The 115,343-nt window shown below is 62.4% G+C and carries 90 protein-coding genes, 6 tRNA genes, 4 rRNA genes and 2 pseudogenes; 62 read left to right on the forward strand and 40 right to left on the reverse strand.

Annotation, left to right across the window (positions count from 1 at the left end):
* The 11 genes from NJ69_RS00005 to NJ69_RS00055 all read left to right on the forward strand — a co-directional run bounded on the left by NJ69_RS00005 (nucleotide 1) and on the right by NJ69_RS00055 (nucleotide 16,539).
* Nucleotides 1–1,065 (forward strand): 16S ribosomal RNA (locus NJ69_RS00005).
* Between the two features lie 86 nt (nucleotides 1,066–1,151).
* A tRNA-Ile gene (locus NJ69_RS00010) sits at nucleotides 1,152–1,228 on the forward strand.
* Between the two features lie 37 nt (nucleotides 1,229–1,265).
* A tRNA-Ala gene (locus tag NJ69_RS00015) sits at nucleotides 1,266–1,341 on the forward strand.
* Nucleotides 1,342–1,595: 254 nt separating this feature from the next.
* A 23S ribosomal RNA gene (locus NJ69_RS00020) occupies nucleotides 1,596–4,486 on the forward strand.
* A gap of 137 nt (nucleotides 4,487–4,623) precedes the next feature.
* Nucleotides 4,624–4,739: ribosomal RNA gene (rrf, locus tag NJ69_RS00025) — 5S ribosomal RNA — on the forward strand.
* Together the 16S, 23S and 5S rRNA genes with 2 tRNA genes alongside form the textbook arrangement of a ribosomal RNA operon.
* Before the next feature lie 150 nt (nucleotides 4,740–4,889).
* On the forward strand, nucleotides 4,890–8,372 hold the full coding sequence (gene recC, locus NJ69_RS00030) for an exodeoxyribonuclease V subunit gamma (protein WP_039575033.1): 3,483 nt from the start codon (nucleotides 4,890–4,892) through the stop codon (nucleotides 8,370–8,372).
* Nucleotides 8,369–12,046: an exodeoxyribonuclease V subunit beta gene (gene recB / locus NJ69_RS00035; RefSeq protein ID WP_039575035.1), complete on the forward strand. Its 3,678-nt coding sequence runs from the start codon at nucleotides 8,369–8,371 to the stop codon at nucleotides 12,044–12,046. The genes recC and recB overlap by 4 nt, the downstream gene beginning before the upstream one ends.
* The gene (gene recD, locus NJ69_RS00040) at nucleotides 12,043–14,118 is read left to right on the forward strand and encodes an exodeoxyribonuclease V subunit alpha (protein ID WP_039575037.1); all 2,076 of its coding nucleotides are present in this window, start codon (nucleotides 12,043–12,045) and stop codon (nucleotides 14,116–14,118) included. The genes recB and recD overlap by 4 nt, the downstream gene beginning before the upstream one ends.
* 76 nt (nucleotides 14,119–14,194) lie before the next feature.
* Nucleotides 14,195–14,770 (forward strand): YfiR family protein, encoded by a 576-nt coding sequence (locus NJ69_RS00045; protein ID WP_369811554.1) that lies wholly within the window; start codon nucleotides 14,195–14,197, stop codon nucleotides 14,768–14,770.
* Nucleotides 14,767–16,035, forward strand: a complete 1,269-nt coding sequence (locus NJ69_RS00050) for a diguanylate cyclase domain-containing protein (protein ID WP_039575039.1) — start codon at nucleotides 14,767–14,769, stop codon at nucleotides 16,033–16,035. The genes NJ69_RS00045 and NJ69_RS00050 overlap by 4 nt, the downstream gene beginning before the upstream one ends.
* 3 nt (nucleotides 16,036–16,038) lie before the next feature.
* The gene (locus NJ69_RS00055) at nucleotides 16,039–16,539 is read left to right on the forward strand and encodes an OmpA family protein (RefSeq protein WP_052191951.1); all 501 of its coding nucleotides are present in this window, start codon (nucleotides 16,039–16,041) and stop codon (nucleotides 16,537–16,539) included.
* A 31-nt stretch (nucleotides 16,540–16,570) separates the two neighbouring features.
* Here the strand turns inward: NJ69_RS00055 and NJ69_RS00060 are convergent, their stop codons facing one another.
* A complete protein-coding gene (locus tag NJ69_RS00060; protein WP_039575041.1) occupies nucleotides 16,571–17,521 on the reverse strand; it encodes a LysR family transcriptional regulator in 951 nt (316 codons plus the stop codon).
* Nucleotides 17,522–17,652: 131 nt separating this feature from the next.
* On the opposite strand from NJ69_RS00060, the gene NJ69_RS00065 reads away from it, so the two are divergent.
* Nucleotides 17,653–19,176, forward strand: a complete 1,524-nt coding sequence (locus NJ69_RS00065; RefSeq protein ID WP_039575043.1) for a CoA-acylating methylmalonate-semialdehyde dehydrogenase — start codon at nucleotides 17,653–17,655, stop codon at nucleotides 19,174–19,176.
* 10 nt (nucleotides 19,177–19,186) lie between these two features.
* Complete coding sequence (mmsB, locus tag NJ69_RS00070) at nucleotides 19,187–20,080, forward strand: 3-hydroxyisobutyrate dehydrogenase (RefSeq protein ID WP_039575045.1); 894 nt, start codon at nucleotides 19,187–19,189, stop codon at nucleotides 20,078–20,080.
* Between the two features lie 103 nt (nucleotides 20,081–20,183).
* On the opposite strand, the gene NJ69_RS00075 is transcribed toward mmsB, so the two are convergent.
* The 8 genes from NJ69_RS00075 to NJ69_RS00110 form a co-directional block, all read right to left on the reverse strand.
* On the reverse strand, nucleotides 20,184–20,528 hold the full coding sequence (locus NJ69_RS00075) for a cupin domain-containing protein (RefSeq protein WP_029613387.1): 345 nt from the start codon (nucleotides 20,526–20,528) through the stop codon (nucleotides 20,184–20,186).
* Between the two features lie 114 nt (nucleotides 20,529–20,642).
* Nucleotides 20,643–21,575: a phosphatidate cytidylyltransferase gene (locus tag NJ69_RS00080; protein ID WP_039575048.1), complete on the reverse strand. Its 933-nt coding sequence runs from the start codon at nucleotides 21,573–21,575 to the stop codon at nucleotides 20,643–20,645.
* 1 nt (nucleotide 21,576) lies between these two features.
* A complete protein-coding gene (locus tag NJ69_RS00085; protein ID WP_039575050.1) occupies nucleotides 21,577–22,200 on the reverse strand; it encodes a lysophospholipid acyltransferase family protein in 624 nt (207 codons plus the stop codon).
* Between the two features lie 8 nt (nucleotides 22,201–22,208).
* The gene (locus NJ69_RS00090; protein WP_039575053.1) at nucleotides 22,209–22,640 is read right to left on the reverse strand and encodes a hypothetical protein; all 432 of its coding nucleotides are present in this window, start codon (nucleotides 22,638–22,640) and stop codon (nucleotides 22,209–22,211) included.
* Entirely contained in the window at nucleotides 22,640–23,962 is a 1,323-nt protein-coding gene (locus NJ69_RS00095; RefSeq protein WP_080754695.1) for a phosphatase PAP2/dual specificity phosphatase family protein, read from the reverse strand. The genes NJ69_RS00090 and NJ69_RS00095 overlap by 1 nt, the downstream gene beginning before the upstream one ends.
* The gene (locus tag NJ69_RS00100) at nucleotides 23,962–25,710 is read right to left on the reverse strand and encodes a bifunctional alpha/beta hydrolase/class I SAM-dependent methyltransferase (protein ID WP_039575056.1); all 1,749 of its coding nucleotides are present in this window, start codon (nucleotides 25,708–25,710) and stop codon (nucleotides 23,962–23,964) included. Before NJ69_RS00100 ends, NJ69_RS00095 begins: the two co-directional genes overlap by 1 nt.
* Before the next feature lie 30 nt (nucleotides 25,711–25,740).
* Nucleotides 25,741–26,346: a CDP-alcohol phosphatidyltransferase family protein gene (locus NJ69_RS00105; RefSeq protein ID WP_039575060.1), complete on the reverse strand. Its 606-nt coding sequence runs from the start codon at nucleotides 26,344–26,346 to the stop codon at nucleotides 25,741–25,743.
* Between the two features lie 129 nt (nucleotides 26,347–26,475).
* Nucleotides 26,476–26,790 carry a putative quinol monooxygenase gene (locus NJ69_RS00110; RefSeq protein WP_029613384.1) on the reverse strand — a complete coding sequence of 105 codons (315 nt, stop codon included), beginning with the start codon at nucleotides 26,788–26,790 and terminating at the stop codon, nucleotides 26,476–26,478.
* Nucleotides 26,791–26,949: 159 nt separating this feature from the next.
* Between NJ69_RS00110 and NJ69_RS00115 the strand changes: the two genes are divergently transcribed.
* From NJ69_RS00115 to ggt, 3 genes are all read left to right on the forward strand, one after another.
* Nucleotides 26,950–27,540 (forward strand): NAD(P)H-dependent oxidoreductase, encoded by a 591-nt coding sequence (locus NJ69_RS00115; RefSeq protein WP_039575063.1) that lies wholly within the window; start codon nucleotides 26,950–26,952, stop codon nucleotides 27,538–27,540.
* A gap of 109 nt (nucleotides 27,541–27,649) precedes the next feature.
* Entirely contained in the window at nucleotides 27,650–28,546 is an 897-nt protein-coding gene (locus tag NJ69_RS00120) for a LysR family transcriptional regulator (RefSeq protein ID WP_039575065.1), read from the forward strand.
* Between the two features lie 115 nt (nucleotides 28,547–28,661).
* Nucleotides 28,662–30,329 carry a gamma-glutamyltransferase gene (ggt, locus tag NJ69_RS00125; protein ID WP_039575068.1) on the forward strand — a complete coding sequence of 556 codons (1,668 nt, stop codon included), beginning with the start codon at nucleotides 28,662–28,664 and terminating at the stop codon, nucleotides 30,327–30,329.
* 169 nt (nucleotides 30,330–30,498) lie between these two features.
* Here the strand turns inward: ggt and NJ69_RS23080 are convergent.
* The 3 genes and pseudogenes from NJ69_RS23080 to ypfJ all read right to left on the reverse strand — a co-directional run.
* Nucleotides 30,499–31,240 (reverse strand): annotated as a pseudogene (locus NJ69_RS23080) (methyl-accepting chemotaxis protein); the annotation flags it as partial.
* Nucleotides 31,241–31,279: 39 nt separating this feature from the next.
* Nucleotides 31,280–32,296, reverse strand: a pseudogene (locus NJ69_RS23085) (methyl-accepting chemotaxis protein); the annotation flags it as partial.
* A 183-nt stretch (nucleotides 32,297–32,479) separates the two neighbouring features.
* Nucleotides 32,480–33,367: a KPN_02809 family neutral zinc metallopeptidase gene (gene ypfJ, locus NJ69_RS00135; RefSeq protein ID WP_029613107.1), complete on the reverse strand. Its 888-nt coding sequence runs from the start codon at nucleotides 33,365–33,367 to the stop codon at nucleotides 32,480–32,482.
* A 199-nt stretch (nucleotides 33,368–33,566) separates the two neighbouring features.
* Here ypfJ and pcaH point away from each other — a divergent pair, with 199 nt between their 5' ends.
* Both pcaH and pcaG read left to right on the forward strand, forming a co-directional pair.
* Nucleotides 33,567–34,286 carry a protocatechuate 3,4-dioxygenase subunit beta gene (gene pcaH, locus NJ69_RS00140; RefSeq protein ID WP_029613106.1) on the forward strand — a complete coding sequence of 240 codons (720 nt, stop codon included), beginning with the start codon at nucleotides 33,567–33,569 and terminating at the stop codon, nucleotides 34,284–34,286.
* Between the two features lie 11 nt (nucleotides 34,287–34,297).
* A complete protein-coding gene (pcaG, locus tag NJ69_RS00145) occupies nucleotides 34,298–34,903 on the forward strand; it encodes a protocatechuate 3,4-dioxygenase subunit alpha (RefSeq protein WP_029613105.1) in 606 nt (201 codons plus the stop codon).
* 40 nt (nucleotides 34,904–34,943) lie between these two features.
* Here the strand turns inward: pcaG and NJ69_RS00150 are convergent, their stop codons facing one another.
* The 9 genes from NJ69_RS00150 to NJ69_RS00190 form a co-directional block, all read right to left on the reverse strand.
* Complete coding sequence (locus NJ69_RS00150) at nucleotides 34,944–35,336, reverse strand: cupin domain-containing protein (protein WP_369811559.1); 393 nt, start codon at nucleotides 35,334–35,336, stop codon at nucleotides 34,944–34,946.
* 145 nt (nucleotides 35,337–35,481) lie between these two features.
* A complete protein-coding gene (locus tag NJ69_RS00155; protein ID WP_039575079.1) occupies nucleotides 35,482–36,390 on the reverse strand; it encodes a LysR family transcriptional regulator in 909 nt (302 codons plus the stop codon).
* A 172-nt stretch (nucleotides 36,391–36,562) separates the two neighbouring features.
* Nucleotides 36,563–37,000, reverse strand: coding sequence for a cupin domain-containing protein (locus tag NJ69_RS00160; protein ID WP_039575082.1), 438 nt, complete (start codon nucleotides 36,998–37,000; stop codon nucleotides 36,563–36,565).
* Between the two features lie 264 nt (nucleotides 37,001–37,264).
* On the reverse strand, nucleotides 37,265–38,350 hold the full coding sequence (gene trmA, locus NJ69_RS00165; RefSeq protein WP_039575086.1) for a tRNA (uridine(54)-C5)-methyltransferase TrmA: 1,086 nt from the start codon (nucleotides 38,348–38,350) through the stop codon (nucleotides 37,265–37,267).
* Nucleotides 38,347–39,642, reverse strand: a complete 1,296-nt coding sequence (locus tag NJ69_RS00170) for an NCS2 family permease (RefSeq protein WP_039575089.1) — start codon at nucleotides 39,640–39,642, stop codon at nucleotides 38,347–38,349. Before NJ69_RS00170 ends, trmA begins: the two co-directional genes overlap by 4 nt.
* A gap of 183 nt (nucleotides 39,643–39,825) precedes the next feature.
* The gene (locus NJ69_RS00175; RefSeq protein ID WP_039575093.1) at nucleotides 39,826–41,049 is read right to left on the reverse strand and encodes an MFS transporter; all 1,224 of its coding nucleotides are present in this window, start codon (nucleotides 41,047–41,049) and stop codon (nucleotides 39,826–39,828) included.
* Nucleotides 41,050–41,168: 119 nt separating this feature from the next.
* Nucleotides 41,169–43,979, reverse strand: a complete 2,811-nt coding sequence (locus tag NJ69_RS00180) for an FAD-binding and (Fe-S)-binding domain-containing protein (protein WP_039575097.1) — start codon at nucleotides 43,977–43,979, stop codon at nucleotides 41,169–41,171.
* Between the two features lie 72 nt (nucleotides 43,980–44,051).
* Nucleotides 44,052–45,197: an FMN-dependent L-lactate dehydrogenase LldD gene (gene lldD, locus NJ69_RS00185; RefSeq protein WP_039575100.1), complete on the reverse strand. Its 1,146-nt coding sequence runs from the start codon at nucleotides 45,195–45,197 to the stop codon at nucleotides 44,052–44,054.
* Between the two features lie 61 nt (nucleotides 45,198–45,258).
* The gene (locus NJ69_RS00190; protein WP_039575103.1) at nucleotides 45,259–46,929 is read right to left on the reverse strand and encodes a lactate permease LctP family transporter; all 1,671 of its coding nucleotides are present in this window, start codon (nucleotides 46,927–46,929) and stop codon (nucleotides 45,259–45,261) included.
* A gap of 247 nt (nucleotides 46,930–47,176) precedes the next feature.
* Between NJ69_RS00190 and NJ69_RS00195 the strand changes: the two genes are divergently transcribed.
* Nucleotides 47,177–47,944, forward strand: coding sequence for an FCD domain-containing protein (locus NJ69_RS00195; RefSeq protein ID WP_029613100.1), 768 nt, complete (start codon nucleotides 47,177–47,179; stop codon nucleotides 47,942–47,944).
* Between the two features lie 61 nt (nucleotides 47,945–48,005).
* Here the strand turns inward: NJ69_RS00195 and smpB are convergent, their stop codons facing one another.
* On the reverse strand, nucleotides 48,006–48,488 hold the full coding sequence (smpB, locus tag NJ69_RS00200; RefSeq protein ID WP_029613099.1) for an SsrA-binding protein SmpB: 483 nt from the start codon (nucleotides 48,486–48,488) through the stop codon (nucleotides 48,006–48,008).
* Between the two features lie 160 nt (nucleotides 48,489–48,648).
* Here smpB and NJ69_RS00205 point away from each other — a divergent pair, with 160 nt between their 5' ends.
* Nucleotides 48,649–49,083, forward strand: a complete 435-nt coding sequence (locus NJ69_RS00205; protein WP_029613098.1) for a type II toxin-antitoxin system RatA family toxin — start codon at nucleotides 48,649–48,651, stop codon at nucleotides 49,081–49,083.
* Nucleotides 49,084–49,159: 76 nt separating this feature from the next.
* Here the strand turns inward: NJ69_RS00205 and NJ69_RS00210 are convergent, their stop codons facing one another.
* Complete coding sequence (locus tag NJ69_RS00210; protein ID WP_029613097.1) at nucleotides 49,160–49,684, reverse strand: outer membrane protein assembly factor BamE; 525 nt, start codon at nucleotides 49,682–49,684, stop codon at nucleotides 49,160–49,162.
* Nucleotides 49,685–49,781: 97 nt separating this feature from the next.
* Between NJ69_RS00210 and fur the strand changes: the two genes are divergently transcribed.
* Nucleotides 49,782–50,186, forward strand: a complete 405-nt coding sequence (gene fur / locus NJ69_RS00215) for a ferric iron uptake transcriptional regulator (RefSeq protein WP_028695114.1) — start codon at nucleotides 49,782–49,784, stop codon at nucleotides 50,184–50,186.
* Between the two features lie 89 nt (nucleotides 50,187–50,275).
* Here the strand turns inward: fur and recN are convergent, their stop codons facing one another.
* The gene (gene recN / locus NJ69_RS00220; protein ID WP_039575111.1) at nucleotides 50,276–51,949 is read right to left on the reverse strand and encodes a DNA repair protein RecN; all 1,674 of its coding nucleotides are present in this window, start codon (nucleotides 51,947–51,949) and stop codon (nucleotides 50,276–50,278) included.
* 161 nt (nucleotides 51,950–52,110) lie between these two features.
* Between recN and grpE the strand changes: the two genes are divergently transcribed.
* The 8 genes from grpE (at nucleotide 52,111) to NJ69_RS00260 (ending at nucleotide 62,436) form a co-directional block, all read left to right on the forward strand.
* Nucleotides 52,111–52,683, forward strand: coding sequence for a nucleotide exchange factor GrpE (grpE, locus tag NJ69_RS00225; protein ID WP_280790895.1), 573 nt, complete (start codon nucleotides 52,111–52,113; stop codon nucleotides 52,681–52,683).
* A 102-nt stretch (nucleotides 52,684–52,785) separates the two neighbouring features.
* Nucleotides 52,786–54,711 (forward strand): molecular chaperone DnaK, encoded by a 1,926-nt coding sequence (gene dnaK, locus NJ69_RS00230; protein ID WP_039575114.1) that lies wholly within the window; start codon nucleotides 52,786–52,788, stop codon nucleotides 54,709–54,711.
* A 201-nt stretch (nucleotides 54,712–54,912) separates the two neighbouring features.
* Nucleotides 54,913–56,037, forward strand: coding sequence for a molecular chaperone DnaJ (gene dnaJ / locus NJ69_RS00235; RefSeq protein WP_039575115.1), 1,125 nt, complete (start codon nucleotides 54,913–54,915; stop codon nucleotides 56,035–56,037).
* A 13-nt stretch (nucleotides 56,038–56,050) separates the two neighbouring features.
* Complete coding sequence (gene dapB, locus NJ69_RS00240) at nucleotides 56,051–56,854, forward strand: 4-hydroxy-tetrahydrodipicolinate reductase (RefSeq protein ID WP_029613917.1); 804 nt, start codon at nucleotides 56,051–56,053, stop codon at nucleotides 56,852–56,854.
* 211 nt (nucleotides 56,855–57,065) lie between these two features.
* Nucleotides 57,066–58,202 (forward strand): glutamine-hydrolyzing carbamoyl-phosphate synthase small subunit, encoded by a 1,137-nt coding sequence (gene carA / locus NJ69_RS00245; protein WP_039575122.1) that lies wholly within the window; start codon nucleotides 57,066–57,068, stop codon nucleotides 58,200–58,202.
* Nucleotides 58,203–58,308: 106 nt separating this feature from the next.
* Nucleotides 58,309–61,530 carry a carbamoyl-phosphate synthase large subunit gene (carB, locus tag NJ69_RS00250; RefSeq protein WP_039575125.1) on the forward strand — a complete coding sequence of 1,074 codons (3,222 nt, stop codon included), beginning with the start codon at nucleotides 58,309–58,311 and terminating at the stop codon, nucleotides 61,528–61,530.
* Nucleotides 61,527–62,009, forward strand: coding sequence for a transcription elongation factor GreA (gene greA, locus NJ69_RS00255; RefSeq protein WP_080754696.1), 483 nt, complete (start codon nucleotides 61,527–61,529; stop codon nucleotides 62,007–62,009). Before carB ends, greA begins: the two co-directional genes overlap by 4 nt.
* A complete protein-coding gene (locus NJ69_RS00260) occupies nucleotides 61,987–62,436 on the forward strand; it encodes an MFS transporter (protein ID WP_080754697.1) in 450 nt (149 codons plus the stop codon). Before greA ends, NJ69_RS00260 begins: the two co-directional genes overlap by 23 nt.
* Nucleotides 62,437–62,448: 12 nt before the next feature.
* Here the strand turns inward: NJ69_RS00260 and NJ69_RS00265 are convergent, their stop codons facing one another.
* Entirely contained in the window at nucleotides 62,449–62,757 is a 309-nt protein-coding gene (locus NJ69_RS00265; RefSeq protein WP_029613920.1) for a YhbY family RNA-binding protein, read from the reverse strand.
* 102 nt (nucleotides 62,758–62,859) lie between these two features.
* Here NJ69_RS00265 and rlmE point away from each other — a divergent pair, with 102 nt between their 5' ends.
* The 16 genes from rlmE (at nucleotide 62,860) to NJ69_RS00345 (ending at nucleotide 78,859) form a co-directional block, all read left to right on the forward strand.
* Nucleotides 62,860–63,486, forward strand: a complete 627-nt coding sequence (gene rlmE, locus NJ69_RS00270) for a 23S rRNA (uridine(2552)-2'-O)-methyltransferase RlmE (protein WP_029613921.1) — start codon at nucleotides 62,860–62,862, stop codon at nucleotides 63,484–63,486.
* 203 nt (nucleotides 63,487–63,689) lie between these two features.
* Nucleotides 63,690–65,597 (forward strand): ATP-dependent zinc metalloprotease FtsH, encoded by a 1,908-nt coding sequence (gene ftsH, locus NJ69_RS00275; protein WP_029613922.1) that lies wholly within the window; start codon nucleotides 63,690–63,692, stop codon nucleotides 65,595–65,597.
* An 8-nt stretch (nucleotides 65,598–65,605) separates the two neighbouring features.
* The gene (folP, locus tag NJ69_RS00280) at nucleotides 65,606–66,457 is read left to right on the forward strand and encodes a dihydropteroate synthase (RefSeq protein ID WP_029613923.1); all 852 of its coding nucleotides are present in this window, start codon (nucleotides 65,606–65,608) and stop codon (nucleotides 66,455–66,457) included.
* A 17-nt stretch (nucleotides 66,458–66,474) separates the two neighbouring features.
* On the forward strand, nucleotides 66,475–67,815 hold the full coding sequence (gene glmM, locus NJ69_RS00285) for a phosphoglucosamine mutase (RefSeq protein ID WP_029613924.1): 1,341 nt from the start codon (nucleotides 66,475–66,477) through the stop codon (nucleotides 67,813–67,815).
* A gap of 66 nt (nucleotides 67,816–67,881) precedes the next feature.
* Nucleotides 67,882–68,637: a triose-phosphate isomerase gene (gene tpiA / locus NJ69_RS00290; protein WP_039575128.1), complete on the forward strand. Its 756-nt coding sequence runs from the start codon at nucleotides 67,882–67,884 to the stop codon at nucleotides 68,635–68,637.
* Between the two features lie 4 nt (nucleotides 68,638–68,641).
* Nucleotides 68,642–69,034 carry a preprotein translocase subunit SecG gene (secG, locus tag NJ69_RS00295; protein WP_029613926.1) on the forward strand — a complete coding sequence of 131 codons (393 nt, stop codon included), beginning with the start codon at nucleotides 68,642–68,644 and terminating at the stop codon, nucleotides 69,032–69,034.
* A 21-nt stretch (nucleotides 69,035–69,055) separates the two neighbouring features.
* Nucleotides 69,056–69,141, forward strand: a tRNA-Leu gene (locus NJ69_RS00300).
* Nucleotides 69,142–69,240: 99 nt separating this feature from the next.
* Nucleotides 69,241–69,317: transfer RNA gene (locus NJ69_RS00305), tRNA-Met, on the forward strand.
* A 130-nt stretch (nucleotides 69,318–69,447) separates the two neighbouring features.
* Nucleotides 69,448–69,906: a ribosome maturation factor RimP gene (gene rimP, locus NJ69_RS00310; RefSeq protein WP_029613927.1), complete on the forward strand. Its 459-nt coding sequence runs from the start codon at nucleotides 69,448–69,450 to the stop codon at nucleotides 69,904–69,906.
* A gap of 59 nt (nucleotides 69,907–69,965) precedes the next feature.
* Nucleotides 69,966–71,447, forward strand: a complete 1,482-nt coding sequence (gene nusA / locus NJ69_RS00315; protein ID WP_029613928.1) for a transcription termination factor NusA — start codon at nucleotides 69,966–69,968, stop codon at nucleotides 71,445–71,447.
* Nucleotides 71,448–71,474: 27 nt separating this feature from the next.
* Complete coding sequence (infB, locus tag NJ69_RS00320) at nucleotides 71,475–74,012, forward strand: translation initiation factor IF-2 (RefSeq protein WP_039575131.1); 2,538 nt, start codon at nucleotides 71,475–71,477, stop codon at nucleotides 74,010–74,012.
* Between the two features lie 117 nt (nucleotides 74,013–74,129).
* Nucleotides 74,130–74,528 (forward strand): 30S ribosome-binding factor RbfA, encoded by a 399-nt coding sequence (gene rbfA, locus NJ69_RS00325; protein WP_029613929.1) that lies wholly within the window; start codon nucleotides 74,130–74,132, stop codon nucleotides 74,526–74,528.
* A 3-nt stretch (nucleotides 74,529–74,531) separates the two neighbouring features.
* The gene (gene truB / locus NJ69_RS00330) at nucleotides 74,532–75,449 is read left to right on the forward strand and encodes a tRNA pseudouridine(55) synthase TruB (RefSeq protein ID WP_039575134.1); all 918 of its coding nucleotides are present in this window, start codon (nucleotides 74,532–74,534) and stop codon (nucleotides 75,447–75,449) included.
* 151 nt (nucleotides 75,450–75,600) lie between these two features.
* Nucleotides 75,601–75,870 (forward strand): 30S ribosomal protein S15, encoded by a 270-nt coding sequence (gene rpsO, locus NJ69_RS00335; RefSeq protein WP_029613930.1) that lies wholly within the window; start codon nucleotides 75,601–75,603, stop codon nucleotides 75,868–75,870.
* A 259-nt stretch (nucleotides 75,871–76,129) separates the two neighbouring features.
* Nucleotides 76,130–78,235 carry a polyribonucleotide nucleotidyltransferase gene (gene pnp / locus NJ69_RS00340; RefSeq protein WP_029613931.1) on the forward strand — a complete coding sequence of 702 codons (2,106 nt, stop codon included), beginning with the start codon at nucleotides 76,130–76,132 and terminating at the stop codon, nucleotides 78,233–78,235.
* 264 nt (nucleotides 78,236–78,499) lie between these two features.
* The gene (locus NJ69_RS00345; protein ID WP_029613932.1) at nucleotides 78,500–78,859 is read left to right on the forward strand and encodes a BON domain-containing protein; all 360 of its coding nucleotides are present in this window, start codon (nucleotides 78,500–78,502) and stop codon (nucleotides 78,857–78,859) included.
* 105 nt (nucleotides 78,860–78,964) lie between these two features.
* Here NJ69_RS00345 and NJ69_RS00350 read toward each other — a convergent pair whose 3' ends face one another.
* From NJ69_RS00350 to dksA, 12 genes are all read right to left on the reverse strand, one after another.
* Nucleotides 78,965–81,901, reverse strand: a complete 2,937-nt coding sequence (locus NJ69_RS00350) for a DUF748 domain-containing protein (protein WP_039575138.1) — start codon at nucleotides 81,899–81,901, stop codon at nucleotides 78,965–78,967.
* Between the two features lie 77 nt (nucleotides 81,902–81,978).
* Nucleotides 81,979–82,848, reverse strand: a complete 870-nt coding sequence (locus tag NJ69_RS00355) for an oxygenase MpaB family protein (protein ID WP_039575140.1) — start codon at nucleotides 82,846–82,848, stop codon at nucleotides 81,979–81,981.
* 11 nt (nucleotides 82,849–82,859) lie between these two features.
* Nucleotides 82,860–84,524, reverse strand: coding sequence for a glucose-6-phosphate isomerase (gene pgi, locus NJ69_RS00360; RefSeq protein WP_039575142.1), 1,665 nt, complete (start codon nucleotides 84,522–84,524; stop codon nucleotides 82,860–82,862).
* A gap of 195 nt (nucleotides 84,525–84,719) precedes the next feature.
* Entirely contained in the window at nucleotides 84,720–85,583 is an 864-nt protein-coding gene (gene panC / locus NJ69_RS00365; protein WP_039575144.1) for a pantoate--beta-alanine ligase, read from the reverse strand.
* Nucleotides 85,580–86,380 carry a 3-methyl-2-oxobutanoate hydroxymethyltransferase gene (panB, locus tag NJ69_RS00370; RefSeq protein ID WP_029613936.1) on the reverse strand — a complete coding sequence of 267 codons (801 nt, stop codon included), beginning with the start codon at nucleotides 86,378–86,380 and terminating at the stop codon, nucleotides 85,580–85,582. The genes panC and panB overlap by 4 nt, the downstream gene beginning before the upstream one ends.
* Before the next feature lie 251 nt (nucleotides 86,381–86,631).
* The gene (folK, locus tag NJ69_RS00375; protein WP_029613937.1) at nucleotides 86,632–87,111 is read right to left on the reverse strand and encodes a 2-amino-4-hydroxy-6-hydroxymethyldihydropteridine diphosphokinase; all 480 of its coding nucleotides are present in this window, start codon (nucleotides 87,109–87,111) and stop codon (nucleotides 86,632–86,634) included.
* A 2-nt stretch (nucleotides 87,112–87,113) separates the two neighbouring features.
* A complete protein-coding gene (locus tag NJ69_RS00380) occupies nucleotides 87,114–88,496 on the reverse strand; it encodes a polynucleotide adenylyltransferase PcnB (protein WP_039575148.1) in 1,383 nt (460 codons plus the stop codon).
* Nucleotides 88,497–89,238: 742 nt separating this feature from the next.
* On the reverse strand, nucleotides 89,239–90,687 hold the full coding sequence (locus NJ69_RS00385) for a sigma-54-dependent transcriptional regulator (protein ID WP_039575151.1): 1,449 nt from the start codon (nucleotides 90,685–90,687) through the stop codon (nucleotides 89,239–89,241).
* Nucleotides 90,688–90,691: 4 nt separating this feature from the next.
* Nucleotides 90,692–93,667, reverse strand: coding sequence for a sensor histidine kinase (locus tag NJ69_RS00390; protein ID WP_162889489.1), 2,976 nt, complete (start codon nucleotides 93,665–93,667; stop codon nucleotides 90,692–90,694).
* Complete coding sequence (locus tag NJ69_RS22565) at nucleotides 93,651–93,827, reverse strand: hypothetical protein (protein ID WP_003250005.1); 177 nt, start codon at nucleotides 93,825–93,827, stop codon at nucleotides 93,651–93,653. Before NJ69_RS22565 ends, NJ69_RS00390 begins: the two co-directional genes overlap by 17 nt.
* Nucleotides 93,828–93,988: 161 nt before the next feature.
* Nucleotides 93,989–94,876, reverse strand: a complete 888-nt coding sequence (gluQRS, locus tag NJ69_RS00400; protein ID WP_039575215.1) for a tRNA glutamyl-Q(34) synthetase GluQRS — start codon at nucleotides 94,874–94,876, stop codon at nucleotides 93,989–93,991.
* Between the two features lie 63 nt (nucleotides 94,877–94,939).
* Entirely contained in the window at nucleotides 94,940–95,386 is a 447-nt protein-coding gene (dksA, locus tag NJ69_RS00405; RefSeq protein WP_029612663.1) for an RNA polymerase-binding protein DksA, read from the reverse strand.
* Nucleotides 95,387–95,597: 211 nt separating this feature from the next.
* Between dksA and NJ69_RS00410 the strand changes: the two genes are divergently transcribed.
* Together NJ69_RS00410 and sfsA are read left to right on the forward strand one after the other, a co-directional pair.
* On the forward strand, nucleotides 95,598–96,770 hold the full coding sequence (locus NJ69_RS00410) for a pyridoxal phosphate-dependent aminotransferase (protein WP_039575218.1): 1,173 nt from the start codon (nucleotides 95,598–95,600) through the stop codon (nucleotides 96,768–96,770).
* Nucleotides 96,770–97,483, forward strand: a complete 714-nt coding sequence (gene sfsA, locus NJ69_RS00415) for a DNA/RNA nuclease SfsA (protein ID WP_039575220.1) — start codon at nucleotides 96,770–96,772, stop codon at nucleotides 97,481–97,483. The genes NJ69_RS00410 and sfsA overlap by 1 nt, the downstream gene beginning before the upstream one ends.
* On the opposite strand, the gene NJ69_RS00420 is transcribed toward sfsA, so the two are convergent.
* Nucleotides 97,473–97,790 carry a Rieske (2Fe-2S) protein gene (locus NJ69_RS00420; RefSeq protein ID WP_039575222.1) on the reverse strand — a complete coding sequence of 106 codons (318 nt, stop codon included), beginning with the start codon at nucleotides 97,788–97,790 and terminating at the stop codon, nucleotides 97,473–97,475. The genes sfsA and NJ69_RS00420 overlap by 11 nt on opposite strands.
* Nucleotides 97,791–97,939: 149 nt before the next feature.
* Between NJ69_RS00420 and NJ69_RS00425 the strand changes: the two genes are divergently transcribed.
* The 3 genes from NJ69_RS00425 to NJ69_RS00435 are packed head-to-tail and all read left to right on the forward strand — an operon-like array spanning nucleotide 97,940 to nucleotide 100,625.
* On the forward strand, nucleotides 97,940–98,824 hold the full coding sequence (locus NJ69_RS00425) for a heme/hemin ABC transporter substrate-binding protein (protein WP_039575224.1): 885 nt from the start codon (nucleotides 97,940–97,942) through the stop codon (nucleotides 98,822–98,824).
* A gap of 50 nt (nucleotides 98,825–98,874) precedes the next feature.
* On the forward strand, nucleotides 98,875–99,858 hold the full coding sequence (locus tag NJ69_RS00430) for a FecCD family ABC transporter permease (protein WP_209435529.1): 984 nt from the start codon (nucleotides 98,875–98,877) through the stop codon (nucleotides 99,856–99,858).
* 17 nt (nucleotides 99,859–99,875) lie between these two features.
* Entirely contained in the window at nucleotides 99,876–100,625 is a 750-nt protein-coding gene (locus NJ69_RS00435) for a heme ABC transporter ATP-binding protein (protein WP_430736668.1), read from the forward strand.
* Nucleotides 100,626–100,833: 208 nt separating this feature from the next.
* Here the strand turns inward: NJ69_RS00435 and NJ69_RS00440 are convergent, their stop codons facing one another.
* Nucleotides 100,834–101,109 carry a TfoX/Sxy family protein gene (locus NJ69_RS00440; protein WP_029612657.1) on the reverse strand — a complete coding sequence of 92 codons (276 nt, stop codon included), beginning with the start codon at nucleotides 101,107–101,109 and terminating at the stop codon, nucleotides 100,834–100,836.
* Nucleotides 101,110–101,254: 145 nt separating this feature from the next.
* Nucleotides 101,255–102,817 carry an AAA family ATPase gene (locus NJ69_RS00445; RefSeq protein ID WP_029612656.1) on the reverse strand — a complete coding sequence of 521 codons (1,563 nt, stop codon included), beginning with the start codon at nucleotides 102,815–102,817 and terminating at the stop codon, nucleotides 101,255–101,257.
* Between the two features lie 115 nt (nucleotides 102,818–102,932).
* Between NJ69_RS00445 and mrcB the strand changes: the two genes are divergently transcribed.
* The 12 genes from mrcB to NJ69_RS00505 all read left to right on the forward strand — a co-directional run bounded on the left by mrcB (nucleotide 102,933) and on the right by NJ69_RS00505 (nucleotide 115,142).
* Complete coding sequence (gene mrcB, locus NJ69_RS00450) at nucleotides 102,933–105,254, forward strand: penicillin-binding protein 1B (RefSeq protein WP_039575233.1); 2,322 nt, start codon at nucleotides 102,933–102,935, stop codon at nucleotides 105,252–105,254.
* Between the two features lie 25 nt (nucleotides 105,255–105,279).
* Nucleotides 105,280–106,026 (forward strand): tetratricopeptide repeat protein, encoded by a 747-nt coding sequence (locus NJ69_RS00455; protein WP_039575236.1) that lies wholly within the window; start codon nucleotides 105,280–105,282, stop codon nucleotides 106,024–106,026.
* Complete coding sequence (locus tag NJ69_RS00460; protein WP_029612654.1) at nucleotides 106,023–106,355, forward strand: YqcC family protein; 333 nt, start codon at nucleotides 106,023–106,025, stop codon at nucleotides 106,353–106,355. Before NJ69_RS00455 ends, NJ69_RS00460 begins: the two co-directional genes overlap by 4 nt.
* Nucleotides 106,356–106,763: 408 nt before the next feature.
* A complete protein-coding gene (locus NJ69_RS00465) occupies nucleotides 106,764–108,488 on the forward strand; it encodes an acetolactate synthase 3 large subunit (RefSeq protein WP_029612653.1) in 1,725 nt (574 codons plus the stop codon).
* A 1-nt stretch (nucleotide 108,489) separates the two neighbouring features.
* The gene (gene ilvN, locus NJ69_RS00470; protein ID WP_003250040.1) at nucleotides 108,490–108,981 is read left to right on the forward strand and encodes an acetolactate synthase small subunit; all 492 of its coding nucleotides are present in this window, start codon (nucleotides 108,490–108,492) and stop codon (nucleotides 108,979–108,981) included.
* Nucleotides 108,982–109,036: 55 nt separating this feature from the next.
* On the forward strand, nucleotides 109,037–110,053 hold the full coding sequence (ilvC, locus tag NJ69_RS00475) for a ketol-acid reductoisomerase (RefSeq protein ID WP_039575260.1): 1,017 nt from the start codon (nucleotides 109,037–109,039) through the stop codon (nucleotides 110,051–110,053).
* A gap of 151 nt (nucleotides 110,054–110,204) precedes the next feature.
* Nucleotides 110,205–111,056 (forward strand): CDP-diacylglycerol--serine O-phosphatidyltransferase, encoded by an 852-nt coding sequence (gene pssA / locus NJ69_RS00480; RefSeq protein ID WP_029612651.1) that lies wholly within the window; start codon nucleotides 110,205–110,207, stop codon nucleotides 111,054–111,056.
* A gap of 77 nt (nucleotides 111,057–111,133) precedes the next feature.
* Nucleotides 111,134–112,147, forward strand: coding sequence for a protein-methionine-sulfoxide reductase catalytic subunit MsrP (msrP, locus tag NJ69_RS00485; protein WP_039575263.1), 1,014 nt, complete (start codon nucleotides 111,134–111,136; stop codon nucleotides 112,145–112,147).
* On the forward strand, nucleotides 112,147–112,758 hold the full coding sequence (gene msrQ / locus NJ69_RS00490) for a protein-methionine-sulfoxide reductase heme-binding subunit MsrQ (protein ID WP_039575266.1): 612 nt from the start codon (nucleotides 112,147–112,149) through the stop codon (nucleotides 112,756–112,758). Before msrP ends, msrQ begins: the two co-directional genes overlap by 1 nt.
* A gap of 571 nt (nucleotides 112,759–113,329) precedes the next feature.
* A 16S ribosomal RNA gene (locus tag NJ69_RS00495) occupies nucleotides 113,330–114,866 on the forward strand.
* Between the two features lie 86 nt (nucleotides 114,867–114,952).
* Nucleotides 114,953–115,029 (forward strand) — tRNA-Ile (locus NJ69_RS00500).
* 37 nt (nucleotides 115,030–115,066) lie between these two features.
* Nucleotides 115,067–115,142: transfer RNA gene (locus NJ69_RS00505), tRNA-Ala, on the forward strand.
* The last annotated feature ends 201 nt before the right edge of the window (nucleotides 115,143–115,343 follow it).

Consider the following 115,343-nt stretch of genomic DNA (forward strand, 5'->3'; position numbering starts at 1 on the left):
TTTGACGTTACCGACAGAATAAGCACCGGCTAACTCTGTGCCAGCAGCCGCGGTAATACAGAGGGTGCAAGCGTTAATCGGAATTACTGGGCGTAAAGCGCGCGTAGGTGGTTTGTTAAGTTGGATGTGAAAGCCCGGGCTCAACCTGGGAACTGCATCCAAAACTGGCAAGCTAGAGTACGGTAGAGGGTGGTGGAATTTCCTGTGTAGCGGTGAAATGCGTAGATATAGGAAGGAACACCAGTGGCGAAGGCGACCACCTGGACTGATACTGACACTGAGGTGCGAAAGCGTGGGGAGCAAACAGGATTAGATACCCTGGTAGTCCACGCCGTAAACGATGTCAACTAGCCGTTGGAATCCTTGAGATTTTAGTGGCGCAGCTAACGCATTAAGTTGACCGCCTGGGGAGTACGGCCGCAAGGTTAAAACTCAAATGAATTGACGGGGGGCCCGCACAAGCGGTGGAGCATGTGGTTTAATTCGAAGCAACGCGAAGAACCTTACCAGGCCTTGACATGCAGAGAACTTTCCAGAGATGGATTGGTGCCTTCGGGAACTCTGACACAGGTGCTGCATGGCTGTCGTCAGCTCGTGTCGTGAGATGTTGGGTTAAGTCCCGTAACGAGCGCAACCCTTGTCCTTAGTTACCAGCACGTTATGGTGGGCACTCTAAGGAGACTGCCGGTGACAAACCGGAGGAAGGTGGGGATGACGTCAAGTCATCATGGCCCTTACGGCCTGGGCTACACACGTGCTACAATGGTCGGTACAGAGGGTTGCCAAGCCGCGAGGTGGAGCTAATCTCACAAAACCGATCGTAGTCCGGATCGCAGTCTGCAACTCGACTGCGTGAAGTCGGAATCGCTAGTAATCGCGAATCAGAATGTCGCGGTGAATACGTTCCCGGGCCTTGTACACACCGCCCGTCACACCATGGGAGTGGGTTGCACCAGAAGTAGCTAGTCTAACCTTCGGGGGACGGTTACCACGGTGTGATTCATGACTGGGGTGAAGTCGTAACAAGGTAGCCGTAGGGGAACCTGCGGCTGGATCACCTCCTTAATCGAAGACATCAGCCTGCTGATGAGCTCCCACACGAATTGCTTGATTCATTGTGAAAAGACGATGCTGTAACGCGACCCTGTTATAGGTCTGTAGCTCAGTTGGTTAGAGCGCACCCCTGATAAGGGTGAGGTCGGCAGTTCAAATCTGCCCAGACCTACCAATTACTTGGTGCGGCCTACGAGATGTAGCAGATACACGGGGCCATAGCTCAGCTGGGAGAGCGCCTGCCTTGCACGCAGGAGGTCAGCGGTTCGATCCCGCTTGGCTCCACCACCTTTGTACAGCACTGTTAGAACTCAGAAATGAGCATTCGCGCGTCGTGTTGACGCCGCGTTGGAATGTTGATTTCTGGCTTTTGCCAGATCGTTCTTTAAAAATTCGGATATGTGATAGATACAGACTGATGACCAGTTTCACTGCTGGAAATCAGGCTGAGGTAAAATTTGTGAGTTCTGCTCGAAAGAGCGACGTGCGAATTTTCGGCGAATGTCGTCTTCACAGTATAACCAGATTGCTTGGGGTTATATGGTCAAGTGAAGAAGCGCATACGGTGGATGCCTTGGCAGTCAGAGGCGATGAAAGACGTGGTAGCCTGCGATAAGCTTTGGGGAGTCGGCAAACAGACTGTGATCCAGAGATCTCTGAATGGGGGAACCCACCTAGGATAACCTAGGTATCTTGTACTGAATCCATAGGTGCAAGAGGCGAACCAGGGGAACTGAAACATCTAAGTACCCTGAGGAATAGAAATCAACCGAGATTCCCTTAGTAGTGGCGAGCGAACGGGGACCAGCCCTTAAGTTGATTTGAGATTAGTGGAACGCTCTGGAAAGTGCGGCCATAGTGGGTGATAGCCCCGTACACGAAAGTCTCTTTTCAATGAAATCGAGTAGGACGGAGCACGAGAAACTTTGTCTGAACATGGGGGGACCATCCTCCAAGGCTAAATACTACTGACTGACCGATAGTGAACCAGTACCGTGAGGGAAAGGCGAAAAGAACCCGGAGAGGGGAGTGAAATAGAACCTGAAACCGTATGCGTACAAGCAGTGGGAGCCTACTTTGTTAGGTGACTGCGTACCTTTTGTATAATGGGTCAGCGACTTATATTCAGTGGCGAGCTTAACCGAATAGGGGAGGCGTAGCGAAAGCGAGTCTTAATAGGGCGCTTAGTCGCTGGGTATAGACCCGAAACCGGGCGATCTATCCATGGGCAGGTTGAAGGTTAGGTAACACTGACTGGAGGACCGAACCGACTACCGTTGAAAAGTTAGCGGATGACCTGTGGATCGGAGTGAAAGGCTAATCAAGCTCGGAGATAGCTGGTTCTCCTCGAAAGCTATTTAGGTAGCGCCTCATGTATCACTGCTGGGGGTAGAGCACTGTTTCGGCTAGGGGGTCATCCCGACTTACCAAACCGATGCAAACTCCGAATACCAGCAAGTGCCGAGCATGGGAGACACACGGCGGGTGCTAACGTCCGTCGTGAAAAGGGAAACAACCCAGACCGTCAGCTAAGGTCCCAAAGTCATGGTTAAGTGGGAAACGATGTGGGAAGGCTTAGACAGCTAGGAGGTTGGCTTAGAAGCAGCCATCCTTTAAAGAAAGCGTAATAGCTCACTAGTCGAGTCGGCCTGCGCGGAAGATGTAACGGGGCTCAAACCATGCACCGAAGCTACGGGTATCACCTTTGGTGATGCGGTAGAGGAGCGTTCTGTAAGCCTGTGAAGGTGAGTTGAGAAGCTTGCTGGAGGTATCAGAAGTGCGAATGCTGACATGAGTAACGACAATGCGAGTGAAAAACTCGCACGCCGAAAGACCAAGGTTTCCTGCGCAACGTTAATCGACGCAGGGTTAGTCGGTCCCTAAGGCGAGGCTGAAAAGCGTAGTCGATGGAAAACAGGTTAATATTCCTGTACTTGCAGTTATTGCGATGGAGGGACGGAGAAGGCTAGGCCAGCCTGGCGTTGGTTGTCCAGGTTTAAGGTGGTAGGCTGAAATCTTAGGCAAATCCGGGATTTCAAGGCCGAGAGCTGATGACGAGTTGCCTTTAGGCGACGAAGTGGTTGATGCCATGCTTCCAAGAAAAGCTCCTAAGCTTCAGATAACTGGGAACCGTACCCCAAACCGACACAGGTGGTTAGGTAGAGAATACCAAGGCGCTTGAGAGAACTCGGGTGAAGGAACTAGGCAAAATGGCACCGTAACTTCGGGAGAAGGTGCGCCGGCGAGGGTGAAGGACTTGCTCCATAAGCCCATGCCGGTCGAAGATACCAGGCCGCTGCGACTGTTTATTAAAAACACAGCACTCTGCAAACACGAAAGTGGACGTATAGGGTGTGACGCCTGCCCGGTGCCGGAAGGTTAATTGATGGGGTTAGCGCAAGCGAAGCTCTTGATCGAAGCCCCGGTAAACGGCGGCCGTAACTATAACGGTCCTAAGGTAGCGAAATTCCTTGTCGGGTAAGTTCCGACCTGCACGAATGGCGTAACGATGGCGGCGCTGTCTCCACCCGAGACTCAGTGAAATTGAAATCGCTGTGAAGATGCAGTGTATCCGCGGCTAGACGGAAAGACCCCGTGAACCTTTACTATAGCTTTGCACTGGACTTTGAGCTTGCTTGTGTAGGATAGGTGGGAGGCTTTGAAGTGGGGACGCCAGTTCTCATGGAGCCATCCTTGAAATACCACCCTGGCAACCTTGAGGTTCTAACTCAGGTCCGTGATCCGGATCGAGGACAGTGTATGGTGGGTAGTTTGACTGGGGCGGTCTCCTCCCAAAGAGTAACGGAGGAGTACGAAGGTGCGCTCAGACCGGTCGGAAATCGGTCGTAGAGTATAAAGGCAAAAGCGCGCTTGACTGCGAGACAGACACGTCGAGCAGGTACGAAAGTAGGTCTTAGTGATCCGGTGGTTCTGTATGGAAGGGCCATCGCTCAACGGATAAAAGGTACTCCGGGGATAACAGGCTGATACCGCCCAAGAGTTCATATCGACGGCGGTGTTTGGCACCTCGATGTCGGCTCATCACATCCTGGGGCTGAAGCCGGTCCCAAGGGTATGGCTGTTCGCCATTTAAAGTGGTACGCGAGCTGGGTTTAGAACGTCGTGAGACAGTTCGGTCCCTATCTGCCGTGGACGTTTGAGATTTGAGAGGGGCTGCTCCTAGTACGAGAGGACCGGAGTGGACGAACCTCTGGTGTTCCGGTTGTCACGCCAGTGGCATTGCCGGGTAGCTATGTTCGGAAGAGATAACCGCTGAAAGCATCTAAGCGGGAAACTTGCCTCAAGATGAGATCTCACTGGGATCTAGAATCCCCTGAAGGGCCGTCGAAGACTACGACGTTGATAGGTGGGGTGTGTAAGCGCTGTGAGGCGTTGAGCTAACCCATACTAATTGCCCGTGAGGCTTGACCATATAACACCCAAGCAATTTGAGCGTGAGCGCCGAATTGTGGTGGTGAAGACGAGAGAACCGAAAGTTCGCGACGAACCACAGAATCACATATCCGAATAGGCTGGGGTGTCCGTAAGGACGCACTGGCAACCGAATTTCTTGACGACCATAGAGCATTGGAACCACCTGATCCCATCCCGAACTCAGCAGTGAAACGATGCATCGCCGATGGTAGTGTGGGGTTTCCCCATGTGAGAGTAGGTCATCGTCAAGATTCATTTCGCAAAACCCCTATCTGCGTGAGCAGGTAGGGGTTTTGTCTTTTCACGACCCTCAAAACAAGGCCATTCCAAGAGGCGCATTGCTGCCACTCTCGCCACCCAGTATGGTTCCGTCAGCGAATCCGTTTTCCAGAGAACCCGCAATGGCCACCACCACCTCACTGCAACCCGGTTTCATGATCGTTCAGGGCAACCGCCTCGACGAGCTGCGCAGCCTGGTGGTGAGCGTCATGCGTAATTACCCGTTGGCTCCGCTGGAAAACGAAATCGCCCTGGTGCAGAGCAACGGCATCGCCCAATGGCTCAAGCTCGCATTGGCCGAAGACCCTGAAGACGATGACCAGGGCGGCTGCGGTATCGCGGCCGCGATCGATGTGCAGTTGCCCGGCAGTTTCATGTGGCAACTCTACCGTCGCGTGCTGGGCCGTGATCAGATTCCAGAAGTTTCGCTGCTCGACAAAGCCCCATTGACCTGGCGCCTGATGCGCCTGCTGCCGGCCCTGATCGAGCGCCCCCATTTCGAGCCGCTCAAACGCTTCCTCACTGACGACACGGACCTGCGCAAACGCTACCAGTTGGCTGAACGTCTGGCCGACCTGTTCGACCAATACCAGGTCTATCGCGCCGATTGGCTCAAAGACTGGGCCTCAGGCCACCACGTACTCAACACCGCCCGTGGCGAGCGCAAGCCTTTGGCGGACGGCAATCGCTGGCAGGCCGAATTGTGGCGGGCGCTGCTGGACGATGTCGGAGCAGAGGGCATGGCGCAAAGCCGCGCCGGTGTGCATCAGCGCTTCATCGAGCGAGTCGATGCCTTGGAGCACGCGCCCCCGGGATTGCCTGCGCGGGTGATGGTGTTCGGTATCTCATCGCTGCCCGCCCAAACCCTCGAAGCACTGGCCGGTCTGGCCCGCTTCAGCCAAGTGCTGCTGTGCGTACACAACCCCTGCCGCCACCACTGGGGCGACATCGTCGCCGACAAGGACCTGCTCCGGCATCAGTACAAGCGTCTGCAGCGTAAACACAGCATGCCGCTGCAACTGGACGATGAGGCGCTTCATCAGCACGCCCATCCCCTGTTGGCCGCCTGGGGCAAGCAAGGCCGTGACTACATCAACCTGCTCGACAGCTACGATGACCCTGGCAGCTACCGTGGTGTCTTCAGCGACGGCCGTATCGACTTGTTCAGCGAGGCGCAACCGCTGACGTTGCTCAATCAGTTGCAGGACGACATCCTCGAGTTGCGCCCGCTTTCGGAAACCCGCGAAACCTGGCCGGCCGTCAATGCCGCGAGCGACCGCTCGATTCGTTTTCACGTGGCGCACAGTCCGCAGCGCGAGGTCGAGATCCTGCACGATCAACTGCTCGCTCGGTTCAGCAACGACCCGACGCTGCGCCCACGCGATGTCATCGTCATGCTACCGGCCATCGACGACTATGCCCCGCATATCCGCGCCGTGTTCGGTCAACTCGACCGCCATGACCCGCGCTACATCCCCTTCACCCTCACCGACCAGGGCCAGCGTGGCCGCGATCCGCTGCTCATCGCCCTGGAGCACCTGCTCAAGCTGCCCGACAGCCGCTTTGCCGTCAGCGAGATCCTCGACCTGCTTGACGTGCCCGCGCTGCGCGCACGCTTCGGCATCAAGCAAAGCGACCTGCCGACCTTGCACCGCTGGATCGAAGGCGCAGGCATCCGTTGGGGCCTGAGCGGCGAGCAGCGAGCCAGCCTCGGCCTGCCGGAGGGGCTGGAACAGAACAGTTGGCGATTCGGCTTGCGGCGTATGCTGCTGGGCTATGCGGTAGGTGTCGGTGAAGGCTGTGACGGCATCGAGCCGTTCGATGAGATCGGCGGCCTCGATGCCGCCCTGATCGGTCCGCTGGTCGCCTTGCTGGATGCGTTGGAAGTGGCCTGCCAGCACCTCGCCGAACCTGCCAGCGTTCAGCAGTGGGGCGCGCGCCTGCATGCCCTGCTGCAGGTGTTCTTCCTGGCCGAGGAAGAACATGACGAACTGCTGCTGGTCGAGTTGCAGGACCTGCGCGACACCTGGCTGGAAACCTGCGAAACGGTCGGCTTGGACGAACAACTGCCCCTGACGGTCGTGCGCGAGGCCTGGTTGTCGGGTCTCGATCAAGGCAAGTTGTCGCAACGCTTCCTGGCTGGCTCGGTGAATTTCTGCACACTGATGCCCATGCGCGCCATTCCCTTCCGCATCGTCTGCCTGCTGGGCATGAACGACGGCGATTACCCGCGCGCCCAGCCGCCGTTGGATTTCGATCTGATGGCCAGCGACTACCGACCCGGCGATCGCTCACGACGCGAGGACGACCGCTACTTGCTGCTCGAAGCGCTGCTCTCGGCCCGCGATCAGCTGTATGTCAGTTGGGTCGGGCGCAGTATCCGCGACAACAGCGAGCGCCCGGCGTCGGTATTGATCGGTCAATTGCGCGATCACCTCGCCGCCGGCTGGCAGTTGGCCGGTGCCGAGCAGGGCGAACGCGACGATTCTGGTCAACAATTGCTGCACGCGCTCACCCAGGAACATCCGTTGCAGCCGTTCAGTCAGCGCTACTTCCAGAAGGACAGCCCGCTGTTCAGCTATGCCCACGAGTGGCAGGTGTTGCACCAGCCTGATCAAACAGCGATCCCGGACACCCTGGTACTGCCAGCGTACGAGAGCGAAGAGCCGCTGACCCTGACCCAGTTGCAGGACTTTCTCCGTCATCCGGTGAGGCATTTCTTCAGTCAGCGGCTCAAAGTGTTTTTCGAAGCCCTGCAAGCGCCCACTCCCGACGAAGAGCCCTTCGTGCTGGATGCCCTGCAGCGCTACAGCCTGAGCGAGCGCCTGCTCGATGCCGCACTGACCGCGACTGACGACCCGGAGCAGGCCTTGCATAGCCAAGCGCGGCGCTTGCAAGCCTGTGGGCTGCTGCCGTTGGCGGGCTTTGGCGAGTCGCTGCAGGTTGAACTGATCCAGCCACTGCCTGATTTGCTGACACGGCACCGCCAACTATTGCAGCGCTGGCCCCGCGTGGTCGAAGGTGCGCTGCCGATTCGTTTCGAGCGTGGCGCCCTGCGCCTGGAAGGTTGGTTGGGCCGTGTCTATCAAGGCGATGGCGAGGACTTGCTGAGCATTACCACCGTCCCGAACAGCCTCGGCGCCGGGCGCAACAGCCTTAAGTGGCATCGCTTGATCCCGGCGTGGGTCATGCACCTTGCCGCCTGCGCCGTGGGTTATCCACTGCACACCGCGCTGGTGGCCAGCGACCAGACCCTGCTGCTCGCGCCTCTGCCCACCGCCCAGGCCAGCGATCTGCTCGCCGACCTGCTGGTCGCGCGTCAAGCGGGCATGAATGCGCCCCTGCCGGTGGCGCCGAAAACCGCTTTCGCCTGGCTCGCTCAGTCAGACCCGGACAAAGCCCAGGCCGCTGCGGCGAAGGCCTACGAAGGCGATGGCCAGAACAGTTTCGGCGAGCGCAGCGAAAGCCTTGCGCTGATCCGTCAGTTCCGCGACTTCGCCGCACTCACGGCCGACGAAACCTTCGAAGGCTGGTGCGAAGCCCTGTATCGACCTCTGTTCACTGCCGCCTGGAAAACCCAGGACTCGCCGGAGACCGCCGCATGACCCAGGCCCGGCCTCTGGCCCTGAGCTTTCCCCTGCACGGCAGCCAACTGATCGAAGCCAGTGCCGGCACCGGCAAGACCTTCACCATCTCCGCACTCTACCTGCGCCTGATTCTGGGCCACGGCGGCGAACACGGCTTTGGCCGCGAATTGCTGCCTCCGCAGATCCTTGTGGTGACCTTCACCGATGCCGCCACCAAGGAGCTGCGCGAGCGCATTCGCACACGCCTGGCCGAGGCGGCGCGCTTTTTCCGTGGAGAGTTGGACGGCGCCGACCCCTTGCTGTATCAACTGCGCGACGACTATCCACACGACCACTGGCCGCGGTGCGCCAGTCGCCTGGAAGTGGCGGTGCAGTGGATGGACGAAGCGGCGGTCTCGACCATCCATGGCTGGTGTCAGCGCATGCTGCGCGAGCATGCCTTCGACAGCGGCAGCCTGTTCACCCAGAGCCTGGAGATCGATCACAGTGAACTGCTCGGCCAAGTCATGCGCGATTACTGGCGGCGCTTCTGCTATGGCATGCACGGCGAGGCGCTGGCCTGGGTGCGCAGCCATTGGCTCAGCCCGGATGCATTGCTGCCGCGTATCCGCCCGCTGTTCGGGCGCTTTCCCGCTGACGTCGAAGGCCCTGAGCCGCAAGCGCTGATCGACGCCGCCCTGGCGCAACGCCAGCAGCAACTGCAGGCGCTCAAGGCGCCCTGGGCGCGATGGGCCGATGAGTTGCAGGAGATCTGTCGCGCAGCGGTGGCCGCCAAGCAGGCTGACGGGCGCAAGCTACAGGCGCGCTTCTTCGAGCCCTGGTTCGACAAGCTGCGCACCTGGGCCGGCGATGATCAGCTCATGGAGCTCGACCTGGGTACGGGCTTCACCCGCTTGACCCCGGACGGGATGGCCGAAGCCTGGAAGTCCGGCCAACCGCCCGAGCACCCGGCACTGCAAGCCATGACCGAGCTGCGCGCTCAATTGCAGGCGTTACCCGGCCCCGATGCGGCAGTGCTTGGGCATGCCGCCGGCTGGGTCGCGGCGCGCTTCGAGGTGGAAAAACGCCGACGCGCGGAAATGGGCTTCGACGACATGCTCCTGCGCCTGGAACAGGCCTTGCGTGGCGAGGCCGGCGAACGTTTGGCCGGGCTGATTCGCGAGCAGTTCCCGGTGGCGCTGATCGATGAGTTCCAGGACACCGACCCGGTGCAGTACGGCATCTTCGAGCGCATCTATCGCATTGCCGAGAATCGTCGCGAAACCGGCCTGTTCATGATCGGCGACCCCAAGCAGGCGATCTACGCTTTCCGCGGCGCCGATATCTTCACCTACCTGGACGCCCGGCGAGCCACTGCCGGACGCCTGCACAGCCTGGACACCAACTACCGCTCCAGCCAGGCCATGGTCCAGGCGGTCAACAGCACCTTCCTGTTGGCCGAGCGGCGTGCGCAGGGGCGCGGTGCCTTCCTGTTCCGCGAGGCCGATGACAACCCGCTGCCCTTCGTCGAAGTGCGCGCCAAGGGCCGCAGCGAACGCCTGCTGATCGACGGTCAAGCGTGCGCCGCGTTGCAGTGCTGGCACCTGCCCAGCGACGAACCGCTGTCCAGCAGCCAGTACCGTCAGCAATTGGCGGCGCGCTGCGCCAGCCATATCGTGGCGTTGCTCATGGGCGGCCAGCTCGGGGTGAGTGGCTTCGCTGATGAACAGGGTGCGTTACGTGGCTGCCGTCCGTCGGACATCGCCATTCTGGTGCGCGATGGCCGCGAAGCGCAGATGATCCGCAGCGCGCTGACTGCGCGCGGCGTGCGCAGCGTCTATCTGTCCGACAAGGATTCGGTGTTCGCCGCGCAAGAGGCTCACGACCTGCTGGCCTGGCTCAAGGCGTGCGCCGAGCCCGACGCCGAACGTCTGCTCAAGGCTGCCTTGGCCAGCCTGACGCTGGACCTGCCGTTAATGGAGCTCGAGCGTCTGAATCAAGACGAGCGGGTTTGGGAGGCCTGGGTCATGCGCTTTCGCCTGTATCGCGAAACCTGGCAGCGCCAGGGTGTGCTGCCCATGCTGCGTCGCCTGCTGCACGACTTCCAGTTGCCGCGCAGCCTGATCGGCCGCAGCGATGGCGAGCGTGTGCTGACCAACCTGCTGCACCTGGCCGAACTGCTGCAGCAGGCGGCCGGCGAGCTGGACGGCGAGCAGGCGCTGATTCGTCATTTGAGCGAGCAACTGGCCAATGCCGCGCAGGCGGGCGAGGAGCAGATCCTGCGCCTGGAAAGCGACGAGCAACTGGTCAAGGTGGTGACCATCCACAAGTCCAAAGGCCTGGAGTACCCGCTGGTCTACCTGCCGTTCATCTGCACCAGCAAGGCCGTGGACGGTCAGCGCCTGCCCTTGGCCTGGCACGACCGTGACGGTCAGCCATTGCTGACCCTCAGCCCCACAGCCGAACAGATCGCCCTGGCCGATGACGAACGCCTGGCCGAAGACCTGCGCCTGCTCTATGTCGCCCTGACCCGCGCCCAGCATGCCTGCTGGCTTGGGGTGGCCGACCTCAAGCGCGGCAACCAGAAAAGCTCGCAGTTGCACCGCTCGGCCCTGGGCTACCTGCTCGGTGGCGGACAGCCGCTGTCCGACTCCGCTCAGTTGGCCGACTGGTTGCAGACGCTGTGCGCGCAAAGCGCTGCGATTGCCTGCCCAGCGCTGCCCGAGGTCGATGACCAGGTCTACCAGGCCCCGCGTCACGGTACGCAATGGCGAGCTGCACTCAAGCCACGACGGGCGGCGACGGAGCAGTGGTGGATTGCGTCCTACAGTGCGTTGCGCGTGGGTGACCAGAACGTGTTGGCCGACAGTTCCCAGGCCCAGCAACTGCTCGACGACGAAAGCATCGATCCGCAACTGCTGCGCGAGGTGCCGCCGGAAAACGGTGATATCCACCGTTTCCCACGCGGACCGAACCCCGGCACCTTCCTCCACGGCTTGTTGGAATGGGCCGGCCGCGAGGGGTTCGCCGAGATCGCCAGCCAGCCCGCGTTGATCGAGCGTACCGTGGGCCAGCGCTGCAATCGTCGCGACTGGAGTGGCTGGATTCCCACGCTCAGCCAATGGTTGCAGCACCTGCTCATTCAGGACTTACCGCTAGCTTCCGAGGGTACGCTGCTGCGCTTGGCGCACCTGCAGCAGTACCAGATCGAGATGGAGTTCTGGTTTGCCAGCCACCGGGTCGACGTGCGCCGTCTCGACCAACTCGTCGTGCGCCACACCCACAGCGGCGCCGCGCGCCCGGCGGCACTGGCCAGTCAGCTCAATGGCATGTTCAAAGGCTTCATCGACCTGGCCTTCGAACTGGACGGTCGCTACTACGTGGCCGACTACAAATCCAATTGGCTCGGCCCGGACGGCAATGCCTACAACGCCCTGGCCATGGAGCAGGCGATTCTCGATCATCGCTACGACCTGCAGTACGTGCTGTACCTGCTGGCCCTGCACCGCCAACTGCGCGCGCGCCTGCCCGACTATGACTACGACCGCCATGTCGGCGGCGCGCTGTTCATTTTCCTGCGCGGCACCGGCAGTGCCGGTCGCGGCCTGTACGCGGTGCGGCCACCCCGTGAGCTGATCGAACAGCTCGATGCGCTGTTTCGCGGCGATCTCCAGCCCGAACAGCAGGACCTGTTTGCCGGAGCCACACCATGAGCCGCACCCTCGACGACCTGTTGCCCACCCCGTTGCAGGCCGAGCACCTGGCGGCCTTGGCGCCGCTTGCCGACAGCCACGATCTGCTGGCGCTGTTGGACCGGTGGGTCGAACGCGGCTGGTTGCGTGCGCTGGATCGCGCGTTCGTCAGCTTTCTCGCGGAGCGTGAGCCGGGCGGCGATCCGTTGGTGCTGCTGGCGGCGGCGTTGGCCAGTCATCAGTTGGGGCATGGGCATGTGTGCCTGGACCTGGAGCAGACGCTGGCCGAGCCTGACTTCGCGCTGTCGCTGCCGCCGGAGGGCGACGCCCTGGCCGGACCGTTGCTGCTGCCCTCACAACTGCTCGCCGCCCTCGAACCCGCCCTCTGGCGGCAGCGTATCGCAGCGAGTGGACTGGTGGCCGATGGCGATAGCGCCGGGCATGAGGCGCGGCCGCTGGTGCTCAGTGCTCAGCGCCTGTATCTACGCCGCTACTGGCGCTATGAGCGGCGTGTCGACCACTCGCTGCAGCAGCGCATCGCGACCCACGAAGCGATTCCCCACGACCTGCCGGCGCGTCTGGCGCAGTTGTTCGAAGGCGGTGCTCCGGCTGGCCAGGTGGACTGGCAGAAGCTCGCCTGCGCCCTGGCCACCCGCGCCGCCTTCAGCATCGTTACCGGCGGCCCTGGGACCGGCAAGACCACCACCGTGGTGCGCTTGCTGGCCCTGCTCCAAGGCCCGGCAGTGGAGCAGGGCAGGCCTTTGCGCATCCGCCTGGCGGCGCCCACCGGCAAGGCGGCAGCGCGCCTGACCGAGTCCATCGGTCAGCAAGTCGAGCGCTTGCAGGTGGACGCTACGCTGCGTGCGCAGATTCCCACCGAGGTGAGCACGGTGCACCGCCTGCTCGGCAGTCGCCCCGGCTCGCGGCATTTCCGCCACCACGCCGGTAACCCGCTGCCGCTGGATGTCCTGGTGGTGGATGAAGCGTCGATGATCGACCTGGAAATGATGGCCAACCTGCTCGACGCCTTGCCAAGCCGCGCGCGCCTGGTGCTGCTCGGCGACAAGGACCAGTTGGCGTCGGTGGAAGCCGGCGCGGTGCTGGGCGATCTGTGTCGCTATGCCGAGGAGGGGCGCTACACGGCGGCGACCCAGGCCTGGCTGGAGCAGGTCGGTGGCCAGTCGTTGCATGACAGCGGGCTGCTGCCTGGCGATGCGCAGCAGCATGCCCTGGCGCAGCAGGTGGTGATGCTGCGTCACTCCCGGCGCTTCGGTGAAGGCAGCGGTATTGGTCGGCTGGCACGGTGGGTCAACCTGCAGCAGGCCGAGCAGGCGCGCGCGCTGCTCAGCCTGCCGCCGGACGATGTGTTCGGCCTGGCGCTGCGCGGCGAGCACGACCGGGCCTTCGACCGTCTGTTGCTGGAGGGGCTGGGGCGTGGCGAAGAGGGGCCCCAGGGTTACCGCAGTTACCTGCGTACCCTCGGCCGCCATCGGCCGGCACCGGGTACACCGGCTGACGCGAGCGATTGGGAGCACTGGGCGGCGCGGGTGCTGGGCAGCTTCGAGGGTTTCCAGTTGCTGTGTGCCGTGCGCCGCGGTGCCTGGGGTGTGGAGGGTCTGAACGAACGGGTGGCGCGGGTGCTGCACGGCGCCGGCCTGATCGATACACGCCTGCCGTGGTACGAGGGGCGACCCGTGCTGGTCACCCGCAACGATTACGGCCTGGGCTTGATGAATGGCGATATCGGCATTGCCCTGCGGCTGCCGGACGAGACGGGTGAAACCTCGCTGCGCGTAGCATTCGCGCGCAACGACGGTTCAGGCGGCGTACGCTTCGTGCTGCCCAGCCGGCTCAACGAGGTGGAAACCGTCTTCGCCATGACGGTGCACAAGTCCCAGGGTTCGGAATTCAGTCACACCGCCCTGGTGCTGCCCGATGCGCTGAACCCAGTACTCACCAAAGAGCTGATCTATACCGGTATCACCCGTGCCAAAGCCTGCTTCAGCTTGATCGAGCCGCGAGCCGGCGTGTTCGAGGAGGCCGTCAAGCGCAAGGTGCGACGGATTTCTGGCCTTGCGCTGGAAAATATCTGACATTCGTCAATACCTTGGCATCGCGGCCTTGTGCTATCGTGCGACACATCTGAATTTAACTTGAGAAGTTTCCTAGATGTCAGTGGTTGTCTCGCCTCGGTGGCGGGTGGCGAACTGTGCGTTGTCGCTGTTGATCGTCGCCCTGTCGTCGTTCGCCGAGCCTGCGCGGGCGTATGCGCCGGCCACTGCGGTGCAGGTGCAACAGCGCGCCAAGGCAGTGACCCAAGTGGTCCTGGGAATCTTCAGCTACGCCCGGTGGCCGGTGGAGCCCGCGCCCTTGCGCCTGTGCCTGATCGGTCCCACCGAGTACGCCGATGACCTGATCAAGGGCGAGCTGCAGACTGCATCGCAACCCTTGCAGGTGCGTCGTCTGCTGGCCGACGACCCCCGCACCGCCGAGACCTGCGATGCGGTGTATATCGGTCGACTCGACACGGGTGAGCGTGATCGGCTGTTCAACGCGCTGGTCGGCCATCCGGTGCTGAGCATCAGCGAGGCGGACGACCCGTGTACGGTCGGCAGTCTGTTCTGCCTGCGCGTCGAGGACGAGCAGGTGAGTTTCGCGGTCAACCTCGACTCGGTGGCGCGCAGCGGCTTGCGTATTCATCCCAGCGTGCTGCAATTGTCGCGGCGTCGGGCTGCGCAGCCATGACCTCTCGCCTCACGCGCAGACGCCGGCCGACCTTGCGCGCCGCACTCGGCCGCGGCCATCTGGCCATCGCCCTGCTGGCGGTCGGCCTGGCCGGTATCTCGGGAACCTTGCTCGGCGTTGCCGCCCTGCGTGTGCATGCCAATCACAACCTGGAACTGATCGCCCGCTCGATCAGCTACACCGTGGAAGCCGCGGTGGTGTTCGACGACAGCCCCGCCGCCAGTGAGGCCCTGGCAGTGATCGCAGGCAGCGAGGAGGTCGCCGACGCCAAGGTCTTCGCCCTCGACGGCGATCTGCTCGCGCACTGGCAGCGCGACGACACCGGGCTGCTTGCACCGCTGGAGCGCCAGGTGGCGAAGGCCTTGCTGGACGAGCCCATCTATCGGCCCATCGTCCACCAGCAGCGCACGGTCGGGCATATCGAGCTGACCGGGCAGGGCGGCAGCCTGCTGCGCTTCCTGCTCAGCGGGGTGTTCGGCATTCTCTGCTGCATCCTGCTCAGCACGCTGGTCGCCCTGCACCTGTCGCGCCGTCTGTTCGGCGATATCGTCCGACCGCTGCGCAGCCTGGCCAGCGTCGCCCACGCCGCCCGCCGCGAGCGCAGTTTCGACCGACGCGTCCCCGAGGCACGTATCGCCGAGCTCAACGAACTGGGTACCGACTTCAATGCCCTGCTCGACGAACTGGAAGTCTGGCAAAGCCACCTGCAAAGCGAAAACGCGACCCTGGCTCACCAGGCCAGCCACGATAGCCTGACCGGCCTGCCCAACCGCGCGTTCTTCGAAGGACGTCTCAACCGCAGCCTGCGCAACGCCGCCCGCCTTCAAGACCACATGGCGGTGCTGTTTCTCGACAGCGATCACTTCAAGCAGATCAACGACAGCCTCGGCCATGCGGTGGGCGACGAGGTGCTGATCAACGTCGCCAGTCGCGTACGCGCACAATTGCGCGAGCACGACCTGGTGGCGCGCCTGGGCGGCGATGAATTCGCCGTGCTGCTGACCCCGCTGCACTCGCGTGAAGACGCCGAGCGCATCGCCGACAAGATCGTCGCCAGCATGCGCTTGCCGATCCAGCTCGACGATGGCCGCCGCGTGCCCAGTGCGTTGAGTGTCGGTATCGCCTTCTACCCGGACGATGGCCAGGACCCGGCCAGTCTGCTCAATGCCGCCGATGCGGCGATGTACCAGGCCAAGCGCAGCCGTCGCGGCCACCGGCAAGCGGCGCGTGGTGACTGGGCCACGGACCCCGATGACAGGAGCTGAACCGTGACACACCCTTTTTACCGCCAGCCGCTCGCCTGGCTGGCTTTGTTGCTGGCACTGACCGCGTTGAGTGCGTGCAAGACGGCGCCGCCCGTCGGCCTGAGTCCCGAGCAAATCGCTGTGCTGCAGCGCGAGGGCTTTACCCCCAGCGAAGAGGGCTGGGCGTTCGATCTGTCTGGCAAGGTGCTGTTCGGCAGCGATCTGGACCGGCTCAACGGGCAAAGCCAGGCAATCGTCGAACGCGTTGGCCGCGCGTTGCTGTCGGTGGGCATCCAGCGGGTGCGCGTCGATGGTCATGCCGATGCCTCGGGCAAGGCGGCGTACAACCAGCAGTTGTCCGAGCGCCGTGCGCAGAGCGTGGCGCAGGCGCTGGTGGGGATCGGTATGCCGCCAGGCGATATCCAGACGCGCGGGTTGGGCAGCCGCCAGCCGGTGGCCGACAACCGCACCAGCGCCGGCCGTACCGAGAACCGGCGGGTGTCGATCGTGGTGGGCGCCAATTGAAAGACGAGTGTGCGGCTAACGCCCGTCGCCCTCAGTCCTGCGCGAACACCATCTCGCGCGTCTGGCCCATCAGCAACGGCGCATTTGCCTCAGTCACCTCGCGGATGTAGTCCCACAGCAGGGTGATGCGCTTCAACTTGCGCAGATCCTCCCGGCAGTACATCCAGAACTGCCGTGTCACCTCGACCTCATCTTCCAGCACCGTCACCAGCCGCGCGTCCTGCGCTGCCAGGAAGCACGGCAGGATTGCCAGGCCACGCCCTTGCAGTGCGGCGGTGTACTGGGCGATCACGCTGGTGCTGCGCAGGTGGGCATGGGCGTTGGGGATCAGGTTCGCCAGGTACAGCAACTCGGAACTGAAGGCCAGGTCGTCGACGTAGCTGATGAAAGGGTGCTGCGCCAGGTCGGCCACCTCGCCAATCGGCGCGTGGTTGTCCAGGTATTCCCGGGTGGCATACAGCCGCAGGCGGTAGTCGCACAGCTTGCAGCAGACATACGGCCCGTGCTCCGGGCGCTCCAGGGCGATGACGATGTCCGCCTCGCGCTTGGACAGGCTGATGAAGTGGGGCAGCGGCAGGATATCCACCGAGATCGCTGGCCAGGTGTCGACGAAGCGGCTCAGTTGCGGGGTGACGAAGAAGCTGCCGAAGCCCTCGGTGCAGCCCATGCGCACATGCCCCGACAACGCCACGCCGGAGCCGGACACCTGTTCGCAGGCCATGTGCAAGGTGCTTTCGATCGACTCGGCGTAGCCCAGCAGGCGCTGACCTTCGGCGGTGAGTACGAAGCCGTTGGTGCGCGACTTCTCGAACAACAGCGTGCCCATGGCACCTTCCAGCGAGCTGACGCGTCGCGACACCGTGGTGTAGTCCACCGACAGGCGTTTGGCGGCGCTGCTGGCCTTGCGCGTGCGCGCCACTTCGAGGAAGAACTTGAGGTCGTCCCAGTTCAGCGCGCTGAGGGAGGTCAGGTCTTTTTGCATGTTGATCCGGTTTTTTTGTGCATTCTTGTTGGATGTTTGCACATCTATACTCGAACTCACTCCCTGCACGCCACCCCGTTCGCTGCGGCGTAGGCGTCTTCGTTCCGACAATAATTCCAAGGAGAGCGCAGATGAACGCACCCCACACCCCCACGACCCAGGTGCAGCAGGCCAAGTTGTTGATCGACGGGCAATGGGTGGAGTCGACCACTCAGCAATGGCGCGACGTGGTCAATCCGGCCACCCAGCAGGTACTGGCGCGCGTGCCGTTCGCCACCGCCGCCGAAGTCGACGCCGCCATCGCTGCCGCCCAGCGTGCCTTCAAGACCTGGCGTGACACGCCGATCGGTGCGCGCATGCGCATCATGCTCAAGCTGCAGGCGCTGATCCGCGAGCACAGCAAGCGCATCGCCGCGACCCTGAGCGCCGAGCAAGGCAAGACCCTGGCCGATGCCGAGGGCGACATCTTCCGCGGTCTGGAAGTGGTGGAGCACGCCGCGTCCATCGGCACCCTGCAGATGGGCGAGTTCGCCGAGAACGTGGCCGGTGGCGTCGACACCTACACCTTGCGCCAGCCGATCGGCGTGTGCGCCGGTATCACCCCGTTCAACTTCCCGGCGATGATTCCGCTGTGGATGTTCCCCATGGCCATCGTCTGTGGCAACACCTTCGTGCTCAAGCCGTCCGAGCAAGATCCGCTGTCGACGCTGATGCTGGTCGAGCTGGCGCTGGAAGCCGGGGTGCCGGCGGGCGTGCTGAACGTGGTGCACGGTGGCAAGCAGGTGGTCGATGCGCTGTGCACCCACCAGGACATCAAGGCGGTTTCCTTCGTCGGCTCGACCGAGGTCGGCACCCACGTGTACAACCTTGCCAGTCAGCACGGCAAGCGCGTGCAGTCGATGATGGGCGCCAAGAACCACGCCGTGGTGCTGCCCGACGCCAACCGCACCCAAACCATCAACGCGCTGGTCGGCGCGGCCTTCGGTGCAGCCGGCCAGCGCTGCATGGCCACCTCGGTGGCGGTGCTGGTGGGCAAGGCCCGCGAGTGGCTGCCGGACATCAAGGCGGCGGCGAGCAGGCTCAAGGTCAACGCTGGCAGCGAGCCCGGGACCGACGTCGGTCCGGTGGTGTCCAAGCGCGCCAAGGAGCGCGTGCTGGGGCTGATCGACAGCGGCGTGAAGGAAGGCGCCACGCTCGAGCTGGACGGCCGTGACGTGCAGGTGCCGGGCTTCGAGCACGGCAACTTCGTCGGCCCGACCCTGTTCTCCGGTGTGACCACCGACATGCAGATCTACACCCAGGAAATTTTCGGCCCGGTGTTGGTCACGCTTGAAGTCGACACCCTCGATGAGGCCATCGCCCTGGTCAACGCCAACCCGTTCGGCAACGGCACCGGCTTGTTCACCCAGAGCGGTGCGGCGGCACGCAAGTTCCAGAGCGAGATCGACGTCGGCCAGGTCGGCATCAACATCCCGATCCCGGTGCCGGTGCCGTTCTTCAGCTTCACCGGTTCGCGCGGCTCCAAGCTGGGCGATCTGGGCCCCTATGGCAAACAGGTGGTGCAGTTCTATACCCAGACCAAGACGGTCACGGCCCGCTGGTTCGACGACGACAGCGTCAACGACGGCGTTAACACCACCATCAGCCTGCGCTAAGGAGTTGGTCATGCGTATCGCATTCATCGGTCTGGGCAACATGGGCGCCCCCATGGCCCGCAACCTGATCAAGGCCGGGCACACACTGAACCTGTTCGACCTCAACAAAACCGTGCTGGCCGAGCTTGCCGAACTGGGCGGGCAAGTCAGCACCTCGCCGAAGGACGCCGCTGCCAGCAGCGAGTTGGTGATCACCATGCTGCCGGCCGCTGCCCACGTGCGCTCGGTGTACCTGAGCGAGGACGACGGTGTGCTCGCCGGCATCAAGCCCGGCACACCGACGTTGGACTGCAGCACCATCGATCCGCAGACCGCCCGCGACGTGTCCAAGGCCGCGGCGGCCAAGGGCATCGACATGGGCGACGCGCCGGTGTCGGGCGGCACCGGTGGTGCCGCGGCGGGGACCTTGACCTTCATGGTCGGCGCCAGCCCCGAGCTGTTCGCCACGCTCAAGCCGGTGCTCGAACAGATGGGCCGCAACATCGTGCACTGCGGTGCAGTGGGCACTGGGCAGATCGCCAAGATCTGCAACAACCTGCTGCTGGGCATCTCCATGATCGGCGTGTCCGAAGCCATGGCCCTGGGCAATGCGCTGGGCATCGACACCCAGGTGCTGGCCGGGATCATCAACAGCTCCACCGGCCGTTGCTGGAGCTCCGATACCTACAACCCTTGGCCCGGTGTGATCGACACCGCGCCGGCTGCACGCGGCTACACCGGTGGCTTTGGTGCCGAACTGATGCTCAAGGACCTGGGCCTGGCCACCGAGGCCGCGCGCCAGGCGCACCAGCCGGTGATTCTCGGTGCAGTCGCGCAGCAGTTGTACCAAGCCATGAGCTTGCGCGGCGAGGGCGGCAAGGACTTCTCGGCGATCGTCGAGGGCTATCGGAAGAAGGACGGCTGAGCTGAACGCAAAAAGGCTACGTGATGCTCCGCTCAGCGGGCTCACACAGCCTTTGTGCACGCGGCCTTGCGTCGCGATGGGCCGCTAGGCGGCCCTTCAGGCGTCAGGCGAACACGAAGTACTTGCGCACGGTCTCCACCACTTCCCAGGTGCCCTTCATGCCGGGCTCGATGACGAACACGTCACCGCCCTTCAGGTGCTTGGGCTCTTCGCCCTCCGGGGTGATGATGCAATAGCCTTCGAGGAAGTGGCAGAACTCCCACTTGTCGTAGTTCACCTCGAACTTGCCGGGCGTGCAGATCCAGGTGCCCATGATCTTGCTGCCGTCGGCCGACAGGTAGGCGTTGAGGTTGACGGTGTGCGGATCGCCGCCGATGCGTTTCCACTTGGTCGCGTTGACGACAGGCGTCGGGCAGGTTTCGCGCAGGACAGTGATGAAGTCGGACATGGCAGAGCTCCTGATGACGGGCTGAATGACCCGTCACCATAGGGGCTGAACGGTGGCTGCGGTTGCCTGGGCTCGACCTTCATGTGTCTGGATGCGCTGTTCGACTCGCTCCAGTCAGGCCCACCAGTAGCGAACGAAGTGGAAGAACACCGGGGCGGCGAAGCACACCGAGTCCATGCGGTCGAGCATGCCGCCGTGGCCTTCGATCATGTGGCCCCAGTCCTTCACCCCACGGTCGCGCTTGATCGCCGACATCACCAGGCCGCCGAAGAAACCCATGGCGTTGACCGTCAACGCCATCAGCGCCGCCTGCCAGAAGTTGAACGGCGTGATCCAGCACAGCAGCGCCCCCACCAAGGTGGCCAGGGCCACGCCGCCGGCCAGGCCTTCGACGGTCTTGGAGGGCGACAGGTTGGGCGCCACCTTGCGCTTGCCGAACAGCTTGCCGCACACGTACTGCAGTACGTCGCTGATCTGCACCACCAGGATCAGCCAGGCGATCAGCAACAGGTTGCGGCCCTCGTAGCCCGGAATGTCCAGCGTCATCAGCGCGGGTACCGACGACACGCAGTACACCGCGATCATCAGCCCCCACTGTACTTTCGAGGCGCGTTCCAGGAAGCGCGTGGTGTCGCCGCCGAAGCTGGCCAGGATCGGCAGCAGCAGGAACAGGTAGACCGGAATGAAGATGCTGAACAGCCCGTACCAGTCCATCCCGATCAGCAGGTATTGCACCGGCAAGGCCACATAGAAGGCTGCCGCCAGCGCCGGGTAATCGCTGCGCCGGGTCGGAGTGAGGGTCATGAATTCGCGCAGGGCGTAGAACGACACGCAGTAGAACAGCACGATCACGCCGTACTTGCCGAACACGAAGGCCAGGCCGATCACCAGCACCATCACCCACCAGGCGTTGATGCGGGCGTTGAGGTTGTCGATCACCGCATGCGGGCCGGGGCCGGCGCGCCATTTCAGCAGGCGACCGATCAGGCTGGCGAGCAGCAGCAGGGCGCCGATGCCGATGAACAGGGACAGGGTGTTGTCTTCCATTTCAGGCTTCCTTCGGGGCCAGGTTCAGCAGGGCCTGCCGGGCCCGCTCGAGAAAGGCCTGCTTGTCTTCATCAGGCTGTACATGCAACGGCTCGCCGAAGCTCAGGGTGCACAGCAACGGCAGCGGCAGGGCGCGGCCTTTGGGCATCACGCGGTTGAGGTTGGCGATCCACACCGGCACCACTTCGATCTGCGGCTGGGCCGAGGCCAGGTGGAACAACCCGCTCTTGAACGGCAGCAGCGGCTCGTCACCCAGATTGCGCGTGCCTTCCGGGAAGAAGATCAGCGAGTCGCCCTGGGCCAGGGCGTCGAGCACCGGTTGCAGGGGATTAGTCTGGGCATCGCTGCGCTGGCGGTCGATGAGCACACCGTTGAACACCTTGCGGATGATGAAGTCGCGCAGGCCCGGCTGGCACCAGTAATCGGCGCCGGCCACCGGCCGCGTGCGCCGCCGTAGCGGCTCGGGCAACGAGGCCCAGAGCAGGACGAAGTCGCCGTGGCTGCTGTGGTTGGCGAAATACAGGCGTTGTATCGGCTGCGGTGTGCAGCCGAGCCAGAGGGCGCGCGCCCCGGTGATCAGGCGCGCGGCGCAGGTGATGGCGAAAGCGGTGATGGCTGGAAGCATGGTGCGGTTCATCCTGTGAAAGGCAGCGTCAGCAGGGTCGTCAAGGCCAGCAGCAGTTGCAGTGCCAGGCACAGCGCCTGGCGCCGCAGCAGCGCCAGGGCGCCTTGGCTGCGGGCTGGCCAGTGGCGCCGGTCGTCGGCACTGGCCTTGAGTTTGAGGTCGAACAGCGCCCGGTCCAGCGCGCCGGTGTCTTCGTCGAGCTGGGGGCTGCTGGCCAGGCGAGTGAACAGCTCGGCGTCCAGGGCCACGCGCAGCGCCCAGTATTTGTGGGCAAGGCCGAGGATCAGCAGCAGTGCGCACAGGGCACTGGCCAGCGCAGGCAGGTGCAGGCCGAGCAGGGGCGTGAGGCCGTAGCCGATGGCCAACAACGTGAGGCCATCGGACAGGCGCTCCAGTTGTCGGCCGCGGCCAAGCAGGGCGGCAACCAGGTGCAGGTCCATCAACGCACCTCCTTGTGCCGCAGGGATTGACGATGGCCTGGGTGCAGCACCACGCCGGGGCGCGCCTTACGGATCAGGGCTTGGGCCGCCTCGATATCGGCGCAGCGGCCGGTGTGGATCAGCCAGGCAGCCACGGCACTGGCGCTGCGTGAGTAGCCCAAGGCGCAGCAGACCAGGACGCTGCCGTGCTGGCGCAGGTGTTCGATGGCCTCGGCGGCTTGATCCAGCAGCGCGGGGCTGGGGGCAATGAGGTCAAGGATGGGCAGGTTGAGGTAGGCCGGCTGTTCCTGCTGCATTGCGGGTAAATCGCAGCGGTAGGGCAACTCGGCGCTCAGGTCCAGCACGCCGGCAAATGAAGTCGCCTGGCCCCGACCAGGTATCCGCCCCAGGTAGACTCCGTCACACACTTCATCGGCGAGAGGATGTCGCCAGGTCCACAGGCGCGAGTTGATCCAGGCGCCGATCAGGTACGGTGCCAGCAGCCAGGTTGCCGCTGTCGACAGGCGTCCGTTGGCACCCTTCTGGAAGCCACCAGCACCGAACAGCACGTAGTTCAGCGCCACCATCAGCAACGCCAGCGCCGGCCACAGCAGGCCTAGCCACAGCCCGCCCAGCGACACGCCCAGCCAGGCACACAGCCCGGCGCCGAGGCCGTAGCGCAGGCCCAGTCGCCAGCGTTTCGGCTCGCGCGCAAGCCTCGCCGCGTGCAGGGGCAGCGGCCCTCGATGGGGCCACCACCAGACGCACAACAGGCCGACCAGCGCGCCGCTGGGCAGGTCGATGAAATGATGCTGCCAGGTGGTCAGCACCGACACTCCGATCAGCGCCATCCAGCCGTGCACCAGCCCACGCAGTAGTGGGCGCCGGGTGTGGCGGGCGAACATCGTCCAGATGATCACCAGCAGCGCGATATGCAGCGACGGCGCCTGGTTGAACGGTTTGTCGAAGCCCATCAGCACGTCGAACAGCCAGCCGAACAGGCCGGCCAGCTCCGGTCGCTCGAAGGTGAAGCGCAGCGGCCACAGCAGGAAACAACTGACGCTGAGCAGTTGCGCCGTCAGCAGCGCCAGGGCATGCCGATCCATTTCCCGGCGATTGCGCGGCAGCAGGAAGGACAGCCCGTACAGCAGGTCGATCGACCAATAGGGAATGATGGTCCAGGGCCACAGCGGCATATGCCGTTCCCAGTCGAACACCAGGCTGCCGACGTCGTCGCGCGTGGCCGTGTAGCTGTTGGCCAGGCCATAGCTGAGGAAGAACAGCGGCCCCAGCAGCAACAGCCACAGCACCCCGCGCCGGATCAAACCGGCCTCGCGGGCCATCAACGTACCCGCTGGGCCAGGCTGACGCTGAAGATGCCCCAGGGGTCGATGCGCTGGGTGATCTTGCGAAAGCCTGCCGCCTCCACCAGTTGGTCCATCTCCGCCTGGCTACGCCGGCGCATCACCCAGGCGTCGCCACCCCGGTGGCTGGTCAGGGCGCGGGCGATCATCTCCAGTTGCGGGTGCCAGGGTTGGCCGGTGTAGACCAGGTAACCGCCGTCTTCCACGGCGTCGGCCAGACCGGCCAGGGAGTTGCCCACCCACTGATTGCTGGCGAACAGTTCGTAGAGGCCCGAGACCACGGCCAGCGTTGGGCGCGGGTCGAGGCTGGCCAGGCTCTGGCGGTCGAAGGCGTCGCCTTGGACGAAGCGCGCAATCTCGCCGAGGCCTTTTTCCTGGATCAGGGCAGTGCCCTGTTGCACGTTCAGCTCGCTGTAGTCGCGCAGCAGGATCGAGTCCGGCCGGTGTGTCTGCAAGGCGTCGAGGATGTAGCGGCCGTGACCGGCGGCGATATCGACGATGTGCACCGCGCGGCCTTGTTCGCTCAGCCGCTCGATGGCCAGGCGCAGCAGTTCCTCGACGTGCAGCTTGCGCTGGCGGATGCCGCGCCAGCCGATGGCGTCGAGGTAGTTGCGGTCGATCAGGCGACCCAGCCGACCCTTGCCGCTGGCCTGGTCGCGGTACACGTAGTCCAGCGTGCTGCCCGAGTCGAAGCCGGTGTCGAAACCCAACTTGACGCCATCGGACAAGCCTTTGACCAGGCGCAGCCCAGCGCGGTAGCTGCGCCAGTACAGCGCGCGCGGCGAGTGGCGTGGCAGTGGGGCAGCCAGTGCCTCGGCTTCGGCGCAACTGGCGCCGGTCTTGTCGGCGTCGAGCAGCGAGGGCGGCGCCAGCGGCGCGTCGAAGCAATGGGCGATGAAGCGCTCGATGCGCGCCAGGGCGTGGGCGCGATCACGCTCGCCGAGGGTGTCATGGAAGAAACCGGGCAACACGTGCAGCTCCTTGCGCGCGCTGCCGAGGCGCTCGAAGAAGCGCTCCTGCGGCGCGCGCTCGACCACGAAGTCCGCACCGGACACCAACAGTTGAGTCGGCACCTGGATCGCCTGGGCATCGGCCACCACACGTTCGGCGGCTTCGTAGAGGCCCAGCAGCACGGTCACCGAAATCGGTCGGCTGATCAGTGGGTCGGCGGCATAGGAGGCGACCCGGTCGGGATCGTGGGTCAGCAGTTGCGGTTTGACGTAGCTGTTGACGAAGAAATTGCCACGCACGGCCTTGAGCAGCTTCAGGCCGGGGCGAGCGAAGGGCACGTAGAGTTTGACCTTGAACGCCGGCGAGGCGAGCACCAGGCAGCGCACCTTGGGGGCGTAGTCGTGGGCCCAGGTGGCGACCAGCACCGCGCCGACGCTTTGCGCCAGTACCACCATGTCGGCCTCGGCGATGCCATGCCGGGACTGGATATGCTCGATGAAAGTCTGCACGTCGCGCACGCTGGTGGCGAAGCTCGGGCTGTCGCCTCGCGCGCCGGGTGACAGACCATGGCCGCGGGCGTCCCAGGCGAAGAGGTCGTAGCCCGGCAGGTTCAGTTCGTCGGCCAGGTGCGCCAGGCGCGCACCGTGCTCGTGGCCGCGGTGGAACATCACCAGCGCCCGGCGTGGCTGGTACGCGTTGCGGGTGGCCGGCCAGTGCCGGTAGTGCAGTTCGACGCCATCGTGGGTCGGGAAGTGCAGCGATTGCGCTTGGCGCATGGCGAAAGTCCTTGTCCTGCGGCAGTGGAATCAGCGGGTTTCGGCCAGCCCGTGGCGCACCCGGTTGTAGAGGGTATAGAGCGACAGCGCGAGGATGACCAGCAGCAGGCCGTTGATCCAGCTCGCCGGCAGCAGGCCGAAGGCGACGCCGGTGCCCAGCACGCCGAACGCGAAGGCGCGGTCGCTCTTGCCCATCGGCCCGTCGTAGCGCCGCGAAGCCCCGACCAGAGGACCCATCACGCCGGCGTATTCACTGACGATGGCCAGGATCACCACCAGCACCACGAGCACCGGCCAGACGCCGGTCAGCAGCGCGAAGGGCAGGTACAGCGCGGCGTCGGCGATCACGTCGCAGAGTTCGTTGAGGTAGCCGCCGAGGGTCGACTGCTGGCCGAATTCCCGGGCCAGCATGCCGTCTACGGCATTGAGCGCCATGCGCAGCAGCATCCACACCGGCAGCAGAATGAACAACCCGGTGACGTCGGGCTGGGCGGCCAGCAACAGCCCGAGCAGCACCGACACCAGTGCCGCGAAGACGGTCACTTGGTTGGCGGTCACCCCGCGATCATGCAGACGCTGCACCGTAGGGCGCAGCAGGGCCTGGAAGCGAGGTTTGAGCTGGTAGATGGATGGCACGGGGGACTCCCTATCCGGGTGCAGGTAGGAGCCGATTGTGGGGAAAGAGTTCGCGGGGCGGCAAGCGCTATGTGCCGGTCCTGTGAACCAGGCAGTGTCTGGAATCTGTATTCCCGAGCCTGGCGCTGATCAGCGCCGCGCTAAGTCAGGGCTGAGCACGTCGACGTGCTGGATATCGAAGTCGCGCTCCAGGAAATCCATGCGTCGTTCGAAGAAGCTCGTCATGTGCGCCAACGCGCAGTGGGCGTCGAACGCGGCCTGGTCGGCCCACACTTCGTAGAACACGAAGAGGCTGGGATCTTCCTTGTCTCGCAGCATGTGGTATTCGATGCAGCCCGGTTCCTGGCGACTGGGCTCGACATAGGCGCGGAACAACGCCTCGAAGGCCGCTGCCTGTTCCGGGCGGGTCTTGGCTTTGAGAATGAAGGCGACCGGTTCGTTCATGGGTGGGATCCTCAGGAAAGATGAAGTGCGATTTTAGGGCAGTAATCGATGCGGGATTCGTGACTTTCAGGCAAAAGCCTTTTGCCGCTGACCGACTTTTTACGGCTTGCGTGACGGCCTAACCTGCCGCCTTCCCAAACGTTGCGACGAGATCCTCCCATGAAAAATATCCTCTTGCTCAATGGCGGCAAGCACTTCGCCCATTCCGACGGTCGCCTGAACACCACCTTGCACGAAGCCGCCATGGCCTACCTGGACCACGCGGGCTTCGACGTGCAGCAGACCTTCATCGACGGCGGCTACGATATCGAGGCAGAGGTGCGCAAATTCCTCTGGGCCGACGTGGTGATCTACCAGATGCCGGGTTGGTGGATGGGCGCGCCCTGGACGGTGAAGCAATACATCGATGAGGTGTTCACCGCAGGCCATGGTCGTCTGTACGCCAACGATGGCCGTACCCGCTCCGACGCTTCGCAGAAGTACGGCAGCGGCGGATTGCTCATGGGCAAGCGCTACATGATCTCGGCCACCTGGAACGCGCCGCAGCAGGCCTTCGACGACCCGACCGATTTCTTCGAAGGCAAAGGTGTGGACGCGGTGTATTTCGCGTTCCATAAGGCCAACCAGTTCCTCGGCATGACGGGCCTGCCCAGCTTCGTGGCCACCGACGTGATGAAACGTCCGGATGTGCCAGCGGCGGTGGCGGCATACGAGGCGCACTTGGGCGCGCTGTTCGACAAGGCCGAGTGATGGCTGCGCTGTTTTCGTCCGCTGCCGGGCAGCGATGGCCTGGGCGCGTGCTTGCACGGTGAGCGATCAACCGCTATCAATCACTCCTTCCTCCCGCCAAGGCGCACGCGTGAAAACTCGATCCGAAGAACTTCAGGCATTCGTGGCCGTCATCGATTGCGGATCGATCTCCGCTGCTGCCGAGCAGATGGGCCAGACGCCCTCGGCCATGAGTCGGACCTTGTCGCGTCTGGAGGCCAAGCTGGGCACCACCTTGGTCAACCGCACCACCCGGCGCATGGACCTCACCGAGGAAGGCCGCTTCTTCCTCGAACGCGCGCGGCAGATTCTCGCGCAGATGGACGATCTGGAGGAGCGCCTGTCGATCAACCGTCAGACACCGACCGGCCGCCTGCGCATCAATGCCGCTGCACCGTTCATGCTCCACGCGATCTTGCCGTGGATCGGCGAGTTCCGCCGCCAGTACCCCGGCATCGAGCTCGAACTCAACAGCGACGACCTGATCATCGACCTGCTCGAGCACAGCACCGATGTCGCCATCCGCATCGGCGAGCTGGCCGACTCCAGCCTGCACGCCCGTTCGCTGGGGTGCAGCCCGCTGCTGATCCTGGCCAGCCCGCAGTACCTGGAGCGCCATGGCACGCCACGCGCGGTCGAGGACCTGAGCCAGCATGGGCTGCTCGGATTCAGCGCGCCGGAAAGTCTCAACCACTGGCCCCTGCGTCACGCCCAGGGCGACCGCTGGGCGATCCGTCCGGCGCTGCTGGCCTCCAGCGGCGAAACCCTGCGTCAGTTGGCGTTGGCGGGTGAGGGGATCGTCTGCCTGTCGCACTTCATGACCCATGACGACATCCGCACGGGCCGTCTGCAGGTGCTGCTGGCCGAGGCCAACAGTGGCTATCGCCAGCCGATTCATGCGGTCTACTACCGCAACACGCAACTGGCGCTGCGTATCCAATGCTTCCTGGATTTCATCCAGGCCAAGCTGTCGACGTACGCCTGCTGAGTTGTCTGATCGCGACACGGTTGCCCAAAGACGTCCACCTCAGTGCCTGCCGTTTGCTTGAACGCGATGCCTGCGCCTTAAATGGAGGTTCGACAAGAACGACTAAGGAAGCGTCATGCGTATCGTCATGTTCCAGTCCCTGGCCCTCGGGGCCGCGATCCTGAGCTGTTCCTCGGCCTATGCCGTGACCCTCGAAGGCGGCGCGGTCGCCGCACCCGATCAGTACGGCGCCCAGGTCGCGGCCGATATTCTCAAGAAGGGCGGCAATGCGGTGGACGCTGCCGTCGCCACCGCGTTCACCCTGGCGGTCACCTACCCGGAAGCCGGGAACATCGGTGGCGGCGGTTTCATGACCCTGTTCGTCGACGGCAAGCCGTATTTCCTCGACTACCGCGAAGTGGCGCCGAAGGCCGCGACCAAGACCATGTACCTGAACGACAAAGGCGAGGTGATCGAAAACCTTAGTCTGGTCGGTGCTCGCGCCGCTGGTGTGCCAGGCACGGTCATGGGCCTGTGGGAGGCGCACCAGAAGTTTGGCAAGCTGCCGTGGAGCGAGCTGCTCACGCCGGCCATCGGCTATGCGCAGAATGGATTCAAGATCGCCCAGAAGCAGTACCAGTACCGCGATGACGCCCAAGGCCTGTTCAAGACCGCGACCAACTTCAACGACTACTTCGGCAGCATGAAAGTGGGCGAGCTGTTCAAGCAGCCGGAACTGGCCCAGACCCTCGAGCGCATCGCCGACAAGGGCGTGAGCGAGTTCTATCAGGGCAAGACCGCCGACCTGCTGGTGGCGCAGATGCAGGCCGACAAGGGCCTGATCACCAAGGACGATCTGAAGGACTACAAGGCGCTGTGGCGCGATCCGATCGCCATCGAGTGGCGCGGCAACGTGGTCTACACGGCGCCGCCACCGAGCTCCGGTGGTGTCGCGCTAGGCCAACTGCTGGGCATCAAGGAGGACCGTACGGCGGACTTCAAAGGTGTGGCGCACAACTCGGCGAAGTACATTCACCTGCTGTCCGAGATCGAGAAGCGGGTATTCGCCGACCGCGCCGATTACCTGGGCGATCCGGCCTTCACCCAGGTGCCGGTCAAGCAACTGATGGCCAAGGACTACCTGGCCAAGCGCGCCGCGCAGGTCAATCCGACGGCCATCTCCGCCACCGACCAGGTCAAGCCGGGCCTCGAGCCGCACCAGACCACGCACTTCTCCATCGTCGACCGCCAGGGCAATGCGGTGAGCAACACCTATACCCTCAACCTCGACTATGGCAGTGGCGTGGTGGTCAAGGGCGCGGGCTTCCTGCTCAACGACGAAATGGACGACTTCAGCGCCAAGCCTGGGGCGGCCAATGTGTTCGGCGTGGTCGGCGGTGACGCCAACGCCATCGCACCGGGCAAGCGCATGCTTTCATCGATGAGCCCGAGCCTGATCACGCGTGACGGCAAGGTCACCGTGGTGCTGGGGACGCCGGGTGGTTCACGGATCTTCACCTCGATCTTCCAGGTGATGAACAACCTGTACGACTACGGCATGCCATTGGAAAAAGCCGTCGCCGCGCAGCGTGTGCACCACCAGTTGCTGCCCAAGGACACGATCTACTTCGACAGCTATGCACCGCTCACCGGCCCGGTGGCCGACGAACTGAAGAAGATGGGCTATGTCCTGGAGGACCAGGGCTGGGAGATGGGCGACGTGCAGGCGATCCGCGTGACCGGGCAGACGTTGGAGACTGCGTCCGACCCGCGTGGGCGTGGGGTGGGCATGGTCGTCAAGTGATCGGCTGAGCGCCGCCCCTCAAGGGGCGGCGTCAGTCCTGTACAGCCTCAGACGCGGAAATGGCTGACCAGCGTCTGCAACTGCCCGCCCAAGCGCGCCAGTTCCACGGTGGACGCCGCGGTCTCGTCGCTGGCGGCGGCGGTTTGTTCCGACACGTCGCGCACGTTGAGGATGCTCCGGCTGATCTCCTCAGCCACTGCACTTTGCTGTTCGGCCGCTGCGGCGATCTGCTGGTTCATCGACTGGATGCCCGACACCGTGCTGGTGATGCTCGCCAGTGAATCGCCGGCTTTGCGCGCCAGGTCCACGCTGCTGTCGGTCAAGGTCTGGCTGCCGAGCATGGCGTTGGCCACCTGCTGGGTGCCGTTCTGCAAGCTGGCGATCAGTTCTTCGATTTCCTCGGTGGACTTCTGCGTGCGCTGGGCCAGGCCGCGTACCTCATCGGCGACTACCGCGAAACCGCGTCCGGCTTCGCCGGCTCGGGCCGCTTCGATGGCGGCATTGAGGGCCAGCAGGTTGGTCTGCTCGGCCACCGACTTGATCACGTCCATGACGCTGCCGATCTTCTGGCTTTCCTGTTGCAGCAGGTTCATCGCGTCAGTGGAGCGGTGCACTTCGCTGGCCAGGCGTTCGATCTGGCTGATCGCTTCGCCCACCACCTTGTCGCCAGCACGGGCCTGGTCATCGGCCTGGGTCGCGGCATGCGAGGCCTGCTCGGCGTTGCGCGCCACCTCCTGCACCGTGGCCGCCATTTCGTGCATGGCAGTGGCCACCTGGTCGGTTTCGACCTTCTGGCTGTTGGCGCCGGCGCTGGTCTGTTCGGTCACGGCCGACAGTTCTTCGGCCGCGCTGGCGATCTGGGTCACGCCATCGCGAATGCCGCCGATCAGCTCGCGCAAGGTCGTGCCCATGCGCGCGATGCCTTGTTGCAGTACGCCGAGCTCGTCGCGGCGGGTGACCTGCAGGTTCTGCGTCAAGTCGCCGCCGGCAATACGCTCCACCACCTCGAGGGTTTCGCGCAGAGGACGGGTGATCTGACGGGTGATGATCACGGCAGCCAGCACGCCGAACAGCAGGGCCAGCAAGGTGGCGCCGATCTGCAGGGTACGGGCATCGCCGCTTTCGATGTCGCGGCGCTCGAGCTGGATCTTGTACAGCTCATCGCTGACCTTGACGATGTCGGCGCCCTGCACGGTCATTTCCTGGCGGGCCACGGCGATCTGCGCGGTGGCATCGCGCAGTTGGCGAACGGCTTCGCCATAACCGCGCACGGCGGTCTCGAACGGCTGGATGCCAGCGGTATCGCCTGTCAGTTGGCGCTTGAGGCCGTCGATTTCGCCGAGGGTCTGCTCGAGTTGAGTCAGCATCGCTTGCTCGGTCGCTGCGCTGGAGGCCGCGATGTAATCGCGCATGGTCAGTCGCAACTGCGTGAGTTGCTGACGCGCCTTGCTGATCGCCAGGTACTGCTGCAAACGGCTGGCGTCGCTTTCGTCGCGATTGAGCACGGTCTGGCTCAGGGCCTCGATCGCCTGCACGGCACTGGCCGCGTTCTGGTCGAGAGTCTGCCGGGCCGCGACGGTGACCTTGTAGCCAGCGCGCATCTTGTCGAGCGAGACGCGATAGTCGGCGATGGTCTTGCCCAGCTCGCGCAGCAGCTTGACGTTTTCAGGGCTCTTGAAGGTATTTTCCAGGCGCTGCTGCTGGGCGGTGAAGGTGTCGAGCTTGGCCAGGGTGGTGGCGGCAGCGGCGTCGTCGCCATTGGCGATCATGTACTGCAGGCGCGCCACGCGCAGGTTGGTGAGGTCGATGTTGAGCCGGGTGATGTCGCTCATCCAGTTGCTGCGGTTGATCATGCTGCCCAGGCTGCTCCAACTGGCCAGGGCCAGCAGGCCGGTCAACAACAGGACCAGGCCGAAGCCCAGTCCGAGTTTGAGATTCACGCTCTTATCGGCAAACCATCTGTTCATGCACGCTCTCCAGAAAATGTGTGTTGCAAGAATTCACGTCGCTGGGCGTTGTTGTTTTAGAGGGCCAGCTTTGGATCCAGGGGTTATCGGCAGCAAGCGCTGTCGCTGAAACGTTTTTCAGCGGAAAAATGCCCCATTGGTCGTATTGCGATCTGGAGAAGCGAAGAAACGCCCCGAAGGGCGTTACAGATTACGGGTATTGAAGGTGTCGCAGCGGTTCAGGTCGCCGCTGCCGAAGCCGGTCTTGAACCAGCGCACGCGTTGCGCCGAGGTGCCGTGGGTGAAGGAGTCCGGGACCACGCGGCCTTGGCCCTGCTGCTGCAGGCGGTCGTCGCCGATGGCATTGGCGGCGTTCAGGGCTTCTTCCACGTCACCGGGTTCCAGCCAGTTCAGGCGCTTCTGAGCCTGATAGGCCCAGACACCGGCCAGGCAGTCGGCCTGCAGCTCCTGGCGTACCAGCAGACCGTTGTCGCCCTCCATGCGTTGGCCGCTGCGACGGGCGGCATCGACCTTGGCCGAGACGCCGAGCAAGGTCTGCACATGGTGGCCGATCTCGTGGGCGATCACGTAGGCCTGGGCGAAGTCGCCAGCGGCGGCGAAGCGGGTCTCCATTTCGCGGAAGAACGACATGTCCAGGTACACGCGCTGGTCGGCTGGGCAGTAGAACGGTCCGACCGCCGAAGACGCGAAGCCGCACGCCGAATTGACCTGACCGCTGAACAGCACCAGTTTGGGATCGCGGTACTGCTTGCCGGCCTGGGCGAACAGGGCCTTCCAGGTGTCTTCGGTGTCACCGAGGATCGAGGCGACGAACTGCGCCTGTTCGTCATTGGCCGGCGGCGCTTTGCTGGCCGTGGTGCCTGGTGCAGCCTGCTGTTGCTGCTGCATCTGGCCGGAGAGCTGGCCGAGCAACTGCAACGGGTCCTGGCCGGTCAGCCAGCCTATGCCGACGATCAACAGCACCGCGCCAAGGCCCAGGCCTTTACCGCCCCCGAAGCGCATACCGCCGCCCCCGCCTGAGCCGCGTGCGTCGACCACGTTGTCGCTGCGTCGGCCTTTTCGCCAGTCCATAGAGTGTCTCCGCTGTAAGGGGCAGTGCATGCAGGATAGTCCTGCGCTTGAGAGCCGGTCAGCTACCGGAAAGTTGCATAACCGTATGGTTATGTCTGCCCAGCAAGTTTTCAATAGGCCGGGCGCGCCGCCTACCGGACACTGTGCGTCCGCCTGCCACGCACAGGCGGCCCGCACAATTCCAAGAGAGGACACCGGCATGCCTGCCCAGGATAACCGCCGCTTCGCGATCCGTGATCGCAACTGGCACCCCAAGGCCTTGACCCCAGACTACAAGACCTCCATTGCCCGCTCGCCACGCCAGGCGCTGGTGAGCATTCCCCAGTCGATCAGCGAAACCACAGGCCCGGACTTTTCCCACCTGCGGTTCGGCGAGCATGACCATGACCTGCTGTTGAACTTCAACAACGGCGGCTTGCCCATCGGCGAGCGGATCATCGTTGCCGGCCGTGTAGTCGACCAGTACGGCAAGCCGGTGGCCAACACCCTGGTGGAAATGTGGCAGGCCAACGCCGGTGGCCGCTACCGACACAAGAATGACCGCTACCTGGCGCCGCTGGATCCGAACTTCGGCGGCGTCGGTCGGTGCCTGACCGACCGCGATGGCTACTACAGCTTCCGCACCATCAAGCCGGGTCCGTACCCTTGGCGTAACGGGCCGAACGACTGGCGTCCGGCGCACATTCACTTTTCCATCAGTGGCCCGGCGATCGCCACCAAGCTGATCACCCAGTTGTACTTCGAAGGCGACCCGTTGATCCCGATGTGCCCGATCGTCAAGTCGATCGCCAATCCACAAGCGGTGCAGAGCCTGATCGCGCGCCTGGACATGAGCCAGGCCAATCCGATGGATTGCCTGGCCTACCGCTTCGACATCGTGCTGCGTGGCCAGCGCCAGACCCACTTCGAGAACCGCTGAGGAGCGCCGTCATGCCTATCGAACTGCTGCCGGAAACCCCTTCGCAGACCGCCGGCCCCTATGTGCACATCGGCCTGGCCCTGGAAGCGGCGGGCAACCCCACCCGTGATCAGGAAATCTGGAGCCGACTCGCCCGCCCCGAGGCGCCTGGCGAGCATATTCTGCTGCTCGGCCACGTCTACGACGGCAATGGTCACCTGGTGCGCGACTCCTTCCTCGAGGTGTGGCAGGCCGATGCCAACGGCCAATATCAGGATCAGTTCAACCTGGAAAATGCCTTCAACAGTTTCGGTCGTACCGCCACCACCTTCGATGCGGGCGAGTGGACGCTGCACACGGTGAAGCCGGGGGTTGTGAACAACGCTGCCGGGGTGCCCATGGCGCCGCACATCAACATCAGCCTGTTCGCCCGGGGCATCAACATCCACTTGCACACGCGGCTGTACTTCGATGACGAAGCCGAGGCCAACGCGCAGTGCCCGGTGCTCAACCTGATCGAGCAGCCGCAGCGCCGGGAAACCCTGATCGCCAAGCGCTGCGAAGTGGACGGCAAGACAGCCTACCGGTTCGACATGCGTATTCAGGGGGAAGGGGAGACGGTGTTCTTCGACTTCTGACGGGATGGGGCAGCAGCCTAATGCCGCCCCGACGGCTCGATCAGCCTTTGACCGGCTTCAGGTCGAAGGCATCGGCCTGGTACTGGAACAGCAGGCAGTCAGCCTCGGCGGTGCAGCCACTTTCGTGAACCAGGTCGGCCGGCAGTTTGTAGTAAGCACCTGCCGGGTACTCGACGCGCTTGCCGTCGATCACCGCGTAGAAAGTGCCGGCCAGTACCACTGTCGGCAGCACCTGAGTGTGCTGGTGCAGGCCGTTGTCCACACCTTTCTTGAACTTCACGTAGGCCGAATAAGGCCCTTTGCCGAAGAGGTCGCCCTCGACGTTGGCGTAGCTGACGGCGCCTTGGGTGTTCGGTACGTCCTGCCATTTCAGCGCAGCGCTGTTCGGCACCGAAATCAAGGTGTCATCGCCGGCGTGGGCGGTGAGTGCCATAGCGCCCACGGTCAGACCTGCCAAGAGTTTAGTCAGGGTATTCATACAGAGGCTCCTTCGCCCGTTCAGTGAGGAGGCGAAGGTTAGTCAGGGTGTCGATGTCCAGATACGGGCAAAACGTGTCAGCGCCTGTGCAGTTTCTGCACTAATCGCAACCCCAGCGCGTTGTCGCGTAGTACTGCTGCGCGTAATCGATCAGGGCGCGGACCTTCGGCGCCAGATAACGACTGTGCGGATACACCGCATACAGGTTTCGCCCCGGCAGATGCCAGTCGCGCAGTACTGGCACCAGTCGCCCGTCGCGCAACGCGTCGTCGACGATGAAACGGTCGAAGCTGGCGATACCCAGTCCGCCGATGGCTGCCGCACGTAGGGCCATCGGTGAATTGGCGCTCAGGCGCCTGGGCATCAGCACGTCGCGGTGGCTGCCATCGGCAGCGCTGAGCGTCAGGCGCTGGGGTTGCTGCAGGCGGCTGTAACCGAGCAGCGGATGGGTGCTCAAGGCTTCTGGCGTGCTGGGAGAGCCCTGCCGTTCGAGGTAGCCCGGTGCAGCCACCAGCAGTACTGGGCTGGGGGTCAGCAGCCGGGCGACCAGGCTAGAGTCGGGCAGGTGATCGGTGACGCGCAGGCAGACATCGACTTCCTCTTCCAGCAGATCGACGAAGCGATCGGTGCAGTTCAGCTCCACGTGCAGGTGCGGGTACTGCTCGACGAAGTCAGGCAACCAGCGGCCCAGCTCCAGATCGCCGAACGCCGAGCCCACGCTCAGGCGCAAGGTGCCGGTGGGTTGCAGTTGGTGCTCGGACAGCTCCAGCGTCATGGCCTGCACCTGGTCGAGGATCAGTACGCAGTGACGGTAGAACAGCAGGCCTGCTTCGGTCGGATGCAGCCGGCGCGTGGTGCGCGTGAGCAGTTGCGTGCCGAGGGCGCGTTCCAGGTTCTTTACCTGGCGCGACAGCACGGTGTGGGAGACGCCGGCCTGGCTGGCGGCGGCGCTGAAACTGCCGAGGTCGACGACCCGGCGGAAGGTGTGCATGGCGCTCAACTGGTCCATGGGCCAGCGTTTTCCTCGCGGTAGTGACCGGGTAACGGTGAGAACCAGGCCGGCGCGGTTGTCGCGCCGGCTGGGGTGAGCGCTCATCCTGCATCCGAGCGACGCTTCGTGCCATAGGCAGACGGCTACGCGCGCGCCCGGTATTGGCGCCGGTCTTGCTTCGCGCCTCGCTTCAGGGCTTGGCGCCAATCAGGTCGAACGCGTCGCTCTGGTACTGGAACAGCAGGCAGTCGGCGGCCGCTGTGCAGCCGCTTTCGTGGACCAGGCGCGCGGGCAGCCGATAGAACGCCCCGGCCGGATACTCGGTTCGCTTACCGTCGATCACGGCGTAGAACGTCCCGCTGAGGACCACCGTGGGCAGGGTCTGACTGTGCAGGTGAAGACCGTTGTCGGTGCCTTTGCGAAAGCGGACATAGGCCAGGTAATCGCCGCGGCCGAAAATGTCGCCTTCGACATTGGCATAGGTGACCGCCCCCTGGGTGCCTGGCACCTCTTGCCAGGTGAGCTTGGCGCTGTCGGGGACCGATATCAGTGGCGGGCCGGGCTCGCGGGCGCAGCCGGCCAGTGTGGCGACGATGGCGATTGCCAGGGGGAAGGTGAACGTGCGCATGATGTGCTTCCTCGACCGATGGAATGGACATGCAGCCAGCAACCGCAGACATCGGACGAACCACAGGTGCACCTCACGTCAGCGCGTTGAAGCGCGCGGCATGAGGTGCTGACAGCCCCTCGCCCCAAGGGTAGGCGTGCAGGCAATACGGTAGAGGAGACGGCGCACGCGCGCTGCTGGCAAAAATGTCAGGTGCCAGGTGTCCAGCCCAGCGCCAGCACCGCCAGGAAGGGACGAGCCCCTCGTAGCCGTGCTGGCGGAGTGTCAGCGCCGGACCAGCAGCACCCCGCTTTCCATGTGATGGGTGTAGGGGAACTGGTCGAACAGCGCGCAACGTTCGATACGGTGAGTGTCCTGCAACTGGGCGATGTTCTGCGCCAGGGTCTCGGGGTTGCAGGAAATGTACAGGATACGCTCGAAGCGTCGGGTCAGCTCGCAGGTGTCCGGGTCCATACCGGCGCGCGGCGGATCGACGAAGACGGTGCCGAAGGCATAGCTTTTCAGGTCGATGCCTTCCAGACGCCGGAACGGGCGGACTTCGTTCAGGGCCTGGGTCAGTTCCTCGGCCGACAGGCGCACCAGGCGCACGTTGTCTATGCCGTTCTCGTCGAGGTTGTGCAGGGCGGCATTGACCGAGGTCTTGCTGATTTCGGTGGCCAGCACCTGGCGTGCGCGGGTGGCCAGCGGCAGGGTGAAGTTGCCGTTGCCGCAGTACAGTTCCAGCAGGTCGTCGTCGCGTCGGCCCATGGCTTCGCAGGCCCAGGCCAGCATCTTCTGGTTCACCGCGCCGTTGGGCTGGGTGAAGGCGCCTTCGGGTTGGCGATAACTGAAGGTTCGCCCGCCGATGTCGAGTTGCTCCAGCGCATAGTCGCGGCCGATCACCACGCGCTTGCCCTTGGAGCGGCCGATCACGCTGACTTCAAGGTCGGCGGCCAACTGTTGCGCGGCGGCTTCCCAGGCGGCGTCCAGCGGGCGGTGATAGCACAGCGTGACCATCGCGTCGCCCGCCAGGGTGGTGAGGAACTCCACTTGGAACAGGCGGTTGCTCAGGTCTTCGTTGCCCTGCCAGGCAGCTTTTAACTGCGGCATCAGCACATTGATGCGCTGGCTGGCGATGGGGAAGTCGTCGATGAGGATCGCCTTGTGCTTCTCGCCCGGCGCGAACATGGCGTAGTGGCGCTGGCCATCCTCGCGCCACAGGCGGAACTCGGCGCGCAGGCGATAGTGCTCGCGCGGCGACTCGAACACCGACGGCGCCGGCGCATCGAACGGTGCCAGCAACTCGTTCAGGCGCTCGACCTTGGCTTGCAGTTGCGTGGCGTATTGCGAAGGGTCGAAGGCAGCACTCATGCGTTGAACCAGCCCAGCTTGATGACGAACAGGATGGACAGGATCACCAACGCCGGGTTCAGGTCGTGGCGACGACCGGAAATCAGCTTGATGGCGGTCCAGGCGATGAAGCCGAAGGCGATGCCGTTGGCGATCGAGTAGGTCAGTGGCATGGCCAGGGCCGTGACCACCACCGGTGCCGCTTCAGTGACGTCGTCCCAGTTGATTTCGGCCAGGCCCGAAGCCATCAGCACGGCAACGAACAGCAATGCCGGTGCGGTGGCGAAGGCCGGCACGCTGCCGGCCAGCGGTGCGAAGAACAGCGCCAGCAGGAACAGCACGGCGACCACGATGGCGGTCAGGCCGGTCCGCCCACCGGCACTGACGCCGGCCGCCGACTCGATGTAGCTGGTGGTGGTCGAGGTGCCCAGCAGGGAACCGGCCATGGCGGCGGTGCTGTCGGCGATCAGTGCCCGGCCCATCTTCGGCATGTGGCCGTCCTTGCCCATCAACCCGGCGCGCTTGGCCACGCCGATGAGGGTGCCGGAGTTGTCGAACAGGTCGACGAACAGGAACGCGAAGATCACGCTGATCAGGCCAACGTCCAGCGCGCCCTTGATGTCCAGTTGCAGGAAGGTCGGTGCGAGTGAGGGCGGCAGCGAGACGATGCCGGCGAACGGGCTGGCGCCGATCAGGATCGACACTACGGTCACGGCGAGAATGCCGATCAGCACCGCCCCGCGGACCTTCAATGCCTCCAGGGCGACGATCAGGAAGAAACCGAGGGTGGCAAGGATGGGGGCGGGATTGCGCAAGTCGCCCAGGCCCACCAAGGTCGCCGGGTTATCGACGACGATGCCAGCGTTGTGCAAGGCGATCAGCGCCAGAAACAGACCGATGCCCGCCGCGATGGCCGACCGCAGTGGCAGCGGGATGCTGTTCACGATCCATTCGCGAATGCGGAAGATCGACAGCAGGAAGAACAGCACCGCCGAGAGGAACACCGCGCCCAGTGCCACCTGCCAGGTGTGGCCCATGTGCAGGACCACCGTGTAGGTGAAGAAAGCGTTCAGGCCCATGCCTGGCGCCAGGGCGATCGGGTAGTTGGCGATCAGGCCCATGGTCACCGAGCCGATGGCGGCGGCCAGGCAGGTGGCGACGAAGATCGCGCCCTTGTCCATGCCGGTCTCGCCCAGGATGCTCGGGTTGACGAACAGGATGTAGGCCATGGCCAGGAAGGTGGTGACGCCCGCAAGGATCTCGGTGCGCACGTTGGTATTGTGTGCCTTGAGTTGAAACAGCCTTTCCAGCATGCCTGCTCCCATGACGCCGCAGCGCCGTGAATGTGTTGGACCTCAACAGCAAAGCACAGACCGTACCGGGTGCCGTGGATTTGTGCGGGGTGCAAAAAAGCCGCGCATCATACCAGCATGGTGGGCGGGGGCCTATGGCTGTCGCGGGTGGCCGCTGCGTGGTGCGAAGCGGCTTGGCCAGGGCTACTCGGGATTGTGCATCCGGTCGCGGTGCGCCAGGGTCGGGAACAGCTTTATCCACACCCCGGTGACCAGCAGCGTGCCCACGCCACCGAGCACCACGGCCGGCACTGTGCCAAACCAGTGCGCAGTGACGCCCGATTCGAATTCTCCGAGCTGATTCGAGGCACCGATGAACAGCCCGTTCACTGCACTGACCCGGCCGCGCATGTCGTCCGGCGTTTCCAACTGCACGAAGGCACTGCGGATGACCATGCTGATCATGTCCGCCGCGCCGAGCACCACCAGCACCGCCAGGGAGAACCAGAACGAGGTCGACAGGCCGAAGGCGATGGTCGCCACGCCGAACACGCCCACGGCGGTGAACATGGTTCGACCGACTTTGCGCTCGACCGGGAAGCGCGCCAGCCACAACGACATCAACAACGCCCCCACCGCCGGCGCCGAGCGCAGCAGGCCCAGGCCCCACGGGCCGGTGAGCAGAATGTCGCGGGCGAACACCGGCAGCAATGCCGTGGCGCCGCCCAGCAACACGGCGAACAGGTCCAGCGAGATGGCGCCGAGGATGTCGGGGCGGCTGCGGATGAAGTGGATGCCGGCCAGCAGGGACTGCACGCTGGCTCGGCCGCGCTGCGGCGTCTGCTGGCGGGCCTGGAGGCTGAGCGTGAGTGCGCAGGCGATGGCGTACAGCGCAACGGTCGGGCCATACACCCAGACGCTGCCCAAGGCGTAGAGCAGCCCGCCGAGCGCCGGGGCGACGATGGTCGCTGCCTGGGTGGCGGAGGCCGAAGCGGCGACGGCACGCGGGAACAGCCCTGCGGGCACCACGTTCGGCAGCAGGGCCTGGGTAGCGGGCATCTCGAAGGCGCGGGTGGCGCCGAGCAGGAACGCCAGCAGGAAGATCAGTTCGCGGCTGACGTTGTCGGTGGCACTGCCCAGCGCCAGGGCGAGGGCGATCAACCCCTGCAGGCTTTGGCACAGCGCCGCCACCTTGCGCCGGTCGTAGCGATCGGCAACATGCCCGGTGTGCAGCATGAACAGCACGCGCGGGGCGAACTCCACCAGGCCGACCAGGCCCAGGTCCAGCACATTGCCGGTGAGCTGATAGAGGTGCCAGCCGATGGCCACGGTGAGCATCTGGAAGCCGCTGGCGGTGAACACCCGGGCGAGCCAGAAGGCGATGAAAGGACGGTGGTGACGCAGCAGCAGCGGTGCGGACTCTGACATCGGAGGTCAACGGCGGCCAAGGGGGAGGGCTGCAGAGTAGCATCTAGTTGTAACAAATGGTTGCGAGCAGGCCGCTCTGTGGCGACCGCCCCCATAAGAAAGCGGCGCCGCGTTCAGGCTCAGAGGCTGCGCGCCCGCGTCACCCGGTCCACCAGATACACCAGCCCGTGATAGTCGATACCACTGTGGGTCGATAACCCGATCTCACAGGTCCGACTGGTGGAGATCCCTTCGCTGCACTGCTGCACCGCACCCTTGAGCGTGCGCAGTGCATGGGCATTGAGCTGCGGTGTGGTGAAGCCTTTGTCGCCGGCGAAACCACAGCAGTGAATGCCCTCGGGTATCACGACCTGTTTGCTGCAGCGACGCGCCAGGTCGATGAGCGCCTGGCTCTCGCCCAGGTGCTGGGTGCTGCAGGTGACATGCACGGCTACCGGTTCATCCTGTGGGGTGAACTCCAGCTTGTCGAGCAGGTGGGTACGGATGAAGCGCACGGGGTCGTACAGGTCGAGGCGGCAGTTGCCCAGATCCTGCACCAGGCGAAGGGTACAGGGGCTGGTGTCGCAGTAGATCGGGTCGAGCCCGCCGCGACTGGCCTGCAGCAGCGCAGCGATCAGTTCCTGGCGCTTGTGCTCGGCCTGTTCGGCATAGCCCTTGGAGGCGAACGGCTGCCCGCAGCACAGGCTGTCGGCGTGCTCGGGGAAGATCACCTGATAACCGGCTTTTTCCAGCAGTGCACGGGTCTTGTCCAGCAACGAGCGCTGCTCGCCGTCGGTGTATGCCGGGCCCATCACCCGCGACACGCAAGCGGCCAGGTAGACGACCCGGGGGCGTGCGTCCTGGCTGACCGGGATCACGTTGATCGGCGCGAGCGGTTGCGGCATGGCCGCTGTCCACTGCGGCAGGCGACCCCGGCTGGCCCTGCGCAAGCCGCTGCTCAAACTCTCCAGGCGCGGCGCGCCCAGCAGCTTGCGTGCACCGTTGGCCACGGCCAGGGTCAGGCGCGCACCGCGCAGCACGGTGTGGAAATGTTCGGCGAGCCAATCGGCCCGTTGCAGGTGGCTCGCCGCCTGGCCGCGCAGCTTCTTCACCAGCTCGCCGGTATTGATGCCCACCGGGCAACGCTGGGCGCACAGCCCGGTGGCGGCGCAGGTGTCGAGGCCCTGGTACTGGTAGGTCTGCAGCAGCTCGCGGGTGTCGATGCCGGCGCGGCGCTTGGCCTGGATGTCGCGCCACATGACGATGCGCTGGCGCGGGCTCAGGGTTAGTCCGCGTGACGGACACACCGGCTCGCAGAAACCGCACTCGATGCACTTGTCGACGATCTCGTCGGCCGCCGGTAGCGGCTTGAGGTGTTTCAGGTGAATGTCCGGGTCGTCGCTGAGCACCACGTCCGGGTTGAGGATGCCATTGGGATCGAGCAGCCGTTTGAGCTGCCACATCAATTGGTAGGCGTCCTGGCCCCACTCCAGTTCGACGAAGGGTGCCATGTTGCGTCCGGTGCCATGTTCGGCCTTGAGCGAACCACCGAATTCCACGGCCACCAACTGCGCCACATCGTCCATGAACGCCTGATAGCGCGCCACCTCCTCGGCGCTGTTGAAGCCCTGGGTGAAGACGAAATGCAGGTTGCCTTCCAGGGCGTGGCCGAAAATGATCGCCTCGTCGTAGTGGTGCTTGTCGAACAACTGCAGCAGTCGGTTGACGCCTTCGGCGAGCAGTTCCACCGGGAAGGTCACGTCCTCGATGATCACCGTGGTGCCGGTCTGGCGCACGGCACCGACCGCCGGGAAGGTGTCCTTGCGGATCTTCCACAACAGGTTGTAGACGGCAGGGTCTTCGCTGAAATCGACCTGCTGTTCCAAGGCGAAATCGGCGATGGAGGCCATCACTTGGTTCAGTTGTTCGTGCAACAGGCTTTGGCTGGCCGCGCGCGACTCGATCAGCAGGGCACAGGCGTGGTCCGACAATCCCCGGACCCAGTCCGGCATGCCTGGCATTTGCTGAACCGAGCGCAGGCTGCGGCGGTCGAGCAGTTCCACGGCGGACACCGGCTGCTGCTTGAGCACGGTGACCGCCCGACAGCAGCTCTCGACGCTGGGAAACACCAGCAGCGCACTGGCCTTGTGCGGGTGGTCGGGCACGGTGTGGTAGGTGACGGCGCTGATGAAACCCAACGTGCCTTCGGAGCCGACCAGCAGGTGCTGCAGGATGTCCAGCGGCGCGTCGTAGTCCACCAGTGCATTGAGCGACAGGCCGGTGGTGTTCTTCAGTCGGTACTTGTGCCGGATGCGCTCGGCCAGGGGCAGGTTGGCGCGGGTCTCGCGGCCCAGGCGCGCCAACGCGTCCAGCAGGTCGGTGTGGCTGCGTTCGAAGGCGGCCACACTGGCCGGGTCCTCGCTGTCCAGGCAGGTGCCGTCGGCCAGCACCAGGCGCAGGCCGGCCAGGGTGTGATAGGTGTTCTGCGCGGTGCCGCAGCACATGCCGCTGGCGTTGTTGGCGACGATACCGCCGATCTTGCAGGCGTTGATCGACGCCGGGTCCGGGCCGATCTTGCGCCCATAGGGTGCCAACCAGGTATTGGCCTGGGCGCCGATCACGCCCGGTTGCAGACGAATCTGTTCGCCCTGATTGCGGATCTCGCGGCCATTCCAGCGCTCGCCCAGCACGATCAGCACCGAATCGCTCAGGGCCTGGCCGGACAAACTGGTGCCGGCGGCGCGGAAGGTGACCGGCACGCGCTCGCGCTGGGCCAGGCGCAGCAGGCCGATCACCTCGTCCTCGGATTCCACGCGCACCACCAGCTTGGGAATCAAGCGGTAGAAGCTGGCGTCGGTACCGAAGGCCAGGGTCGAGGTCGGGTCGTCGAACCGGCGTTCGGCGGGGATCAGGCGCTCGGCATCGCGCAGGAACGCAGCGGGCAGACTCATGCAATCTCCTCACGGGGCCGGCGCGTCTGGTGCGCGGCGTGCCCCGGGCTATCAGGCTTGGTTACGCAGGGCTCAGGCGCCCAGTTCGCGGACCAGCGAGTCGCGGGTGATCTCGCCGATCGTCTTGGTGCCGGTCAACACCATGGCCACGCGCATTTCCTTCTCGAACAATTCCAGCAGGTTCTTCACTCCGGCCTGGCCATGCACGGCCAAGGCCCAGAGGAACGCGCGACCGATCAGCACGGTGTCGGCGCCCAGGGCGATCATGCGCACCACGTCCAGGCCGCTGCGAATGCCAGAGTCGGCGAGGATCGTCAGATCGCCTTTTACCGCGTCGGCAATCGCCGGCAGGGCGCGGGCGCTGGAGAGCACGCCGTCGAGTTGGCGACCGCCGTGGTTGGAAACGACGATGCCGTCGGCACCGAAACGCACGGCATCGCGGGCATCGTCGGCGTCGAGGATGCCTTTGATGATCATCGGGCCGTCCCAGAATTCGCGGATCCACTCCAGGTCCTTCCAGGAGATCGACGGGTCGAAGTTGGCGGCCAGCCAGCCGATGTAGTCGGCCAGGCCCGTCGGGTTGCCGCGGTAGGCGGAGATGTTGCCCAAGTCGTGCGGACGGCCCATGACGCCCACATCCCAGGCCCATTGCGGATGGGTCATGGCCTGCAACATGCGGCGGAGCGGGCCGTTCCTGCCGCTCATGCCGGAGTGGGCATCGCGGTAGCGGGCGCCCGGGGTGGGCATGTCGACGGTGAACACCAGGGTGCGCACGCCAGCGGCCTTGGCCCGCTCCAGCGCATTGCGCATGAAGCCACGGTCCTTGAGCACGTAGAGCTGGAACCACATCGGTCGGTCGATGGCCGGCGCCACTTCCTCGATCGGGCAGACCGACACGGTGGACATCGTGAACGGGATGCCGTGCTCGGCCGCCGCGCGCGCCGCCTGTACCTCGCCCCGGCGGGCGTACATGCCGGTGAGACCGACCGGCGCCAGGGCCACCGGCATGCTCAAGGTCTCGCCGAACAGCTCGGTCCTGAGGCTCAGCTCGGACATGTTCTTCAGTACGCGTTGGCGCAGGGCGATGCTGGCCAGGTCCGAGACGTTGTGGCGCAGGGTGTGCTCGGCGTAGGCGCCACCGTCGGCGTAGTGGAACAGGAAGGGGGGCAGCTTGCGCTGGGCTGCGGCGCGGTAGTCGGTGGAGGCGGAAATGATCATGGAATCTCGCAGCGTGGGTTGAAGGAGATGCCGGACGCCTGGGCGCCCGGCCCCTTTCACTTTAGTGAGTAACCAGCATGCCGGTCAGCCAATAGGCCTGAATCAAGGTGATCAGGCCGACGATCGTGGCGAAGAACAGGCTGTGCTTTAAGGTGAAGCGGAACAGATCCGACTCTTTGCCCACCAGCCCGGTGGCGGCGCAAGCCACGGCGATCGACTGCGGCGAGATCATCTTGCCGGTCACGCCGCCGCTGGTATTGGCGGCGACCAGCAGGGTGTCGCTGACGCCGATCTGGTGCGCCGTAGTGGCTTGCAAGGAGCTGAACAGGGCGTTGGAGGAGGTGTCGGAGCCGGTCAGGAACACGCCCAGCCAGCCGAGGAACGGCGAGAAGAACGGGAATGCCGCCCCGGTGCCGGCCAGTACCAGGGCCATGGTCGAGGACATGCCCGAATAGTTGGTGACAAAGGCAAAGGCCAGCACCATACCGATCGACAGAATCGGCCAGCGCAGTTCCCAGACGGTTTCCTTGAAAGTGGTCAGACCAGTTTTGACGTTGATCTTCAGCACGGCCATGGCGATCAGTGCCGAGAGAAAGATCGCCGTGCCGGTGGCCGAGATCGGGTCGAACTTGAACACCGCCGGCATGGCCAGGGGAGCGGTGACGATCGGCGCGGTCTTGATCACCAGTTGATCCAGGTGCGGGATGGCAAAATTGAACACGAAGTTGTACATCGCTCCGCCCGGCGCGAAAGCGGCCTTGAAGGGCTTGAGGGTCCAGATGGTCACCAGCACGGTCAGGATCAGGAAAGGCGACCAGGCTTTGAAGATCTCGCCGAAGCTATAGGGCGATGGCTGGCCGCCGACGCCTGCGACCACCGCCGCGCCTGTGCTGCCCTGGGTCTGGGTGAGCGCGCGCTTGGGCTGCCAGACCTTCAGGAACAGGGTCAGGGCGATCAGGCTGGCCAGGGCCGAGGTGATGTCAGGCAGTTCCGGGCCGATGAAGTTGGAGGTGAAGTATTGGGTGACGGCAAAGCTCAGGCCGGCGACCAATGCCGCTGGCCAGGTTTCTTTCACGCCGCGCAGGCCGTCCATCATGAACACCAGCCAGAACGGCACGAACAGCGACAGCAGCGGCAGTTGGCGGCCGGTCATGGCGCCAATGTGGAAGGCGTCGATGCCAGTCACCTGGCCGGCGACGATGATCGGGATGCCCAGCGCACCGAAGGCCACTGGCGCGGTATTGGCGATCAGGCACAGGCCAGCGGCGTACAGCGGATTGAAGCCCAGGCCCACCAGCAGTGCGGCAGTGATGGCCACCGGGGCACCGAAGCCTGCGGCACCTTCGAGGAATGCGCCGAAGCAGAAGCCGATCAGCAGCACTTGCAGGCGCTGGTCGTCGGTGATCGACAGCACCGAGCTGCGGATCACTTCGAACTGGCCGCTCTTGACCGTCAGTTTGTACAAGAACACGGCTGCGACGATGATCCAGGCGATGGGCCACAGGCCGTAGAGGAAGCCGTAGCCGGCCGCGGCGAGGGCCATGTCGGCGGGCATGTGGAAGGCGAAGATCGCCACCAGGATCGATAAGCCAAGGGTGATGCTGCCCGCCACATGCCCCTTGAGTCGGAACACGGCCAAGGCCAGGAAGAAGAATACGATGGGGATGACTGCCGCCAGTGCGGACAGGCCGAGACTCCCGAGTGGGGCGTAGAGTTGTTGCCAGGTTTGCATATGGGGTAACCCCTAATTGTTGTTGGTCAGCGCTGGCATTGGATAATTGGTAAGACCAATTTTCAATGGCTGGTGGCTAGGTTAAAAGCCCGATCAGGGGTGTGTCAATTTGTCCCAAGCAGAACTTTGGTCGCAGGCCGATGAGCGGAGCATCCATTGGGCACGGCCGGTGGTGTGGCTGAACGCTCGGCAGAGGCGCACAATGGGCGCCCCGCGATCGATAGCGGGGTCAGTGGAGAGGCAGGTGATGGTGTTTGATCAGGTGCGCCAGCGGCGCTTGTCCGACGATATCGTCGACCGGTTGGAAGCGATGATTCTCGAGGGCACCCTGAGCGCTGGGCAGCGCCTGCCCGCTGAGCGCGCGTTGGCCGAGCAGTTCGGCGTCTCGCGACCGTCGCTTCGCGAGGCGATCCAGAAGCTGGTGGCCAAGGGATTGCTGATAAGCCGTCAGGGCGGCGGCAACTATGTCGCCGAGTCGCTGGGCTCGACCTTCAGCGATCCGCTGCTGCTGTTGCTCGAAGACAATCCCGAGGCCCAGCGCGACCTGCTGGAGTTTCGTCACACCTTGGAAGCGTCATGCGCCTACTACGCTGCCCAGCGTGCCACCGAACCTGATCGGGCGCGGCTCAAGGCTGCGTTCGATACGCTTCAGGACTGCTACGCCCGCGCCGATGAGGTCAGTCGCGCAGAAGAGGGGGCGGCCGATGCGCGCTTTCACCTGGCGATCGCCGAGGCCAGCCATAACGCGGTGCTGCTGCACACCATCCGTGGGCTGTTCGATTTGCTCAAGCGCAATGTGGTGACCAATATCGGCGGCATGTACCAGCAGCGGCCGGAAACGCGCGACATGCTGATCGCGCAGCATCGCGAGCTGTACCAGGCGATCGTCGAGGGGCGCGCGCAAGAGGCGCGGGAGGTGTCGAGTCGACACATCATCTATGTGCAGGAAGTGCTTGAGGAGGCACGTCAGGAAGCCCAGCGTGTGGCACGGGCGCAGCGACGCAGCGGGCGGTGAGTTGTGCTGGCGAGCCCACTGCCACGGATGACGTGGTAGCGGGGTCGCCCGATACGGGGCGTTATTCTTCCTTGCCCTTGTTGCGCACCGCGCGCTGCAGCTCGCGATTGGAGTCACGTTCGCGCAGGGTGTCGCGCTTGTCGAACTCCTTCTTGCCCTTGCCGAGTGCGATCTCGCACTTGATCAGGTGCTTGCTCCAGTACAGCGCCAAGGCCACGCAGGTGTAACCCTTTTGCGCCACGGCCGCTTCCACGCGCTCAAGCTCGCGCTTGTTCAGCAGCAGCTTGCGCGTACGGATGGGGTCGGCAACGACGTGGGTGCTGGCGGCGGTCAGCGGGGCAATGTGGCTGCCGAACAGCCAGGCTTCGCCATCCTTGAGCAGCACGTAGCTGTCGGTCAGGTGCGCTTTGCCGGCCCGCAGGCTTTTTACTTCCCAACCGGACAGGACCAGTCCGGCCTCGAACTTGTGTTCGATGAAGTAATCGTGTCGCGCTTTCTTGTTCTGCGCGATGGTCCCGGTCGGATGTTTCTTTTGCTTAGCCATAGGGGCGGCATTATAGGCAGTCGCCATGGCCTCTGGCTATGGGGTTCGGTGTGCTTGAGCCGACAGGATGAATCCCGGACAATGCCGGAATAGTTCCCTTGAACGGAAACGTCCCGAAGCGCCGCGAGGTGCTGCCGCCCAGCTTGGAAGTGATGCCTGGATGACTACCCATATTCAACGCTCCGCCCTGCTGCCATACCCTGCCCAGGCGCTCTATGACCTGGTCAACGACGTGGCCAGTTACCCTGAGTTTCTCCCCTGGTGCTCGGATTCGACGGTGATCGAGTCGAGCGACACGCACATGCGTGCCAGGCTCGAGGTGGCCAAAGGCGGCATGAGTCAGCAATTCGTCACGCGCAATGTGCTGGTGCCTGGGCAGTCCATCGAGATGACGCTGGAGGAAGGGCCGTTCACGCAGTTGCACGGGGTATGGGTCTTCAAGGCGCTGGGTGAGAAGGCGTGCAAGATCAGTCTGGACTTGTCGTTCGATTATGCCGGGCCGTTGGTTCGCGCCACACTTGGGCCATTGTTCAATCAGGCGGCCAATACCCTGGTCGATGCCTTCTGCCAGCGCGCCAAGGAGTTGCATGGCTGAGCGGTCATGGATGCTCATCGCTGCAACGGCCAACAAAAAGCCCGGACATGTCCGGGCTTTTTCATGAGCGCTGCCTTTACTGGGGCGAGGTCTCGAGCGGCGCGGGTGTCGGCACCGGCGTGGTTTCGATGGTATCGATTTCGCGCTGGATCGACTCTTCGGCCGAACCGGGCTTGGCAGGCGTCTCAGGCTGGCCGGACGGCTGCTTGGCCGGGCTGACCGTGGTATCGCCGCTTCCACCCAGGATTTCCTGGTCGCGGCTGACGCCTGGCATGAAGTCGCCGGACAGGCTCACGAGTTGGTCGCCTTCATTGAAGAACACGCTCATGCGTTCCTGCTGACGCTTACCGCCGCCTGGCTGAATGCTATAGAGGTAATCCCAGCGATTGGTATTGAAGGGGTCCTGCAGGAGCGGGTTGCCCATGATAAACCTTACCTGCCGTCGGGTCATTCCCGGACGCAATTGGTCTATCATGTCCTGCGTGACGACATTGCCCTGCTGGATGTCGATTTTGTAAACCCCGGGAAACGAGCAACCGGCGAGTGCGAGCAGTCCCACGAGGGTGAGGCTGGTTAGCAAGAGCTTGGTGTTGTTTTGCATCGGTGGGCGACTTCCACTATCTTGGCTGGACAACGTAAACCCCGATCATACCCGTATTAAGAGAAGCTGCGAAGCAGCATCGGCGAGAAAGCTGACCATGGTTGAAAATAGCGAATTGCGCAAAGCCGGTCTCAAGGTGACACTGCCTCGAGTAAAGATCCTTCAAATGCTCGATTCTGCCGAGCAGCGTCACATGAGTGCCGAAGACGTCTACAAGGCGCTGATGGAAGCAGGTGAGGACGTCGGTCTGGCGACCGTCTACCGTGTACTGACCCAATTCGAAGCAGCGGGTCTGGTGGTTCGCCATAACTTCGATGGCGGCCACGCGGTGTTCGAGCTGGCCGACGGAGGTCACCACGACCATATGGTCAATGTGGAAACCAGTGAAGTGATCGAATTCATGGATGCTGAAATCGAGCGTCGCCAAAGGGAGATCGTGGCCGAGCACGGTTACGAGTTGGTGGACCACAACCTGGTCCTTTATGTGCGCAAGAAGAAGTAACGATTTCTGATCGTGACTGACGACAAAGGCGACCCTTGGGTCGCCTTTGTGTTTTCTGAGTGTCTTGTGGAGGCGTGAGGCGTGAGGCGTCAGGCTTTGCCGCTGACCACCATCTTGCGGGCGTGGGCCAGCGACTCCTTGGTCAGGTCGATGCCGCCGAGCATGCGCGCCACTTCCTCGACGCGCTCGCGTTTGCCCAGGTTGGCCACTGCCGTGTGAGTGGTCTCGCTGTTGCGCACCTTGTGCACGAACAGATGGTGATGACCTTGAGCAGCCACCTGGGGCAGGTGGGTCACGGTCAGTACCTGGCCACGCTCGCCCAGCCGGCGCAACAACTGGCCGACGATCTCGGCGGTCGGTCCGCCAATACCCACGTCCACCTCGTCGAACACCAGCGTCGGAATGCGCGAGGTCTGCGCGGTGATGACTTGGATCGCCAGGCTGATGCGCGACAGTTCGCCCCCCGACGCCACCTTGGCCAAGGCCTTGAGTGGTTGGCCAGGGTTGGCGCTGACCAGCAGTTCGACCTGCTCCAGTCCATGCGGTGACAGCTCGTTGCCTTCCAGTGGCGTCAATTCGATGCAGAAGCGTCCGCCAGGCATGCCCAGGCGCTGGATTTCCTGTTCCACCGCCAAGGCCAACTGCGCCGCAGCCTGTCGGCGCAATCCGCTGAGCTCGCTGGCCTTCTCTTTATAGTGCTGGGCATAGGCCGCCAGCTCGTCGCCCAGGCGTTCGACGGATTCGTCGCTGGCGTTGAGACCTTCGAGTTCGTCCATCAAGCGCTGCTGCAACTGTGGCAGCTCGGACGGATGAACACGGTGCTTGCGTGCCAGGGTGTAGAGCGTGTCGAGGCGTTCCTCCAGGGCTTGCAGGCGCATCGGGTCGGCGTCGAAGTGGTCGAGGAAGCGATTGAGTTCGCCGACCGCTTCCTCGACCTGGATCTGTGCGCTGGCGATCAGGTTCACCGCTTCGCCCAGCGCCTTGGGCGCATCGCTGACGGCGGAAAGGCGATTGAGGCTGCTGGTCAGGGCGCTGAGCACATTGCCGGAGTCGCTTTCGCTGCACTGGTCGATCACCTGGCGGCAGATGCCGAACAGCGCTTCGGCATTGGTCAGGTTCTTGTGCTCCTGCTCCAGTTGTTCGAGTTCGTTTTCGCCCAAGCCCAGGTTTTCCAGCTCTTCGAGCTGGTAACTCAGCAATTGGTGTCGCGCACGTTGCTCATCGCTGGAGTTGGACAGGCGCTCCAGTTCCAGTCGGGTCTGGCGCCAGCGCTGGGCGGCCAATTGCACTTGGCGCGCCAGGTCGACGGCGCCAGCGTACTCGTCGACCAGCCGCCGATGGGTGTCGGTCTTGAGCAGCGACTGGTGCTCGTGCTGGCTGTGGATATCGATGAGCAGCTCGCCGAGCGCCTTGAGGTCGCCGAGCGGGCAGGGTGTGCCATTGATATAGCCGCGGCTGCGGCCCTCGGCAGTGATGACTCGGCGCAGGATGCACGGCCCGTCGTGGTCGAGGTCGCGCTCGGTGAGCCAGGTCCGCGCTTCGGGAATGTCCGCCAGATCGAAGGTGGCGAGGAGGTCGGCCTTGTCGGCGCCCGGGCGGACCACGCCGCTGTCGGCGCGGTCGCCCAGGGCCAGGCCCAGCGCATCGAGCATGATCGACTTGCCGGCGCCGGTCTCGCCGGTGATGACCGACATGCCGCGGGCAAGCTCGAGATCCAGGTGTTCGACGATGGCGTAGTTGTGTATGGACAGATGCACCAGCATGAGGGCCGCTCCCGAGGGTCATGTCTGGTTATTTATACAGTAGTTTTTTCCAGCCTGCCAAGCGCCGTTCGGCGACAGGGATTATCACCCAGCCCTTGAAGCTGATTTTTCCGACCCCATATACACGCCACACACGGCAGGCATGGCCTGTACACCGGAAAATGCGGAGGAGAGCCCCGATGGCTGACGAACAGCTGGATGAACAAAACCTTAATGCCGAAGAAGTCGGTTCCGAGGACCTCGGTGCCCGCGTTCAGGTGCTCGAGGAGCAGCTGGCCGCCGCCAAGGATCAATCGCTGCGCGTTGCCGCAGACCTGCAGAACATTCGTCGGCGTGCCGAGCAGGATGTCGAGAAGGCCCACAAGTTCGCCCTGGAGAAATTCGCCGGCGACCTGCTGCCGGTGATCGACAGCCTGGAGCGCGGCCTCGAGCTGTCCAGCGCCGAGGACGAAGCCATCAAGCCGATGCGCGAAGGGATCGAGCTGACCCTGAAGATGTTCCAGGACACCCTCAAGCGCTACAACCTCGAGCCAGTCGATCCGCACGGCGAACCGTTCAATGCCGAGCACCACCAGGCCATGGCCATGCAGGAAAGCGCCGAGGTCGAGCCGAACAGCGTGCTCAAGGTGTTCCAGAAAGGCTATCTGCTCAACGGTCGCCTGCTGCGCCCCGCCATGGTGGTGGTCAGCAAGGCGCCAGCAGCGCCTCAACCGTCGATCGATGAAAAGGCTTGAAATCCGTCGGGGCATCCCCATCTAGGTGTCAAGCCTTCAAGTATTTCCGCAGTTGGCCAATAGCAGTCGCTGCTACCTCATTCAAGTTTCGGGAGAGTTAACATGGGCAAGATCATCGGTATCGACCTGGGGACCACCAACTCGTGCGTCTCCATTCTGGAAAACGGTAACGTCAAGGTCATCGAGAACGTCGAAGGTGCGCGTACTACCCCTTCGATCGTGGCCTACGCCAACGATGGCGAAATCCTGGTCGGTCAGTCGGCCAAGCGTCAGGCCGTCACCAACCCGCACAATACCCTGTTCGCCGTGAAGCGTCTGATCGGTCGTCGTTTCGAAGAAGACGTCGTGCAGAAAGACATCAAGCTGGTGCCTTACAAGATCGTCAAGGCCGGCAACGGTGACGCGTGGGTCGAGGCTGCTGGCAAGGAAATGGCTCCGCCGCAGATCAGCGCCGAAGTCCTGAAAAAGATGAAGAAGACCGCCGAAGACTACCTCGGCGAGCCGGTCACCGAAGCGGTCATCACCGTTCCGGCCTACTTCAACGACAGCCAGCGTCAGGCCACCAAGGACGCCGGTCGCATCGCCGGCCTGGACGTCAAGCGCATCATCAACGAGCCGACCGCCGCTGCACTGGCCTACGGCATGGACAAGGCCAAGGGCGACCACACCGTGATCGTCTATGACCTGGGTGGTGGTACGTTCGACGTGTCGGTCATCGAAATCGCCGAAGTCGATGGCGAGCACCAGTTCGAAGTACTGGCCACCAACGGTGACACCTTCCTCGGTGGCGAAGACTTCGACATGCGCTTGATCGACTACCTCGTCGATGAGTTCAAGAAAGAGTCCGGCATGGACTTGAAGAACGATCCGCTGGCGCTGCAGCGTCTGAAGGAAGCCGCTGAGAAAGCCAAGATCGAGCTGTCCTCGGCCCAGTCCACCGACGTCAACCTGCCGTACATCACTGCCGATGCAACCGGTCCGAAGCACTTGAACGTGAAGATCTCCCGCGCCAAGCTGGAATCGCTGGTCGAAGACCTGGTCAAGCGCACCATCGAGCCTTGCCGCATCGCGCTGAAAGATGCCGGTATCGACGCCAGCAAGATCGACGACGTGATCCTGGTCGGTGGCCAGACCCGTATGCCGATGGTGCAGAAAGCCGTTGCCGACTTCTTCGGCAAGGAAGCGCGCAAGGACGTCAACCCGGACGAAGCTGTCGCCATGGGCGCCGCCATTCAGGGCGCGGTTCTGGCCGGTGACGTCAAGGACGTGCTGCTGCTGGACGTCAGCCCGCTGACCCTGGGTATCGAAACCATGGGCGGCGTGATGACGCCGCTGATCGAGAAGAACACCACCATCCCGACCAAGAAGTCGCAGGTGTTCTCGACCGCCGACGACAACCAGGCTGCGGTGACCATCCATGTGCTGCAGGGCGAGCGCAAGCAAGCCACGCAGAACAAGTCGCTGGGCAAGTTCGACCTGGCCGACATTCCGCCAGCGCCGCGTGGCATGCCACAGATCGAAGTGACCTTCGACATCGACGCCAACGGCATCCTGCACGTCAGCGCGAAGGACAAGGCTACTGGTAAGTCGCAGTCGATCGTGATCAAGGCCAACTCCGGTCTGTCGGACGAGGAAATCGAGCGCATGGTGCGTGATGCCGAGGCCAACGCCGAGGAAGACCGCAAGTTCGAAGAGCTGGCCGCTGCCCGTAACCAGGGCGACGCACTGGTTCACTCGACCCGCAAGATGGTGGCCGACGCAGGCGACAAGGTCACTGCCGACGAGAAGGCGGCGATCGAAGCGGCCGTGGTCGCGCTCGAAGCTGCGGTGAAGGGTGACGACAAGGCGGCCATCGACGCCAAGGTCGAGGAGCTGTCCAAGGTGTCCGCGCCAGTCGCTCAGAAGATGTATGCCGAGCAGCAAGGCGAACAGCCTCAGGGCGGCGCCCAGCAGGCGGAACCTGAAGCCAAGCACGACGACGTGGTCGACGCCGAGTTCGAAGAAGTGAAAGATCACAACAAGCAGTAATTTCTGCATGTTGTCGGCCGGTTCAGCGGCATTGGTCGCTGAGCTGGTAGGATGTCGCCGCGCGGGGGCTTGCTCCCGCGTTGGCGTGTCTGGAACACGGGAAATATTTCCAGCATCTGTCAGGGCGCATCAGGCGTGTTGCGGCAGGTGCTGACGGCACGGTGCACAGATGCCGAAAGCCCTCAAGAGTGCGAATGACCTATGGCAAAGCGTGATTTTTATGAGGTCCTGGGTGTCGAGCGTGGCGCCAGCGAAAGCGATCTCAAGAAGGCCTATCGCCGCCTGGCGATGAAATACCATCCGGACCGCAACCCGGGCGATAAAGAGTCGGAAGACAAGTTCAAGGAGGCCAACGAGGCCTACGAAGTATTGTCCGACGCCAGCAAGCGCGCAGCCTACGATCAGTACGGCCATGCCGGCGTCGATCCAACCATGGGCGGCGGCGGTGCCGGTTTTGGCGGCGCCAACTTCTCCGATATCTTCGGCGACGTCTTCAGTGACTTCTTCGGCGGTGGCCGTGGCGGTGGTCGCGGTGGTGCCCAGCGCGGCAGCGATCTGCGCTACACCCTGGAGTTGAACCTGGAAGAGGCGGTGCGTGGCACGACGGTCAGCATTCGTGTGCCGACCCTGGTCAACTGTCAGCCTTGCGACGGCACGGGTGCGAAGAAGGGCTCGACCCCGTCTACCTGCCCAACTTGCGGCGGTATCGGTCAAGTCCGTATGCAGCAGGGCTTCTTCTCTGTTCAGCAGACCTGCCCGCGCTGTCACGGTCAGGGCAAGATCATCACCGACCCGTGCTCGGCGTGCCATGGCGAAGGCCGTGTCGAAGAGTACAAGACCCTGTCGGTGAAAGTGCCGGCCGGCGTCGACACCGGCGATCGCATTCGCCTGTCCGGCGAAGGCGAGGCGGGCGCCCATGGCGGTCCGACCGGCGATCTCTACGTCGTCATCAGCGTGCGCGAGCATGCGATCTTCCAGCGTGATGGCAAGCACCTGTACTGCGAAGTGCCGATCAGCTACACCGATGCCGCACTGGGTGGCGAGCTCGAAGTGCCGACTCTCGATGGGCGTGTGAAGTTGCGAATCCCGGAGGGTACTCAGACGGGCAAGCAATTCCGTCTGCGCGGCAAGGGTGTGGCACCCGTGCGCGGTGGTGGTGCGGGCGATCTGCTGTGCCGGGTCGCGGTGGAAACGCCAGTCAATCTCAGTCGTCGCCAGCGTGAGCTGCTTGAAGAGCTGCGCGATTCGCTCGAGGGTGACAGCTCCCACTCGCCCAAGGCCAGTGGCTGGTTCGAGGGTGTGAAGCGCTTCTTCGGCGATCTCTGACAAGGAACAGGCTATGCGACGTATTGCGGTAATGGGCGCAGCAGGGCGAATGGGCAAGACCCTCGTCGAAGCGGTGCAGCAAACCTCCGGAGCCGGGCTGACGGCGGCGATCGATCGCCCCGACAGCTCTCTGGTCGGGGCGGACGCGGGTGAGCTGGCGGCCCTCGGTCGGATCGGTGTGCTGCTGTCCGATGACCTGGCCAAGGTCGCCGACGACTTCGATGTATTGATCGACTTCACGCATCCCTCGGTGACGCTGAAGAACCTGGCGTTCTGCCGAAAGCATGGCAAGGCGATGGTGATCGGTACCACCGGCTTCAGTGTCGACGAGAAGCGTCTGCTGGCCGAAGCCGGGAAAGACATTCCGATCGTCTTCGCCGCCAACTTCAGCGTCGGCGTCAACTTGAGCCTGAAGTTGCTCGACATGGCGGCGCGTGTGTTGGGCGATGATGTCGATATCGAGATCATCGAGGCGCACCATCGGCACAAGGTCGATGCGCCCTCGGGTACCGCGCTGCGCATGGGCGAGGTGGTCGCTCAGGCGTTGGGTCGCGATCTGCAGGAGGTGGCGGTGTATGGTCGCGAGGGGCAGACTGGTGCCCGTGACCGCAAGACCATTGGCTTTGCGACCGTGCGGGCGGGCGATGTCGTCGGTGACCACACGGTGCTGTTCGCGGCTGACGGTGAACGCCTGGAGATCACCCACAAAGCGTCTAGCCGCATGACCTTTGCCAAAGGCGCTGTACGTGCGGCGCTGTGGCTGCAAGGGCGCGAGCCAGGGCTGTACGACATGCAGGATGTGCTGGAACTGCATTGAACGCGTAGGCCTGTCGCATACGTGTGTCTAAACGGCACATCTGCGGTAGACCGAGAGCTCACTTTTCTGTAAACTACAGCTTTAGTGTATCCACTAAAAGCGCGCAGAGAATTGAATTCAGCACATAAAAGCGGGGTGACGTATCCATACGGCACTCCGCTTTTTTGCAACCTGCGATCGCCCCTTCATGCGTCATTTACGGGAGGTCTTCTTGACAAAGCCAGCCATACTCGCCCTTGCTGATGGCAGCATTTTTCGCGGTGAGGCCATTGGGGCCGACGGTCAAACCGTTGGTGAGGTGGTGTTCAACACCGCTATGACCGGCTACCAGGAAATCCTTACAGACCCTTCCTACGCCCAGCAGATCGTCACTCTGACCTACCCGCACATCGGCAACACCGGCACCACCGCCGAAGACGCCGAGTCCGACCGCGTCTGGTCGGCAGGTCTGGTGATCCGCGACCTGCCGCTGCTGGCCAGCAACTGGCGCAACACCCAGTCGCTGCCCGAGTACCTCAAGGCCAACAACGTGGTGGCCATCGCCGGTATCGATACCCGTCGCCTGACCCGCATCCTGCGTGAGAAGGGCGCTCAGAACGGTTGCATCCTGGCCGGCGACGACATCAGCGAAGAAGCCGCCATCGCCGCCGCTCGTGGTTTCCCGGGCCTCAAGGGCATGGACCTGGCCAAGGAAGTCAGCACCAAGGAGCGTTATGAGTGGCGCTCCAGCGTTTGGGAGCTGAAAACTGACAGCCACCCGACCCGCGAAGCGTCCGAGCTGCCTTACCACGTGGTCGCCTACGACTATGGCGTCAAGTTGAACATCCTGCGCATGCTGGTCGCCCGTGGTTGCCGCCTGACCGTCGTGCCAGCGCAAACCCCGGCCAGCGAAGTGCTCGCGCTCAACCCCGACGGCGTATTCCTGTCCAACGGCCCGGGCGATCCCGAGCCGTGCGACTACGCCATCGAGGCGATCAAGGCCATTCTCGAAACCGACATCCCGGTCTTCGGTATCTGCCTCGGTCACCAACTGCTGGCCTTGGCCTCCGGTGCCAAGACCGTGAAGATGGGCCACGGTCACCACGGCGCCAACCACCCGGTCCAGGACCTGGACACCGGCGTGGTGATGATCACCAGTCAGAACCACGGTTTCGCCGTCGATGAAGCCACCTTGCCAGGCAATGTGCGCGCCATCCACAAGTCGCTGTTCGACGGTACCTTGCAGGGCATCGAACGCACCGACAAGAGCGCGTTCAGCTTCCAGGGCCACCCTGAAGCGAGCCCCGGCCCGACCGACGTCGCGCCACTGTTCGATCGTTTCATCGATGCCATGGCCAAGCGCCGCTGAGCATCCTGCATCGAGGCCCCGGACCGGCCTGTGCCGTGTCCGGAAGCGCCTGACCCAGATTGTTCAAGACGGCTTGCCGACTGACCCGCGGATTTGAGTGACAACCATGCCAAAACGTACAGACATCAAAAGCATCCTGATTCTCGGCGCTGGCCCGATCGTGATCGGCCAGGCCTGTGAATTCGACTATTCCGGCGCCCAGGCTTGCAAAGCCCTGCGCGAGGAAGGTTTCCGCGTCATCCTGGTGAATTCCAACCCGGCCACCATCATGACCGACCCGGCCATGGCCGACGCCACCTACATCGAGCCGATAAAGTGGCAGTCGGTGGCCAAGATCATCGAGAAAGAACGTCCAGACGCGGTGCTTCCGACCATGGGCGGTCAGACCGCGCTGAACTGCGCCCTGGATCTGGAGCGCCATGGCGTTCTGGAGAAGTTCGGCGTAGAGATGATCGGCGCCAACGCCGACACCATCGACAAGGCCGAGGACCGTTCGCGCTTCGACAAGGCAATGAAGGACATCGGTCTGGAATGCCCGCGTTCGGGCATCGCCCATAGCATGGAAGAGGCCAATGCGGTCCTGGAAAAGCTGGGCTTCCCGTGCATCATCCGTCCGTCCTTCACCATGGGTGGCACCGGTGGCGGCATCGCCTACAACCGTGAAGAGTTCGAGGAAATCTGCGCCCGTGGTCTGGACCTGTCGCCGACCAAGGAACTGCTGATCGACGAGTCGCTGATCGGCTGGAAGGAATACGAGATGGAGGTGGTCCGCGACAAGAAGGACAACTGCATCATCGTCTGCTCCATCGAAAACTTCGATCCGATGGGCGTACACACCGGCGACTCGATCACCGTCGCGCCGGCGCAGACGCTTACCGACAAGGAATACCAGATCATGCGCAACGCCTCGCTGGCGGTGCTGCGTGAGATCGGCGTCGAAACCGGCGGTTCCAACGTGCAGTTCGGCATCTGCCCGAACACCGGCCGTATGGTCGTGATCGAGATGAACCCACGGGTTTCTCGTTCCTCGGCCCTGGCCTCCAAGGCCACCGGCTTCCCGATCGCCAAGATCGCGGCCAAGTTGGCAGTCGGCTACACCCTCGATGAGCTGCAGAACGATATCACCGGCGGTCGCACCCCGGCGTCCTTCGAGCCTTCGATCGACTATGTCGTCACCAAGCTGCCCCGCTTCGCCTTCGAGAAGTTCCCCAAGGCCGACGCGCGCCTGACCACCCAGATGAAGTCCGTGGGTGAAGTCATGGCCATCGGTCGCACCTTCCAGGAATCCCTGCAGAAAGCCCTGCGCGGCCTGGAAGTTGGTGCCTGCGGTCTGGACCCGAAAGTGGATCTGGCCAGTTCCGAAGCGTCGAGCATTCTCAAGCGTGAGCTGACCGTGCCCGGTGCCGAGCGTATCTGGTATGTGGCCGATGCCCTGCGCGCCGGCATGAGCCGCGACGAAATCTTCGCCCTCACCGGCATCGACCACTGGTTCCTGGTGCAGCTCGAAGACCTGATCAAGGAAGAGGAGAAGGTCAAGACCCTCGGCCTGGCCGACATCGACAAGGCCCTGATGCTGCGCCTCAAGCGCAAGGGCTTCTCCGACCAGCGCCTGGCCAAGCTGCTGGGCGTGACCGACAAGAATCTGCGTCGTCACCGCCATAAGCTCGACGTGCTGCCGGTTTACAAGCGCGTCGACACGTGCGCCGCCGAATTCGCCACCGACACCGCCTACCTGTACTCCACGTACGAAGAAGAGTGCGAGGCCAATCCGTCGACCCGCGACAAGATCATGATCCTCGGGGGTGGCCCGAACCGTATCGGCCAAGGTATCGAGTTCGACTACTGCTGCGTGCACGCCGCTTTGGCGCTGCGTGAAGACGGGTACGAGACCATCATGGTCAACTGCAACCCTGAAACCGTCTCCACCGACTACGACACCTCGGATCGTCTGTACTTCGAACCGCTGACCCTGGAAGACGTGCTGGAAGTCTGCCGCGTCGAGAAGCCTAAAGGCGTCATCGTCCATTACGGTGGTCAGACTCCGCTGAAACTGGCCCGCGCCCTTGAAGAGGCAGGCGTACCGATCATCGGCACCAGCCCGGACGCCATCGACCGTGCCGAAGACCGTGAGCGCTTCCAGCAGATGGTCCAGCGCCTGAACCTGCTGCAGCCGCCGAATGCGACCGTGCGCAGCGAAGAGGAAGCCATCCGTGCCGCCGGTGATATTGGCTACCCGCTGGTGGTGCGTCCGTCCTATGTGCTGGGCGGCCGTGCGATGGAGATCGTCTACGAGCTGGACGAGCTCAAGCGCTACCTGCGCGAAGCGGTGCAAGTGTCCAACGACAGCCCGGTGCTGCTCGACCACTTCCTCAACTGTGCCATCGAGATGGACGTGGACGCTGTCTGCGACGGTACCGACGTGGTCATCGGCGCGATCATGCAGCATATCGAGCAGGCCGGCGTCCACTCCGGCGACTCGGCATGCTCGCTGCCGCCCTACTCGCTGAGCAAGGGCGTGCAGGACGAAGTCCGCGAGCAAGTGCGCAAAATGGCGCTGGAGTTGGGCGTGGTCGGATTGATGAACGTGCAGTTGGCGCTGCAGGGCGACAAGATCTACGTGATCGAGGTCAACCCGCGTGCCTCGCGTACCGTACCGTTCGTATCCAAGTGCATCGGCACTTCGCTGGCGATGATCGCTGCACGCGTGATGGCCGGTAAGTCGCTCAAGGAGCTGGGCTTCACCGAGGAAATCATCCCGAACTTCTACAGCGTCAAGGAAGCCGTCTTCCCGTTCGCCAAGTTCCCAGGGGTTGACCCGATCCTCGGCCCTGAGATGAAATCCACCGGTGAGGTGATGGGTGTGGGCGACAGCTTCGGTGAGGCCTTCGCCAAAGCCCAGATGGGGGCTAGCGAAGTGTTGCCAAGCGGCGGCACCGCATTCATCAGTGTGCGCGACGACGACAAGCCGCAAGTGGCTGCCGTTGCCCGTGATTTGATCACCCTGGGCTTCGAGGTGGTCGCTACTGCCGGGACTGCCAAGGTAATCGAGGCTGCCGGTCTGAAAGTGCGTCGTGTCAACAAGGTGACCGAGGGTCGCCCGCATGTGGTCGACATGATCAAGAACGACGAAGTGTCGCTGATCATCAATACCACCGAAGGCCGCCAGTCGATCGCCGATTCCTACTCGATTCGCCGTAATGCGCTGCAGCACAAGATCTACTGCACCACTACGATCGCGGCGGGTGAAGCCATCTGCGAGGCGCTGAAATTCGGTCCTGAGAAGACCGTTCGTCGCCTGCAGGATCTGCATGCAGGACTCAAAGCATGAGCATTACCAAATATCCGATGACCGTCCAGGGCGCCCGCGCCCTGGAAGAAGAGCTGCTTTTCCTCAGCAAGACCGAGCGCCCGCGCCTGAGCCAGGCGATCGGTGAAGCGCGTGAGCTGGGCGATCTCAAGGAGAATGCCGAGTACCATGCCGCCCGCGAGGAACAGGGCATGGTCGAAGCACGTATCCGCGATATCGAAGGTCGGTTGCAGAACTCGGTGGTGATCGATGTCACCACCATCGCTCACACCGGCAAGGTCATCTTCGGTACCACCGTCGTGTTGGCCAACACCGAGAACGATGACGAGGTGACCTACCAGATCGTCGGCGAGGACGAAGCTGACGTTAGGCAAGGCAAGCTGTCGAGCAGCGCACCCATCGCCCGCGCCATCATTGGCAAGGAAGAGGGTGATACCGTCGTGGTCAAGACCCCGAGCGGAACCGTCGAGTACGAGATTGTCGAAGTCAAGCACATCTGACCGGCGCCAGCGCGCGCCGTCCCTGGAGGGGATCCTCTGGCAACTGGCCCAGGTGTTCTGGGTCGGCGGCCTGTGGGTTTTCCATGTGGGGCTGGTACCGGCGCTCAAGGTCAGTGGCCTGGCGCCTTTGCTGGTGCAGGACATCGCCGGGCAGATCGACCGCTGGTTGATTGGCGTGGCGCTGCTTGGGCTGTTGACTCAGCTGGCCGTGCTGGCGCGGGTCGAGGGTCTATCGGCGTGGTGGCGGCAGTTCCGCGGCCAAATGCTACTGCTTGGCCTGGGCGCCTGTGTGGGGTACTACACGCTGCGCTACGGCATATCTGTTGGTGAGCGCTGGCAGATGTTCTGTTTCCTGGTGCTGGGTTTTTCCGGCATCGTGCTGGTGGCCCAGCCGGTTCCTGTCAGGGCGCGCAAGGCGCGCCACTGACGGGCGTCACCGTCACTTGTAGCGGTGGATGTTGGACAGTTGCTTGTTCGGCTGCGGGTTCTTGCGATAGATCAGCGCCTTCTTGCCGATGGTCTGCACCAGCTCGGCACGGCCAGCCTTGCACAGTTCGGCGATGGCAGCGGCGCGCTCCTCGCGATCTTCCGAGCGAATCTCGATCTTGATCAGCTCATGATCGACGAGCGCACGCTCCAGCTCGGCGATCACACCTTCATTGAGCCCATTGCCGGCAACGATCAGGACCGGCTTCAGGTCATGGCCAATGGACTTGTACTGTTTCTTCTGCTCGTTATTGAGCGGCATAATCTGACCCTTTTCGTCTGATTCTGTAAAATTGGTGGCCATTTTACCCGAGGGCCCGTGGCTCCGCCCAGTCAATCACGACGCTAATCATCGAGGTGCCCCGTGGCGCAGCGTTCTAAAAGCAGCCATAACTGGCTGAGAGAGCATTTCAACGATCCATTCGTGAAGCAGGCGCAGAAGGATGGCTACCGTTCGCGCGCAAGCTACAAACTGTTGGAGATACAGGAAAAGGATCGACTCATTCGTCCCGGAATGAGCGTGATCGACCTGGGCGCCGCGCCGGGTGGCTGGTCACAGGTGACCAGTCGTCTGATCGGCGGGCAAGGGCGGTTGATCGCCTCCGATATTCTGGAAATGGATTCGATTCCCGATGTCACCTTCATCCAAGGCGACTTCACCCAGGATTCGGTGCTCGAGCAGATCCTGCAGGCCGTCGGCGATTCGCACGTCGACCTTGTGATTTCCGATATGGCCCCCAATATGAGTGGTACGCCTGCCGTGGACATGCCGCGCGCTATGTTCCTCTGCGAGCTGGCACTGGACCTGGCCGCTCGCGTGCTCAAGCCGGGTGGCGACTTCCTGATCAAGATTTTCCAGGGAGAGGGTTTCGACGTGTACCTCAAGGAAGTGCGCAGCAAGTTCGACAAGGTGCAGATGCGCAAGCCTTCGTCGTCTCGGGATCGCTCCCGTGAACAGTATCTGCTGGCCAGGGGGTACAAAGGCGAATGAGCAGGAATTGCCACAATGGCCGATAGTTAATTCCAATCGGCCATGAAATCAGCAACGTCCGAACTTCGTGTAGTCTAGGTTTCACAAAGGGTTACAGACGGTGCCTGCGGATGCGCAGGTAATGTAGTAAGTTAGGGCGGTGATTATCATGCGAGGCACGGCTGCGTCGTGCGCCGACCTCAGAGGGTAGCTAATTGAACGACATGGCAAAGAATTTGATCCTGTGGTTGATCATCGCCGCCGTCCTTGTGACGGTGATGAACAACTTCTCCAGCCCTAACGAGCCGCAGACCCTCAACTACTCCGACTTCATTCAGCAAGTCAAGGACGGCAAGGTCGAGCGCGTCACCGTCGACGGTGCCGTCATCACTGGTAAGCGTACTGATGGCGACAACTTCAAGACCGTGCGTCCGGCCATCGCCGACAACGGTTTGATCGGCGATCTGGTCGACAACCACGTCGTGGTCGAAGGCAAGCAACCCGAGCAACAGAGCATCTGGACTCAGTTGCTGGTGGCGAGCTTCCCCATCCTGGTCATCATTGCCGTGTTCATGTTCTTCATGCGCCAGATGCAAGGCGGTGCTGGCGGCAAGGGCGGGCCTATGAGCTTCGGCAAGAGCAAGGCGCGCCTGCTTTCCGAAGACCAGGTCAAGACTACGCTGGCTGACGTCGCCGGTTGCGACGAGGCTAAAGAGGAAGTCGGCGAACTGGTCGAGTTCCTCCGTGACCCAGGCAAGTTCCAGCGCCTGGGTGGTCGAATTCCTCGCGGTGTATTGATGGTCGGCCCACCCGGTACCGGTAAGACCTTGCTGGCCAAAGCCATCGCCGGTGAAGCCAAGGTACCGTTCTTCACCATTTCCGGTTCCGACTTCGTCGAAATGTTCGTCGGTGTGGGCGCTAGCCGGGTTCGTGACATGTTCGAGCAGGCCAAAAAGCATGCGCCTTGCATCATCTTCATTGACGAAATCGATGCCGTTGGTCGCCACCGTGGCGCAGGCATGGGCGGCGGTCATGACGAGCGTGAACAGACGCTGAACCAGTTGCTGGTGGAAATGGACGGCTTCGAGATGAACGATGGCATCATCGTCATTGCCGCCACCAACCGCCCCGACGTGCTCGATCCCGCGCTGCTGCGCCCGGGTCGGTTCGACCGTCAGGTGGTGGTCGGTCTGCCGGACATCCGCGGTCGCGAGCAGATCCTCAAGGTGCACATGCGCAAAGTGCCAATCGGCGAGAACGTCAACGCTGCCGTCATCGCCCGTGGCACCCCCGGCTTCTCTGGTGCCGACTTGGCCAATCTGGTCAACGAGGCGTCGTTGTTCGCCGCCCGCGCAGGCAAGCGTCTGGTCGAGATGAAAGAGTTCGAGCTGGCCAAAGACAAGATCATGATGGGCGCTGAACGCAAGACCATGGTCATGTCGGAAAAGGAAAAGCAGAATACTGCCTACCATGAAGCCGGCCATGCCATCGTCGGTCGTATCGTTCCCGAGCATGATCCGGTCTACAAGGTTTCGATCATCCCGCGTGGTCGTGCTTTGGGTGTGACCATGTTCCTCCCCGAAGAGGACCGCTACAGCCTCTCCAAGCGTGCGCTGATCAGCCAGATCTGCTCGCTTTACGGTGGACGTATCGCCGAGGAGATGACGCTGGGCTTCGATGGTGTCACCACCGGTGCGTCGAACGACATCATGCGCGCCAGCCAGATCGCTCGGAACATGGTCACCAAGTGGGGGTTGTCCGAGAAACTCGGCCCGCTGATGTATGCCGAAGAGGAGGGCGAAGTTTTCCTCGGTCGCAGTGCCGGCAGCCAGCAGGCGAGTGTGTCGGGTGAAACCGCCAAGCTGATCGATTCTGAAGTACGTAGCATCATCGATCACTGCTATGCCACCGCCAAGCAGATCCTTACCGAAAACCGCGACAAGCTCGACGCGATGGCCGAGGCATTGATGAAGTACGAAACCATCGATGCCGACCAAATCGACGACATCATGTCCGGGCGTGCTCCGCGCGAACCGCGTGATTGGGACAACGATGCCGGCACCTCTGGCACGCCAGCGTCCCAGGGCGATCGTCCCGAGTCGCCGATCGGTGGTCCAGCGGCCCAACATTAAGGGTTTCTATGACCTTGCAGCAGTACCCAACCCGGTTGCCTTGCGGCAACCGGGTTCTTGATTTATCCCGCACCCATGTCATGGGTATCCTCAATGTCACGCCGGACTCCTTCTCTGATGGCGGCCGGTTCAGCCGCCACGACGAGGCGCTTCGGCATGCCGAGGCGATGGTTGAGGCCGGCGCGTCGCTCATCGATGTGGGCGGTGAGTCCACTCGGCCTGGAGCTCGCGCGGTATCGCCTGACGAAGAGCTGGGTCGAGTCGCACCCATCGTCGAAGCGATCAGCGCGCGTCTGGATGTGATCATCTCGGTCGACACTTCGACGCCCACAGTGATGCGCGAAGTGGCTCGACTCGGCGCAGGGCTGATCAACGACGTTCGTGCTCTGGAGCGCGAGGGTGCCCTGGAGGCGGCCGCCAGTACCGGCCTTCCCGTGTGCTTGATGCACATGCGCGGCGAGCCGGGTAACATGCAGGACAATCCGCGCTACGACGATGTCACCGCCGAGGTGGCGCGTTATCTGGAGCAGCGCATCGCTGCCTGCGCGGCGGCGGGCATTGCTCCTGAGCGCGTCATCCTCGACCCAGGCTTTGGTTTTGCCAAGAACCTGGCGCACAACCTGAGCCTGTTCAAGCATCTGGAAGCATTGTATTGCCTGGGTCGCCCCTTGCTGGTGGGCGTCTCGCGCAAAAGCATGATAGGCCTGGCGCTGGACCGTCCGGTCGGTGAGCGTCTCTACGGCAGCCTGGCGCTGGCGGCGTTGGCCATGACCATGGGCACAAGCATTCTGCGTGTTCATGACGTGGCCGAGACCGTCGATGTGGTGCGCATGATCGCTGCGGTGCAGAACGCCGAATAAGAACGTTTGGAGACACTATGAGCAGGAAATACTTTGGTACCGATGGTATTCGTGGCCGCGTCGGCGAGTACCCCATCACTCCCGACTTCATGCTGAAGCTCGGTTGGGCAGCAGGCATGGCTTTCCGCAAGCACGGCCACTGCCGTGTTCTGGTGGGCAAGGACACCCGGATCTCCGGCTACATGTTCGAGTCCGCACTGGAGGCCGGTTTGTCGGCGGCCGGTGCTGACGTCATGCTGCTTGGCCCGATGCCGACCCCCGCCATCGCCTATCTGACGCGCACCTTCCATGCCGAGGCGGGCATCGTCATCAGCGCCTCGCATAACCCGCATGACGACAACGGCATCAAGTTCTTCTCCGGTTCCGGCACGAAATTGCCAGACGAAGTGGAGCTCATGATCGAGGAGTTGCTTGACCAGCCAATGAACGTGGTGGAGTCGAGCAAGTTGGGCAAGGTGTCGCGGATCAACGATGCAGCTGGACGCTATATCGAGTTCTGCAAGAGCAGCGTCCCCAGCAGCACTGATTTCGCAGGGCTCAAGTTGGTCGTCGACTGCGCCCATGGCGCTACTTACAAAGTGGCGCCCAGCGTGTTCCGCGAGTTGGGTGCCGATGTCACGGTGCTCAGCGCGCAGCCAGATGGCTTGAACATCAATGAAAACTGCGGTTCCACGCACATCGAGTCCCTGCAGGCTGCGGTGCTGGTGGGGCATGCGGACTTGGGTATCGCCTTCGACGGTGATGGGGATCGGGTGCTGATGGTCGATCACACCGGCGCCATCGTCGACGGCGACGAGTTGTTGTTCATCATTGCCCGCGATCTGCATGAGCGCGGCAAGTTGCAAGGCGGTGTGGTAGGGACGCTGATGAGCAACCTCGGCCTGGAGTTGGCGCTCAAGGACCTGGATATTCCGTTTGCCCGTGCCAAGGTCGGCGACCGATACGTCATGGCCGAACTGATCGAGCGTGAGTGGCAACTGGGCGGCGAGAACTCGGGGCACGTGGTGTGCTGCAACCATACCACCACGGGCGATGCGATCATCGCCGCGCTGCAGGTGTTGATGGCACTCAGGCGTCGTGGTGAAAACCTGGCCCAGGCACGCCAGGCCATCCGCAAATGTCCGCAAGTGCTGATCAATGTCCGCTATGGCGCAGGAGGTGCCGATCCGCTGGAAAACTCAGCGGTGCAAGAGGCCAGTGCCAAAGTGACCGAGGCGATGGCCGGTCGTGGTCGCGTCCTGTTGCGCAAGTCCGGGACTGAGCCGCTGGTGCGGGTGATGGTCGAGGGCGATGATGAAAACCAGGTGCGTGGCCACGCCGAGGCCTTGGCCAAGGTCGTCGCTGAAGTTTGTGCCTGAAAGACGCTTGCCAGCGCGATTCTGGTTGGGTAAGATCTGCGCCCACTTTGACCGACGAGGTAGAGCATGCGTCGCCCCATGGTAGCTGGTAACTGGAAGATGCACGGTACCCGCGCCAGCGTCGCTGAGCTGAGCTTGAACCTGAAGAATCTGGTTCTTCCGAGCGGTATCGAAGTGGCGGTGTTTCCACCGGCGTTGTTCATCGGTCAGGTCGTCGATGAATTGAGCGAGACGGAAATCATCGTCGGAGCACAGAATTCTGCAGTACAGCCCGAACAGGGTGCGTTGACCGGTGAAGTTGCGCCGAGTCAGTTGGCTGAAGTGGGTTGCAAGTTGGTGTTGATCGGGCACTCTGAGCGTCGTCAGATCATTGGCGAAACGAACGAAGTCCTGATTCACAAGTTTGCAGCCGCTCAAGCAGGTGGATTAAAACCTGTGCTTTGTGTAGGGGAAACTCTCGCGGAGCGCGAGGCTGGCAAGACACTAGAAGTTGTAGGGCGGCAACTAGGTAGTATCATCGATGCCTTGGGTGTCGCGGTATTTGCCAATGCGGTCATCGCCTATGAGCCTGTATGGGCCATCGGCACGGGTTTGACGGCTTCGCCGCAGCAGGCTCAGGATGTGCACGCCGCCATCCGTGCTCAGTTGGCGTCGCTGGATGCCGAAGTTGCAGCGAATATGCAGCTTCTCTACGGCGGTAGCGTGAAGGCGGCCAATGCGGCCGAACTGTTCGGCATGCCGGATATTGATGGGGGGCTCATTGGTGGAGCATCCCTGAACGCAGACGAATTCGGTGCAATTTGTCGCGCCGCAGGAAACTGAACATATGCTGGAAACAGTCGTAGTTGTTTTTCATCTGTTGGCTGCGCTGGCGCTGGTGGCGCTGGTACTGATGCAACAGGGTAAAGGTGCGGAAGCAGGTGCATCTTTCGGCGCAGGCGCTTCAAATACTGTGTTCGGAAGCCAAGGTTCTGCTACCTTTCTGAGTAAGTTTACTGCTATACTTGCCGCCACTTTCTTTTTGACTGCACTTGGGTTAGGATACTTCGCCAAGCAGCAGGCACACCAGCTGACTCAAGCCGGTTTGCCAGATCCAGCGGTGCTGGAAGTCAAAGAGCAAAAGCCGGCAGTAAATGATGATGTACCGGTGCTCCAGCAGCAGAAGAGTGAAGCCGCCCCAAAAGGTGACGTCCCTCCTCCAGCAGAAGAGCAGAAGTAACGGGTTTCAAGTTGTAATATTGCCGAGGTGGTGGAATTGGTAGACACGCAACCTTGAGGTGGTTGTGCCCATAGGGTGTAGGGGTTCGAGTCCCCTTCTCGGTACCAATTGAAGCATGAGAGCCCGCTTTGAGCGGGCTTTCTTGCAGGTGGAGGTCGGATTGACCCAGCATAGGGTTCGGTCTTATACTTCCGCCCCAGCTTTGTCGCGGGGTGGAGCAGCTTGGTAGCTCGTCGGGCTCATAACCCGAAGGTCGTTGGTTCAAATCCAGCCCCCGCAACCAGTTTCAGCGGAGCCCCTTTTCAGGGGCTTTTTGCTAGCTGAACAGTTCTTCGCGTCGTTGTTCAACGGCGCTTTCAGGGATGGGCGCTTTGCCCATTTTTTATTTGCACAGCATGCACGAGGGGGTTCAGGTGTCGAGCAAGCTAGAACAGTTGCAGGCCTTGTTGGCCCCGGTTGTCGAGGGTCTGGGCTATCAGTGCTGGGGGATCGAATACGTTTCCCAAGGCAAGCATTCGGTACTGCGCATCTATATCGATAAGGACGGCGGAATTCTGGTGGACGACTGCGAAGCGGTCAGCCGTCAGGCCAGTGCCATCCTCGACGTGGAAGACCCGATCAGCAGTGAATACACCCTTGAGGTTTCCTCTCCAGGCATGGATCGCCCGCTGTTCACATTGGAACAGTTTGCTTTGCATGCCGGCGAACAAGTGAAGATCAAGCTGCGCACGCCTTTCGAAGGGCGTCGCAACTTCCAGGGCCTTCTCCGCGGTGTCGAGGATCAGGACGTGGTGGTCCAGGTGGATACCAATGAATTCCTGCTGCCGATCGACTCGATCGACAAGGCCAATATTATTCCCAGTTTTGACTGAGACGTGCCGGGGCCGGTGGACATTCCGGGCCTAATGGCTTGCGCAAGGCGAGGCGTACGATGAGCAAAGAAGTACTGCTGGTTGTTGAATCGGTATCCAACGAAAAGGGTGTACCGCCCGGCGTCATTTTCGAAGCGCTGGAAGTGGCTCTGGCCACTGCAACCAAGAAACGTTTTGAAGACGAAGTCGATCTGCGTGTGGAAATCAACCGCCACACCGGTAGTTACGAGACCTTCCGCCGTTGGACCGTGGTCGACGAGAACGATCTAGACGATCCGGCGATCGAGACTTGGCTGGACAAGATCAAGGACACGCATCCCGAAGCCAAGATCGGCGACGTGATCGAGGAAAAGATCGAGTCGATCGAGTTCGGTCGCATCGCCGCCCAGACCGCCAAGCAGGTGATCGTGCAGAAGGTCCGCGAGGCCGAGCGTGCTCAGGTGGTAGACGCTTATCGTGAGCGAGTCGGTGAGATCATTTCCGGCACCGTCAAGAAAGTTACCCGCGACAACGTCATCGTCGATCTGGGCAACAATGCCGAGGCGCTGCTGGCGCGTGAAGACATCATCGCGCGGGAAACCTTCCGTGTCGGCGTGCGCTTGCGTGCGCTGCTCAAGGAAATTCGTACCGAAAACCGCGGTCCGCAGTTGATCCTGTCGCGTACTGCGCCGCAGATGCTGATCGAATTGTTCCGCATCGAGGTGCCGGAAATTGCCGAGGGGTTGATCGAGGTGATGGCGGCGTCCCGTGATCCGGGTTCGCGTGCCAAGATTGCCGTGCGCTCCAAGGACAAGCGCATCGATCCGCAAGGTGCCTGCATCGGTATGCGCGGTTCGCGTGTGCAGGCTGTTTCCGGTGAATTGGGTGGCGAGCGCGTGGACATCGTCCTGTGGGACGAGAACCCGGCGCAATTCGTCATCAACGCCATGTCGCCAGCCGAGGTTGCTGCGATCATCGTCGATGAAGATGCCCATGCCATGGACATCGCCGTCGCCGAGGACAACCTGGCCCAGGCCATCGGTCGTGGCGGTCAGAACGTTCGCCTCGCCAGTCAGTTGACGGCCTGGACCCTGAACGTAATGACCGAGAAGGACATCCAGGCCAAGCAGCAAGCTGAAACGGGTGACATCCTGCGTAACTTCATCGAGGAACTGGAGGTCGACGAAGAGCTGGCACAGGTGCTGGTCGACGAAGGCTTTACCAGCCTCGAAGAAATTGCTTACGTACCGTTGGAAGAAATGCTCAACATCGATGGCTTCGACGAGGATATCGTCAACGAGCTGCGTGCTCGTGCCAAGGACCGTTTGTTGACCAAGGCCATCGCTACCGAAGAAAAACTGGCAGACGCCCATCCGGCCGAAGACCTGCTCTCCCTCGAGGGTATGGACAAGGATCTGGCGGCGGAACTGGCGGTGCGCGGCGTGGTTAACCGCGAAGACCTGGCCGAGCAGTCGATCGACGACCTGCTCGACATCGACGGCATCGACGAAGAGCGTGCCGGCAAGTTGATCATGGCCGCCCGAGCCCACTGGTTCGAGTAATTAGGCGCGGCCTGAGGAGAGAAGTGCATGACGCAAGTCACGGTGAAAGAACTGGCCCAAGAGGTCGAGGCACCGGTAGAGCGCCTGCTGCAGCAGATGCGTGAGGCAGGTCTGCCGCACACCGACGCCGGTCAGGTAGTGACCGACAATGAGAAGCAGACTCTGCTGACTCATTTGAAAAGCAGCCACAAGAGCAAGGCGGAAGAGCCGCGCAAGATTACCTTGCAGCGCAAAACCACCAGCACCCTGCGTGTCGCCGGTAGCAAGAGCATTAGCGTAGAAGTACGCAAGAAGAAAGTATTCGTGCAGCGCAGCCCGGAAGAAATCCAGGCCGAGCAGAAGCGCGAGGCCGATGAGCGCCGCGCCGCCGAGAATGCTGCACGCGAGAAGGTCGAGGCCGAGACGCGTCAGCGTAACGAGGAACAGGCGCGTCGCCAGACCTCCGAGGCACCGGCTGCTGCACCTGCTGCGCGCACCGAGCCGGCACCTGCCGCTGCTCAGCCAGTGGTCGCGGACGCCCCGGTGGCCGATGACGCGGCTGCCCGCGCCGCCGAGCGCAAGAAAGACGAAAACCGCCGCAACGAAAGCCGTGGCCGTGACGACGATCGTCGTAGCGGTGCGGGTGAGCGTCGTGGCGAGGCCCCTCGCGTGTCCATCAAGGTCAAGGTCAAGGAGAAGGAAAAAGCCCCGACTCCACGTGCTGCGCCGCGCACCACGGACGAAGAGAGCGATGGCGCACGCCGTGGCCGTGGCGGCAAGGGCAAGCTGAAGAAGCGCAACCAGCATGGCTTCCAGAGCCCGACCGGTCCGGTCATCCGCGACGTCAGCATCGGCGAGACCATCACCGTCTCCGAGTTGGCACAGCAGATGTCGGTGAAAGCCGCTGAAGTGGTCAAGTTCATGTTCAAGCTGGGCACTCCGGTCACCATCAACCAGGTGCTCGACCGTGAAACCGCGCAGCTGGTCGCCGAAGAGCTGGGCCACAAGGTCACGCTGGTCAGCGACACTGCCCTGGAAGACTCCCTGGCCGAATCGCTGAAGTTCGAAGGTGAAGTCGAGTCCCGTGCGCCGGTCGTGACCGTCATGGGTCACGTCGACCACGGTAAGACTTCGCTGCTCGACTACATTCGTCGCGCCAAGGTCGCGGCGGGCGAGGCGGGTGGTATCACCCAGCACATCGGTGCCTACCACGTGGAAACCGACCGCGGTATGGTCACCTTCCTCGATACCCCAGGTCACGCTGCGTTCACCCAGATGCGTGCCCGCGGTGCCAAGGCTACCGACATCGTCATCCTGGTGGTGGCAGCGGACGACGGCGTGATGCCGCAGACCCGCGAAGCCGTTCAGCACGCCAAGGCCGCCGGTGTTCCGCTGGTTGTCGCGGTGAACAAGATCGACAAGCCGGGTGCCGACCTCGACCGCATTCGTAACGAGCTGGCCGTCGAAGGCGTGACCTCCGAGGACTGGGGTGGTGACACGCCATTCGTCAAGGTTTCGGCGAAGATGGGTACCGGTGTCGACGAACTGCTCGAAGCCGTCCTGCTGCAGGCCGAGATTCTCGAGCTGACTGCCACCCCGACCGCACCTGGTCGTGGCGTCGTCGTCGAGTCGCGTCTGGACAAGGGTCGCGGTCCGGTGGCCACCATCCTGGTTCAGGACGGTACGCTGCGTCAGGGCGACATGGTCCTGGTCGGTTCCAACTATGGCCGCGTGCGTGCCATGCTCGACGAGAACGGCAAGCCTGTGAAGCAAGCCGGCCCATCGATCCCGGTCGAAATTCTCGGTCTGGACGGTACGCCGGAAGCCGGTGACGAACTGTCGGTGGTGGCTGACGAGAAGAAGGCGCGCGAAGTCGCCCTGTTCCGTCAAGGCAAGTACCGTGAGGTCAAGCTGGCCCGTGCTCACGCCGGCAAGCTGGAAAATATCTTCGAGACCATGGGTCAGGAAGAGAAGAAGACCCTCAACATCGTGCTCAAGACCGACGTACGCGGCTCGCTGGAAGCCCTCCAGGGCTCGCTGGGCGGACTGGGCAACGACGAGGTTCAGGTTCGTGTCATCGGTGGCGGCGTCGGTGGTATCACCGAGAGCGATGCCAACCTGGCGCTGGCTTCGAATGCAGTACTGTTCGGCTTCAACGTGCGTGCCGATGCTGGCGCTCGCAAGATCGTCGAGCAGGAAGGTCTGGATATGCGTTACTACAACGTGATCTACGACATCATCGAAGACGTCAAGAAAGCCCTGACCGGCATGCTGGGCAGCGATGTTCGCGAGAACATCCTGGGCGTTGCCGAGGTCCGTGACGTGTTCCGTTCGCCGAAGTTCGGCGCCATCGCTGGCTGTATGGTCATCGAAGGTACCGTGTACCGCAATCGCCCGATCCGCGTTCTGCGCGAGGACGTGGTGATCTTCGAAGGCGAACTGGAGTCCCTGCGTCGCTTCAAGGACGATGCCTCCGAAGTGCGTAATGGCATGGAGTGCGGTATCGGCGTGAAGAGCTACAACGACGTCAAGGTCGGCGACAAGATCGAAGTCTTCGAGAAAGTCCAGGTTGCTCGCACCCTGTAAGGTGCGGGTCTGGCCCAAGCCCCGCCGCTCTGCGGCAGGGCCGGCCTCTGCAGGCAGCGCCCGGTCAGGCATACCGTCTGACCGGGCGTTTGCCGCTTCAAGATACAGGTAGCAAGAATGGCAAAAGAATACAGCCGTACCCAACGTATCGGTGATCAGATGCAGCGCGAGCTGGCCGATCTGATCCGCCGTGAAGTCAAGGATCCGCGTGTCGGCCTGGTGACCATCACCGCCGTCGACGTCAGCCGTGACCTCGGTCACGCCAAGGTCTACATCACCGTCATGGGCCAGGATGGCAGCGATGCCGTGGCTCAGACGCTCAAGGCCCTGAACAGTGCCGCCAGCTTCCTGCGGCTGCATCTGGGGCGAGCCATGCAACTGCGCAGCGTGCCGCAACTGCATTTCCATTTCGACGAAAGTGTCAGCCGAGGTGTTCACCTTTCTGCACTCATCGAGCGTGCGGTGGCCGAAGACCGTCTGCACCAGGATGTCGACGAGCCGGACACCAAGGAGTAAACGGTGGCCCAGGTCAAACGCATCCGCCGCAACGTCAGCGGCATCATCCTGCTCGACAAGCCACTTGGCTTTACCTCCAATGCGGCCCTGCAGAAAGTGCGCTGGTTGCTCAACGCAGAAAAGGCCGGCCATACCGGTAGCCTCGATCCGCTGGCCACCGGCGTGCTGCCGCTGTGCTTCGGCGAGGCAACGAAGTTTTCCCAGTACCTGCTCGACTCCGACAAGGGTTACGAGACGGTCATGCAGATGGGGCAGACTACCAGCACCGGCGACGCTGAGGGCGAGGTCCTGCAGACACGCGAGGTGACCGTTGGTCGCACGGACATCGAGGCTGTGATACCGCGATTTCGCGGCGAGATCCGCCAGATTCCGCCGATGTATTCGGCGCTCAAGCGTGACGGTCAGCCGTTGTACAAGCTTGCCCGCGCCGGAGAGGTAGTGGAGCGCGAGGCGCGTTCTGTTACTATTGGCCGCTTGGAACTGCTCGAGTGTGAAGGCACGCGGGCGCGCTTGTCGGTCGGTTGCAGCAAAGGCACTTATATCCGCACGCTGGTGGAGGATATGGGTGAGGTGTTGGGCTGTGGGGCGTATGTCGCAGAACTGCGGCGAACCCAAGCCGGGCCGTTCCTGCTGGCACAGACCGTGACGCTCGAAGAACTCGAGCAGGCCCATGCCGAGGGTGGCAACGAAGCGCTCGATCGCTTCCTTCTGCCCTCGGACAGCGGGTTGCAGGACTGGCCGCTGGTGCTGTTGTCCGAGCACAGCGCGTTCTATTGGCTGCACGGCCAGGCAGTACGTGCACCGGATGCGCCGCAGTTCGGCATGGTGCGCGTACAAGATCACAATGGTCGCTTCATCGGTATCGGTGAAGTGAGCGAAGACGGGCGTATTGCGCCGCGTCGACTGATTCGGTCGGAATGACCGATACCGCCAGGACGGACTTCGGTCAGGTCGGGCGGGAACGAGGGTGGCTGTCAGTAGGCACGGTCACACCTTCTTTTATCCATACAGGGATTTAACGCCCTGGCCTATTGGACCCCGCTTGCGGGATCCGTTTATCAGGAGAAGCCACATGGCCCTCAGCGTCGAAGAAAAAGCTCAAATCGTTGCCGATTACCAGCAAGCCGCCGGCGATACCGGTAGCCCGGAAGTGCAGGTTGCTCTGCTGACCGCCAACATCAACAAGCTGCAAGGCCACTTCAAGGCCAACGAAAAAGACCACCACTCCCGTCGTGGTCTGATCCGTATGGTCAACCAGCGTCGCAAGCTGCTGGATTACCTGAAGGGCAAAGACACCACCCGTTACAGCGCCCTGATCGGTCGCCTGGGCCTGCGTCGCTAATAGCGGCCCGGCCAGTGGTGTGCGTGGCGTGTCGCAAGTTTGGGAAGCGTTGCCTGGCAGCGCGAACCCTGGACACGCCAGGCGTATCTTCGAGGTTGGCAGCCTGATGCCGTCGTGCGGATTTATCCGCCCGACGCTCAGGCTCCCAGCCTCGTGTTGTATCTGGACGGTCGAAGGAGACGACACTCCCCGCCGCCCAAGCATTCGCAAGACCCCGTTTTCCAAGTTCCCCCAAGAGCCACTGAAAAGGTAGGAAACCGTGAACCCGGTAATCAAGACGTTCCAGTTCGGTCAGTCGACCGTCACTCTCGAAACGGGCCGCATCGCCCGTCAGGCCACCGGCGCCGTGCTGGTCACCGTCGACAACGATGTCACCGTGCTGGTGACCGTGGTCGGTGCCAAGCAGGCCGATCCAGGCAAGGGCTTCTTCCCGCTGTCCGTGCATTATCAGGAAAAGACCTACGCTGCCGGTAAGATCCCAGGCGGTTTCTTCAAGCGCGAAGGCCGTCCTTCCGAGAAGGAAACCCTGACCTCGCGTCTGATCGACCGTCCGATCCGTCCACTGTTCCCCGAAGGGTTCATGAACGAAGTGCAGGTAGTCTGCACCGTGGTTTCCACCAGCAAGAAGACCGATCCGGACGTTGCGGCGATGATCGGTACCTCGGCTGCCCTGGCCATCTCCGGCATTCCGTTCGAAGGTCCGATCGGCGCTGCGCGCGTAGCCTTCCACGAGAGCACCGGTTACCTGCTGAACCCGACCTACGAGCAATTGCAGGCTTCGAGCCTGGACATGGTCGTGGCCGGTACAGAAACTGCGGTGCTGATGGTTGAGTCCGAAGCCAAAGAACTGACCGAAGACCAGATGTTGGGCGCTGTGCTGTTCGCCCACGACGAGTTCCAGACCGTGATCAAAGCGGTCAAGGAACTGGCCGCCGAAGCGGGCAAGCCGACGTGGGACTGGCAGCCGGTCGTTGCCAACACCGAGTTGCTCGACCGCGTGCGTGGCGAGTTCGGCGAGGCCATTTCGCAGGCCTACACCATCACTCAGAAAGCCGATCGCTACAACCGCCTGGGCCAACTGCGTGATGAGGCCATTGTCCGTCTGTCCAACGACGAAACCGGCCCGACTGCCGGTGCGATCAAGGAAATCTTCGGCGAGCTGGAATACCGCACCGTCCGCGAGAACATCGTCAACGGCAAGCCGCGCATCGACGGTCGTGACACCCGCACTGTGCGTCCGCTGAATATCGAAGTCGGTGTGCTGCCCAAGACTCACGGTTCGGCGCTGTTCACTCGTGGTGAAACCCAGGCACTGGTCGTTGCGACCCTGGGTACTGCGCGCGACGCACAGCTGCTCGATACCCTCGAAGGCGAGAAGAAAGACGCCTTCATGCTGCACTACAACTTCCCGCCGTTCTCGGTCGGCGAGTGCGGTCGCATGGGCGGCGCTGGTCGTCGTGAAATCGGCCACGGCCGTCTGGCCCGTCGTGGCGTGCAGGCCATGCTGCCGAGCGACAGCGAGTTCCCGTACACCATCCGCGTGGTGTCGGAAATCACCGAATCCAACGGCTCCAGCTCCATGGCGTCGGTGTGCGGTGCATCGCTGGCACTGATGGACGCCGGTGTACCGATGAAAGCGCCAGTGGCCGGTATCGCCATGGGCCTGGTCAAGGAAGGCGACAAGTTCGCGGTCCTGACCGACATCCTCGGCGATGAAGACCACCTGGGCGATATGGACTTCAAGGTCGCGGGTACCGCCAAAGGTGTCACCGCGTTGCAGATGGACATCAAGATCAACGGGATCACCGAAGAGATCATGGAGATCGCCTTGGGCCAGGCCCTGGAAGCGCGCCTGAACATCCTCGGCCAGATGAACCAGATCATCGCTCAATCGCGTACCGAGCTGTCGGCCAACGCGCCGACCATGATTGCGATGAAGATCGACACCGACAAGATCCGTGATGTCATCGGCAAGGGCGGCGCCACCATTCGCGCCATCTGCGAAGAGACCAAAGCGTCGATCGACATCGAAGACGACGGTTCGATCAAGATCTTCGGCGAGACCAAGGAAGCGGCCGAAGCGGCCAAGCAACGTGTTCTGGGCATTACTGCCGAGGCCGAGATCGGCAAGATCTACGTTGGCAAGGTCGAGCGTATCGTCGACTTCGGCGCCTTCGTCAACATCCTGCCGGGCAAAGACGGTCTGGTGCACATCTCCATGCTCAGCGATGCGCGTGTGGAGAAGGTCACCGACGTGCTCAAGGAAGGTCAGGAAGTCGAGGTGCTGGTACTGGACGTGGACAACCGTGGCCGGATCAAGCTGTCGATCAAGGACGTCGCTGCCGCCAAGGCATCGGGTGTCTGAGCCTGATTGGCACTGACTGAAAGAGGACCTCTACGGAGGTCCTTTTTTTACGCCTGTATAAAGCACGGCAGTACTTGCATCTTGCATGCAGTTTTTTTGCGGTACTTGCAAATTGCACGAGTCAGGCAAGGGTTGATTGTTTGTAAGCTATTGATCTGTAAGGTTTTAATGGGTTTTTGCAATGTGGCACAGCCCCTGCAACTACCTTTGCACCTGCTGCCAGGAATCACGGCGCAGATCTTTCGATAAACAGGAGTGAACCACATGAAGAAGTTTGCCATTGCTGCCGCTACTGCTACTGCTCTGACTCTGTCCATGGCTAACGGTGTATTCGCCGCAGAAGCTACTCAGGCTCCAGTAATGCTGGCTTCCAATCAGCCGGTAGCTGATGCCAAGCAAGAAACCTCTGACACCTGGATCACCACCAAGGTGAAGGCTGATCTGCTGACCGAGAAAGGCATTCCGGGCTCCGATATCAAAGTTGAAACCACTCACGGTGTAGTCGCTCTGTCCTCGAAGGATGGCGTGACCCTGACTTCGGCTCAGAAAGATACCGCTGTGATGATCGCCAAGAAAATCAAAGGCGTTAAGAGCGTTACCGCTGAAGCGCTGAAGACTCAGTAAGTCTCTGTGCTAGGCCCGATGGAACGGGCCAGTAGAACGAAAGCCCCGGCCATTGGCCGGGGCTTTTTGCTGAGTGAGCACAAAGCTTGGGACTCTGTTCAGGACTCACTCCGCATCCAGATGCATCGGTGTGATCACACGTCCGTCAGCTTCGGCTTTGCCGAGTGTGGTATCGATGAAATACACCCGATCATCTTCAAGCTTACCGTGATCCACCAAGTAGTCTTTGATGCTGCTAGCGCGTTCCCGGGCCAGGCTGCGCAGCAGTGCGGCGCTTTCTGCCCAAGACCTGATAACCGCCTCGCGCAGCTTGGTCGTGCGCTCGTCGCGACTCAGCTTCTCCCACTCGGCAGGCGGTTGCTGTTTGAGGCGAGTGCGATAGATGCCCTCGAGCATTGCCGGTTTGTCGCTGTCGTCGACCACCAGCATCGAGGCGTTGGCTGGAACCTTGTCGCCGCGGCGCTGGAGGATTTTGTACCAAGTGCTCTGGTATTCGCGCTCCAGGCGTTGCTGGGCAATCAACGGGCCATCGCTGGTCTGCGCGCTGGTACCCTCGATTTCCAGGCGTAGCTCGGGCCTCTGCTTCAATGCAGCGGCCAGCTTGTCCAGATCGCCCTTGGCAGCAGTGCTCAGATCACTGGAGCCAGGCGCGAAGGCTACCGTGCCCAAGTCTTGCGAGCCGCCGCCAGCGATCAGTCCACCGATGAACTTGAACGGCGCCTGCGCTGCGCGAAGCACCAGATTGCGCATCGTTTGCCAGACGATCGGCATGACACTGAACTGAGGGTTGTTCAGGTCGCCGGAGACGGGCAGCTCGATCGAGATGCGGCCCTGGGTGTCCTTGAGCAATGCCACCGCCAGGCGAATCGGCAGGTCCACGGCATCAGGGCTGTCGACGCGCTCGCCCAGTTGCAACTGTTCGACCACCACCTTGTTCTCGGCCTTGAGTTGGCCCTTGGTGATCACGTAGTGCAGGTCGAGGTCCAGGCGCCCTTTGCGGATACGGTAGCCGGCGAATTTGCCCGAATACGGCGTCAGCGTGGTGAGCTCGACGCGCCGGAAGCGCGTGGCGATGTCCAGACTGGCCATCGGATCGAACGGATTCAACGCGCCTTTGATGGTGACTGGCGCATAGCGGTCGACCTTGCCTTGGATATCGACTTTGGCTGGCTGCGACTGGTGATTGTCGATGGTGCCGATCTGGCCGTTGAGCTGCTGAACGGCCGTGGCGAAATTGGGTGTCAAGGTCAGGTCGGCGAAGTTGGCCGAACCGTCGTTGATGTCGATCTGGCCAATGCGGATGCCCAGCGGTTTATCAGCGCTGGCGGTAGCCGGTTTGCGCTCGCCGCTCGACGAGCTTGCGCTGGTTTGCGGGATCAGCAGGTCGTCGATGCTGGTGGTGCGGTCTTCGTTGATGATGAAGCGCGCGTAGGGTTGCTGCAGGGTGACTTTGTCGATCGACAATGCATTGCCATGCACGTAGGACAAGCCATCGACGTTGACCTGCTGCCACTTGACGAAGTCTCGGCCCTTGATGGTGTCGAGGGTGTGCAACTGATTGACCTGCGCCTTGCCTGTGAGGCTGAAGGCCAGTGGCTGGGTACCCTTGAGGTCGACGTCGAGATCGCTGGCGAGCATGCCGCTGCGCAGTTCCAGGCGAATGAAGGGACTGATGTAGGCCTGGGCCACGCGCAGGTCGATGTCGCGGGTACTGACGTTCAGCTTGGCCGTGACTGGCGCGAGGTTGACTTGACCCGCGGCCTGCAGCTTGCCCTGACGGCCGACACCGGTGTCCAGTTTCAAGGTGAAAGGCGACTTGTTCAGGCTGTCGAAGCCTTTGAGGTCGAGATTCAGCGGGCCGACATCGAGCTCTACGGGGTCCTGTTGGCTGCGATCTGCCAGATGGATCAAGTAATCGCGTGCCTGCACGTCCTTGAGCAGTACCTGCCAGGGCTTGCTTGGCGCCGTTGCGGCCTGTTCGGGGGCAACGGGCTCGGCGGTAGCTGGCTCGGCCTTTTGCTTGGGTGTGACCTTGGCCGGCTGGCTGGCGAACAATTTCTGCCAGTCGAGCTGACCATCGCGCTCAAGTGCGGCCCAGGTTTCGAGCTTTTCGCTGCGGACCTTGCCAACGCTGACCCGTTGCTTGGCGAGATCGACCGAGGTGTCGCTGATTTCCAGCTTCGCCAGACGGGCCAGTTTACGGCCATCCGGCGCCTTAATGGCGAACGGTGCGATGCGCAGCGAGGCGTTGTCCAGCAACAGTTCGGTCTGTTTGGACAGGTTGAGCTTGTAATGCGTGTCGAGGCTGAGCTTGCCTTCCTCGAGCACCAGCGGCACGGCGTCGCGCACATAAGGCCAGAACAGCTTCATTTTGCCGTCGGTGATTTTCAGGGTGCCTTCGGAGGCGATCGGGGACAGGCTGAGGTTGCCACTCCAGTCGATCCGACCGCCATTGGGGCCGTTGGCTACCAGTGTCATATCCGCGCTGTCGTCGGGCAGGGTGCTGAGGTTCTTAAGCTCCAGGTTCATCGAGTCGTAGAGAAACTCGATGGGCTCGCTCGGGCGCAGATCCTGGAAGTGCAGGTAGCCTTCGTTGAGCTTGATGCGGGCGATGCGCAGTGGGAAGGGGTCGCTCGGCGTTTCGTCCGCCTTGGGCTCGCTTGGCGGCAGCTTGAACAGGTGTGAGAGGTTGAGGCTGCCATCCTTGGCGAACAGCAGTTCGGTGCGCGGCTTGTCCAGCTCGATGGCGTCCAGATGCAGGGCTCCGGTCCACAGACTGTCGAGTGAAAGATTGGCATAGAGGCGCTCGAACCCGACCTGCTCCTTCCCTGGCTCGCCCACCTGCAGGCCCCACAGGGTCAATTCGAGGGTGAAAGGATTGAACTCGATGCGCTGCAGGTGTGCCGGCACGGTGGCGTAGTGGGCCAACTGCTGGTTGGCGATGCGCAGAGCGACGCCGGGGAGGATGAAGAAACCCATGAGGCTGTAGAGGGCCACGATGGCTAGCAGGGCGCCGATGGCGCGGATCAATCCTTTGGGCATGTGCGGCGTCGTCTGTCGCGAACGGAGGTGCCTTGGAGTATGGCACGGCTGATCGGTTCCGAAACATCGGACAAACCCTAGATCAGGTCCATTCGCCTGCGGGCACGCTGAGCCGAGCCATTGCGCATCGCCCAGCGCAGTATCGGCGCGATCTGCTTCACCCCGAGACGTACTAACTGGCGCTTGAGCGAACTCTGACGTTGCCCGAGGAGATCGTTGGCCCATAAGGGCAGCAGGTCGATGCCCGCCTGCAGCATGAGTGTGCCAACGGGCTGCGCCACTCGGCTGGGCGCCGGCGCAGCGAGCAGGATTTGCACGACTTCCAGGCTACGGTCATCACAGCACAATTGCGGGCGCATGCCTTGCAGATAGTCTTGCACTTGCCTGCAGGAGCGCGGCACATCGCGCGCACCTAGTCGCTCGGCGACGAGGGCGATTTCCGCGTAGTAGGCGTCCTGGTCGCCAGTGGACATCTGCGGGTTGCGGTAGCGCAGATGTGCGGCGAGGAAGCTGCTCACCTCGGCGACGTGCACCCAGGTGAGCAGGTTTGGGTCGCTGGCTGCGTAGGGGCGTCCATCGGGCGCGATGCCGACGACCTGAAGGTGAATCTTGCGGACCTTTTCGATCAGCCATTGCGCATCCTGGGTCGAGCCGAAGGTCGTGCCGGAGATGAATTGGCTGGTCCGACGTAGGCGTCCGAGCAAATCTTCACGAAAGTTGGAATGGTCCCACACCCCGGCCAGCGCCAGGGGGTGGAGCAGTTGCAGCATCAGCGCACTGATGCCGCCGATCAGCATGCTGGGGAAGTCGCCATGGACCCGCCAGCTCACGCTGTGTGGACCAAACAGGCCCGGATCGCCCTTGGGCGACTCCAGGTCGAGTTGACCGAGCGCAAGCCCGGTCATGCTCATCAGCTGAGTTTCGATACGGCGACGCAGTGCTTCCACGGGCGTGTGGATCAACCGCGGTGACGTCCGCGGAAGTAGTTGATCAGACCTTGGGTCGAGCCGTCCTCTGCGCTTTCCTCAAGGCTGCCCACCAGACGCTGGTACACGCCTTTGCCTAGCTCCTTGCCCAGTTCGACGCCCCACTGGTCGAAGGCGTTGATGCCCCAGATCACGCTCTGCACGAAGACCTTGTGTTCGTACATCGCCACCAGCGCGCCCAGGCGCCGCGGGCTGATGCGCTCGACCACCAACGTATTGCTCGGACGGTTGCCCGGGATGACCTTGTGCGGCGCAAGCGTTTCCACGTCCGCCTCGTTGAGCCCCTTGGCGCGCAACTCGGTTTCTGCTTCCTCGCGCGTTTTGCCGAGCATCAGGGCCTGGCTTTGCGACAGGCAGTTGGCGTAGAGCCACTGGTGGTGGTCGGCCACTGGGTTGAAGCTGACCACCGGCACGATGAAGTCGGCCGGGATCATCTGGGTGCCTTGGTGGAGCAACTGGTGGTAGGCGTGCTGACCATTGCAGCCGACGCCGCCCCAGATCACCGGGCCGGTCTCGGTCTTCACCGGCGAGCCATCGGTCAGCACGCTTTTGCCGTTGGACTCCATGTCCAGCTGTTGCAGGTGCTTGGTGATGTTACGCAGGTAGTGATCGTAGGGCAGGATGGCGTGGCTACTGGCGTTCCAGAAATTGCCGTACCACACGCCCAGCAGGGCGAGCAGCACTGGCATGTTCTTCTCGAACGGCGCAGTCTGGAAATGCTGGTCCATGGTATAGGCCCCGGACAGCAGTTCCTTGAAGTTGGCGGTGCCGATGGCCAGGGCAATCGGCAAACCGATGGCCGACCACAGCGAATAGCGCCCGCCGACCCAGTCCCACATCGGGAAGATGTTCTCTTCACGGATACCAAACGCCACGGCCGCAGTCTTGTTGCTGGAGACAGCAATGAAGTGACGGTAGAGCTCGGCTTCCGAGCCGCCCTGGGCCAGGTACCAGGTGCGAGCAGCCTGGGCATTCTTCAGCGTTTCGAGGGTGTTGAACGATTTCGACGAAACGATGAACAAGGTGGTCTCGGCGCGCAGCTTGGCTGACAGCTCATGGAATTCGCTGCCGTCGATATTGGCCAGGTAATGGCAGCGTACGCCGCGCTGGGCGTATGGCAGCAGCGCCTCGGAGACCAACTCCGGGCCCAGGAAGGAGCCGCCGATACCGATGTTCACCACATCGGTGATCGGCTTCTCGCTGTAGCCACGCCACAGCCCGTCATGGATGCGTCCTACCAGTTCGGTGATCTGGTTGAGCACCTTGTGCACTTCCGGCATCACGTTGACGCCGCCGACATTGAGCTTGTCGCCGACCGGGCGGCGCAGGGCGGTGTGCAGCACAGGACGGCCTTCGGAGCCGTTGATGATCTCACCGCTGAACATGGCCTTGATTGCCTCTTCAAGGCCCACTTCCCGCGCCAGGTCGACCAGCAGGTCGCGGGTCTGTTCGGTAATCAGGTTCTTCGAATAGTCCAGGAACAGGCCGCAGCTGCTGAGCGAGAACTGCTCGAAGCGCTTGGGGTCGGCGGCGAAGGCTTCTCGCATGCTGAACCCCTGCATGGCGTCGCGGTGCTGTTTGAGCGCTTGCCAGGCGGGCAGGGCCGTCACGTCGTGGGGAGTGCGGTAATACGCCATTGCGGGTGGTTTCCTTCGGGCATGGTCTGGCTTGGACACTGGCAGTCATTGCCAGTTGCAAGAAAAGGCCATTATAGGCATTGGTCCGATGGCGGGAATGGGAGCGGTGCTGCGGGGGATGAAATTTTTGCGAGAAATGCGGCAAGGTGCTGCGAGCAGGCTCTGCGCGTTTGTCTGCGCAGAGCCTGCAAGGTCTTATGCAGCAGGCTCTTCAAGGTGCAGGTAGAGGTTGTCGATCAACCGCGTAGTGCCTAGATAAGCCGCCGCGAGAATGACCAGGTCTCGGTCGTCGATCACGGCTGGCTTGAGCGTCAGCGCATGGCGGATTTCCAGATAGTCCGGGCGCAGTCCCGCATTGATCAGGTGCGCCTGACCTTCGGCGAGCAGCGTCGAGAAATCTCGCCGACCGCGACCCAGTCCTTCGGCCAGCGCCCGCAGGACCTGATACAGCACCGGCGCCGTAGCGCGCTGGTCCGGACTCAAGTAGCCGTTGCGCGAGGACAGCGCCAAGCCGTCCTCGGCACGCACGGTCGGCTCGCCGATGATCTGGATCGGCATGTTCAGGTCGCGCACCATGGCGCGAATGACTGCCAGTTGCTGGTAGTCCTTCTCACCGAACACGGCTAGATCCGGCTGAACCATGTTGAACAGCTTGCTCACCACGGTCGCTACACCTTCGAAGTGGCCCGGGCGGCTGGCGCCGCACAGTCCCTCTGACAGATGCGGCACGCTGACTCGGGTCTGCACGCCCATGCCATCGGGATACATCTCCTCGACCGCTGGCGCGAACAGCAGGTTGCAGCCTGCCTGCAGCAGCGTTGCCTGATCGGCGACCAGGGTGCGCGGGTACTTGTCCAGATCCTCGCCGGCGCCGAACTGCAGCGGGTTGACAAAGATGCTGGCAACCACGAAGTCGGCGCGCTGGGCCGCCTTGACGACCAGAGCGGCATGGCCGCTGTGCAGGTTGCCCATGGTCGGGACGAAGGCGATACGCTTGCCTTCGCCGCGCGCGCGCGCTACCGCAGCGCGTAATTCACGGACGGTCTTGACAGTATTCATGCGCTGAACCCATGTTCAGGTGCCGGGAAGGAGATGTCCTTGACCGCCTTGACGTAGGCCGCCAGGGCGCTGTCGATGCTGGGCTGACCCGCCATGAAGTTCTTCACGAACTTCGGCACGCGACCGCTGAGGGACAGGCCGAGCATGTCGTGCAGGACCAGCACCTGGCCATCGGTCCCGCTGCCGGCACCGATGCCGATCACTGGAATGCTCACAGCCTGGGCGATGTCCGTAGCCAGCGCGCTGGGTACGCATTCGAGCAATAGCATGGCCGCGCCTGCCTGTTGCAGGGCGAGGGCATCGGCGCGCATCTGCTGCGCCTGGGCCTCTTCGCGGCCTTGGACCTTGTAGCCGCCCAGTACATTGACTGTCTGCGGTGTCAGGCCCATGTGCGCACAGACCGGAACGCCACGGTCGGCCAGCAGGCGGATAGTGTCGCCCAGCCAGGCGGCGCCCTCGACCTTGATCATGTGCGCCCCCGCACGCATCAGCGTGGCGCAGTTGCTGAACGATTGTTCGAGGGTGGCGTGGGCCATGAACGGCAGATCAGCGAGGATCAGCGCACCCTGGTTGCCGCGTTTGACACAGGCGGTGTGGTAGGCCATCTCGGCGGTGGTGACTGGCAGTGTGCTGTCATGGCCTTGCAGGACCATGCCCAGCGAGTCGCCGACCAGCAGTACTTCGACGCCGGCCTGGCTTGCGGCCTTGGCGAAAGTGGCGTCGTAACAGGTCAGCATGGTGATTTTCTCACCCTTGGCCTTCAGGCCATGCAGGGTGGTGAGGGTGACTTCAGGCATGTAGCGAGATCCTCGTTCAGGCGCTGTGAAAAACGACTGCGTACAACGCGTGTATTCATCTTCCGGAGCGGCACATCATCGTGCGTGATGTTCGGGTCACAGGGCTGTCCGGGCCTAAATGGGTAGAGAGCGGCTGACGGGCGCCGCGGGACGCCTATAGTCGTGAGCGAGGTGGGGGAAGTCAATGACCCTGTTACCGCATTGTTACGCCCGGAGTGTTACTGCCGTTACCGGTGGCAGAAGTGCCCGGATTACAGGCGCTCCAGCCCCACGAAGGGGCAGGCCTGAAGCAGTTGCGCGAGGCGACGACCGTCGGCCAGGGTGAAGTCGGCGGGTACCAGTTCGGCCAGCGGGTAGAGCACGAACGGGCGGGCGTGCATATGGTAATGAGGCACTTTTAGCCGGGGGATATCGATGACGTCGTCGCCGAACAGGAGTATGTCCAGGTCGAGCGTGCGCGGTCCCCAGCGCTCCTTGCGCACTCGGCCTTGGTCGTTCTCTATACCTTGCAAAGCGTCGAGCAGCGCTAGCGGCGCCAGGCGGGTGTCGAGTGCCGCGACGGCATTGGTGTAGCGGGGCTGGCCGGGCAGCAAGGATTCACTGCCATACAGGCCCGAGGCGGCGACCAGGCGTGTCGCGGGGATGCGGTCCACAGCCTGGAGCGCACTGCGCAATTGCTCGTCGGGGGCGTCCAGGTTGCTGCCCAGGCCGATGTAGGCGCGAACGGTCATGCTCAGTCGAAGCTGCCTTCGCCGCCGGACTTGCGCTTGCTGCCACTGCGCTTGCGCTTGCGCGTGGTCGAGGCGCCGTCATCGCGGCTGCCCAGTTCGCGAATCATGTCGCGGCGTTCGCTGTCGTGGGCATCCTGGTAGTCGGTCCACCACTGGCCAAGGTCGTCGGTTTCCTCGCCGGCGCTTTCGCGCAGTAGCAGGAAATCGTAACCGGCCCGGAATCGTGGGTTGTCCAGCAGCATGTCGGCGCGTTTACCACTGCGCCGTGGCAGGCGCTCCTGCATGTCCCAGATCTCGCGGATCGGCAGGGTGAAGCGCTTGGGAATCGCGATGCGCTGGCACTGCTCGGCGATCAGGTCGTGGGCGGCTTCGTTCATCGCCGGGATCGGCGGCACTCCCTGACTCTGCAGGAACAGCGAGCGCGCCGGGAGGGCAGGCCAGAGCAGAGCAGCGAACAGGAAGGCTGGGGTGACCGGCTTGCCTTGCTTGACGCGCAGGTCGGTGTTACTCAACGCCTGGCTGATCAAGGTGTGGGTGTAGCTTGGGCGTTCGTCCAGCGCTTGGGCGCTGGCTGGGAACAGCGGCTCGAACAACTGCAAATCGACCAGCATCTCGAAGGCAATCGCCCCGTGGCCGGACAGGAACAGCTTCAATACTTCCTCGAAAAGGCGTGCTGGCGGGATCTCGCGCAACAGCTTGGCCAGGTCGCGGATGGGCTGAACGGTATGTTTTTCGATGCCGAAATCCAGCTTGGCGGCGAAACGCACCGCCCGCAGCATACGGACGGGATCTTCCTGATAGCGATGGGTGGGATCGCCGATCAGACGCAGCAAACGGTTACGGATGTCGTGCACGCCATTGGCGTAGTCCAGGATGCGCTCGCTGACCGGATCGTAGTACAGCGCGTTGATGGTGAAGTCGCGGCGCTGGGCATCGTCTTCGAGCGTGCCGTAGACGTTGTCGCGCAGAATGCGTCCGCTGGAGTTGTGCGACGAACGGTGGGTGTCGCCTTGGTCTTCCTCGCTGTGGTGGGCACGGAAGGTGGCAACCTCGATGATTTCGCGGCCGAAATGGATATGCACCAGCTTGAACCGGCGACCGATGATCCGCGCATTGCGAAACTCGGCGCGGACCTGCTCGGGTGTGGCGCTGGTGGCGACATCGAAGTCTTTGGGGGCGATGCCCAGCAGCAGGTCACGCACGCAGCCGCCGACCAGATAGGCCTGGTACCCAGCGCTCTGCAGGCGCTCGACGATGCTCACGGCGTGGCGGCTGAACTGGCTGCGCTGGAGCGAGTGCTGGCTCTGATTGATCACCTCAGGCGTGGTGCGCCTGTGCTGACCACGGAGGGGAGGACGGAACGACTGGAACAGCTTCTTCAGCATGGGATGCACTGTATGAAGGAATGTTCGGCCAAGACTAGGAGAATGGCCGCATGATGGCGGGGGATTCTAGCATTTACTGTCGGGATGGTGTAGGCAGTGCCGCGAAGGGATTCTGATGGGGGTAGAAACGACAAGGGGAGCCTAAGCTCCCCTTCAAGTCGTTGCGTGCTCTTATTGTTTTTTTATCGGGCTTCTTGTTTTTGTTGAGTGCCCTGTCCACCGATATTTACGCTGTGGACGCCCCATGTTTGGGGTGAAGAGCAAACGGATTGCTTTGGTCGCTGAGTCATGCTGATCATTCGATCCAACCAGTTCAGGCGCTGCTTTAGTGCAGTGTTGTTGTTCTCAGCCTGGTTGTGGGGCAAGCCCAAACACAACGCCTCTCCAAAAGAATCAGTTAGCTGCGCCTCCGCCGTCTTGTTCTTGTTATGCGTGAGTCGTTTCGTCTTGTTCTTATTTTGAATTGCCGTGCTTGTTATTGTTCTTGTACGAAAGATATAGCAGGTGCCGTGCCAACTTTGTGAGGGCCAATGAAATCGGGGGTTTGGGCGATTTTAGGCGTGAAGCTTGTCGGCGAAATGATGAGATTTCGTTACCGTATGCCTCGGTTTGTTACGCCAGGGGCGGACGAGGTAACAGATTTTTCACGTCGGAGGGGCGCTACTGGATGGCACGCTGAAGGCGGGGGCTCGGCGGGACATGTCCGGTGCTACACGTTGGGCGTGTCCCGCGTCGCGAATGATCAGTTTTCGCTGGCTACGTTACTCTTGCGTCGCGGGATGCCCAGGCGCTGGCGCCGTTCCCACAAGCATTTGCGACTGACGCCGAGTTTTCGTGCCAGTTCGGTTTCGGTCATGTGGTCCTGATGCTCGAGTACGAAATGCTGGAAATAGTCTTCCAGCGACAGGTCCTCGGTAGGTTCGTGGCTGGCGTTGCTGGTGCTGACGCCACCTGCTGGGTGAAGACCTTCGAGCATGTCGTCGTCCAGGTCGGCCAATTCGATATCGATGCCCAACAGATCGGCCGATATTTCCGGACTTTCGCTGAGGATGACTGCCCGCTCGACCGCGTTTTCCAGTTCACGCACGTTCCCGGGCCAATGGTAATGACGAATGGCCTGCTCGGCATCGGCCGCGAAATGCAGGTCGTCGCGGCCGATGCGTGCGCTCTGGCGAGCGAGGAAGGCATCGGCGATCTGGTTGACATCGCTGCCGCGCTCGCGCAGGGCCGGCAACTTGAGGGCGATGACATGCAGGCGGTAGTAGAGGTCTTCGCGGAACTGTCCTGCTTTGGCAAGGTTCTTCAGGTCACGGTGGGTGGCGGCGATCAGGCGCACATCGACCTTTTGCGACTGCACCGATCCGACCCGGCGGATCTCGCCTTCCTGAAGCACACGCAACAGGCGAGCCTGGGCCTCTAGCGGCAACTCGCCGATTTCGTCGAGGAACAGAGTGCCACCGTCTGCCGCCTCCACCAGGCCGGCGCGGCCGGCGCTGGCACCGGTGAAGGCGCCTTTTTCGTGGCCGAACAGCTCGGATTCGATCAGGGTCTCCGGAATCGCCGCGCAGTTGACGGAAATCATCGGCGCCTTGGCGCGGCGCGAGAGGTTGTGCAGCGCGCGGGCCACCAGCTCCTTGCCGGTGCCGGACTCGCCCTGGATCAGCACATTGGAGTCGGTGGGCGCGACTTTGCGGATTTTACTGAACAGGTCCTGCATGGGCGCACAGGCGCCGATGATGCCGATCTCGCCATTGGCCGGGGCATTCATGGGCTTTTCGGCTGCCCCACCCTTGCCGGGGCGGCTTGGTTCGGCGGCAGTGGTGGCGCTGGCGAAAGCACTTTGGCGGTCGCGCAGAATGCGGGCGACGGCTTGCAGCATTTCATCGTGGTCGAACGGTTTGGCGATGTAGTCCACCGCGCCCATCTTCATCGAATCGACTGCCGAGCGCAGGCTGGCATAGCTGGTCATGATCAACACCGGCTTGCCTTCTCCGAGCTTGATCAGTTCGGTCCCGGGAGCGCCGGGCAGGCGCAGGTCGCTGACGATCAAATCGAAGGAGGCAATGCTGAAGCGCTCCTGGGCTTCCTGTACCGAGCCGGCTTCGCTGACCTGATACTGGTTGCGTTCCAGCAGTCGGCGCAGGGCCGAGCGAATGATGGTTTCGTCTTCGACGATCAGAATGTGCGGCATTGATTCAATTCTCTCGACGGTCTCGAATGTCAGGGGACGTCGCTACGACATGCCGGGGCAGGGTCACGCGGATCCGTGTGCCACATTGCCGATCAGGATCGGCCGGGCTGTCGATGGTGATTTGCCCATAATGCTCTTCCACGATGGAATAGACCAGCGCAAGCCCCAGTCCGGTTCCTTCGCCTGGATCCTTGGTGGTGAAGAACGGCTCGAACAGGCGATCCATGATGTTTTTCGGAATGCCGCTGCCTTCGTCTTCGACGATCAGGTCGACGGTGTGTTCGCTCGCTTCGCTACGCACACGCACCGCACTGCCCGGTGGCGAGGCATCGCGGGCGTTGGACAGCAGGTTGATCAATACCTGGGCCAGGCGCTGCGGATCGCCTTCGGCCCAATGGTCGGGGTCACACAGGTTGAAGAACTGCACCTCGAAATTGCGCCGGTTCAGGGCCAGCAGCCCGATCGCATCCTGCGCCACCTCGGCCAGGGCCACCGGTTCTTCGTTGTTCTGATGGCTGCCACCGGCGTGGGCGAAGCTCATCAGTGACTGGACAATGCGTGACACGCGTTTGGTCTGCTCAAGGATCTGGCTGGACAGCTCGATGATCTCACCGTCGTCTTCGCGTTCCTCGCGCAGGTTCTGCGCCAGGCAGGCGATGCCGGTGATCGGGTTGCCGATCTCGTGAGCCACGCCCGCCGCCAGGCGACCGATGCTGGCCAGACGTTCGGAGTGCACCAGCTTCTCCTCCAGCGCCTGGTTTTCGGTGAGGTCTTCGACCAGCAGCACCAGGCCGCTGTTGCCCGGAGCCAGCGGTTCGTCGATCGCCGCCTTGTGCAGGTTGAGCCAGCGCGGCTGGCCGTCGAGCGCCAGGCGTTGTTTGTGCAGGTGCTCGTCAGGCAGGTTGATGAAGCCTTCGAGCAAACCGCGCCAGGGTTCGGCGATGGTGATCAGGCGCGACCCCACCACATGCTTGGCGGCGATCCCGGTCAGTTCCTCCATGGCCTTGTTCCACATCAGGATCTCTTGATCCTTGGCCAGCGAGCAGACGCCCATGGGCAGTTCCTGAAGCGTCTGGCGGTGATAGCGGCGCAGGGCGTCGAGCTCGGCGGCAAGGCCGGTCAAGCGCGAGTGGTAGTCTTCCAGCCGGCTTTCGATGAAGTGGATGTCTTCGGTGACGTAGTTCTCGTTCCCGGACTTGTAGGGCAAGAAGGTCTCGACCATGTCTTGGGCCACGCTGGGACCCATGAGTCCCGAAAGGTTGGCTTCGATGCGATCACGTAGTCGACGCAGGGCGTAGGGACGGCGCTCGTCGAACGGCAGGTAGAGGTCGCGCAGGGCCTGCTCGACCTCTTTCTGTGCGGCCTTGGCCCCCAGCGGCTTGGCCAGTTGGGTGGCGAACTCCTGGGGTGAGGCAGCGTGCAGTTCGCGACGCTGTGGGCGGCGCACGTTGTCGACGGCACAGGCCTCGGCGGCGCTGACTTCCTCGCTGCTGGCATTGGTGAACAGCGATATCAAGGTAAACAGCAGGACGTTGGCGGCCAGCGAAGCGATGGCTGCCATGTGCCAACTGGTGTCGTCCAGTACGTAGATCATGTCCAGCAGGGGAATGTAGAAGCCTTGCACGTTGCCCAGCAGTGGCAGCAGCATGGTCACCAGCCAGACCAGGGTGCCAGCCAGCAGGCCCGCGATGAAGCCGCGGCGGTTGGCGGTCGGCCAGTACAGCACCGAGAGCACGCCGGGCAGGAACTGCAGGGTGGCGACGAAGGCGACGATGCCTAGGTTGGCCAGGCTCTGGTGGGTATTCTGGGTCAGGTAGAAGACAAAGCCCGCGGTGATGATCGCCACGATCAGGGCGCGACGGGTCCACTTCAGCCAGCGGTAGATATTGCCCTCGGCCGGTGGCTGGTACAGCGGCAGCACCAGGTGATTGAGCGCCATGCCCGACAGCGCCAGGGTGGTGACGATGATCAGGCCGCTGGCGGCGGAAAGCCCGCCGACATAGGCCAGCAAGGCCAGCGCTTCGTTATTGGCGGCGATGCCCAGGCCCAGTGTGAAGTACTCTGGATTGGTGCTCGCGCCCAGGCGCAGACCGGCCCACAGCACCAGCGGCACCGCCAGGCTCATCAGCAGCAGGAACAGCGGCAGGCCCCAACTGGCACTGACCAGGGCGCGGGGACTGAGGTTCTCGGTGAAGGCCATGTGGTACATGTGCGGCATGACGATGGCCGAGGCGAAGAATACCAGCAGCAAGGTGCGCCATGGGCCTTCCTGCAGCGGGGTGTGCAAGGCTGCCAGTGCGGTCTGGTTCTGCAGCAGCCAGACTTCCAACTCGTGCGGACCTCCGAACACGCCGTACAGCGCATACAGGCCGATGCCGCCCAGTGCCAGCAGCTTGATCACCGACTCGAAGGCGATGGCGAACACCAGGCCTTCGTGTTTTTCGCGGGTGGCGATGTGCCGCGAGCCGAAGAAGATGGTGAACAGCACGATCAGCACACAGAAGGCGAAGGCGACCCGTGCCTTGACCGGCTCGCCGGTGAGGATGCTGATGGAGTCGGCCACCGCCTGTATTTGCAGGGCCAGTAGCGGCAGCACGCCGATCAGCATGATCACCGTGGTCAGGGCGCCGGCCCAGGTGCTGCGAAAGCGAAAGGCCAGCAGGTCGGCCAGCGAAGAGAGCTGGTAGGTGCGGGTGATCTTGAGGATCGGATAGAGCAGAACGGGGGCCAACAGAAAGGCGCCGGACACGCCCAGGTAGCAGGCAAGGAAACCATAGCCGTATTGGTAGGCCAGACCTACCGAGCCGTAGAAGGCCCAGGCGCTGGCGTAGACGCCCAAGGACAACGTGTAGGTCAGGGGATGGCGGATGACCGAGCGCGGGATCAGCCCGCGCTCGCTGATCCAGGCCACGCCGAACAGCACCAGCAGGTAGGCGGCGCTGATCAGGATCATCTGGGTCAGGCTAAAGCTCATCGGCATCTCGTTGGCTCTGCAGGATGAAGGTGACGACGATCAGGATCAGCCAGAGCAGGTAAGGGCGATACCAGGCTCCGGTCGGTTCGATCCACCAGTCCATGATGGCCGGGGAGAACAGGTAGATCCCCACGACCAGAAGCAGGACCAAGCGATAGATATACATGCGGGCCTCGATGGCAAGGTGCTGCGCAAGTGAGCTTCTTATTATTGGCGCAAACGTCCGGGGCGATGCTAGCGGGATTCGCACTCGTTCGCCAAGGATTTGAATTGGCTGGGCTTTTTATCACGCAGAAAGGAGCGGTGGCCGGCGGGGGCGCCGTGGCCTCAGCTCAGTTCGGCCTCGGGTAACGAGGGCCGCGCCGGGATTGCGTCGGGGCGCCATTGCGCGATCGCCTGGGCCAGCACCTCACTGGGGGGCGCGCTCGACAGCGTTGCCGGTGCCTGCTGACCCAGCGCTCGAAGTGCTCGTAGCAGCAGCGGTGTCGCCTGTTCGGCCGGCAGCGGCGGCGAGCGGTAGGTCTTGCCCAGTTTGTGGCCGTCAGGTTGGGTGATCAACGGGATGTGCAGGTAGCGCGGCTGCGAGAAGCCGAGCAATTCCTGGAGGTACAGCTGGCGCGGTGTGTTGTCGAGCAGGTCGGCGCCACGCACGATGTCGGTAACTCCCTGCCAGGCATCGTCCAGGACCACCGCCAGTTGATAGGCGTACAGTCCGTCGCGACGCTGGATGACGAAATCGCCCACCTCGCGGCCCAAATGCTGCTCGAAGCGACCTTGCACGCGGTCGTCGAAGCGGTAGATCAGTTCAGGGACCCGGATGCGGATGGCCGCGTTTTCGCGAGCATGGCCCGCGTTGCGACAAAAGCCGGGATAGAGGCCGCCATGCCCCTCGAGCTGCTTGCGCGAGCAGGTACAGGCGTAGGCCAGGCCCATGCTGAACAGCCGATCGACCACGGCGGCGTAGGCGTCGTGGCGCTGACTCTGGAAGACCACCTCGCCGTCCCAGTGCAGGCCGTAGCGCTCCAGCGTCTGCAGAATGGCGTCGCGCGCGCCAGGCATCTCGCGGGGCGGATCGGTGTCTTCCATGCGTAGCAACCATCGGCCGCCTGCGGCGCGTGCGTCGAGCCAGGAGGCCAGGGCGGCGACCAGTGAGCCGAAGTGCAGGAAACCGCTGGGAGTGGGGGCGAAGCGGCCTATATAGCGGGAGTCTTTCATGGGCATGTCAGGCATATAAATGAAATGGGGCGCTAGATGCGCCCCATTCGGATGAAGTCAGGATCAGCCCTTGCCGGCCGATTTTTCCTTCTTCTCGGCAATTTCCTTGCAGTCGAAGCACAGGTCGGCCGTTGGGCGAGCTTCCAGCCGGCGCAGGCCGATCTCGATACCGCAGGTGTCGCACCAGCCGTATTCTTCGTCCTGGATTTTCTGCAGGGTCTTGTCGATCTTCTTGATCAACTTGCGTTCGCGATCGCGGTTGCGCAGTTCAAGCGCGAATTCTTCTTCCTGGCTCGCACGGTCGGCCGGGTCCGGGAAATTCGCCGCTTCGTCCTTCATGTGGTCCACAGTGCGGTCCACACTGATCATCAGCTCGCCTTTCCAGGCGCTGAGCAGCTTGGTGAAGTGCGCGCGCATGGGAGCGCCCATGTATTCCTCACCCTTGGTTTCGACATAGGGCTCGACACCGTACATGGTCTGACCGGTTTTTTGCTTTTCTACGGTGGACATGAATAGACCGCCTCTCACTCATCTGATCCAATGCGCAGGATGCTCCATTTCCGGCGACCGCCGGCCCTGCGACTGCGAGCCGCCGAACTTACCAGATAGGTCGGGGGTTGCGCTAGCCCGCCCGATCCGAGGTATTGACAGCGGCCCGCCGCGTCCGTTCTGTGTCGGTCGACAGTAGAATCATCAGTCTAGTCCCAAACGAGAGAAGGTCATGGCCCATTCCTACAGTGCGCGCAGTCGCGCCATCGAACCCTTCCATGTCATGGCCCTGCTGGCACGGGCCAATGAGCTGCAAGCGGCAGGTCATGATGTGATTCATCTTGAGATCGGCGAGCCGGACTTCACCACCGCCGCGCCGATCGTCGAGGCCGGTCAGGCCGCGCTGGCCGCCGGCCACACCCGCTACACCGCCGCCCGCGGTCTGCCGGCGTTGCGTGAGGCGATCGCCGGTTTCTATGGCCAACGCTACGGCGTGTCGGTCGATCCCGAGCGTGTCCTGATCACCCCCGGAGGCTCCGGTGCACTGCTGCTGGCCAGCAGTCTGCTGGTGGACCCAGGCAAGCATTGGCTGTTGGCCGACCCTGGATATCCGTGCAATCGCCATTTCCTGCGTTTGGTGGAGGGCGGCGCGCAACTGGTACCGGTGGGGCCGGAAGTGAATTACCAGCTCAACGCCGACCTGGTGCAGCGCCACTGGAACCACGACACCGTCGGTGCCTTGGTGGCCTCACCTGCCAATCCGACCGGCACGGTGCTGGGTCGCAACGACTTGGCCAGCCTGTCTCAGGCCACGCGCGAGCGCCATGGGCATCTGGTGGTGGACGAGATCTATCATGGCCTGACCTACGGCATGCAAGCGCCCAGCGTGCTGGAGGTCGATAACGAAGCCTTCGTGCTGAATAGTTTTTCCAAGTATTTCGGCATGACCGGTTGGCGCCTCGGCTGGCTGGTCGCGCCGCCCTCGGCGGTGGCCGATTTGGAAAAACTGGCCCAGAACCTCTACATCAGCGCCCCGAGCATGGCCCAGCATGCGGCGCTCGCCTGTTTCCAGCCCGACACCCTGGCGATTCTCGAAGAGCGCCGTGCGGCGTTTGCCCGCCGCCGTGATTATCTGCTACCTGCCCTGCGCGGGCTGGGCTTCGGAATCGCCGTAGAGCCGCAAGGCGCTTTCTATCTATATGCCGACATCAGCGCCTTTGGCGGCGATGCCTTCGCGTTCTGCCGGCATTTCCTCGAAACAGAGCATCTGGCCTTCACGCCCGGCCTGGATTTCGGTCGCCACCAAGCCGGCCACCATGTGCGCTTTGCCTACACCCAGAGCCTGCCGCGTCTTGAGCAGGCGGTGCAACGCATCGAGCGCGGTCTGCGGAGCTGGCAAGGCTGATGCGCTTCGATCCTCCACTCGAACGGGCGCGCCTGCTGCGCCGCTACAAGCGTTTCCTTGCCGATATCGAACTGGACAGTGGCGAGCACTTGACCATTCACTGCCCGAACACCGGCTCCATGCTCAACTGCATGCGTGAGGGTGGACAGGTATGGTTCAGCCGCTCCAACGACCCGAAGCGCAAGCTGCCCGGCACCTGGGAGATCAGCGAGACGCCGCAGGGGCGCCTGGCCTGCGTCAACACCGGTCGGGCCAACGCCTTGGTCGACGAGGCCCTGCGCGCTGGCGTCATCGCCGAACTGGCCGGCTTCACCGCGCTGCGGCGCGAAGTGGCGTATGGCGAGGAGGGCAGTCGCATCGATTTTCGGCTCGAATTCGCCGAGGGCCCGGCCTACGTCGAAGTCAAGAGCGTCACCCTGGGCTATCCCGACAGCACGGTGGCTGCCTTTCCGGATGCCGTGACCCAGCGCGGCGCCAAGCACTTGCGCGAGTTGGCGGCATTGGCGCGCCAGGGCATTCGCGCGGTGCAACTGTATTGCGTCAATCTCACAGGGATAGAGGCGGTACGCCCGGCCGAGGAAATCGATGCGGCCTACGCCAAGGCGTTGCGAGCTGCGGTGGCTGACGGCGTCGAAGTATTGGCTTATGGCGCGCGCCTGGATGCCGAGCAGATCGTGCTCGAACGTCGCTTGCCGGTGCTGCTCAACCCTTGAGCCAGATGCCGCTGCTGTCCTCATGACAGTCCAGTGCGTGCAGGGCTTCGCCTTCGCAAGGCCCGGCGATGCACTCGCCGGATTCGATCAGGAACAGTGCCCCATGATGGGCACAGTGGATCAGGCTGGCGCTGTCGTCGAGAAAGGCCTGCTCATCCCAATTCAGCGCGATGCCGCGGTGTGGACAGCGGTTTCGGTAGAGGTAGACCCGACCCTGACGGCGCACGCCGAACAGCGATTGACCGGCTACGCTGAAGGCGCGGCTGCTGCCTTCGGCTAGTGATTCGGTGGGGCAGAGGAAATGCATGGTAGGCGTCACTCTCGAAAGCGGTAGTCGCTTGACGCATCAATGCGAATAATTATCAAATTGACCCTGTTCACTGCGTCAGCCTTCCTATGGTGCGCAGTTCTGCCGAGGGCCTCAAGGTGCTCGGCTGTCTTCTGCGAGGTAACCCGATGATGCGTCGTACGGCTGCTCTATTCATCCTCTTGGCCGGCTTTACGCTTTCGACCCAGGCGTTGGCTGAAGCTCCCGCCCAGCGCTGGGTCAGCGCGGGCGGTGCGCTGAGCGAATGGATCAGTGCCCTGGGAGGTGAGTCGCGTCTGGTCGGCGTCGACACCACTAGCCAGCATCCGCCGTCGCTCAAGGCCTTGCCGAGCATTGGCTATCAACGCCAGCTGTCGGCCGAAGGCATTCTGAGCCTGCGTCCCGATGTGCTGGTGGGGACTGAAGAAATGGGGCCGCCGCCGGTGTTGGCGCAGGTCCGTGCGGCGGGCGTGCGTGTCGAATTGTTTTCCAGCGCAGCCGATCTGGCAGCAGTGGACCAGAATCTTGCGCACCTGGGTGAGTTGCTCGGAGCCCAGCAACAAGCCCGCGAGCTGACGACCCGCTACCATCGTGAGCTCGAGGCACTGAGCACCAAGATCGAACAGGCCCAGGCTCACCAGCGCGCGCCAGGCGTGCTGCTGCTGGTCGGGCATGCCGGCGCCAAGCCGCTGATCGCGGGGCAGGGCACGGCAGGCGATTGGCTATTGCGTCAAGCGGGTGCGCGCAACCTGGCCGATCATCAGGGCTACAAGAATTTTTCCGTCGAAGCGCTGGCTGGGCTGGACCCGGATGTGGTGGTGTTCTCTGACCGTGCGCTGGCGGGTGACCAGGCGCTCGCTGCTTTGCTCAAGGAGAATCCGGGGCTTGTTGCGTCGCGTGCGGCACGCGACAAGCGCCTGCTGTCGCTGGATCCCACCTTGCTGGTCGGTGGTTTAGGGCCACGCCTCCCAGCCACACTGCATGAGCTGGCAGCGGCCTTCTATCCGGCAGACAAGGCCAGCCTCTCCCCATGAGGCAACGCGTCCGCCCGCGCGCGCTGTTCATTGGTCTTACCCTCCTGTGCGTGCTGGCGGTGTGGTTGTCGCTGGCGCTGGGGCCGGTCAGCCTGCCGTTGATCGATGTCCTGCGCGCAGGCGCACGATTGCTGGGGTTGCCGCTCCAAGGCGCGGGGCTAGAGCAGGCCGAGCTGATTCTCGGTCAGATTCGCCTGCCGCGCACGTTGTTGGGACTGGCGGTTGGCGCCGTGCTGGCACTGTCCGGTGTGGCCATGCAGGGGCTGTTTCGCAATCCGCTGGCCGACCCCGGCTTGGTCGGTGTCGCCAGTGGCGCGGCGTTCGGTGCCGCCGTCGCCATTGTCGGTGGAAGCTGGGTGGGTGGCTTACCCGACCTCCTGGCGCCCTACTTGCTCTCGTTCTGTGCGTTCATAGGTGGGCTCGGCGTCACTGCGTTGGTCTATCGCCTGGGCCGACGTGACGGGCAGACGGACGTCGCCACCATGCTGTTGGCCGGTATCGCCATGACCGCGCTGGGTGGTTCGGCAGTCGGGCTGTTCACTTATCTGGCGGATGACGCCACTTTGCGGACCTTGACCTTCTGGAACCTGGGCAGTCTCAACGGCGCCAGCTATCAGCGTCTGTGGCCGCTGCTGCTCGTGGCGCTGGGCGTGAGTCTGTGGCTGCCGCGTCGGGCGCGGGCGCTCAATGCCTTGTTGCTGGGCGAGTCGGAGGCCCGTCATCTGGGTATCGAGGTCGAGGCACTCAAGCGTGAACTGGTGTTCTGCACGGCCCTGGGCGTGGGTGCGGCGGTGGCTGCGGCGGGGTTGATCGGGTTTGTCGGACTGGTTGTGCCGCACTTGGTGCGACTGCTTGCAGGGCCGGACCACCGTGTACTGCTGCCGGCCTCGTTGCTGGCTGGCGGCGCGCTGCTGCTGTTCGCCGACTTGGTGGCGCGGCTGGCGCTGGCGCCTGCCGAGTTGCCCATCGGTATCGTCACGGCATTCATCGGTGCACCCTTCTTTCTGTTCCTATTGGTCAGGAGGAACCGCTGATGCTCGAAGTCGAGGGCTTGTCGCTCAGCCGAGGCGGTGCCGAAGTCCTGCGTGATATCAGCCTGCAGTTGCGCGCCGGGAAGGTGTTGGGCGTACTGGGACCCAATGGTGCAGGCAAAAGCAGCCTGCTGGGGAGCTTGAGCGGTGAGCTAGCGCCCAGTCAGGGTCAGGTCAGGCTGCATGGGAGGGACCTCGCGCAGTGGTCGGGCCCAGAGCGCGCTCGGCGCCTGGCGGTGTTGCCGCAAGCGTCCAGTCTCGGATTCGCTTTCAGCGTCGAAGAGGTGGTGGGCATGGGGCGCTTACCTCACGACAGCGGGCAACAGTCTGACCGGCAGATCATCGACGCGGCGCTGCGTGCCGCCGATGTCTTGCACCTGAGCGCGCGCAACTACTTGGCACTGTCTGGTGGCGAGCGCCAGCGCGTGCACCTGGCGCGGGTACTGGCCCAGTTGTGGCCCGGTAACGAAGGCGCGATTCTACTGCTCGACGAACCCACCTCGGCGCTGGATCCGTTGCATCAGCATACGACCCTGCAAACGGTGCGGCGATTCGCGGATTGCGGAGCGTCCGTTTTGCTGATTCTGCACGATCTGAATCTGGCAGCGCGCTACTGCGACCATATCCTGTTACTTGAGCAGGGCAGGACCCATGCTTACGGAGCGCCGACCGAGGTGCTCACACCCCAGGCGCTGAAGTCGGTGTTTGGCATCGATGTCCTGGTGCAGGCGCATCCAGAACTGGGGCATCCGCTGATCATCGCCCGCTGACGTTATTGGCACGGGTGTGTTCGATCAACGAGCGTTGTCCAGGCAAAAAAAGACCCGGCAAATTGCCGGGTCAATAACCGTGATTAGCCTGATGAGGAGATAATCTGAGAGTCCGAACCAGGGGCTTTCAGTTTACCCAACCAGTCTCGCGACCAGTTGTGATAATCATAACGATTCTCATTTCGTGGTCAACCTCTTTTTTCACTCATCACGATTTTTTTTGCGGGACTGTCTTGGCATCCAACTGCTGGTTCAGCGCTTGTTTGCGCTCGGCCGGCAGGTCATTCCAATGCATGTCCAGCAGTGCGGCTTCTATGGCGTACAGCAATACCTTCGAGGCACGGAACCCTCGGGTCTTGACTGCCTGGTACGCGCCGACCGCACCCAGGCGGCGCAGGTCGGATACGCTGTGGATGCCGGAGGCATGCAACCACTGCGCAGAGGTCTTGCCCAAATTCTTCAGATGCTGCAACTCATCATTCATCGAGCCTCCTTGCGCTGGCCGATCGGTTCTGTGGATAAATCGCGAACGGTCAGACTGGAGTGTAGCGGGGCTTGGCACAGGCGCGGCCTTTCGCCATCGGATGACGACGGACTGCCCACGTGCCACTTCGATCACCCCGCGCTTGTCACAAACCCGGCAGGCGCTGGCGGATCTGCTCGATCAACTGGTCCATGCTGGCGCTTTCATGGGTATCGACACGCTTGCCGTGGACCGCTTCCTCGTCGTCCAGTGGCTCGCGACTGGCTTGTTGAGCCTTGACGACCTCCAGCGTGGCGTCGGATGGATCGACATTTTCCGTCTGACGCTGCTCAAGCCAACTGATGATGACCGCCTCGGGGGCTTGGCAGTCGAGGATCAGGAAAGGCACGCCTGTGCTACTGGCCACATTCGCTACGGCCTTGCGCTGCTCGCGCTTGAGGTAAGTGGCGTCTAGCACGACGGGGAAACCGGCGCGCAGGATGGTGTCTGCCAGAGCGTTCAGGCGCTGGTAGGTCGCTGTACTTGCTTCCTGGTCGTAGATCCCGGCTTGCAGCTCGCCGGTACTGTGTACGGGCTGTTCACCGAATAGACGCTTGCGCTCCACATCCGAGCGTACGCGAATCGCTCCCAGCGATTCCACCAAGCGCATGGCCACGTGGCTCTTGCCCACCGCCGAGACGCCATGGGTAATGGCCAACAGGCGCGAAGGAATGGCGCTGTAGCTTTCAGCCAGATCGGCGTACTTGCGGTAGGTGCGCAGGGTGGTGGCGCGTTGCATGCCGTCGGCGTCAGGCGCCATGCTGAACAAAGCGACCTTGGCCCGCACCAGGGCCCGGTAGGCCTTGTAGAAGTTCAGCAACTCCAGGCCCTGGTAATCGCCGGTCAGCTCCAGGTACTGACTGATGAAGCGGCGAGCCAGGCACTTGAGGCCACGGTCTTCCAGGTCCATGGCCAGGAATCCGACGTCGGCGTAGACGTCGGTGAGGCGAAACGGCTCGTTGAACTCGATGCAGTCGAAGATCACCACCTTGCCGTCGATCACGGTGGCATTGCCCAAGTGGATGTCACCGTGGCATTCACGAATGAAGCCGTCGCGTTTGCGCGCTTGCAGCAGGCCGTGCAGCCGGTCGAAGCTGCTGCGCGCCCAGGCTTGCAGGGCATCGAGCTGCTGCAGGTCGGCCTTGTCGGTGAGGAAAGGGCGGATCTGCTCGAAATTCTGCTCGACCGGCGCCATCACTGATTCGGGGGTGCCCAGGGGGTGCTCGACCGGCACCTGCGGCGCCTGCAGATGGAATTCGGCGATCTGCCGGGCCATCTGGTCGATATGTCCGGCGTTCAGTTCACCGTTGGCCTGCAGCGTGCCGAGCATCTGGCCTTGGGGGAACTGGCGCATTTTCAGGGCGTATTCGATCGCCTTGCCCGTGCCGCCGATCTGTGGCGCGTCGGCGCTGCCCGTGATCGGCAGCACTTCCAGGTAGAGGCCGTCGGTCAGGCGCTGATTCAGGCGCAACTCTTCGTTACAGAAATGCTGGCGTTGCTCCAGCGTGGTGAAATCCAGAAACCCGAAGTTCATCGGTTTCTTGATCTTGTAGGCATATTCGCCCGTGAGCAGCACCCAGGAGATGTGCGTCTCGATGAGCTCGAAACCCTCGACGGCGTGAGGGTAGAGGGCGGGGTTCTGCAGCGCGCTGATCAGGGCTTGGCTCACGGAGATCCTTCCGGGGGTCAGGGAATTCGAAGCTCACATTATGGTCAATGCAGCCGCCCCTGCCTACCGCCGCAGGCCGACCCCTGCCTTCGCAAAGTGCGTATAATCCGCCGCCATGACTCGAACTCGAAATCCCCGAACTCCGAAAAAACGTCCGCCCAGCCGCTCCCGCGTCTGGCTGGGCTGGGCGCTGAAGCTCAGCCTGGTCGGCCTGGTGGTGATCGCCGGCTTTGCGGTGTATCTCGACGCTGTCGTCCAGGAGAAGTTCTCCGGCAAGCGCTGGACCATCCCGGCCAAGGTCTATGCTCGGCCGCTGGAGCTCTTCACAGGCCAGAAGCTGAGCAAGGACGACTTCCTCACCGAACTCGATGCCCTGGGCTATCGCCGTGAGACCGCCGTCAACGGTCCCGGTGAAGCGTCGGTCAATGGTGGCACGGTGGACCTCAACACCCGTGGCTTCCAGTTCTACGAAGGCATGGAGCCTGCGCAGTTCGTGCGCGTGCGCTTCTCCGGCGATTATGTGGCCGGGCTGGCGGGCGCCAACGGTGCCAAGCTCGATGTGGTACGGCTGGAGCCGCTGATGATTGGCGGCATCTACCCGAAAAATCTCGAAGACCGCATTCTGATCAATATCGATCAGGTGCCGCCGTACTTGCTGGAAACCCTGATCGCGACCGAAGACCGCGATTTCTACAGTCACCACGGTGTGTCGCCCAAGTCGATTGCCCGGGCCATGTGGGTCAACACTTCGTCCGGCGCCATGCGCCAGGGCGGCAGCACCTTGACTCAGCAGTTGGTGAAGAACTTCTTCCTGACCAACGAGCGCAGCCTTAGCCGCAAGCTGACCGAAGCGATGATGGCCTTGCTGCTGGAACTGCACTACGACAAGCGCGAGATACTCGAAGCCTATTTGAACGAAGTGTTCGTCGGTCAGGATGGTCAGCGTGCGGTACACGGATTCGGGCTTGCCAGCCAGTTCTTCTTCAGCCAGCCGCTGTCCGAACTGAAGCTGCACCAGATCGCGCTGCTGGTGGGCATGGTCAAGGGGCCGTCCTATTACAACCCTCGGCGATATCCGGAGCGCGCATTGCAGCGTCGCAACCTGGTGCTCGACCTGCTGGCCCAGCAAGGTGTGGCCAGTCAGGAGGTCGTCGATGCCGCGAAGAAGATGCCGTTGGGTGTCACCAAGCGCGGCAGCCTTGCAGACAGCTCCTTCCCGGCGTTCCTCGACCTGGTCAAGCGTCAACTGCGTCAGGACTATCGCGACGAAGACTTGACCGAGGAAGGACTGCGGATTTTCACCAGTTTCGATCCGATCCTGCAGATGAAGGCTGAAACGGCCATGACCGACACCTTCAAGCGTCTGGCCGGCCGCAAAGGTGCTGATGAGGTCGAGTCGGCGATGGTGGTGACCAATCCGGAAACCGGCGAAGTGCAGGCGCTGATCGGCAGTCGGCAGTCGGGCTTCGCTGGCTTCAATCGGGCCATCGATGCCGTGCGCCCGATCGGTTCCCTGGTCAAGCCCGCGGTTTACCTGACCGCACTCGAACAACCGAACAAGTACACCTTGACCAGTTGGGTGCAGGACGAACCGTTCTCGGTCAAGGGCGCCGATGGTCAGGTCTGGCGTCCGCAGAACTACGACCGTCGCCCGCACGGCACCATCTACCTCTATCAGGGCTTGGCCAACTCCCTCAACCTGTCCACGGCCAAACTCGGCCTGGAGGTGGGGGTGCCCAACGTACTCAAGACCATCGGCCGCCTCGGTGTGCAGGTGGACTGGCCTGCATTCCCCTCGATGCTGCTGGGGGCCGGTGGCATGTCGCCGATGCAGGTTGCGACCATGTACCAGACCATTGCCAATGGCGGCTTCAATACGCCGATGCGCGGTATTCGCAGTGTGCTGACCGCCGAGGGCGAGCCGCTCAAGCGCTACCCGTTCCAGATCCAGCAGACCTTCGACCCCGGCGCCATTTACCTGGTGCAGAACGCCATGCAGCGGGTGATGCGCGAGGGCACCGGACGCTCGGTGTACAACGTGCTGCCGAACAACCTGACCTTGGCAGGCAAGACCGGCACCAGCAACGATTCGCGCGACAGTTGGTTCTCCGGCTTCAGCCAGGATCTGCTGGCGGTGGTCTGGCTTGGCCGCGACGACAACGGCAAGACGCCCTTCACGGGTGCTACCGGTGCGCTGCAGGTGTGGACCAGCTTCATGCGCAAGGCCGATCCGCTGCCGTTGGACATGCCGCAGCCGGACAACGTGGTCCTGGCCTGGATCGACCCGCACAGCGGCCAGGGCTCGGATGCCAGCTGTCCGGGAGCGGTGCAGATGCCGTATATTCGCGGCAGCGAACCAGCGCCCGGTACGGCCTGTGGCGGCGAGCAGAATCCTGCCGAGTCGGTCATGGACTGGGTCAAGGGCTGGATGAATTGAGTGGCTGTATTGAAGAGGGTATGACGTGAACAAGTGGTGGTTTCCTGCCTTGACCGCGCTGGCCGTGTTGCACGGTTGCGCCAGCGTCCCGCGTGGCGCCATACCCGTGGTGGATTCGAGCACCCGGGTCTCGAACAGCGAGCGCGTGACCGCCAATCGTGGTGCGCCGGTGCGGGCACCGAGCGGCGGCACATCCCAGGCTCAGTCGCTGCCTGAAGACTCGGGCGTCACCGTGATGATCCCGCAAGGCGCGGGTTCGACGCCGATCCAGACCTACCCGGCACAGACCGGTGCTGCGCCCTTGAGTACTGGTCCGATCACCACCAGCCCTAACCCGGCCGGTGATGAGCCGTTCGATATCGCCGCCATGAACAATGCGCCAGCGGCCAGCAATGCGCCGACCGGCATCCCGCGCAGCAGTGCCGGTGGGCTGTCGGCGGACGAGCAGCTCGATGGGCCGGTACTCGCCTTGCTCACCACTGCCCAGCAGCAGCAGGGCGGCGGCGATTTCAATGGCGCCGCGTCGAGCCTCGAACGTGCCCAACGTATCGCCCCGCGTGAGCCCCAGGTGCTGTTCCGCCTGGCCCAGGTGCGACTGTCCCAGGGTGATGCCGCGCAGGCCGAGCAACTGGCTCGCCGGGCGTTGACCTATGCCAACGGCCGCCCTGATCTGCAAGCCGAGTTGTGGAACGTCATTGCCCAGGCCCGTGACAAGCAAGGTGACAGTGCTGGCGCGGCGTCGGCCCGTCAGAAGGCGCGGACCGCGTCGTGATGGAGCAGCGTATCCTCGACATCGCCGATCATCTGCTGCTGATTGAGCGGGAGCTGCAGATCCAGGGTTGGTGGGATGAGCATCCGCCCAGTCCTGAGGCACTTGCCAGCAGCGTCCCCTTCGCAGTCGACAGCCTAAGGTTCGAGCAATGGCTGCAATGGATTTTCCTGCCACGCATGAAGTTGATTCTCGAGCATGGGCATCCCCTGCCCAACGCGTCGGGGATTCTGGTCATGGCCGAAACCGTGTTTGCTCATCGCCCTGAAGAAAGTCGTGAGCTTCGGCGGCTGCTGGCCGCATTCGACGAATTGATCACGCCATCTGCCTGATTTTCTCTGTTTTTGCTTCCGGGGCCGCAGATTGTGGCCCTTTTTTATGGAAATCTTTATTTTCCTGCTGCATCACTGCTTTTTAGTGGTGGATGAAATTGAACTCTTGGGAAAACTGGCAATAATTTTTCTTGACTTGCACGCGCTGAATCAGAAGAATCCAGTTTCCGCTGTAGGGGGACTGCCAGAAGCAGACCCGCTAGGCAGATCATGAGGCGCACACCCGCGCCGACTCGCTACACCCCGCAACGCGTTACCTCGCGCTGGGTGGGAAAACCCCGCAACACTCTGGGGCGCTCCCAATACTTGCTCAGTCAGTGCTGACGTTCGCTCATGCTCTGCTTGGCAGTAAACCTATTAAGACCCGCCCGGATGGGGCGGTATTCTGGCGTTTTAGAGGTGAACAACGTGGAGCTTTTATCTGGCGCTGAGATGGTCGTCCGCTTCTTGCGTGACGAAGGCGTTAAGCACATCTACGGGTACCCTGGCGGTGCTCTCCTGCATGTTTACGATGCCCTGTTCAAGGAACCGGAAGTCGAACACATCCTGGTCCGTCATGAGCAGGCGGCCACCCACATGGCCGACGGCTACGCCCGTGCCACCGGCAAGGCGGGTGTGGTGCTGGTGACCTCCGGTCCCGGGGCGACCAATGCCATTACCGGCATCGCCACCGCCTATATGGACTCGATTCCGATGGTCATCCTGTCGGGCCAGGTGCCGAGCACCATGGTCGGCACCGATGCCTTCCAGGAAACCGACATGATCGGGATCTCGCGGCCGATCGTGAAGCACAGCTTCATGATCAAGCACCCGACCGAGATCGCCGAGACGCTGAAGAAAGCCTTCTATCTGGCTCAATCCGGCCGTCCGGGCCCCGTCGTGGTCGACATTCCGAAGGACATGACCAATCCGGCCGAGAAATTCGAATACGTCTACCCGAAAAAGGTCAAGCTGCGCTCCTACAGCCCAGCCGTACGTGGTCACTCCGGGCAGATCCGCAAGGCGGCCGAGATGCTCGTGGCCGCCAAGCGCCCCATCATCTATTCCGGTGGCGGCGTGATTCTGGGTGGCGGTTCTGCGGCGCTGACCGACATCGCCAAGTCACTGAACCTGCCGGTGACCAATACCCTGATGGGATTGGGCGGCTTCCCGGGCACTGATCGCCAGTTCCTCGGCATGCTCGGCATGCACGGCAGCTACACCGCCAACCAGGCGATGCACAATGCCGATGTCATCCTTGCGGTCGGCGCGCGCTTCGACGACCGTGTGGTCAATGGACCGGCCAAGTTCTGTCCGAATGCCAAGATCATCCACATCGACATCGACCCGGCGTCGATTTCCAAGATGATCAAGGCCGATGTGCCGATCGTCGGCCCAGTCGACAGCGTGCTCAGCGAGATGCTGACGATCCTCAAGGAAATCGGCGAGAAGCCTGAGAAGGTCGCGCTGGATGCCTGGTGGAAGCAGATCGACGAATGGCGCGGTGATCGCGGTCTGTTCCCTTACGACAAGGGTGACGGCAGCGTGATCAAGCCCCAGCAGGTGATCGAGACGCTGTGCGAAGTGACTCAAGGCGATGCCTTCGTCACGTCCGACGTGGGCCAGCACCAGATGTTCGCAGCGCAGTACTACCGTTTCAACAAACCCAACCGCTGGATCAACTCCGGGGGCCTGGGCACCATGGGCTTCGGTTTCCCGGCTGCCATGGGCATCAAGCTCAACTTCCCGGATCAGGACGTGGCCTGCGTTACGGGTGAAGGCAGCATCCAGATGAACATTCAGGAACTGTCCACCTGCATGCAGTACGGCCTGCCGGTGAAGATCGTCAACCTGAACAACGGGGTGTTGGGCATGGTTCGCCAGTGGCAGGACATGGCCTACAACGGCCGTCACTCCCACTCCTACGTCGAGTCGCTGCCTGACTTCATCAAGCTGGCCGAGGCTTATGGCCATGTGGGTATTCGCATCACCCGCCTGGAAGATCTCAAGCCGAAGCTGGAAGAGGCCTTCGCGATGAAGGACCGCCTGGTGTTCATCGACATCGCGGTGGACCGGTCCGAGCACGTCTATCCCATGCAGATCAAGGATGGCTCGATGCGTGACATGTGGCTGAGCAAGACGGAGCGTACCTGATATGCGGCACATCATTTCCCTGCTGCTGGAAAACGAACCCGGTGCCTTGTCGCGCGTGGTTGGTCTGTTCTCCCAGCGCAACTACAACATCGAAAGCCTGACCGTGGCACCGACCGAGGACCCGACGTTGTCGCGCCTCACCTTGACCACCGTGGGCCACGACGAAGTGATCGAGCAGATCACCAAGAACCTGAACAAGCTGGTGGAAGTGGTCAAGCTGGTCGACCTCTCGGAGAGCGCCCACATCGAGCGCGAACTGATGTTGGTCAAGGTCAAGGCCACTGGCGCTCAGCGTGCCGAGATCAAGCGCACCACGGACATTTTCCGTGGCCAGATCGTGGACGTCACCGCCAGCGTGTATACCGTGCAACTGAGCGGAACCAGCGACAAGCTGGACAGCTTCATTCAGGCGATCGGCACCGCATCGATTCTCGAAACCGTGCGCAGTGGCGTCACCGGCATTGCCCGTGGCGACAAAGTCCTCAGCATCTAACTTCATCCAATTAGCGATGGCCCTGCGGGGCCGAGATATAACCAGGGGTATTTCCATGAAAGTGTTCTACGACAAAGACTGCGACCTCTCCATCATCCAGGGCAAGAAAGTCGCCATCATCGGTTACGGCTCCCAAGGTCACGCCCAGGCGTGCAACCTGAAGGACTCCGGTGTAGACGTCACCGTCGGTCTGCGTAAAGGTTCGGCCACCGTCGCCAAGGCAGAAGCCCACGGCCTGAAAGTGGCCGACGTGGCCTCGGCCGTCGCCGCTGCCGACCTGGTCATGATCCTGACCCCGGACGAATTCCAGGGCACCCTGTACAAAACCGAGATCGAGCCGAACATCAAGAAAGGCGCTACCCTGGCCTTCTCCCACGGCTTCGCCATCCACTACAACCAGGTCGTTCCGCGTGCCGACCTCGACGTGATCATGATCGCGCCGAAGGCGCCGGGTCACACCGTTCGCTCCGAGTTCGTCAAAGGCGGCGGTATTCCAGACCTGATCGCTGTTTACCAGGACGCCTCTGGCAACGCCAAGAACGTCGCGCTGTCCTACGCCGCTGGTGTCGGTGGCGGCCGTACCGGCATCATCGAAACCACCTTCAAGGACGAGACCGAAACCGACCTGTTCGGCGAGCAGGCCGTTCTGTGCGGCGGCACCGTTGAGCTGGTCAAGGCCGGTTTCGAGACGTTGGTCGAAGCCGGTTATGCGCCGGAAATGGCCTACTTCGAGTGCTTGCACGAGCTGAAGCTGATCGTCGACCTCATGTACGAAGGCGGCATCGCCAACATGAACTACTCGATCTCCAACAACGCCGAGTACGGTGAGTACGTCACCGGCCCTGAAGTCATCAACGAAGAATCCCGCAAGGCCATGCGCAATGCCCTCAAGCGCATCCAGGACGGCGAGTACGCGAAGATGTTCATCAGCGAAGGTGCTACCAACTATCCGTCGATGACCGCCAAGCGTCGCAACAACGCAGCCCACGGTATCGAAGTGATCGGCGAGCAACTGCGTTCGATGATGCCTTGGATCGCGGCCAACAAGATCGTCGACAAGACCAAGAACTGAGTCTTGCTCGAATAGATGAAAAACGCGGCTTCGGCCGCGTTTTTTCGTTTAGGCCGCCCGCATCTGGTATAAAGCGACCAGAGGTCGGCTGTCAGAACCTGTTTCGCCGGCCCATGTCGAATCTATTCCACCCCGTTGCAAGGTACTTTTCATGACCGAACGTCCCGAAGAGCCGAACAAGCCCTCCGACGCCGAAAGCCTGCTACCTGTCGATGAGCATGTCGAAGAAGGTCACGATGCCGAAGGGCGCAAGGTCCGGCACCGCGGTATCTACCTGTTGCCCAACCTGTTCACCACCGCCAACCTGTTCGCCGGTTTCTACTCGATCATCAACTCCATCAGCGCGCAAAGCGCTTTGAGCGCGGGCGATCCGCGCGAGGCGAGCAAGTATTTCGCTTTCGCGGCCATCGCCATCTTCGTTGCCATGGTGCTCGACAGCCTCGATGGCCGCGTGGCACGCATGACCAACACCCAGAGCGCCTTCGGCGCCGAGTATGACTCGCTGTCCGATATGGTCGCCTTTGGTGTGGCGCCCGCCTTGCTGGCCTTCGGCTGGGCACTGGGTGACATGGGCAAGGTCGGCTGGATGGTTGCCTTCATCTATGTGGCGGGTGCCGCACTGCGTCTGGCCCGTTTCAATACTCAGGTTGGCACGGCCGACAAGCGCTACTTCATCGGCCTGGCCAGTCCGGCAGCGGCAGGTGTAGTGGCCGGTACTGTCTGGGCCTTCAGCGATTACGGCATCCAGGGTTCGAAATTATCCTTCCTGGTCGCGCTGCTGGTTGCGGCCGCCGGCATGCTGATGGTCAGCAACATCAAGTACAACAGCTTCAAGGAACTCGACCTGAAAGGCCGTGTGCCGTTCGTTGCCATCCTGGCCGTGGTATTGGTGTTCGCCGTGGTATTCAGTGATCCGCCACGCATCCTGCTGCTGATCTTCCTCGGTTATGCGATCTCCGGCCCCGTGCAGTACTTGCTGCGCACCCGTCGGCGCAAGAACTGAAAAATAGTTAATGCTGGAATAACCTCCCGGCTCCAGAGTCTTACTGGTACATCCCTCACCAGTGCTTTGGAGCCGTCATGCTCATCAAGCTGCCTAGATCGTCCGATTGCCACGAATCGGAGGTCACCCCTGAAAGCCTCTACGTCTCACGCCGCTCCCTGTTAGGGGGCTCGATGGCCGGTTTGGCGTTGTCGGCCTTGCCGCGGCTCGGCCAGGCTGCACAGGTCTCGCGTTATGCCGATGTCGATGATGGCGCCGCGCCCGCATGGCTTAAGGACAAGCTTGAGCATGCACGCTGGCAGGCAGTGACGGTCAAGGACGAAGCCATCACGCCTTTCAAGGACGCTACCCACTACAACAATTTCTATGAGTTCGGGCCTGACAAAGGGGATCCTGCTGCCAATGCAGGCAGTCTGAAAACCGAGCCCTGGAGCCTGGTCGTCGATGGTGAGGTCGGTAAGCCGGGGCGCTATGCGCTGGAAGACTTCGTCAAGCCGCTGAAGTTGGAGGAACGTATCTATCGGCTGCGTTGCGTCGAGGCCTGGTCGATGGTGATCCCTTGGCTGGGGTTTCCGTTGGCCGATGTGCTCAAGCAGGTCGAGCCCACTGCCAAGGCTCGCTACGTCCGCTTCGAAACGCTGCAGGATCCCCGGAGCATGCCAGGGCAACGTTCCGGCTTCGCCTTGATCGACTGGCCTTACGTGGAAGGGCTGCGTCTGGATGAGGCGATGAATCCGCTGGCGATATTGGCGGTGGGCATGTACGGGCGCGAGCTGGCTAACCAGAATGGGGCTCCGCTGCGCTTGGTGGTGCCGTGGAAGTATGGCTTCAAGAGCATCAAGTCGATCGTGCGGATGAGCTTGGTGAGTGATCAGCCCCACACGACTTGGCAGGGCTTGGCGCCCAGTGAGTACGGCTTCTATGCCAACGTCAATCCGCAGGTCGATCATCCGCGTTGGAGCCAGGCGCGTGAGCGGCGTCTGCCCAGTGGTCTTTTCAGCCCTAACGTGCGTGCCACCCAGATGTTCAATGGTTATGAAGAAGAAGTCGCATCACTCTATAGCGGCCTCGATCTGAGGAAAAACTATTGATGCGCTATCCCTGGTTTCGCCTGGCGATTTTTCTCATCGGTTGCTCGTTCCCGCTTTGGTGGCTGTATGAAGCGGCCATGAGTCTGTTGGGGCCTGATCCGGGGAAGGTAATGATGGACCGTCTGGGGCTTGGCGCGCTGATTTTCCTACTGATCAGCTTGTGCATGACGCCTTTTCAGAAGCTGACGGGATGGCCTGGCTGGATCGTGGTTCGACGCCAGTTGGGGCTGTGGGCGTTTGCTTACATCGTGCTTCACGTCCTGGCCTACCTGTTCTTCATTCTGGGGCTGGATTGGGGGCAGTTGGCGATCGAGTTGCGTAAGCGGCCTTATATCATTGTGGGGGCGTTGGGCTTGCTTGGGTTGCTGGTGTTGGCTGTCACCTCGAATCGCTACAGTCAGCGGCGACTGGGGGCGCGGTGGAAGAAGTTGCACCGTCTGGTGTATGGCGTGTTGGCCCTTGGGTTGCTGCATTACCTGTGGATTGTCCGCTCGGACCTGGAGGAATGGGCGTTCTATGCGGCCCTTGGGGTGCTTTTGTTGGTGCTGCGAGTTCCGGTAGTGGCTCGGGGTTTGGGGCGGGTAGGTCGCAGGCGGATAAATGCACGGTAAGTACGCATGAGGCGACGACGCGGGGTAGGGGTCTCAATCGCCTTAGCGGCCAACTTGTTTCAACTATTTGAAATTATTTTAAATTAAGCCTTGACCGCTGTTCAGATCCCCTTATAATGCGCCCCACTTCCGCAGCAAACGGAACGCGAAACTCCTTGAGAATCAACGAGTTAAGCGAGTTCGATGCGGTGCGAAGGGCTTCGATCCTCGGGTTGAAATCGGTGAAAAGGGCAGTTGACAGCATCGATTGGTGCTGTATGATTCGCCTCCCGCTACGAGCGATCGCAGCGAGTCAAGTGTTTGAAGCTAAACGAGTTTCTCGGAAAGAACTTCAAAATAAACGCTTGACACGAAGTAAGGCTGCTGTAGAATGCGCGGCCTCGGTTGAGGCGAAACGCTCTTGGCCAAACGCTCTTTAACAAATCGAATCAAGCAATTCGTGTGGGTGCTTGTGAGTATGGACTGATCGTCGCCTAGATTATCAGCATCACAAGTGGCCATGCGAGAAATCACATAGTCATTTGAGATTGCTGAGCCAAGTTTAGGGTTTCTTAAAAACCCAAGCAGTATTGAACTGAAGAGTTTGATCATGGCTCAGATTGAACGCTGGCGGCAGGCCTAACACATGCAAGTCGAGCGGATGAGAGGAGCTTGCTTCTTGATTCAGCGGCGGACGGGTGAGTAATGCCTAGGAATCTGCCTGGTAGTGGGGGACAACGTTTCGAAAGGAACGCTAATACCGCATACGTCCTACGGGAGAAAGCAGGGGACCTTCGGGCCTTGCGCTATCAGATGAGCCTAGGTCGGATTAGCTAGTTGGTGAGGTAATGGCTCACCAAGGCGACGATCCGTAACTGGTCTGAGAGGATGATCAGTCACACTGGAACTGAGACACGGTCCAGACTCCTACGGGAGGCAGCAGTGGGGAATATTGGACAATGGGCGAAAGCCTGATCCAGCCATGCCGCGTGTGTGAAGAAGGTCTTCGGATTGTAAAGCACTTTAAGTTGGGAGGAAGGGTTGTAGATTAATACTCTGCAATTTTGACGTTACCGACAGAATAAGCACCGGCTAACTCTGTGCCAGCAGCCGCGGTAATACAGAGGGTGCAAGCGTTAATCGGAATTACTGGGCGTAAAGCGCGCGTAGGTGGTTTGTTAAGTTGGATGTGAAAGCCCCGGGCTCAACCTGGGAACTGCATCCAAAACTGGCAAGCTAGAGTACGGTAGAGGGTGGTGGAATTTCCTGTGTAGCGGTGAAATGCGTAGATATAGGAAGGAACACCAGTGGCGAAGGCGACCACCTGGACTGATACTGACACTGAGGTGCGAAAGCGTGGGGAGCAAACAGGATTAGATACCCTGGTAGTCCACGCCGTAAACGATGTCAACTAGCCGTTGGAATCCTTGAGATTTTAGTGGCGCAGCTAACGCATTAAGTTGACCGCCTGGGGAGTACGGCCGCAAGGTTAAAACTCAAATGAATTGACGGGGGCCCGCACAAGCGGTGGAGCATGTGGTTTAATTCGAAGCAACGCGAAGAACCTTACCAGGCCTTGACATGCAGAGAACTTTCCAGAGATGGATTGGTGCCTTCGGGAACTCTGACACAGGTGCTGCATGGCTGTCGTCAGCTCGTGTCGTGAGATGTTGGGTTAAGTCCCGTAACGAGCGCAACCCTTGTCCTTAGTTACCAGCACGTTATGGTGGGCACTCTAAGGAGACTGCCGGTGACAAACCGGAGGAAGGTGGGGATGACGTCAAGTCATCATGGCCCTTACGGCCTGGGCTACACACGTGCTACAATGGTCGGTACAGAGGGTTGCCAAGCCGCGAGGTGGAGCTAATCTCACAAAACCGATCGTAGTCCGGATCGCAGTCTGCAACTCGACTGCGTGAAGTCGGAATCGCTAGTAATCGCGAATCAGAATGTCGCGGTGAATACGTTCCCGGGCCTTGTACACACCGCCCGTCACACCATGGGAGTGGGTTGCACCAGAAGTAGCTAGTCTAACCTTCGGGGGGACGGTTACCACGGTGTGATTCATGACTGGGGTGAAGTCGTAACAAGGTAGCCGTAGGGGAACCTGCGGCTGGATCACCTCCTTAATCGAAGACATCAGCCTGCTGATGAGCTCCCACACGAATTGCTTGATTCATTGTGAAAAGACGATGCTGTAACGCGACCCTGTTATAGGTCTGTAGCTCAGTTGGTTAGAGCGCACCCCTGATAAGGGTGAGGTCGGCAGTTCAAATCTGCCCAGACCTACCAATTACTTGGTGCGGCCTACGAGATGTAGCAGATACACGGGGCCATAGCTCAGCTGGGAGAGCGCCTGCCTTGCACGCAGGAGGTCAGCGGTTCGATCCCGCTTGGCTCCACCACCTTTGTACAGCACTGTTAGAACTCAGAAATGAGCATTCGCGCGTCGCGTTGACGCCGCGTTGGAATGTTGATTTCTGGCTTTTGCCAGATCGTTCTTTAAAAATTCGGATATGTGATAGATACAGACTGATGACCAGTTTCACTGCTGGAAATCAGGCTGAGGTAAAATTTGTGAGTTCTGCTCGAAAGAGCGACGTGCG

The organism is Pseudomonas parafulva, from assembly GCF_000800255.1.
Taxonomy (GTDB): domain Bacteria; phylum Pseudomonadota; class Gammaproteobacteria; order Pseudomonadales; family Pseudomonadaceae; genus Aquipseudomonas; species Aquipseudomonas boreofloridensis.

What these genes read in the sequence shown, in the direction of transcription:
- recC (WP_039575033.1), top strand. Translation starts at nt 4,890, where the DNA reads ATGGCCACCACCACCTCACTGCAACCCGGTTTCATGATCGTTCAGGGC.
- recB (WP_039575035.1), top strand. Translation starts at nt 8,369, where the DNA reads ATGACCCAGGCCCGGCCTCTGGCCCTGAGCTTTCCCCTGCACGGCAGC.
- recD (WP_039575037.1), top strand. Translation starts at nt 12,043, where the DNA reads ATGAGCCGCACCCTCGACGACCTGTTGCCCACCCCGTTGCAGGCCGAG.
- NJ69_RS00045 (WP_369811554.1), top strand. Translation starts at nt 14,195, where the DNA reads ATGTCAGTGGTTGTCTCGCCTCGGTGGCGGGTGGCGAACTGTGCGTTG.
- NJ69_RS00050 (WP_039575039.1), top strand. Translation starts at nt 14,767, where the DNA reads ATGACCTCTCGCCTCACGCGCAGACGCCGGCCGACCTTGCGCGCCGCA.
- NJ69_RS00060 (WP_039575041.1), bottom strand. Translation starts at nt 17,521, where the DNA reads ATGCAAAAAGACCTGACCTCCCTCAGCGCGCTGAACTGGGACGACCTC.
- NJ69_RS00065 (WP_039575043.1), top strand. Translation starts at nt 17,653, where the DNA reads ATGAACGCACCCCACACCCCCACGACCCAGGTGCAGCAGGCCAAGTTG.
- mmsB (WP_039575045.1), top strand. Translation starts at nt 19,187, where the DNA reads ATGCGTATCGCATTCATCGGTCTGGGCAACATGGGCGCCCCCATGGCC.
- NJ69_RS00075 (WP_029613387.1), bottom strand. Translation starts at nt 20,528, where the DNA reads ATGTCCGACTTCATCACTGTCCTGCGCGAAACCTGCCCGACGCCTGTC.
- NJ69_RS00080 (WP_039575048.1), bottom strand. Translation starts at nt 21,575, where the DNA reads ATGGAAGACAACACCCTGTCCCTGTTCATCGGCATCGGCGCCCTGCTG.
- NJ69_RS00085 (WP_039575050.1), bottom strand. Translation starts at nt 22,200, where the DNA reads ATGCTTCCAGCCATCACCGCTTTCGCCATCACCTGCGCCGCGCGCCTG.
- NJ69_RS00090 (WP_039575053.1), bottom strand. Translation starts at nt 22,640, where the DNA reads ATGGACCTGCACCTGGTTGCCGCCCTGCTTGGCCGCGGCCGACAACTG.
- NJ69_RS00095 (WP_080754695.1), bottom strand. Translation starts at nt 23,962, where the DNA reads ATGGCCCGCGAGGCCGGTTTGATCCGGCGCGGGGTGCTGTGGCTGTTG.
- NJ69_RS00100 (WP_039575056.1), bottom strand. Translation starts at nt 25,710, where the DNA reads ATGCGCCAAGCGCAATCGCTGCACTTCCCGACCCACGATGGCGTCGAA.
- NJ69_RS00110 (WP_029613384.1), bottom strand. Translation starts at nt 26,790, where the DNA reads ATGAACGAACCGGTCGCCTTCATTCTCAAAGCCAAGACCCGCCCGGAA.
- NJ69_RS00115 (WP_039575063.1), top strand. Translation starts at nt 26,950, where the DNA reads ATGAAAAATATCCTCTTGCTCAATGGCGGCAAGCACTTCGCCCATTCC.
- ggt (WP_039575068.1), top strand. Translation starts at nt 28,662, where the DNA reads ATGCGTATCGTCATGTTCCAGTCCCTGGCCCTCGGGGCCGCGATCCTG.
- ypfJ (WP_029613107.1), bottom strand. Translation starts at nt 33,367, where the DNA reads ATGGACTGGCGAAAAGGCCGACGCAGCGACAACGTGGTCGACGCACGC.
- pcaH (WP_029613106.1), top strand. Translation starts at nt 33,567, where the DNA reads ATGCCTGCCCAGGATAACCGCCGCTTCGCGATCCGTGATCGCAACTGG.
- pcaG (WP_029613105.1), top strand. Translation starts at nt 34,298, where the DNA reads ATGCCTATCGAACTGCTGCCGGAAACCCCTTCGCAGACCGCCGGCCCC.
- NJ69_RS00150 (WP_369811559.1), bottom strand. Translation starts at nt 35,336, where the DNA reads ATGGCACTCACCGCCCACGCCGGCGATGACACCTTGATTTCGGTGCCG.
- NJ69_RS00155 (WP_039575079.1), bottom strand. Translation starts at nt 36,390, where the DNA reads ATGGACCAGTTGAGCGCCATGCACACCTTCCGCCGGGTCGTCGACCTC.
- NJ69_RS00160 (WP_039575082.1), bottom strand. Translation starts at nt 37,000, where the DNA reads ATGCGCACGTTCACCTTCCCCCTGGCAATCGCCATCGTCGCCACACTG.
- trmA (WP_039575086.1), bottom strand. Translation starts at nt 38,350, where the DNA reads ATGAGTGCTGCCTTCGACCCTTCGCAATACGCCACGCAACTGCAAGCC.
- NJ69_RS00170 (WP_039575089.1), bottom strand. Translation starts at nt 39,642, where the DNA reads ATGCTGGAAAGGCTGTTTCAACTCAAGGCACACAATACCAACGTGCGC.
- NJ69_RS00175 (WP_039575093.1), bottom strand. Translation starts at nt 41,049, where the DNA reads ATGTCAGAGTCCGCACCGCTGCTGCTGCGTCACCACCGTCCTTTCATC.
- NJ69_RS00180 (WP_039575097.1), bottom strand. Translation starts at nt 43,979, where the DNA reads ATGAGTCTGCCCGCTGCGTTCCTGCGCGATGCCGAGCGCCTGATCCCC.
- lldD (WP_039575100.1), bottom strand. Translation starts at nt 45,197, where the DNA reads ATGATCATTTCCGCCTCCACCGACTACCGCGCCGCAGCCCAGCGCAAG.
- NJ69_RS00190 (WP_039575103.1), bottom strand. Translation starts at nt 46,929, where the DNA reads ATGCAAACCTGGCAACAACTCTACGCCCCACTCGGGAGTCTCGGCCTG.
- NJ69_RS00195 (WP_029613100.1), top strand. Translation starts at nt 47,177, where the DNA reads ATGGTGTTTGATCAGGTGCGCCAGCGGCGCTTGTCCGACGATATCGTC.
- smpB (WP_029613099.1), bottom strand. Translation starts at nt 48,488, where the DNA reads ATGGCTAAGCAAAAGAAACATCCGACCGGGACCATCGCGCAGAACAAG.
- NJ69_RS00205 (WP_029613098.1), top strand. Translation starts at nt 48,649, where the DNA reads ATGACTACCCATATTCAACGCTCCGCCCTGCTGCCATACCCTGCCCAG.
- NJ69_RS00210 (WP_029613097.1), bottom strand. Translation starts at nt 49,684, where the DNA reads ATGCAAAACAACACCAAGCTCTTGCTAACCAGCCTCACCCTCGTGGGA.
- fur (WP_028695114.1), top strand. Translation starts at nt 49,782, where the DNA reads ATGGTTGAAAATAGCGAATTGCGCAAAGCCGGTCTCAAGGTGACACTG.
- recN (WP_039575111.1), bottom strand. Translation starts at nt 51,949, where the DNA reads ATGCTGGTGCATCTGTCCATACACAACTACGCCATCGTCGAACACCTG.
- grpE (WP_280790895.1), top strand. Translation starts at nt 52,111, where the DNA reads ATGCGGAGGAGAGCCCCGATGGCTGACGAACAGCTGGATGAACAAAAC.
- dnaK (WP_039575114.1), top strand. Translation starts at nt 52,786, where the DNA reads ATGGGCAAGATCATCGGTATCGACCTGGGGACCACCAACTCGTGCGTC.
- dnaJ (WP_039575115.1), top strand. Translation starts at nt 54,913, where the DNA reads ATGGCAAAGCGTGATTTTTATGAGGTCCTGGGTGTCGAGCGTGGCGCC.
- dapB (WP_029613917.1), top strand. Translation starts at nt 56,051, where the DNA reads ATGCGACGTATTGCGGTAATGGGCGCAGCAGGGCGAATGGGCAAGACC.
- carB (WP_039575125.1), top strand. Translation starts at nt 58,309, where the DNA reads ATGCCAAAACGTACAGACATCAAAAGCATCCTGATTCTCGGCGCTGGC.
- greA (WP_080754696.1), top strand. Translation starts at nt 61,527, where the DNA reads ATGAGCATTACCAAATATCCGATGACCGTCCAGGGCGCCCGCGCCCTG.
- NJ69_RS00265 (WP_029613920.1), bottom strand. Translation starts at nt 62,757, where the DNA reads ATGCCGCTCAATAACGAGCAGAAGAAACAGTACAAGTCCATTGGCCAT.
- ftsH (WP_029613922.1), top strand. Translation starts at nt 63,690, where the DNA reads ATGGCAAAGAATTTGATCCTGTGGTTGATCATCGCCGCCGTCCTTGTG.
- folP (WP_029613923.1), top strand. Translation starts at nt 65,606, where the DNA reads ATGACCTTGCAGCAGTACCCAACCCGGTTGCCTTGCGGCAACCGGGTT.
- glmM (WP_029613924.1), top strand. Translation starts at nt 66,475, where the DNA reads ATGAGCAGGAAATACTTTGGTACCGATGGTATTCGTGGCCGCGTCGGC.
- tpiA (WP_039575128.1), top strand. Translation starts at nt 67,882, where the DNA reads ATGCGTCGCCCCATGGTAGCTGGTAACTGGAAGATGCACGGTACCCGC.
- secG (WP_029613926.1), top strand. Translation starts at nt 68,642, where the DNA reads ATGCTGGAAACAGTCGTAGTTGTTTTTCATCTGTTGGCTGCGCTGGCG.
- nusA (WP_029613928.1), top strand. Translation starts at nt 69,966, where the DNA reads ATGAGCAAAGAAGTACTGCTGGTTGTTGAATCGGTATCCAACGAAAAG.
- infB (WP_039575131.1), top strand. Translation starts at nt 71,475, where the DNA reads ATGACGCAAGTCACGGTGAAAGAACTGGCCCAAGAGGTCGAGGCACCG.
- rbfA (WP_029613929.1), top strand. Translation starts at nt 74,130, where the DNA reads ATGGCAAAAGAATACAGCCGTACCCAACGTATCGGTGATCAGATGCAG.
- rpsO (WP_029613930.1), top strand. Translation starts at nt 75,601, where the DNA reads ATGGCCCTCAGCGTCGAAGAAAAAGCTCAAATCGTTGCCGATTACCAG.
- NJ69_RS00345 (WP_029613932.1), top strand. Translation starts at nt 78,500, where the DNA reads ATGAAGAAGTTTGCCATTGCTGCCGCTACTGCTACTGCTCTGACTCTG.
- NJ69_RS00350 (WP_039575138.1), bottom strand. Translation starts at nt 81,901, where the DNA reads ATGCCCAAAGGATTGATCCGCGCCATCGGCGCCCTGCTAGCCATCGTG.
- pgi (WP_039575142.1), bottom strand. Translation starts at nt 84,524, where the DNA reads ATGGCGTATTACCGCACTCCCCACGACGTGACGGCCCTGCCCGCCTGG.
- panC (WP_039575144.1), bottom strand. Translation starts at nt 85,583, where the DNA reads ATGAATACTGTCAAGACCGTCCGTGAATTACGCGCTGCGGTAGCGCGC.
- panB (WP_029613936.1), bottom strand. Translation starts at nt 86,380, where the DNA reads ATGCCTGAAGTCACCCTCACCACCCTGCATGGCCTGAAGGCCAAGGGT.
- folK (WP_029613937.1), bottom strand. Translation starts at nt 87,111, where the DNA reads ATGACCGTTCGCGCCTACATCGGCCTGGGCAGCAACCTGGACGCCCCC.
- NJ69_RS00380 (WP_039575148.1), bottom strand. Translation starts at nt 88,496, where the DNA reads ATGCTGAAGAAGCTGTTCCAGTCGTTCCGTCCTCCCCTCCGTGGTCAG.
- NJ69_RS00385 (WP_039575151.1), bottom strand. Translation starts at nt 90,687, where the DNA reads ATGCCGCACATTCTGATCGTCGAAGACGAAACCATCATTCGCTCGGCC.
- NJ69_RS00390 (WP_162889489.1), bottom strand. Translation starts at nt 93,667, where the DNA reads ATGCCGATGAGCTTTAGCCTGACCCAGATGATCCTGATCAGCGCCGCC.
- NJ69_RS22565 (WP_003250005.1), bottom strand. Translation starts at nt 93,827, where the DNA reads ATGTATATCTATCGCTTGGTCCTGCTTCTGGTCGTGGGGATCTACCTG.
- gluQRS (WP_039575215.1), bottom strand. Translation starts at nt 94,876, where the DNA reads ATGAAAGACTCCCGCTATATAGGCCGCTTCGCCCCCACTCCCAGCGGT.
- dksA (WP_029612663.1), bottom strand. Translation starts at nt 95,386, where the DNA reads ATGTCCACCGTAGAAAAGCAAAAAACCGGTCAGACCATGTACGGTGTC.
- NJ69_RS00410 (WP_039575218.1), top strand. Translation starts at nt 95,598, where the DNA reads ATGGCCCATTCCTACAGTGCGCGCAGTCGCGCCATCGAACCCTTCCAT.
- sfsA (WP_039575220.1), top strand. Translation starts at nt 96,770, where the DNA reads ATGCGCTTCGATCCTCCACTCGAACGGGCGCGCCTGCTGCGCCGCTAC.
- NJ69_RS00420 (WP_039575222.1), bottom strand. Translation starts at nt 97,790, where the DNA reads ATGCATTTCCTCTGCCCCACCGAATCACTAGCCGAAGGCAGCAGCCGC.
- NJ69_RS00425 (WP_039575224.1), top strand. Translation starts at nt 97,940, where the DNA reads ATGATGCGTCGTACGGCTGCTCTATTCATCCTCTTGGCCGGCTTTACG.
- NJ69_RS00440 (WP_029612657.1), bottom strand. Translation starts at nt 101,109, where the DNA reads ATGAATGATGAGTTGCAGCATCTGAAGAATTTGGGCAAGACCTCTGCG.
- mrcB (WP_039575233.1), top strand. Translation starts at nt 102,933, where the DNA reads ATGACTCGAACTCGAAATCCCCGAACTCCGAAAAAACGTCCGCCCAGC.
- ilvN (WP_003250040.1), top strand. Translation starts at nt 108,490, where the DNA reads ATGCGGCACATCATTTCCCTGCTGCTGGAAAACGAACCCGGTGCCTTG.
- ilvC (WP_039575260.1), top strand. Translation starts at nt 109,037, where the DNA reads ATGAAAGTGTTCTACGACAAAGACTGCGACCTCTCCATCATCCAGGGC.
- pssA (WP_029612651.1), top strand. Translation starts at nt 110,205, where the DNA reads ATGACCGAACGTCCCGAAGAGCCGAACAAGCCCTCCGACGCCGAAAGC.
- msrP (WP_039575263.1), top strand. Translation starts at nt 111,134, where the DNA reads ATGCTCATCAAGCTGCCTAGATCGTCCGATTGCCACGAATCGGAGGTC.
- msrQ (WP_039575266.1), top strand. Translation starts at nt 112,147, where the DNA reads ATGCGCTATCCCTGGTTTCGCCTGGCGATTTTTCTCATCGGTTGCTCG.